Annotated in this window: 110 protein-coding genes, 1 tRNA gene and 3 pseudogenes (1 of these 114 running past the window's edge); 44 read left to right on the top strand and 70 right to left on the bottom strand. The window is 73.6% G+C overall.

The window, feature by feature from the left end; translation table 11 throughout:
• Positions 1-837: the 5' portion of a cytochrome P450 gene (locus RM555_RS04280; protein WP_311410541.1), read on the bottom strand. It extends 369 nt beyond the left edge of the window; the window shows 837 of its 1,206 coding nt (coding positions 1-837); the start codon lies at positions 835-837; the stop codon falls past the left edge of the window.
• Between the two features lie 197 nt (positions 838-1,034).
• Positions 1,035-1,217 carry an antitoxin gene (locus tag RM555_RS04275; RefSeq protein ID WP_132231882.1) on the bottom strand — a complete coding sequence of 61 codons (183 nt, stop codon included), beginning with the start codon at positions 1,215-1,217 and terminating at the stop codon, positions 1,035-1,037.
• Between the two features lie 203 nt (positions 1,218-1,420).
• Here RM555_RS04275 and RM555_RS04270 point away from each other — a divergent pair, with 203 nt between their 5' ends.
• The gene (locus RM555_RS04270; RefSeq protein ID WP_311410540.1) at positions 1,421-2,545 is read left to right on the top strand and encodes an AI-2E family transporter; all 1,125 of its coding nucleotides are present in this window, start codon (positions 1,421-1,423) and stop codon (positions 2,543-2,545) included.
• Between the two features lie 19 nt (positions 2,546-2,564).
• Here the strand turns inward: RM555_RS04270 and RM555_RS04265 are convergent, their stop codons facing one another.
• Positions 2,565-3,224, bottom strand: a complete 660-nt coding sequence (locus RM555_RS04265; protein ID WP_311410539.1) for a dienelactone hydrolase family protein — start codon at positions 3,222-3,224, stop codon at positions 2,565-2,567.
• 169 nt (positions 3,225-3,393) lie between these two features.
• Here RM555_RS04265 and RM555_RS04260 point away from each other — a divergent pair, with 169 nt between their 5' ends.
• The gene (locus RM555_RS04260) at positions 3,394-3,573 is read left to right on the top strand and encodes a hypothetical protein (RefSeq protein ID WP_132231888.1); all 180 of its coding nucleotides are present in this window, start codon (positions 3,394-3,396) and stop codon (positions 3,571-3,573) included.
• Positions 3,574-3,647: 74 nt separating this feature from the next.
• Here RM555_RS04260 and RM555_RS04255 read toward each other — a convergent pair whose 3' ends face one another.
• The 9 genes from RM555_RS04255 to RM555_RS04215 all read right to left on the bottom strand — a co-directional run bounded on the left by RM555_RS04255 (position 3,648) and on the right by RM555_RS04215 (position 16,128).
• On the bottom strand, positions 3,648-6,020 hold the full coding sequence (locus tag RM555_RS04255; RefSeq protein WP_311410538.1) for a glycoside hydrolase family 65 protein: 2,373 nt from the start codon (positions 6,018-6,020) through the stop codon (positions 3,648-3,650).
• On the bottom strand, positions 6,017-6,769 hold the full coding sequence (locus tag RM555_RS04250; RefSeq protein WP_311410537.1) for an HAD-IA family hydrolase: 753 nt from the start codon (positions 6,767-6,769) through the stop codon (positions 6,017-6,019). Before RM555_RS04250 ends, RM555_RS04255 begins: the two co-directional genes overlap by 4 nt.
• A gap of 61 nt (positions 6,770-6,830) precedes the next feature.
• Positions 6,831-7,295 carry a DUF4442 domain-containing protein gene (locus RM555_RS04245; protein WP_311410536.1) on the bottom strand — a complete coding sequence of 155 codons (465 nt, stop codon included), beginning with the start codon at positions 7,293-7,295 and terminating at the stop codon, positions 6,831-6,833.
• A 109-nt stretch (positions 7,296-7,404) separates the two neighbouring features.
• On the bottom strand, positions 7,405-8,706 hold the full coding sequence (locus RM555_RS04240) for an ABC transporter ATP-binding protein (protein WP_311410535.1): 1,302 nt from the start codon (positions 8,704-8,706) through the stop codon (positions 7,405-7,407).
• Between the two features lie 134 nt (positions 8,707-8,840).
• Positions 8,841-11,102: a bifunctional glycosyltransferase/CDP-glycerol:glycerophosphate glycerophosphotransferase gene (locus RM555_RS04235; protein WP_311410534.1), complete on the bottom strand. Its 2,262-nt coding sequence runs from the start codon at positions 11,100-11,102 to the stop codon at positions 8,841-8,843.
• Positions 11,103-11,118: 16 nt separating this feature from the next.
• Positions 11,119-13,125: a DUF5941 domain-containing protein gene (locus RM555_RS04230; RefSeq protein WP_396888672.1), complete on the bottom strand. Its 2,007-nt coding sequence runs from the start codon at positions 13,123-13,125 to the stop codon at positions 11,119-11,121.
• Entirely contained in the window at positions 13,122-13,868 is a 747-nt protein-coding gene (locus tag RM555_RS04225; protein WP_311410533.1) for an ABC transporter ATP-binding protein, read from the bottom strand. The genes RM555_RS04230 and RM555_RS04225 overlap by 4 nt, the downstream gene beginning before the upstream one ends.
• A 2-nt stretch (positions 13,869-13,870) precedes the next feature.
• A complete protein-coding gene (locus tag RM555_RS04220; RefSeq protein ID WP_311410532.1) occupies positions 13,871-14,698 on the bottom strand; it encodes an ABC transporter permease in 828 nt (275 codons plus the stop codon).
• Between the two features lie 59 nt (positions 14,699-14,757).
• Positions 14,758-16,128: an L-serine ammonia-lyase gene (locus tag RM555_RS04215; protein WP_311410531.1), complete on the bottom strand. Its 1,371-nt coding sequence runs from the start codon at positions 16,126-16,128 to the stop codon at positions 14,758-14,760.
• Positions 16,129-16,440: 312 nt separating this feature from the next.
• On the opposite strand from RM555_RS04215, the gene RM555_RS04210 reads away from it, so the two are divergent.
• Positions 16,441-16,647 (top strand): PspC domain-containing protein, encoded by a 207-nt coding sequence (locus RM555_RS04210; RefSeq protein WP_121396981.1) that lies wholly within the window; start codon positions 16,441-16,443, stop codon positions 16,645-16,647.
• A gap of 88 nt (positions 16,648-16,735) precedes the next feature.
• Here the strand turns inward: RM555_RS04210 and RM555_RS04205 are convergent, their stop codons facing one another.
• The 6 genes from RM555_RS04205 to pdxH form a co-directional block, all read right to left on the bottom strand.
• The gene (locus tag RM555_RS04205) at positions 16,736-17,503 is read right to left on the bottom strand and encodes a DUF4230 domain-containing protein (RefSeq protein WP_151454138.1); all 768 of its coding nucleotides are present in this window, start codon (positions 17,501-17,503) and stop codon (positions 16,736-16,738) included.
• A 141-nt stretch (positions 17,504-17,644) separates the two neighbouring features.
• Entirely contained in the window at positions 17,645-17,950 is a 306-nt protein-coding gene (locus RM555_RS04200; protein WP_089002310.1) for a type II toxin-antitoxin system VapB family antitoxin, read from the bottom strand.
• A gap of 200 nt (positions 17,951-18,150) precedes the next feature.
• Entirely contained in the window at positions 18,151-18,753 is a 603-nt protein-coding gene (locus RM555_RS04195) for a nitroreductase family protein (RefSeq protein ID WP_311410530.1), read from the bottom strand.
• Between the two features lie 12 nt (positions 18,754-18,765).
• A complete protein-coding gene (locus RM555_RS04190; protein ID WP_311410529.1) occupies positions 18,766-19,695 on the bottom strand; it encodes an aldose 1-epimerase family protein in 930 nt (309 codons plus the stop codon).
• Positions 19,696-19,748: 53 nt separating this feature from the next.
• On the bottom strand, positions 19,749-21,050 hold the full coding sequence (locus tag RM555_RS04185; protein ID WP_311410528.1) for an MFS transporter: 1,302 nt from the start codon (positions 21,048-21,050) through the stop codon (positions 19,749-19,751).
• Positions 21,047-21,676, bottom strand: a complete 630-nt coding sequence (gene pdxH / locus RM555_RS04180; protein ID WP_311410695.1) for a pyridoxamine 5'-phosphate oxidase — start codon at positions 21,674-21,676, stop codon at positions 21,047-21,049. Before pdxH ends, RM555_RS04185 begins: the two co-directional genes overlap by 4 nt.
• A gap of 285 nt (positions 21,677-21,961) precedes the next feature.
• Between pdxH and RM555_RS04175 the strand changes: the two genes are divergently transcribed.
• From RM555_RS04175 to RM555_RS04160, 4 genes are all read left to right on the top strand, one after another.
• Positions 21,962-23,068 (top strand): citrate synthase 2, encoded by a 1,107-nt coding sequence (locus tag RM555_RS04175; RefSeq protein ID WP_132231920.1) that lies wholly within the window; start codon positions 21,962-21,964, stop codon positions 23,066-23,068.
• A gap of 292 nt (positions 23,069-23,360) precedes the next feature.
• Positions 23,361-24,488 (top strand): phosphoserine transaminase, encoded by a 1,128-nt coding sequence (serC, locus tag RM555_RS04170; RefSeq protein ID WP_311410527.1) that lies wholly within the window; start codon positions 23,361-23,363, stop codon positions 24,486-24,488.
• 187 nt (positions 24,489-24,675) lie between these two features.
• Positions 24,676-25,758, top strand: a complete 1,083-nt coding sequence (sepH, locus tag RM555_RS04165; protein WP_311410526.1) for a septation protein SepH — start codon at positions 24,676-24,678, stop codon at positions 25,756-25,758.
• A gap of 77 nt (positions 25,759-25,835) precedes the next feature.
• Positions 25,836-26,822 (top strand): aldo/keto reductase, encoded by a 987-nt coding sequence (locus RM555_RS04160; RefSeq protein WP_311410525.1) that lies wholly within the window; start codon positions 25,836-25,838, stop codon positions 26,820-26,822.
• Positions 26,823-26,832: 10 nt separating this feature from the next.
• On the opposite strand, the gene thpR is transcribed toward RM555_RS04160, so the two are convergent.
• The 5 genes from thpR to RM555_RS04135 all read right to left on the bottom strand — a co-directional run bounded on the left by thpR (position 26,833) and on the right by RM555_RS04135 (position 31,430).
• Positions 26,833-27,411 (bottom strand): RNA 2',3'-cyclic phosphodiesterase, encoded by a 579-nt coding sequence (gene thpR, locus RM555_RS04155; protein WP_311410524.1) that lies wholly within the window; start codon positions 27,409-27,411, stop codon positions 26,833-26,835.
• A gap of 13 nt (positions 27,412-27,424) precedes the next feature.
• On the bottom strand, positions 27,425-27,934 hold the full coding sequence (locus RM555_RS04150; protein ID WP_311410523.1) for a hypothetical protein: 510 nt from the start codon (positions 27,932-27,934) through the stop codon (positions 27,425-27,427).
• Between the two features lie 96 nt (positions 27,935-28,030).
• Positions 28,031-29,314, bottom strand: a complete 1,284-nt coding sequence (locus RM555_RS04145) for an MFS transporter (RefSeq protein WP_311410522.1) — start codon at positions 29,312-29,314, stop codon at positions 28,031-28,033.
• A gap of 68 nt (positions 29,315-29,382) precedes the next feature.
• On the bottom strand, positions 29,383-29,832 hold the full coding sequence (locus RM555_RS04140; RefSeq protein WP_192581363.1) for a MarR family winged helix-turn-helix transcriptional regulator: 450 nt from the start codon (positions 29,830-29,832) through the stop codon (positions 29,383-29,385).
• Between the two features lie 119 nt (positions 29,833-29,951).
• Positions 29,952-31,430, bottom strand: coding sequence for an NCS2 family permease (locus tag RM555_RS04135; RefSeq protein ID WP_311410521.1), 1,479 nt, complete (start codon positions 31,428-31,430; stop codon positions 29,952-29,954).
• Positions 31,431-31,518: 88 nt separating this feature from the next.
• On the opposite strand from RM555_RS04135, the gene RM555_RS04130 reads away from it, so the two are divergent.
• Entirely contained in the window at positions 31,519-31,767 is a 249-nt protein-coding gene (locus RM555_RS04130; protein ID WP_311410520.1) for a DUF2530 domain-containing protein, read from the top strand.
• Positions 31,768-31,822: 55 nt separating this feature from the next.
• Here the strand turns inward: RM555_RS04130 and RM555_RS04125 are convergent, their stop codons facing one another.
• Positions 31,823-32,662, bottom strand: coding sequence for a DUF3027 domain-containing protein (locus tag RM555_RS04125; protein ID WP_311410519.1), 840 nt, complete (start codon positions 32,660-32,662; stop codon positions 31,823-31,825).
• Between the two features lie 87 nt (positions 32,663-32,749).
• Here RM555_RS04125 and RM555_RS04120 point away from each other — a divergent pair.
• Together RM555_RS04120 and RM555_RS04115 are read left to right on the top strand one after the other, a co-directional pair.
• A pseudogene (locus RM555_RS04120) lies at positions 32,750-34,159 on the top strand (MFS transporter); the annotation flags it as partial.
• 266 nt (positions 34,160-34,425) lie between these two features.
• Positions 34,426-35,076 carry a futalosine hydrolase gene (locus RM555_RS04115; protein WP_311410517.1) on the top strand — a complete coding sequence of 217 codons (651 nt, stop codon included), beginning with the start codon at positions 34,426-34,428 and terminating at the stop codon, positions 35,074-35,076.
• A 54-nt stretch (positions 35,077-35,130) separates the two neighbouring features.
• On the opposite strand, the gene RM555_RS04110 is transcribed toward RM555_RS04115, so the two are convergent.
• Positions 35,131-36,000, bottom strand: coding sequence for a helix-turn-helix domain-containing protein (locus RM555_RS04110; protein WP_311410516.1), 870 nt, complete (start codon positions 35,998-36,000; stop codon positions 35,131-35,133).
• 642 nt (positions 36,001-36,642) lie between these two features.
• Here RM555_RS04110 and RM555_RS04105 point away from each other — a divergent pair.
• A complete protein-coding gene (locus RM555_RS04105) occupies positions 36,643-37,590 on the top strand; it encodes a 1,4-dihydroxy-6-naphthoate synthase (RefSeq protein WP_311410515.1) in 948 nt (315 codons plus the stop codon).
• Here RM555_RS04105 and RM555_RS04100 read toward each other — a convergent pair.
• Both RM555_RS04100 and RM555_RS04095 read right to left on the bottom strand, forming a co-directional pair.
• A complete protein-coding gene (locus tag RM555_RS04100) occupies positions 37,551-37,937 on the bottom strand; it encodes a cold-shock protein (protein ID WP_132231948.1) in 387 nt (128 codons plus the stop codon). The two genes, RM555_RS04105 and RM555_RS04100, sit on opposite strands and share 40 nt — an antisense overlap.
• Positions 37,938-37,971: 34 nt before the next feature.
• Positions 37,972-38,595 (bottom strand): HAD family hydrolase, encoded by a 624-nt coding sequence (locus RM555_RS04095; protein WP_311410514.1) that lies wholly within the window; start codon positions 38,593-38,595, stop codon positions 37,972-37,974.
• An 85-nt stretch (positions 38,596-38,680) separates the two neighbouring features.
• Here RM555_RS04095 and RM555_RS04090 point away from each other — a divergent pair, with 85 nt between their 5' ends.
• Positions 38,681-41,161 (top strand): helicase-associated domain-containing protein, encoded by a 2,481-nt coding sequence (locus RM555_RS04090; RefSeq protein ID WP_311410513.1) that lies wholly within the window; start codon positions 38,681-38,683, stop codon positions 41,159-41,161.
• 10 nt (positions 41,162-41,171) lie between these two features.
• On the opposite strand, the gene RM555_RS04085 is transcribed toward RM555_RS04090, so the two are convergent.
• Both RM555_RS04085 and RM555_RS04080 read right to left on the bottom strand, forming a co-directional pair.
• Positions 41,172-41,420, bottom strand: coding sequence for a hypothetical protein (locus tag RM555_RS04085; protein ID WP_311410512.1), 249 nt, complete (start codon positions 41,418-41,420; stop codon positions 41,172-41,174).
• Between the two features lie 127 nt (positions 41,421-41,547).
• A complete protein-coding gene (locus RM555_RS04080; protein WP_311410511.1) occupies positions 41,548-42,441 on the bottom strand; it encodes a L,D-transpeptidase family protein in 894 nt (297 codons plus the stop codon).
• A gap of 175 nt (positions 42,442-42,616) precedes the next feature.
• Between RM555_RS04080 and RM555_RS04075 the strand changes: the two genes are divergently transcribed.
• Positions 42,617-44,296 (top strand): DNA repair helicase XPB, encoded by a 1,680-nt coding sequence (locus RM555_RS04075; protein WP_311410510.1) that lies wholly within the window; start codon positions 42,617-42,619, stop codon positions 44,294-44,296.
• A gap of 178 nt (positions 44,297-44,474) precedes the next feature.
• On the top strand, positions 44,475-44,687 hold the full coding sequence (locus RM555_RS04070; protein ID WP_311410509.1) for a hypothetical protein: 213 nt from the start codon (positions 44,475-44,477) through the stop codon (positions 44,685-44,687).
• A 14-nt stretch (positions 44,688-44,701) separates the two neighbouring features.
• Here RM555_RS04070 and RM555_RS04065 read toward each other — a convergent pair whose 3' ends face one another.
• The 3 genes from RM555_RS04065 to RM555_RS04055 all read right to left on the bottom strand — a co-directional run bounded on the left by RM555_RS04065 (position 44,702) and on the right by RM555_RS04055 (position 45,551).
• Positions 44,702-45,043: a hypothetical protein gene (locus RM555_RS04065; RefSeq protein WP_311410508.1), complete on the bottom strand. Its 342-nt coding sequence runs from the start codon at positions 45,041-45,043 to the stop codon at positions 44,702-44,704.
• Positions 45,031-45,165, bottom strand: a complete 135-nt coding sequence (locus tag RM555_RS04060; RefSeq protein WP_311410507.1) for a hypothetical protein — start codon at positions 45,163-45,165, stop codon at positions 45,031-45,033. The genes RM555_RS04065 and RM555_RS04060 overlap by 13 nt, the downstream gene beginning before the upstream one ends.
• A gap of 158 nt (positions 45,166-45,323) precedes the next feature.
• Positions 45,324-45,551: a winged helix-turn-helix domain-containing protein gene (locus RM555_RS04055; protein WP_311410506.1), complete on the bottom strand. Its 228-nt coding sequence runs from the start codon at positions 45,549-45,551 to the stop codon at positions 45,324-45,326.
• Positions 45,552-45,927: 376 nt separating this feature from the next.
• Here RM555_RS04055 and RM555_RS04050 point away from each other — a divergent pair, with 376 nt between their 5' ends.
• Positions 45,928-46,203: a DivIVA domain-containing protein gene (locus RM555_RS04050; protein WP_396888690.1), complete on the top strand. Its 276-nt coding sequence runs from the start codon at positions 45,928-45,930 to the stop codon at positions 46,201-46,203.
• A complete protein-coding gene (locus RM555_RS04045) occupies positions 46,200-46,460 on the top strand; it encodes a hypothetical protein (RefSeq protein ID WP_311410505.1) in 261 nt (86 codons plus the stop codon). Before RM555_RS04050 ends, RM555_RS04045 begins: the two co-directional genes overlap by 4 nt.
• 146 nt (positions 46,461-46,606) lie before the next feature.
• On the opposite strand, the gene RM555_RS04040 is transcribed toward RM555_RS04045, so the two are convergent.
• A complete protein-coding gene (locus RM555_RS04040) occupies positions 46,607-47,089 on the bottom strand; it encodes a hypothetical protein (protein ID WP_311410504.1) in 483 nt (160 codons plus the stop codon).
• A gap of 62 nt (positions 47,090-47,151) precedes the next feature.
• A complete protein-coding gene (locus RM555_RS04035; RefSeq protein ID WP_311410503.1) occupies positions 47,152-48,063 on the bottom strand; it encodes an RNA polymerase sigma-70 factor in 912 nt (303 codons plus the stop codon).
• A gap of 167 nt (positions 48,064-48,230) precedes the next feature.
• Between RM555_RS04035 and RM555_RS04030 the strand changes: the two genes are divergently transcribed.
• Positions 48,231-48,716: a carboxymuconolactone decarboxylase family protein gene (locus RM555_RS04030; RefSeq protein ID WP_089002336.1), complete on the top strand. Its 486-nt coding sequence runs from the start codon at positions 48,231-48,233 to the stop codon at positions 48,714-48,716.
• An 86-nt stretch (positions 48,717-48,802) separates the two neighbouring features.
• On the opposite strand, the gene RM555_RS04025 is transcribed toward RM555_RS04030, so the two are convergent.
• The 3 genes from RM555_RS04025 to RM555_RS04015 all read right to left on the bottom strand — a co-directional run bounded on the left by RM555_RS04025 (position 48,803) and on the right by RM555_RS04015 (position 51,362).
• On the bottom strand, positions 48,803-49,762 hold the full coding sequence (locus RM555_RS04025) for a zinc metalloprotease (protein WP_311410502.1): 960 nt from the start codon (positions 49,760-49,762) through the stop codon (positions 48,803-48,805).
• 238 nt (positions 49,763-50,000) lie between these two features.
• On the bottom strand, positions 50,001-50,597 hold the full coding sequence (locus RM555_RS04020; RefSeq protein WP_311410501.1) for a dihydrofolate reductase family protein: 597 nt from the start codon (positions 50,595-50,597) through the stop codon (positions 50,001-50,003).
• Complete coding sequence (locus RM555_RS04015; protein ID WP_311410500.1) at positions 50,598-51,362, bottom strand: TIGR03089 family protein; 765 nt, start codon at positions 51,360-51,362, stop codon at positions 50,598-50,600.
• 248 nt (positions 51,363-51,610) lie between these two features.
• Here RM555_RS04015 and RM555_RS04010 point away from each other — a divergent pair, with 248 nt between their 5' ends.
• Positions 51,611-52,771: a hypothetical protein gene (locus RM555_RS04010; protein WP_311410499.1), complete on the top strand. Its 1,161-nt coding sequence runs from the start codon at positions 51,611-51,613 to the stop codon at positions 52,769-52,771.
• Between the two features lie 40 nt (positions 52,772-52,811).
• Here RM555_RS04010 and ligD (RM555_RS04005) read toward each other — a convergent pair whose 3' ends face one another.
• Together ligD (RM555_RS04005) and ligD (RM555_RS04000) are read right to left on the bottom strand one after the other, a co-directional pair.
• On the bottom strand, positions 52,812-53,726 hold the full coding sequence (gene ligD / locus RM555_RS04005; RefSeq protein WP_311410498.1) for a non-homologous end-joining DNA ligase: 915 nt from the start codon (positions 53,724-53,726) through the stop codon (positions 52,812-52,814).
• Positions 53,716-54,657 (bottom strand): non-homologous end-joining DNA ligase, encoded by a 942-nt coding sequence (gene ligD, locus RM555_RS04000; protein ID WP_311410693.1) that lies wholly within the window; start codon positions 54,655-54,657, stop codon positions 53,716-53,718. The genes ligD (RM555_RS04005) and ligD (RM555_RS04000) overlap by 11 nt, the downstream gene beginning before the upstream one ends.
• 86 nt (positions 54,658-54,743) lie before the next feature.
• Between ligD (RM555_RS04000) and ku the strand changes: the two genes are divergently transcribed.
• The 8 genes and pseudogenes from ku (at position 54,744) to RM555_RS03960 (ending at position 61,084) form a co-directional block, all read left to right on the top strand.
• Positions 54,744-55,760 (top strand): non-homologous end joining protein Ku, encoded by a 1,017-nt coding sequence (gene ku / locus RM555_RS03995; protein WP_311410497.1) that lies wholly within the window; start codon positions 54,744-54,746, stop codon positions 55,758-55,760.
• A gap of 183 nt (positions 55,761-55,943) precedes the next feature.
• Positions 55,944-56,336, top strand: coding sequence for a MerR family transcriptional regulator (locus RM555_RS03990; RefSeq protein WP_311410496.1), 393 nt, complete (start codon positions 55,944-55,946; stop codon positions 56,334-56,336).
• Positions 56,306-56,653, top strand: a complete 348-nt coding sequence (trxA, locus tag RM555_RS03985; protein WP_311410495.1) for a thioredoxin — start codon at positions 56,306-56,308, stop codon at positions 56,651-56,653. The genes RM555_RS03990 and trxA overlap by 31 nt, the downstream gene beginning before the upstream one ends.
• An 82-nt stretch (positions 56,654-56,735) precedes the next feature.
• Positions 56,736-57,380 (top strand): DUF4241 domain-containing protein, encoded by a 645-nt coding sequence (locus RM555_RS03980; RefSeq protein WP_311410494.1) that lies wholly within the window; start codon positions 56,736-56,738, stop codon positions 57,378-57,380.
• Positions 57,381-57,468: 88 nt separating this feature from the next.
• A pseudogene (locus tag RM555_RS03975) lies at positions 57,469-58,156 on the top strand (FKBP-type peptidyl-prolyl cis-trans isomerase).
• Positions 58,157-58,317: 161 nt separating this feature from the next.
• Positions 58,318-59,208 carry an SCO6745 family protein gene (locus RM555_RS03970; protein WP_311410492.1) on the top strand — a complete coding sequence of 297 codons (891 nt, stop codon included), beginning with the start codon at positions 58,318-58,320 and terminating at the stop codon, positions 59,206-59,208.
• 46 nt (positions 59,209-59,254) lie between these two features.
• Positions 59,255-59,908, top strand: a complete 654-nt coding sequence (locus tag RM555_RS03965; RefSeq protein ID WP_311410491.1) for an HAD family hydrolase — start codon at positions 59,255-59,257, stop codon at positions 59,906-59,908.
• Between the two features lie 159 nt (positions 59,909-60,067).
• Positions 60,068-61,084, top strand: a complete 1,017-nt coding sequence (locus tag RM555_RS03960; protein WP_311410490.1) for an NADPH:quinone reductase — start codon at positions 60,068-60,070, stop codon at positions 61,082-61,084.
• A 200-nt stretch (positions 61,085-61,284) separates the two neighbouring features.
• On the opposite strand, the gene RM555_RS03955 is transcribed toward RM555_RS03960, so the two are convergent.
• On the bottom strand, positions 61,285-62,934 hold the full coding sequence (locus RM555_RS03955) for a fatty acid--CoA ligase (protein WP_311410489.1): 1,650 nt from the start codon (positions 62,932-62,934) through the stop codon (positions 61,285-61,287).
• 83 nt (positions 62,935-63,017) lie between these two features.
• Between RM555_RS03955 and RM555_RS03950 the strand changes: the two genes are divergently transcribed.
• On the top strand, positions 63,018-63,509 hold the full coding sequence (locus tag RM555_RS03950; RefSeq protein ID WP_311410488.1) for an NUDIX domain-containing protein: 492 nt from the start codon (positions 63,018-63,020) through the stop codon (positions 63,507-63,509).
• A gap of 54 nt (positions 63,510-63,563) precedes the next feature.
• On the opposite strand, the gene RM555_RS03945 is transcribed toward RM555_RS03950, so the two are convergent.
• Both RM555_RS03945 and RM555_RS03940 read right to left on the bottom strand, forming a co-directional pair.
• A complete protein-coding gene (locus RM555_RS03945) occupies positions 63,564-65,231 on the bottom strand; it encodes an MDR family MFS transporter (protein ID WP_311410487.1) in 1,668 nt (555 codons plus the stop codon).
• A 108-nt stretch (positions 65,232-65,339) separates the two neighbouring features.
• Complete coding sequence (locus RM555_RS03940) at positions 65,340-65,900, bottom strand: type 1 glutamine amidotransferase domain-containing protein (protein ID WP_311410486.1); 561 nt, start codon at positions 65,898-65,900, stop codon at positions 65,340-65,342.
• A gap of 115 nt (positions 65,901-66,015) precedes the next feature.
• On the opposite strand from RM555_RS03940, the gene rfaE2 reads away from it, so the two are divergent.
• Both rfaE2 and RM555_RS03930 read left to right on the top strand, forming a co-directional pair.
• A complete protein-coding gene (gene rfaE2 / locus RM555_RS03935) occupies positions 66,016-67,809 on the top strand; it encodes a D-glycero-beta-D-manno-heptose 1-phosphate adenylyltransferase (protein ID WP_311410692.1) in 1,794 nt (597 codons plus the stop codon).
• The gene (locus RM555_RS03930) at positions 67,806-68,684 is read left to right on the top strand and encodes a glycosyltransferase family 2 protein (RefSeq protein ID WP_311410485.1); all 879 of its coding nucleotides are present in this window, start codon (positions 67,806-67,808) and stop codon (positions 68,682-68,684) included. The genes rfaE2 and RM555_RS03930 overlap by 4 nt, the downstream gene beginning before the upstream one ends.
• A 28-nt stretch (positions 68,685-68,712) precedes the next feature.
• On the opposite strand, the gene RM555_RS03925 is transcribed toward RM555_RS03930, so the two are convergent.
• Genes RM555_RS03925 through RM555_RS03915 form a run of 3 tightly spaced genes read right to left on the bottom strand, consistent with a single transcriptional unit; the run spans position 68,713 to position 70,935 of the window.
• Positions 68,713-69,834, bottom strand: coding sequence for a glycosyltransferase family 9 protein (locus RM555_RS03925; RefSeq protein WP_311410484.1), 1,122 nt, complete (start codon positions 69,832-69,834; stop codon positions 68,713-68,715).
• Between the two features lie 8 nt (positions 69,835-69,842).
• Positions 69,843-70,391 (bottom strand): Hsp20/alpha crystallin family protein, encoded by a 549-nt coding sequence (locus tag RM555_RS03920; RefSeq protein ID WP_311410483.1) that lies wholly within the window; start codon positions 70,389-70,391, stop codon positions 69,843-69,845.
• Positions 70,392-70,428: 37 nt separating this feature from the next.
• The gene (locus RM555_RS03915; protein ID WP_311410482.1) at positions 70,429-70,935 is read right to left on the bottom strand and encodes a DUF2231 domain-containing protein; all 507 of its coding nucleotides are present in this window, start codon (positions 70,933-70,935) and stop codon (positions 70,429-70,431) included.
• A 191-nt stretch (positions 70,936-71,126) separates the two neighbouring features.
• On the opposite strand from RM555_RS03915, the gene RM555_RS03910 reads away from it, so the two are divergent.
• From RM555_RS03910 to RM555_RS03895, 4 genes and pseudogenes are all read left to right on the top strand, one after another.
• On the top strand, positions 71,127-71,744 hold the full coding sequence (locus tag RM555_RS03910; RefSeq protein ID WP_311410481.1) for a pyridoxamine 5'-phosphate oxidase family protein: 618 nt from the start codon (positions 71,127-71,129) through the stop codon (positions 71,742-71,744).
• A 272-nt stretch (positions 71,745-72,016) separates the two neighbouring features.
• Positions 72,017-72,718, top strand: a complete 702-nt coding sequence (locus RM555_RS03905) for a helix-turn-helix domain-containing protein (protein WP_311410480.1) — start codon at positions 72,017-72,019, stop codon at positions 72,716-72,718.
• Positions 72,715-74,007, top strand: coding sequence for an MFS transporter (locus tag RM555_RS03900; RefSeq protein ID WP_396888669.1), 1,293 nt, complete (start codon positions 72,715-72,717; stop codon positions 74,005-74,007). The genes RM555_RS03905 and RM555_RS03900 overlap by 4 nt, the downstream gene beginning before the upstream one ends.
• A gap of 185 nt (positions 74,008-74,192) precedes the next feature.
• Positions 74,193-74,642 (top strand): annotated as a pseudogene (locus tag RM555_RS03895) (SRPBCC family protein); the annotation flags it as partial.
• A 390-nt stretch (positions 74,643-75,032) separates the two neighbouring features.
• Here RM555_RS03895 and RM555_RS03890 read toward each other — a convergent pair.
• From RM555_RS03890 to RM555_RS03880, 3 genes are all read right to left on the bottom strand, one after another.
• Positions 75,033-75,437 carry a VOC family protein gene (locus RM555_RS03890; RefSeq protein ID WP_311410479.1) on the bottom strand — a complete coding sequence of 135 codons (405 nt, stop codon included), beginning with the start codon at positions 75,435-75,437 and terminating at the stop codon, positions 75,033-75,035.
• Positions 75,438-75,530: 93 nt separating this feature from the next.
• Entirely contained in the window at positions 75,531-76,067 is a 537-nt protein-coding gene (locus RM555_RS03885) for a DUF4240 domain-containing protein (RefSeq protein WP_311410478.1), read from the bottom strand.
• A 106-nt stretch (positions 76,068-76,173) separates the two neighbouring features.
• Entirely contained in the window at positions 76,174-76,551 is a 378-nt protein-coding gene (locus RM555_RS03880) for a hypothetical protein (protein ID WP_311410477.1), read from the bottom strand.
• A gap of 399 nt (positions 76,552-76,950) precedes the next feature.
• Here RM555_RS03880 and RM555_RS03875 point away from each other — a divergent pair, with 399 nt between their 5' ends.
• Positions 76,951-78,276 (top strand): multicopper oxidase family protein, encoded by a 1,326-nt coding sequence (locus RM555_RS03875; protein ID WP_225852467.1) that lies wholly within the window; start codon positions 76,951-76,953, stop codon positions 78,274-78,276.
• Between the two features lie 154 nt (positions 78,277-78,430).
• On the opposite strand, the gene RM555_RS03870 is transcribed toward RM555_RS03875, so the two are convergent.
• Positions 78,431-78,504, bottom strand: a tRNA-Thr gene (locus RM555_RS03870).
• Positions 78,505-78,652: 148 nt separating this feature from the next.
• On the opposite strand from RM555_RS03870, the gene RM555_RS03865 reads away from it, so the two are divergent.
• On the top strand, positions 78,653-80,386 hold the full coding sequence (locus tag RM555_RS03865; RefSeq protein ID WP_311410690.1) for a metallophosphoesterase family protein: 1,734 nt from the start codon (positions 78,653-78,655) through the stop codon (positions 80,384-80,386).
• Between the two features lie 113 nt (positions 80,387-80,499).
• Here RM555_RS03865 and RM555_RS03860 read toward each other — a convergent pair whose 3' ends face one another.
• The 6 genes from RM555_RS03860 to tmk form a co-directional block, all read right to left on the bottom strand.
• Positions 80,500-81,339, bottom strand: coding sequence for a PSP1 domain-containing protein (locus RM555_RS03860; protein WP_311410476.1), 840 nt, complete (start codon positions 81,337-81,339; stop codon positions 80,500-80,502).
• Between the two features lie 81 nt (positions 81,340-81,420).
• Positions 81,421-82,107, bottom strand: coding sequence for a hypothetical protein (locus RM555_RS03855; protein WP_311410475.1), 687 nt, complete (start codon positions 82,105-82,107; stop codon positions 81,421-81,423).
• Positions 82,107-82,412 carry a hypothetical protein gene (locus RM555_RS03850; protein ID WP_311410474.1) on the bottom strand — a complete coding sequence of 102 codons (306 nt, stop codon included), beginning with the start codon at positions 82,410-82,412 and terminating at the stop codon, positions 82,107-82,109. The genes RM555_RS03855 and RM555_RS03850 overlap by 1 nt, the downstream gene beginning before the upstream one ends.
• A 1-nt stretch (position 82,413) precedes the next feature.
• Positions 82,414-82,743, bottom strand: a complete 330-nt coding sequence (locus tag RM555_RS03845) for a YbaB/EbfC family nucleoid-associated protein (protein WP_121397041.1) — start codon at positions 82,741-82,743, stop codon at positions 82,414-82,416.
• Between the two features lie 179 nt (positions 82,744-82,922).
• Positions 82,923-84,191: a DNA polymerase III subunit delta' gene (locus RM555_RS03840; RefSeq protein WP_311410473.1), complete on the bottom strand. Its 1,269-nt coding sequence runs from the start codon at positions 84,189-84,191 to the stop codon at positions 82,923-82,925.
• Positions 84,191-86,254, bottom strand: coding sequence for a dTMP kinase (tmk, locus tag RM555_RS03835; protein WP_396888688.1), 2,064 nt, complete (start codon positions 86,252-86,254; stop codon positions 84,191-84,193). The genes RM555_RS03840 and tmk overlap by 1 nt, the downstream gene beginning before the upstream one ends.
• Before the next feature lie 331 nt (positions 86,255-86,585).
• Here tmk and RM555_RS03830 point away from each other — a divergent pair, with 331 nt between their 5' ends.
• Positions 86,586-87,794, top strand: coding sequence for an amino acid deaminase/aldolase (locus RM555_RS03830; RefSeq protein ID WP_311410472.1), 1,209 nt, complete (start codon positions 86,586-86,588; stop codon positions 87,792-87,794).
• 61 nt (positions 87,795-87,855) lie between these two features.
• On the opposite strand, the gene RM555_RS03825 is transcribed toward RM555_RS03830, so the two are convergent.
• Positions 87,856-88,428, bottom strand: coding sequence for a TetR/AcrR family transcriptional regulator (locus RM555_RS03825; protein WP_311410471.1), 573 nt, complete (start codon positions 88,426-88,428; stop codon positions 87,856-87,858).
• A gap of 222 nt (positions 88,429-88,650) precedes the next feature.
• Between RM555_RS03825 and RM555_RS03820 the strand changes: the two genes are divergently transcribed.
• Positions 88,651-89,967: a D-arabinono-1,4-lactone oxidase gene (locus RM555_RS03820; protein WP_311410470.1), complete on the top strand. Its 1,317-nt coding sequence runs from the start codon at positions 88,651-88,653 to the stop codon at positions 89,965-89,967.
• Positions 89,968-90,112: 145 nt separating this feature from the next.
• A complete protein-coding gene (locus tag RM555_RS03815) occupies positions 90,113-91,081 on the top strand; it encodes a DUF559 domain-containing protein (protein ID WP_311410469.1) in 969 nt (322 codons plus the stop codon).
• Between the two features lie 94 nt (positions 91,082-91,175).
• Here the strand turns inward: RM555_RS03815 and topA are convergent, their stop codons facing one another.
• The 6 genes from topA to RM555_RS03785 all read right to left on the bottom strand — a co-directional run bounded on the left by topA (position 91,176) and on the right by RM555_RS03785 (position 99,207).
• Entirely contained in the window at positions 91,176-94,016 is a 2,841-nt protein-coding gene (gene topA, locus RM555_RS03810; RefSeq protein ID WP_311410468.1) for a type I DNA topoisomerase, read from the bottom strand.
• A 343-nt stretch (positions 94,017-94,359) separates the two neighbouring features.
• Entirely contained in the window at positions 94,360-95,070 is a 711-nt protein-coding gene (locus RM555_RS03805; RefSeq protein ID WP_396888668.1) for a hypothetical protein, read from the bottom strand.
• Complete coding sequence (locus RM555_RS03800) at positions 95,061-95,603, bottom strand: hypothetical protein (protein WP_311410467.1); 543 nt, start codon at positions 95,601-95,603, stop codon at positions 95,061-95,063. Before RM555_RS03800 ends, RM555_RS03805 begins: the two co-directional genes overlap by 10 nt.
• Positions 95,604-95,716: 113 nt before the next feature.
• Positions 95,717-98,071: a sodium-translocating pyrophosphatase gene (locus RM555_RS03795; RefSeq protein WP_311410466.1), complete on the bottom strand. Its 2,355-nt coding sequence runs from the start codon at positions 98,069-98,071 to the stop codon at positions 95,717-95,719.
• A 345-nt stretch (positions 98,072-98,416) separates the two neighbouring features.
• Positions 98,417-98,851, bottom strand: coding sequence for an ATP-binding protein (locus tag RM555_RS03790; RefSeq protein WP_151453427.1), 435 nt, complete (start codon positions 98,849-98,851; stop codon positions 98,417-98,419).
• Positions 98,851-99,207, bottom strand: coding sequence for an STAS domain-containing protein (locus tag RM555_RS03785; RefSeq protein ID WP_151453426.1), 357 nt, complete (start codon positions 99,205-99,207; stop codon positions 98,851-98,853). Before RM555_RS03785 ends, RM555_RS03790 begins: the two co-directional genes overlap by 1 nt.
• Positions 99,208-99,339: 132 nt before the next feature.
• Between RM555_RS03785 and RM555_RS03780 the strand changes: the two genes are divergently transcribed.
• The 3 genes from RM555_RS03780 to RM555_RS03770 all read left to right on the top strand — a co-directional run bounded on the left by RM555_RS03780 (position 99,340) and on the right by RM555_RS03770 (position 103,290).
• Positions 99,340-101,835: a DEAD/DEAH box helicase gene (locus tag RM555_RS03780; RefSeq protein WP_396888666.1), complete on the top strand. Its 2,496-nt coding sequence runs from the start codon at positions 99,340-99,342 to the stop codon at positions 101,833-101,835.
• Between the two features lie 397 nt (positions 101,836-102,232).
• Positions 102,233-102,439 (top strand): hypothetical protein, encoded by a 207-nt coding sequence (locus tag RM555_RS03775; RefSeq protein WP_121397051.1) that lies wholly within the window; start codon positions 102,233-102,235, stop codon positions 102,437-102,439.
• 272 nt (positions 102,440-102,711) lie between these two features.
• Positions 102,712-103,290, top strand: coding sequence for an LURP-one-related/scramblase family protein (locus RM555_RS03770; protein WP_311410464.1), 579 nt, complete (start codon positions 102,712-102,714; stop codon positions 103,288-103,290).
• 109 nt (positions 103,291-103,399) lie between these two features.
• Here the strand turns inward: RM555_RS03770 and RM555_RS03765 are convergent, their stop codons facing one another.
• The 7 genes from RM555_RS03765 to ssd all read right to left on the bottom strand — a co-directional run bounded on the left by RM555_RS03765 (position 103,400) and on the right by ssd (position 109,072).
• The gene (locus tag RM555_RS03765) at positions 103,400-103,753 is read right to left on the bottom strand and encodes an Rv3654c family TadE-like protein (RefSeq protein ID WP_311410463.1); all 354 of its coding nucleotides are present in this window, start codon (positions 103,751-103,753) and stop codon (positions 103,400-103,402) included.
• 206 nt (positions 103,754-103,959) lie between these two features.
• Positions 103,960-104,388 (bottom strand): TadE family type IV pilus minor pilin, encoded by a 429-nt coding sequence (locus RM555_RS03760; RefSeq protein ID WP_311410462.1) that lies wholly within the window; start codon positions 104,386-104,388, stop codon positions 103,960-103,962.
• A complete protein-coding gene (locus tag RM555_RS03755) occupies positions 104,385-104,573 on the bottom strand; it encodes a DUF4244 domain-containing protein (RefSeq protein ID WP_311410461.1) in 189 nt (62 codons plus the stop codon). The genes RM555_RS03760 and RM555_RS03755 overlap by 4 nt, the downstream gene beginning before the upstream one ends.
• A 2-nt stretch (positions 104,574-104,575) precedes the next feature.
• Positions 104,576-105,307: a type II secretion system F family protein gene (locus RM555_RS03750; RefSeq protein WP_311410687.1), complete on the bottom strand. Its 732-nt coding sequence runs from the start codon at positions 105,305-105,307 to the stop codon at positions 104,576-104,578.
• Positions 105,308-105,363: 56 nt separating this feature from the next.
• Positions 105,364-106,329: a hypothetical protein gene (locus RM555_RS03745; protein WP_396888687.1), complete on the bottom strand. Its 966-nt coding sequence runs from the start codon at positions 106,327-106,329 to the stop codon at positions 105,364-105,366.
• 431 nt (positions 106,330-106,760) lie between these two features.
• Entirely contained in the window at positions 106,761-107,972 is a 1,212-nt protein-coding gene (locus RM555_RS03740) for a TadA family conjugal transfer-associated ATPase (RefSeq protein WP_311410460.1), read from the bottom strand.
• Positions 107,969-109,072 carry a septum site-determining protein Ssd gene (ssd, locus tag RM555_RS03735; protein ID WP_311410459.1) on the bottom strand — a complete coding sequence of 368 codons (1,104 nt, stop codon included), beginning with the start codon at positions 109,070-109,072 and terminating at the stop codon, positions 107,969-107,971. The genes RM555_RS03740 and ssd overlap by 4 nt, the downstream gene beginning before the upstream one ends.
• A 245-nt stretch (positions 109,073-109,317) precedes the next feature.
• Between ssd and RM555_RS03730 the strand changes: the two genes are divergently transcribed.
• On the top strand, positions 109,318-109,698 hold the full coding sequence (locus RM555_RS03730; protein WP_311410458.1) for a VOC family protein: 381 nt from the start codon (positions 109,318-109,320) through the stop codon (positions 109,696-109,698).
• A 139-nt stretch (positions 109,699-109,837) separates the two neighbouring features.
• Here RM555_RS03730 and RM555_RS03725 read toward each other — a convergent pair whose 3' ends face one another.
• A complete protein-coding gene (locus RM555_RS03725) occupies positions 109,838-110,455 on the bottom strand; it encodes a hypothetical protein (RefSeq protein WP_311410457.1) in 618 nt (205 codons plus the stop codon).
• Positions 110,456-110,701: 246 nt separating this feature from the next.
• Here RM555_RS03725 and RM555_RS03720 point away from each other — a divergent pair, with 246 nt between their 5' ends.
• Both RM555_RS03720 and RM555_RS03715 read left to right on the top strand, forming a co-directional pair.
• The gene (locus tag RM555_RS03720; RefSeq protein WP_311410456.1) at positions 110,702-111,232 is read left to right on the top strand and encodes a hypothetical protein; all 531 of its coding nucleotides are present in this window, start codon (positions 110,702-110,704) and stop codon (positions 111,230-111,232) included.
• 903 nt (positions 111,233-112,135) lie between these two features.
• Positions 112,136-112,349, top strand: a 214-nt coding sequence (locus tag RM555_RS03715; RefSeq protein ID WP_311410455.1) for a hypothetical protein, incomplete at its 3' end; no start/stop codon positions are given.

The raw sequence follows: 112,349 nt of genomic DNA, 5'->3' as shown, positions 1-112,349 counted from the left end.
CATCAGCTCCTCGACGGCAGCCGGCACCAGGTCCGGCCGCGACCGTAGCCGGGCCCACTCGTCCGGGTGGGTGAGCAGGGCGTACACGAAGTTGGGGATCTGGGTCACCGTCGTCTCGTGCCCTGCCGCGAGCAGCCCGGCGGCCAGGCGCACGACCTCGTCCTCCGCGAGCCGGTCGTCGGCGTCCCGGGCCCGGACCATCGCGCCGAGCAGGTCGTCGGTGGGTTGCTCGCGCCGCCGCGCGATCAGCTCGCCCATGTACGCGAGGAGACTGTCGATGTACTCCTGGGCCTGCTCCGGGCTGAGGGAGGTGGTCGACACGATCGCCTCGGACCAGGTGTGGAAGCGGTCCTGGTCGGCCACGGGGACGCCGAGCAGGTCGCAGATGACCCGGATCGGCAGCGGGGTGGCCAGGTGCTCCACCAGGTCGGCCGGCGGACCGGCCGCGAGCATGCCGTCCACCAGCTCGTGGGCCACCTCCCTGGTCCGGGGTCGCAGCTCCTCCACCCGGCGGGCGGTGAACGCCTTCGCCACCAGCCGACGCAGCCGGGTGTGCTCCGGCGGGTCCATCGACAGGATCCCGCCCTCCTGCTGTCGCGGCGAGTTGCGGGGCTCGTCCCGGCCCACCGAGGCGGCCCGGCTGAACCGTGGGTCGCCGAGCACGGTCCGGACGTCCGCGTGCCGGGTGGCGAGCCAGGCCGGCTCGCCGAACGGCATCCGGATCCGGGTGAGCGGTTCGTCCCGGCGCAGCCGGGCGTAGCGCGGGTCGAGGTTGAGCCGGTCGGGGTCGCTGAACGGATAGCGGTGGGGGACGGTCGTCTCGGGGGCCTCGGTCACCGGATGACTTCCTCTCGTCACGGCGCCCCAAGGGGAGGGCGCCGGTCCGGTCGGGGATGACTCCACTTTGAGTCATGTTCCGACTGCGGATAGTAGCGAGAGTGGTCGATCCTTGGCTAGCGGTACGCGTCGATCCGTCAGGAAGCAGTCGTCCCGGGTCACCTGCTTGCGCGGCGTCCCGGGTCGCTACGAGACGTTCAGCGGACCTGGTCGCCTTCGCCGGTGCGCGCCTGGGCCTGGTCGACGCCCTTGTCGATCTGCTCGTCGTACTTGCCGCCCGTGCGCTTGTCGGCCATGTCGCCGCCCTTCTCCAGGCCCTTGTCGACCTGCTCGTCGTGCTTGTCGGCGAAATCCTTGGCCTTGTCCATGAAGTCGCTCATCGGGGTCCTCCTCGAAGCCGGTTCCGAATCTCCGCCTTCCCTGGGCTCGGGGGCTCAAACGCGACGGCGAAGCAGCCCCGGAGCGATCGGGAAACGGGCGGTCGGCCCCGACGCCCCGGCCGCCCATCTAGCGTGAAAGGGGACGCGGGTGTCGGAAGGACGCCGGCCGGGTACCGACTCGCCGGAGATCGAGGAGGGCCGACGTGGTCGCAGACGATGCCGGGCGTACGCCCGAGGGAACGCCCGGCCGGGTCGCCGGCTCCCGACAGACCTGGGCCGCGCTCCCCTGGCTGGTCCGCTCGGCCGTGGTGTGGAGCGCCTGCCTGGTGGTGATCGTCGCCGGGCTGTACCTCCTGGGGAAGATCGCGGTGCTGCTCGCGCCGCTGGCCATCGCGCTGGCCGTCACCATCTTCCTCGCCGCGCTGCTCGACCCGGTGCAGCTCGCGCTGCGCCGGCTCCATCTGCCCGCCGCGCTGGCCGCCCTGCTCACCGTACTGCTGCTGCTCGGCCTGCTGTTCGGCGTCGGCGCGCTGGTGTGGAGCCTCACCGCCAACCAGTTCAGCGAGTTGAGCGAGGAGCTGGTGCAGGGCCTGCAACGGACCCGGGACTTCGTGACCTCGACGCTGCCGGTCAGCGACCGACAGCTCGACCAGCTGCTCGACCAGGCCCGCCAAGGGCTCGGGCAGGGCACGGTCGACCCGGTCTCCGGCGCCAGGACGGCCGCGGAGGTGCTCGGCTCGGCGCTGCTCGCGCTCGTCCTGCTGTTCTTCCTGCTCAAGGACGGCAGGTCCATGTGGCGCTGGACGCTGTCCCGCGCGACCGGGCCGAACCGGGAGGTGACCGCCGAGGCCGGCCGGACGGGTTGGCGGACGCTCGGCGCGTACAGCCGGGGCACGATGCTGATCGCCGCGATCGACGCGATCGGCATCGGTCTGGCGCTGGTCGTGCTCCGGGTGCCGCTGGCCTTCCCGCTCGCGCTCATCACCTTCTTCGGCGGCTTCATCCCGATCATCGGGGCGACCGTGGCCGGCGCCGTGGCGGTGCTGGTCGCGCTCGCGGCGAAGGGGCCGGTGACCGCACTGCTCGTCCTCGCCGCCGTGATCACCGTCCAGCAGGTCGAGGGCAACCTGCTGGAGCCGCTGGTCATGAAGCGTCAGGTGCGCCTGCACCCGGCGGTGATCCTGGTGGCGGTGACCGCCGGCACCCTGATCGCCGGCATCGCCGGGGCCTTCGTCTCGGTGCCGATCACCGCCGTCGTCTGGCGCGTGATCGACACCATCCAGCAACACCGCCAGCGCCCGACGCCCGCGCCCCCGACCCCCGCCTGACCACCTACCGGGCGGGTCCTCAGCGGGGGGTGGGGAGGTGGGTGGTGAACCAGTCGGCGGCGCTGTGCGCCACCTGCTCCAGGGTGCCGGGTTCCTCGAAGAGGTGGGTCGCCCCCGGGATCACCGTCAGCTCGGCCGTGTCCGGCAGCGCCTCCTGGGCCTGCTCGTTGAGCGTGATCACCTGCTCGTCCAGGCCGCCGACCAGCAGCAGCGTGGGCGCGCGCACCTGGTCGAGCGCGGCGCCGGCCAGGTCGGGACGGCCGCCCCGGGAGACCACCGCGCCGACGAGGTCCGGTCGGGCCTCCGCCGCCACCAGGGCGGCGGCGGCCCCGGTGCTGGCCCCGAACAGCCCGATCGGCACGGCGCCGAGGGGTCGCTCCGCCGCCAGCCAGTCCACGATCGCGGCGAGCCGACGGGCGAGCAGGGGGATGTCGAAGCGCAGCTCGGCGGTCCGGGCGTCCACCTGGTCCTCGGCCGGCGTCAGCAGGTCGACTAGCACGGTGCCGAGGGCGCTGCGGTTGAGCACGTGCGCCACAGCCGTGTTGCGCGGGCTGTGCCGGGAGCTGCCGCTGCCGTGTGCGAAGAGCACCACGCCGGCCGGCTCCGCCGGGACCAGCAGGTCGGCCGGAAGTTCGGCGTCCCCCGCCGGGATCGCCACCGCGCTGCTGCGCACGTCCATCTCGCCTCCGTACGTCCTCGGTCGTCCCCGTTCCGGCCGCATACCCGTCCCCGGCGCCGGCAAGCGGCCCCGGCGCCCCCGGCGTTTGTCGCCGAGGGGCCCGGGTAGGCGTCGGGTGACCGCAGACCGTACCGGCGCAACCGCGCCCCGACGGATCGCGAGGATCGCCATGGCTCAGCAGCAGCGGGAGACCCGGCAGCAGACCACCGACCGGGACCGGCGGGAACAGGACACCGAACGCGGCCGGGACTGGGCGGACGACGCCGCCCAGGCGCGCACGGCCGACGACCCGCGGGCGATGGCGCCCCGCGACGCGGCGGACCGCCCGTCACAGGGCAGGCCGCTCTGACCGACGCCGCCGGGTGACCGGCACAGGGTCCTACGCCGCCGGCCCGCCGTCGCCGACGGCGGGCCGGCGGTCGGTCACGGCTCGTTCTCGGGCAGGCGGAGCAGGGGAGCCCGACCGGGGGCCTGCTCCGGGGCGGGGCCCGACACCTCCGCGGCGGGGATCGGCATCGTCACCGGCTCCCCGCAGGTGACCCGGACCTGCTCACCGTGGTGCCGCAACTCCAGCATGTCTCCCGGGTCGCCGTAGCGCAGCGCGTACGTGGTCTGGTGCGGCCGGACGTCGACCCGCAGCCGCATCCCGCGCCACTGGAGGGAGAACTCCAGCCGCTCGAGCCGGCTCGACAGCCGCGGCGCGAAGGAGAGGTTGCCGTCGTGGTCGCGCAGCCCGCCGAACCCGCCCACCAGGGCGATCCACGCGCCGGCGAGCGAGGCCATGTGCACCCCGTCGCGGGTGTTCTCGTTGAGGTCGTGCAGGTCCATCAGCGCGGCCTCGCGCAGGTAGACGTGCGCCAGTTCGGGATGGCCCACCTCGGCCGCCAGCACCGCCTGGGTGCACGCCGACAGCGACGAGTCCCGCACCGTACGCCGCTCGTAGTAGAGGAAGTTGCGCAGCTTCTGCTCCGGCGTGAACGCGTCGCCCCGCCAGTGCATGGCCAGGACCAGGTCCGCCTGCTTGACGACCTGCTTGCGGTAGAGGTCGAAGTACGGGTAGTGCAGCAGCAGCGGGTACTTCTCCGGCGGCGTGTGCGCGAAGTCCCACTCCTGGAGCCGGGTGAAGCCCTCCACCTGTTCGTGGACGTCGATCTCCTCGTCGTACGGGATGTGCATGGACGCCGCCGCGTCCCGCCAGGCTGCCGCCTCCTCGTCGGTCACGCCGAGGTGGAACGCCTCGTCCCGGTAGCGCATCACCGCGTCGGCCGCGCTGATCAGGTTCCGCTGCGCCATCAGGTTGGTGTAGATGTTGTCGTTCTTCACCGCCGTGTACTCGTCGGGGCCGGTGACCCCGTCGATGTGGAACTGGCCGTGCCGGTCGTGGTGACCCAGCGACCGCCACAGCCGGGCGGTCTCCACCAGCAACTCCAGCCCGATCTCGCGTTCCAGCTCGGTGTCCTGGGTGACCTGGACGTAGCGTCGCAGCGCGTCGGCGACACCGGCCGCGATGTGGAAGGCGGCGGTGCCGGCCGGCCAGTACCCCGACGACTCCGGCCCCTCGATGGTGCGCCAGGGGAACGCCGCGCCCTCCAGGTTGAGCGTCCGGGCCCGCTCGCGTGCGGCGGCCAGGGTGCCGTGCCGCCAGTGCAGCGCGTCCCGCACGGCGGCCGGTTGGGTGTAGGTGAGCACCGGCAGGACGAACATCTCCGTGTCCCAGAACGCGTGCCCGTCGTACCCCGGACCGGTCAGGCCCTTCGCGGCGATGGGCCGTCGCTCCGCCCGGGAGCCGGCCTGGAGGACGTGGAACATGCCGAACCGGACGGCCTGCTGGATCTCCGGGTCGCCCTCCACCACCACGTCGGCGGCGTCCCAGAACTCGTCGAGGTATTCGCGCTGCTCGCGGAGGAGCCCGTCCCAGCCGTCGATCCGGGCCCCCGTCAGGGCGGCCTCGACCTGGTCGCGCATCGCCGGCAGCGACCGGCGGCTCGACCAGCCGTACGCGAGGTACTTGACCACGCGCAGCGTCTCGCCGGGCTGGAGCACGCACCCGATCGTGGTACGCACCCAGTCCTCGTACCCCTCGGACTGGCTGGTCGTGCGCCCCGGGGCGTACACCTCGTGTTCCATGGCGGCGGCCACCCGCAGCCCGGAGACCTTGGTCCGGTGGATCAGCAGCCCGCCGTCGGCGGTGGTGAGTTCCTCCTCGGCCTGCAACGGCGACTCCAGCACGGCCGCGACCCGCGGGTCCCCGCTCTGCGCGGGCAGCGCCTCGTTCGCCACGAGTTCCGACTGGAGGATCAGCCGCAGCGGGCCGTCCACCGCCTCGACCTCGTAGCTGATCGCGGCGACGGCGCGCTGGGTGAACGAGACGAGCCGGGTGCTGCGGACCTTGATCTCGCGGCCGGCCGGGGAGCGCCAGTGCAGCTCCCGGTGCAGGGTGCCGGCGCGCAGGTCGAGGACCCGTTCGTGGGCGAGGAGTTCGCCGTAGCGGACGTCGAGCGGCTCGTCGTCGACCAGCAGCCGGATCAGCTTGCCGTTGGTCACGTTGACGACCGTCTGGCCGGACTCGGGGAACCCGAAGCCGGCCTCGGCGTACGGCAGCGGGCGCAGCTCGTAGAAGGAGTTGAGGTACGTGCCGGGCAGGCCGTGGGGTTCCCCCTCGTCGAGGTTGCCGCGCAGCCCGACGTGCCCGTTGGAGAGGGCGAAGACCGACTCGGACTGGGCCAGGACGTCCATGTCCAGCCGTATCTCCCGGACGTGCCACGGCTCGACCGGATAGGCCCGTTCCCGGATCACGCGGTCTGCCCGGGGTCGAGCAGGTCGGCGAGGTCGGTGACCACGACGTCGGCCCCGTGGGCCAGCAGCTCGGCGGCCTGGCCGACCCGGTCCACCCCGATCACGTACCCGAACCCGCCGGCGCGGCCGGCGGCGACCCCGGCGAGGGCGTCCTCGAAGACGGCGGCGTCGCGCGGGTCGACCCCGAGCAGTCTCGCGCCGGCCAGGAACGTGTCCGGCTCGGGCTTGCCGCGCAGCCCCTCGGCGCGGGCGACGAGCCCGTCCACCCGCGCCTCCAGCAGCGGTTCCAGCCCGGCGGCGGCGACCACCTCCCGGCCGTTCGCGCTGGCCGTGACGACCGCCCGGCGCAGTCCGGCGGCGCTCGCCGCCTCCAGGTACGCGACGGAGCCGGGGTAGACGTCCACGCCGTGGGTGCGCAGCCGCTCCAGCAGCAGCACGTTCTTGCTGTTGCCGACCCCGTTGACGGTGTCGGCGTCCGGCGGGTCGTCGGGCGACCCCTCGGGCAGCACGATGCCCCGGGAGGAGAGGAAGGTGCGCACCCCGTCGGCGCGCGGCCGGCCGTCGACGTAGCGGTTGTAGTCCGGCCCGGGGTCGAAGGGACGGAACTCCTCACCGGTGGCGGCGGCGTGGCGGCGCAGGAAGCCGTCGAACGTCTCCGTCCACGCGGCGTTGTGCACCCGGGCGGTCTGCGTCAGCACACCGTCCAGATCGAAGAGACAGGCGGTCACGTGAGCAGGCAGGCCCAACACGGTACGAATCTATCCAGACCTCCGCGCCCGTAAACCGCTTTCGGTGCGCTTGCCGCGCGGCTCAGTTCGGGCGCAGCGTCCAGACCACGGTCATCCCGCCGGTCGGCTTGCCCTCCTCGGTGGCGATCTCCACCTGGACCGGGAACTCCGGCCGGCGGCCGGACTCCAGTTCCGCGACCACCTCGGCGACCGGCCGGTCGAGGCGCGCGGTGGCCAGGACGGGGCCCATGGCCAGCTTCCGGTACGCGATCTCGGCCCGTACCGCCAGCGGCGTGGCCCGGTCGAGCAGCTGCCCGAACGCGGCCAGCACGACCGCGCCGCTGGCGGTCTCGCCGAGGGTGAACATGGCCCCGGCGTGCGGGCCGCCGACGTGGTTGTGGGTGGCCGGCGAGTCGGGCAGCCGGACGGTCACCCGTACCCCACCCTCGGCCTCGGGGGCCACTTCGACGAATTCGATGCCGAGCGTACGGGCGAACGGGACAGCCTCCAGCATGCCGGCCGCCACCTGGCGCGAGTCGATGGTCATGGCCCGACGTTACTAGCCGGTAACTTTCCCGACAAGCCCGCCCCTGGGTGTAAGGAAGGGCACCTTCCTAACGCATAGCGTTAGGAAGGTGCCCTTCCTTACACCCTCCTCAGCGCCAGCCCACGTCGATCCGGTCGCCGCGCTCGTCGAAGAAGTGCAGCGCGTCCATGCGTACGGAGACGGCCAGGGGGTGCCCGGCGGCGATCCCCGGGTACGGCGCGAGCCGGACCGCGAGCTCGGCGGGGCGCCGGTGGTGCCGGCCCGGGTCGTTGAGCACGCTGGTGCGGGTGGCGGCGACCGGGGCGGCGGCCTCCTCCTCGGCGGCGCGCCCGGTCAGCCGCTGCAACACCTGCCCGAAGCGGCGCAGGCCGCGCTGGCCGGTGGGTGCCTCCTCGGTCCGGGTACCCATCTCGTCCACCACGATCGCGGTGGCCCCGATGTCGAGGAAGGCGAGCGACTCGTGCCCGTGGTGCTCCAGGTAGCGGATGCGGCCGTGCAGCACGGCGCCCTGGGTGTCCGGCGCGACCGGGGTGAGCGCCTCGGCCCGCATCCCGACCACGATCCGCTCACCGTGGTAGTGCGCGACCGCCCGGCTGCGGATGTCGTCCCACGGCAGGTGGAGCGCCTGGTCACCGAGGGTGAGGGTGACGTAGCGGTCGAGGTGGACGTAGACCGAGGCCTCCAGCAGGTTCATCCGCGGGCTGCCGAGGAACGCGGCCACGTAGAGGGTGGCCGGGCGGCCGTAGACCTGGGTGGGGGTGCCGACGTCCTGGAGGACGCCCTTGCGCATGATGGCGACCCGGTCGGCCATGGTCAGCGCCTCGGCCTGGTCGTGCGTGACGTAGATGGTGGTGACGCCCAGCTCCCGGGTCAGGCCGGAGATCTCGGCGCGCAGTTCGGCCCGGAGCCCGCTGTCGAGGTTCGACAGCGGCTCGTCCATCAGGAACAGGCCCGGACGGCGCACGATCGCCCGGCCCATCGCGACCCGCTGGCGTTGCCCGCCGGAGAGCTGGCTGGGCTTGCGGCCGAGCACGTCGCCGATGCCGAGCGCGCTGGCCACGTCGGTGACCCGCTCGCCACGCGGCTCGGGCTCCAACCCGGCCAGCTTGAGCGGGAAGGCGATGTTGTCGCCGACGGTCATGTGCGGGTAGAGCGCGAAGTCCTGGAAGACCATGGCGATCTTCCGGTCGCGCGGCGGCAGGTCGTTGGCCAGCTCGCCGTCGAGCATCACCGCGCCCGACGTCGGTTCCTCAAGCCCGGCCACCATCCGCAGCACCGTGGACTTCCCACAGCCCGACGGGCCGAGCAGCACCATGAACTCGCCGTCGTTGACGTCGAGATTGACGCTGTCGACGGCGAGGGTGCCGTCCCGGAACACCTTCGTGACATCCTTGAGTGCGACGGTTGTCACCGTGCCCTCCCCCCACCTCGTCGACCGAATCCCGAATGACTGTGACGAGGATCATGCGGTTCGCACATCGGGTAAACGTGCCATGTTCGGCTTGTGACGGCCCTGTGACGCCCACCCGGCGGGACGAGCCAGCGTCAGCGGGGTCCGCCTCCCGCCTGCGACGCCGGAGCCAGCGAGCCGACTCCGCGCGCCGGCCGGCCGGCGGTGGCCGGTTCGCCGAGGAAGACCCGGCGGACCACCCGCTCGGCGGCGTGGCCGTCGTCGAGCGCGCAGAACCGGGCCCGGAACCGCTGCCGGGCCGTGCGCGCCGCCGCCGAGTCGACCCCGCCGGCGCGGAACAGGTCGAGCAGGTCGGCGAAGCTCGTGGCCACCGCGCCCGGCGGCTCCGCCGTCACGTCGAAGTAGACGCCCCGGGCCAGCCGGTACGCCTCCCAGTCGGGGGCGTAGACGACGATCGGCCGGTCGAGCACGGCGTAGTCGAACATCGCCGAGGAGTAGTCCGTGACCAGCACGTCCGCGACGAGGTAGAGGTCCTCCACGCGCGGATGGCCGCTGACGTCGCGTACCCGGTCCCGATCGGCGGGGCGGCGGGCGCGTTGGTCCCGGTCGTGGAAGTAGTGGCTGCGGATCAGCAGCCGGCCGGCCGGGCCGAGCACGTCGAGCAGCCGCTCCGGGTCGAACGGCGGCCGGTAGCCGGGCAGGTGCTCCCGGTGCGTCGGGGCGTACAGGACGACCCGTTCGCCGGGCCCGAGGCCGAGGTCGGCACGCAGCCGGCGCACCTCCCCGGCGGTCGCGGTGACCAGCCGGTCGTTGCGCGGGTAGCCGACCTCCAACGTGGTGTACGCGGCCGGGTACGCACGTTCCCACATCTGGCTGGAGAAGCTGTTCGCGCTGACGCTGTAGTCCCACCGGTCCACCCGGCGCAGCAGCCCGGCGAAGTCCATCCCGACCGCGCCGACCGGGTACCGCTGCTGGTCCAGGCCCATCACCTTCACCGGAGTGCCGTGGTGGGTCTGCACGTGCACGGTGCCCGGCCGCTTGCGGACGAAGTCCGGGAAGTTCACGTTGTTGACCAGCCACCGCGCCCGGGCCAGCGCCCGGTAGTACGCGGGCGTCCCGGCGACCACGTACGCGACGCCCTCGGGCACGGTGTGCACGCGGTCCCGCCGGACGATCCACACCCCGCGCACCTGCGGCGCCAGCCGCCGGGCAGCCTCGAAGATCGCGGCCGGGTTGTCCGAGTAGCCCCGGTACCAGTAGGCCGCGTAGACGGCCAGCGTCTCATCGACCGGCCGGCGCAGCTCGGCCCGGTAGTACTCCCGCAGCAGGGCGTCCCGGGCAAGCCGGGCCGCGCGCCGGGCCGGGGGCGCGACCCGCCGCTTCGCGCTCCGCGCGGTACACCGGGCGACGTCCCGTGCCCGGTAGGCGGTGCGCAGCGCGCTGAAGGTACGCCAGCGCCCGGCGGCCACCAGCCGGTGCTTGAGCCCCTCCGCGCCCGCCGGGGCCGGATAGCCGCCGGGCGGCAGCCAGCGCGCGTGGTCGGCGGTGATCCGGGCGAAGAAGGACGGCCGCAGCTCGGGGTCGATCCGCTCCCCGTTGCCGAGCACGCTCAGGTAGTGCCAGATCATCCGCTCGAACAGCGCGGGACGCAGGTCGTCGACCGCGGGCCCCCAGGCGTCCATCAGCCGGAACACCCGGTGCCACTGGTCGAAGACCTCGAAGTGCCGCTCGCCCCTGGTCCTGGTGATCGCCCCGGTGCGGCGCTGCCGGTAGTTGACGCAGACCCGGTCGAGCACGCCGATCCGCTCGGCGGCCATCAGCACGGGATAGCTGAAGGAGACGTCCTCGTACCAGCCGGGGGCGAAGCGCAGCCCCTCCTCGATCAGGAACTGCCGGCGGACCAGCCGGTTCCAGGCGGTGTGCAGCAGCCGCAGCGTCTCGGGCCGGTCCCGCAGCCGGAAGGTCTCCTCGCCGGGCGGCTCCGGGAAGACCTCCACCATCGCGCTGCGGCTGGTGGCGTCGTTCCAGTGCGTCCGGACGTGGTCGACCAGGAGCACGTCGGGGCGGGTGGCGCGGAGGCGGCCGACCACCTCGGTGAGGCACCCGGGGGCGAGCCAGTCGTCGCCGTCGACGAACCAGACGTACTCGCCGGCGGCCCGGTCCAGCCCGATGTTGCGGGCCGGACCGAGCCCCACGTTCTCCGTCAGCCGGACGGCGCGCATCCGCGGGTCGCGGGCCGCGTACTCGGTGAGGATCTCGCCGCTGTCGTCCGGCGAGCAGTCGTCGACGCCGATCACCTCGATGTCGGCGACGGGCTGCCCGAGGATGGAGTCGAGGCATTCGCGCAGGTAGCCCTGCACCCGGTAGGCCGGCACGACGAAGCTGATCAGTGTCATCGGCCGGCCCCTGTCGTCAGCCCGGCGAGCGACCTCCCGCGCCGACCAGGCCCACCGACGCCCGCGCGGCGCGGGCGGGCAGGACGACCCAGGCGAGGGCGACACTCCCCACGAAAACCACGAGAAGGTACGTACCGAGTGTAGCCATACCGATACCCGCAAAACCGACGATCGCCGCCAGGGCCAGCAGCACCGAGCGCCCGTCCCAGCCCAGCGTGCCGCCGTGCAGCGGCGGGGCGGACTGCCGCTTCTCCAGCCGCGCGGTCAGGTCGTAGTGGTGCAGGGTCAGCACGAAGACGTACCCGAAGATCAGCCACGCCGGCACGTCGCCGACCACCCCGACCGCGATGGCGAACAGGAACTCGCCCGCCCGCAGCGCGGCCGGCACCAGCCAGTCCAGCGGCCCGGCGTGCGTCGCGCCCGCGCCGAGGCCGGCGACCAGCAGCACCAGCAGCGCGACCGGCACCGCCCACCGCGGGACCTCCGCCCCGTCGCGGGTCAGCAGCGCCGCCACCAGCAGCGCCGCCGGGCCCAGCGCCGCGACGACCGCCAGCGCCAGCGGGCCCACCGGCCGGAGCGCCGGCAGGAGCCGGGCCAGCGGCCCGTCGTCGCGGTGCAGGGTGGCGTCGACCGTGTCCAGCACCGGCACCCGCATCCAGCGGGCCCGCAGCGTACGCAGCGCCCCGGTGTACGCGAAGGCCAGCACCCCCCAGGCCAGCACCGCGTACAGGCTGACCAGCGGGCCGAACAGCGCCACGGTGATCGCGATCAACGCCCACCGCTCCCCGATCGGGAAGACCACCGTGCGCTTCAGCCAGTACGACACCGAACCCGTGTCGGCCTGCACCCGGTTGGAGGCGGCGTTCAACTTGTCGCCGATGCCGCCGCCGGCGGTGCCGACCGCCTTCGGCCGGCGCGCCGCCTCGTCGTGCAGCACGCCGTACCAGGTGTCCGTCATGTGCCGGACGGTCTGGAGGGTGATCGCGGCGATCGCCAGCGCCCAGCCGTACCGGAAACCGGCCTGGGTGGCCCCGTAGCCGAGGCCGGCGTAGACCACGTACTCCTTCGCCCGGTCGGCCATCGTGTCCAGCCAGCCGCCCCAGGCGCTGAAGTGCCGGGTGTAGCGGGCGAGCTGGCCGTCCACGCAGTCCAGCACGAAGCCGAGGTAGAGCAGCACCGCCCCGGCGACCAGCGCCAGCCGGCCGCCCGTACCGAAGAGCACGGCGGCGGCCACCGCGAAGGCCACCGAGATCATCGTGACGGCGGTCGGGCCGAGCCCGAGCTTCGCCGACGCCTTCGTCACGTACGGCGACCAGGTGCTGACGAAGAAGGTGGTGAAGAAGTCGTCCCGCTCCTTCACCGAGAGCTTCAGCTCGGCCCGGTCCTCGTCGACGGCGGCCACGGCCGCCTCCGCGGCGGCCAGCCCCGCCGGGTCGCCCACCCGGTGCGCCACGAGCAGGCGTACCCGCTGGGCGAAGGTCAGCACACCGAGCCCGGCGAGGCCGGCGAAGAGCCGGTCCACGGCGGGCCCGGCCGGCGGCGGCGCGGCGGCCGACGGCGCGCCGACGGGCACCACCCCGGCGGCGGCCGCGCGGGCGGCGGCAGCCAGCGACGGCAGGTCGCCGACGCCGACCCGCAGCGCGCCACCGAACACGCCGGTGGCCCCGCCGTCCAGCGCCTGCGCCGGTCCGGCCCCGACCACCTGGCCGCGCTCCTCGCGCACGGCCGTGTGGCCGTCGCCGGGCGGGTCGGTGAGCACCAGCGCGACCGTCGGCCCGACGGGGCTGGTGGCCAGGTGCCGCAGTACGGCGGTGTGTGCGACCAGGTCGGCGCCGGTCACGAGCACCGGGCGCGTGGCCGCGTCGACGAGGTCGGCCAGCTCGTCCAGGCCGGCGGCGTGGCGCACCTCGTGCGCCCCGGCGCGCCGGAGCTGGTCGGCCAGCCGGTCGGCGAGGTGTTCGCCCGAGCGGGTCGGCAGGCTCGCGGCCGGTGCGTCGGCGGCGAGCACGATCGCGAGCGTCACCGCGGAACCGCGGCGTGGTACGCGGCGAGCGCCTCGGCGATCGTCCCGTCGACGGTCAGCCGGCCCCCGTCGAGGTACAACCCCCGACGGCAGAACCGGGTCAGGTCCTTTTCGTTGTGTGACACCAGCACCAGAGTGCGCCCCTCCCCGAGCAGACGGTCGATCGTCGCATAACACTTCTTGCGGAACTCCGCGTCCCCGACCGCGGTCACCTCGTCCATGAGCAGGATCGGGTGCGGCAGGTGCGAGATGATGGCGAAGCCGAGCCGGACCTTCATGCCCGACGAGTAGTGCCGCACCGACGTGTCGACGGCCCGCTCCACCTGCTCGCCGGCGAACGAGACGATCTCGTCGAAGTGCCGCCGCAGGTAGCCCGACGGGAGCCCGTGCAGGCCGCCGACCAGGTAGAGGTTCTCCCGCCCGGTCAGGTCGTTGGAGAACCCGGCGGAGAGCTCCAGCAGCGGCGCGACGTCCCCGCGCACCCGGATCCGGCCCTCGTCGGGGATGAGCACGCCGGCGATCAGCCGCAGCAGCGTGCTCTTGCCGGTGCCGTTGCGCCCGACCACGCCCACGGTCTCCCCGGCCCGCACCGAGAACGACACGTCCCGCAGCGGCCAGAACCGGCCGTCGTCGGCGCCGCGCCGCCCCCGGTGGATGAACAGCTCCCGCAGCCGCAACTGCCGCCGCCGGTTGCGGACGAACCGGATGCCGAGCCCCTCCGCCTCGATGATCGGATCGGCCATCCCTACAGTTCCTTGAGCACGGCGGGTTCGAGCCGGCGGAACGACCACCAGCCGGCGACCAGCACCAGCAGGCTCACGCCGACGGAGGTGGCGAGCAGCCGGGCGTCCGGGAACTCGTCCGGGTACCAGACCGCGTGGTGCAGCTGGAAGATGCCGACCAGCGGGTTCAGCTCGTAGGCGGCCTTCAGCCAGCCCGGCAGGCCGGCGTCGCGCACGAGGCTCAGCGGGTAGATGATCGGGGTGGCGTAGAAGAGCACCCGGACGACCAGCCGCATGAAGCGCTCGACGTCGCGCATCAGCACGTTGACCGCCGAGAGCAGCAGCGCCAGCCCGACCAGCAGGACGGCCTGCACCGCCACCGCGAGCGGCAGCGCCAGCAGCGACCAGCCCGGCTCGACCCGGCCGGAGGCGGCGTACCCGACGGCGACGGCGAGCAGGATCGGCAGGCCGGCGGCGTACTCGGCGAAGCGGCCGGTGACCCGGCCGATCGGGAAGACCTGCCGCGGCACGTTCATCGTCGTGATCAGCCGGGCCTGGCTGGTCAGCGCGTTGGTCGCCTCGCTCAGCGCCGAACTGGTCCACATCCAGGCGAAGATCCCCGTGAGCAGGAACAGCGGGTACGAGTCGGCTGCGTCGCCGAGGTGGCGGCTGGTGTCCCGGGAGTAGAGGACCCCGAAGACGAACCAGTAGATCGCCCCCAGGCCGAGGGGCTCGATCAGCGACCAGAGGTACCCGAGCACGGACTGCTGGTACTTCACGGCGAGGTCGCGCCGGACGAGGATGCGCAGCGAGGTGCGGTGCGACCACAACGCCGCGACGCCAGAGGTCACCGCCGCCTCCCGCCTCACCGGACGGACGACAGGCTAGCAGTCGATGAACGAACGCCCCCTCAGCACTCGATCACGTTGACGGCCAGTCCGCCGCGCGCCGTCTCCTTGTACTTCACCTTCATGTCCGCGCCGGTCTCGCGCATGGTCTTGATGACCTTGTCCAGCGAGACGTGGTGCACCCCGTCGCCGCGCAGCGCCAGCCGGGCGGCCGTGATCGCCTTGATGCTAGCCACCGCGTTCCGCTCGATGCAGGGGATCTGCACCAGACCACCGACCGGGTCGCAGGTCAGGCCCAGGTTGTGCTCCATGCCGATCTCGGCGGCGTTCTCCACCTGCGCGGGGGTGCCGCCCAGCGCCTCGGCCAGCCCGGCGGCGGCCATCGAGCAGGCCGAGCCCACCTCGCCCTGGCAGCCCACCTCGGCGCCGGAGATCGAGGCGTTCTCCTTGAACAGCACGCCGATCGCGCCCGCCGCCAGCAGGAACCGCACCACCCCCTCCTCGGAGGCGCCCGGGGAGAACCGGGTGTAGTAGTGCAGGACCGCCGGGATGATGCCGGCCGCCCCGTTGGTGGGCGCGGTGACGACCCGGCCGCCGGCCGCGTTCTCCTCGTTGACGGCGAGGGCGAAGAGGGTCACCCAGTCCATCGCCCGCAGCGGGTCGGCGGGGTCGGACTCCGTCTCCAGGCTGCGGCGCAGCTCGGCCGCGCGGCGGCGGACCTTCAGCCCGCCGGGCAGCACCCCGTCGCGCGAGCAGCCCCGCTCGACGCACTCCCGCATCACCCGCCAGATCTCCAGCAGGCCGGCGCGCACCTCGCCCTCGCCGCGCCAGGAGAGCTCGTTGGCGAGCATCACCTCGCTGATCGACAGCCCCGTCGACGCGGTCACGCCGAGCAGCTGCGCGCCGGTGAGGAACGGGTGCCGTACCCGGGTGGCGTCGGGCTTGATCCGGTCCGCCCCGGCCGCCGCCTCGTCCACCACGAAACCGCCGCCGACCGAGTAGTACGTCCGTGCCCGCAGCTCCGCGCCCCGGTCGTCGTACGCGACGAAGGTCATCCCGTTGGGGTGGTACGGCAGCGACCGGCGCCGGTGCAGCACCAGGTCGCGGTCCGGGTCGAAGTCGATCTCGTGCGCGTCGAGCAGGCTCAGCCGGCGCTCGGCACGGATCCGGGTGATCCGCGCGTCGACGGTGTCGGTGTCGACCGTCTCGGGGGCCTCGCCGGCCAGCCCGAGCAGCACCGCCCGGTCGCTGCCGTGGCCGTGCCCGGTCGCGCCCAGCGAGCCGAAGAGTTCCGCCTGCACCCGTGCCGTGCCGGTGAGCAATCCGTCGGCCTTCAGGCCCGCGACGAAGGTACGGGCGGCCCGCATCGGCCCCACCGTGTGGGAGCTGGACGGCCCGATGCCGACACTGAAGAGGTCGAAAACGCTGATCATGGCTGCACTTCCTCGCCGTCGTACCTCGTGGGTCTCCGGCACGGTCGTGGCCGGCCCGGTCGGGGCGGCCGTCCGGCACCCGGGGGTGTGGGTGCCCGACCGGCGAGCCTACCCGCCCAGCTCAGCCCCTGCCGCCAGCCGCGACCGGTCGGCACGTCCCGACGGGTCCCGGGGGCGTCGCGGGGCCGGTTCCCGGGTAACCACCTACGGGTACGGGCACCGCCGATCCTCCTCCGGACCGAGGGCGCGGTGGCCACCCCTTCCTACCGTTGAGGGCAGAGGCGGCGAACGCCGCAGAGTGGGAGTACGACGATGAGTCGCAAACTGGTCCGCCCCCGTCAGGGGCGCATGATCGCCGGCGTCTGCGCCGGCCTGGCCCAGCGTTTCGGCAGGTCGGCCGGCTTCATCCGGCTGCTGTTCCTGCTGTCGCTGCTGCTGCCGGGCACCCAGGTGGTCGTCTACCTGGTGCTCTGGGTCCTGATGCCGAACGAGGACCGCTACGCCGCCGCCCGCTACTGAGCCACCCCGCCCCCGCCCGAGGCGGGGGTGGGCACGAGGCGCCCGTCCCGTCGACCGGGGCGGGCGCCGTCGTGTCGTGGGTCCGCCGTCACGGGGCGGTGTAGGTGACCGTCACCTTCTCGTAGCCGAGGGAGCGGAGCAGCCCCTCCAGCATCTTGCGGGTGTTCTCCTCGGCCCGCTGGGTCAGGCCGCTGTCGCGGGCGGCGGTGGTGATCCGCTCCTCGGCGAGCTGGTAGACCTGCTGCTGGCGGTTGGGGTCGCCCTTCACCAGCTCGCCGACCCGGTTGAGCAGCCCGCGCTCCTCGGCGAAGACGTAGCTCTTCTCCAGGTCGAGGTTGGTCTTGCCGAGCTGCGGCGCCGGCAGCCTGATCTCCACCGACTTGCCGTCGGCCGACTCGACCACCGCGCCCTCGGAGATCTTGGCGAAGTCGACGTACGCCTCCACGCTGCCCGCCCCGACGAAGAGGGTGCGCTGGCTGAGCAGCCAGTCGGGCACGTTGCGCCGGTCGTTCTGGAGATCGACGACCACCTGGAAGTTGCCCTCGGCCGCGACGTAGCGGCTGAGATCCTGGATCGACTTGAGCAGCGGCGGCTGGCTGCGGTCGGTCTGTTCCTTGGCGAACGGGTTGCGGAAGTCCGGCAGCAGGCCGGTGGCCTGCACACCGAGCAGCACCACCACCGCCAGCGCCGCCGCGCCGAGCACCCAGAGCAGGCCGCGCGCGGGCCCGCCCGCCGGTGGTGGTGGCGCACCCGGATCCGGCTCGGTTGTGACAGCCGACCGCTCCTTGAGCGCCTCGCCGGTCGGATAACCGGGGAACTCCCTCGTGGGCTCGTTGATGTCACCGTCGCGGGCCATGGCCCTCACCGTCCTCGTCAGACACGTCGTCTGAGATGACGGTACGGCTCCGGTGCGACAGCCGCTCGTCGAAGGGCGCCTCGTCGCGTCGATCCGACAGAACCGCAGGTCAGTACGCTTCGGACGACCGGTGGGTCGGGCTCACTCGATCGGGCCGGAGAGGACGAGCACCCGGGCGTGGATCTGGTTGCGCTGCTGGAGCGCCGCCCGCAGGGCGCGGTGCAGCCCGTCCTCCAGGTAGAGCCCGCCGTTCCACTGCACGACGTGCGGGAAGAGGTCGCCGTAGAAGGTGGAGTCCTCGGCGAGGAGCTTGTCCAGCGCCAGCTCACGCTTGGTGGTGATCAACTGGTCCAGGCGCAGCGGCCTCGGCGGGATCTCCGCCCACTGCTTGAGCGTCAGGTTGTGCTCCGGGTAGGGACGCCCGTCCCGGACCGCTCTGAAGATCACGACGGCACGCTCCCCTCCCCCTGGCCGGGCCGACCCACGACACCGGTCGGGTCGCGGCGCGGCACCGCGACCCGCGGCACCGATGACCGTGCCAGCGTAGCGGGCTGCACCACACCGCGTTCTGCTCCCCGATGTCAGTTTCGCCACCCGCCGCCCGGTTCGCCACCGGACGAAACACCTGACGGCACATCCGGCACCGGTCAGCTCCAGCGCCCCCGCCGCACCACCTCGCCCACCGGGCGACGCCCCCGGCGCAGCGACGGTGACCGGTGGTCCGGCGCGCGATAACCCACCGTGACGGCACCGACGGGCTCGTACTCCCCCGGCACCCCGAACGCCTCCCGGTAGGCGTCGAGGCGCTGCGCGGGGATGCCGAAGAAGCACGCCCCCAGCCCCTCGTCCACGGCGGTCAGCAGCATCAGCAGGGCGGCGAAGCCGGTGTCCACGTACCAGTAGGGCACCGGCCAGCGCTCGGCCGAGCGGTCCGCCCAGCCCTTGTCCGGTTCCGCGTAGCGCTCCAGGTAGGCCGACCGGTTCGCGTGCGGGACGACGATCAGCGGGGCCCGGCGCATCCCCGCCAGCCACCGCTCCCGGCCGCCGCCGCCCGGGGTGGTCGCCGCCCAGAACCGCTCCCGGTCCTCCGGCGTCTCCAGCACCAGGAAGCCCCAGCCCTGGGCGAAGCCGGCCGACGGCGCGCGGACCGCGTGGTCGAGCAGCCGCTCCACCACGTCGGGCGGGACGGGACGGTCCGGGTCGTAGTTGCGCACCATCCGGCGTCGCCGGACCACCTCGCCGAACTCCATGCGCTCCCCCGCTCAGGCCCCGGGCCGGACGCCCCAGGCACCCCGCCAGGTCGCGCCCGGCTTCAGGGTGATCACGTCCCGGCCAGAACGGAACGCGTCCGGCGGGCAGGTCATCGGCTCCACCGCCACGGAACGGCGCCGCCGCTCGCCGGGCAGGGCGTCGCCGGTGAACACCTGCCACCAGCCGAACTCCCGGTCCGCCCAGATCCGTACGCCCGCCGTGCCGTCCGGGGCCGCCAGGCTGACCACCGAACCGCCGTCGTCGTCGTGGATCACGTCGCCGAAGCAGAGGTCGAGCCGGGCGCCGCCGATCCGGCGGGGGCTGGTCCAGTCGTACTCGGTGCCGGCGACCGGGGTGCCCCCGATCGGCAGCAGCCGCCCGTCCACCTGCAACCGTGTCCGGGCCGGCAGCCGCATCGACAGGTCGTCCACCGCCACCCCGGGCACCCGCAGGTACGGGTGCACCGCGAAGCCGAACGGCGCGGGCTCGGCGCCGAGGTTCGTCGCCTCGTGCTCCGCGCGCAACCCGTCCGGGCCGACGCTCCACCGGGTACGCAGCCGCAGCGGCCACGGGTAGCCCGGCTGCGGCGGCAGGTCGTAGCCGACGGTCACCGCGTCGGACGACTGCTCCACCAGCCGCCAGGGCACCCAGTTGACCAGCCCGTGGATGGCCACGCCCCGGTCCGGCTCACTGAGGGTGAGCTGCAACGACCGCTCGCCGAAGGTGTAGCGCCCGTCGCGGATCCGGTTCGGCCAGGGGGCCAGCACCTGCCCCGCGCAGCCGGGACAGATCTCGTCAGCGGCGTACCCGTCGAGGTGGTCGGTCCCGTCGTGCCGGTATGTCCGGACCCCACCGCCCACCTCCACGATGACGGCCTCGTGGCCGGCGGCGGAAATGGTCCACTGCGCGCCCGAGGGCGGACGCTGGTCGGGGGTGTCCATGCGGGCGACCCTAACGGTTCCCGCCCCGCCGTCGCTCGCCCCGACCCGCCCCGTCACGCCTTGTCACCGCCGGCGGGGGCCGCCGCCCGGTAGCGCAACAGCACCGGGAAGGCCACCGCGAGCAGCACCGCAAGCGCCGCCGAGAGCAGCCCGCCGCCGACCCAGGCGACGCCGCCGCCGAAACCGGCCGCCACCGCACCGGCCCGCAGGTCGCCCAGGCGCGGGCCGCCGGCGATGACCACCGTGTTGACGCCCATCAGCCGCCCGCGCATCCGGTCCGGCGCGTAGACCAGCAGCATCGACTGCCGCAGCACCGCGCTGACCAGGTCGGCCGCCCCGGCCACCGCGAGCAGCAGCACCATCAGCCAGAGCTGGCCGGCGAGGCCGGCCGTCGCGATCGCCAGCCCCCAGCCGACCACCGCCAGCACCAGCACCAGCCCCTGCCGGCGCAGCCGCCCGATCCACCCGGAGGTCAGCCCGCCGAGCATCGCGCCCGCCGCGATCGCGCTGTAGAGCCAGCCGACGGCCGCACCGCCGCCGAAGCGGGACTCGGCGATCTCGGGGAAGAGCGCCCGGGGCATGGCCAGCACCATGGCGATCAGGTCGATGACGAAGGAGAGCATCAGCACCGGGGTGGTGGCCAGGTAGCGCAGGCCGTCGACGATGCTGGCCAGCCCGGCCCGCCGGGGGGCCGCGGACGCGTCCGGGTCCGGCTCCGGCGGCATGGCCGGCAGCTTCACCGTCGCCCAGACGGCGACCGCGTAGAGCACCGCGTCGGCCGCGTACGCGATCGGCAGGCCGAGGTCGGTGCCCCACCAGGCGAAGATCAGGCCGGCGGCCAGCGGACCGAACACCGAGGCGGCCGTGTAGGTGGTGAAGTTCAGCGTGGTCGCCGCCGGCACCAGCTCCGCCGGCACCAGCCGGGGCAGGATCGCGTTGCGGGTGGGCGAGCTGATCGCGAAGGCGATCGACTGCACCGCCACCAGGGTGAGCAGCAGCAGCGGGCTGCCGATCCCGAGCACCGCCTGCACCGCCAGGCCGAACGTGGCGACCCAGAGCACCGCCGCCGTCGCCAGCAGCACCTTGCGCCGGTCGTGCGCGTCGGCCACCGCGCCGCCCCAGAGCCCGAAGACCAGCAGCGGTACGAACGCCGCGATCCCGATCAGGCCGACCCAGAGCGAGCTACCGGTCAGCGCGTACATCTCCACCGGCACGGCGACCGCGGTGAGCTGGATGCCGAACATCGCGATGCCGTTGCCGAGCCACATCCGCCGGTACGCCGGCACGGCCAGCGGGCGCACGTCGATCGCGAACCGGCGCAGCCCGGACGGCCGCGCGTCCTTGAGCTGGGTCACGGCGCCAGCCGCTCGACGGTCCACTCCCCGGGCCCGGTGAGCCGGAACCGCAGCCGGTCGTGCAGCCGGCTGACCCGGCCCTGCCAGAACTCCACCGATTCCGGCCGCACCCGCAGGCCGCCCCAGTACGGCGGGGCGGGGATCGGCTCGACCTCGGCGAACCGCTCCGCCGCCGCCCGGTACGCCTCGTCCAGCACGGCCCGCCCGGGGATCACCCGGGACTGGGTGCTGGCCCAGGCGCCGAGCTGGGAGCCGCGCGGCCGGCTGGCGAAGTACGCCTCCGTCTCCGCCCGGTCGACCCGCTCGACCCGGCCGGCCACCACCACCTGCCGGTGCAGCGGGAACCAGGGGAAGACGAGGCTCACGTGCGGGTTGACGGCCGCCTCGGCGCCCTTGCGGGACCCGTAGTTGGTGAAGAAGACGAAGCCCTCCGGGTCGTACCCCTTCAGCAGCACGGTGCGCGCGCTCGGGCGGCCCGCGGCGTCGGCGGTGCCGACCACCATCGCGTTCGGTTCGGGCAGTCCGGCGGCGACCGCGTCGGCGAACCAGCGGGCGAACTGGCCGTGCCAGTCGGCGGCCAGGTCCGCCTCGGAAAGGCCCAGCTCCGGGGCGTACTCGTTACGCATACCCGCCGGCCGGACTGTGTCCCCCGTCACGTTCCCCCTCCTCCTCGTCGGGCCGGCCCGCTGCCTGCGGCGCTGGCCAGCCCGCACCGCACAGTGTCGCCGACGCGGTCCGGGCCGCCCGGACCGGGGATGTCGTGTGCGGCACAGTCGCAGTGGGTCGCGAATCCGGTTACCCAGCAGGCAAGATGTCACGAACACATCCCTGAGGGTCGCCTAAGGCGCTCGCCCGGCTGGGCCGGGACCGGAGCCCCGGGCGGGCGCACCGAGCAGATCCAGGAGAGCGACATGGCCGATTTCAAACCCGGACTGGAGGGCGTCGTAGCCTTCGAGACCGAGATCGCCGAACCCGACCGCGAGGGCGGCGCGCTGCGCTATCGCGGCGTCGACATCGAGGATCTGATCGGCCAGGTCTCCTTCGGCAACGTGTGGGCGCTGCTGGTCGACGGGCGGTTCGGCCCGGGTCTGCCGCCGGCGGAGCCGTTCCCGGTGCCGGTGCACTCCGGTGACATCCGGGTGGACGTGCAGTCCGCGGTCGCGATGCTGGCCCCGTACTGGGGTCTCAACCAGCTGCTCGACATCTCCGACGAGCAGGCCCGCGAGGACCTCGCCCGGGTGTCGGTCACCGCGCTCTCCTTCGTCGCCCAGTCGGCGCGCGGCCTGGGCCTGCCGGCCGTGCCGCAGAAGGAGATCGACAAGGCGTCCACCATCGTCGAGCGCTTCATGAAGCGCTGGCGGGGCGAGCCGGACCCGCGGCACGTCAAGGCGGTCGACGCCTACTTCATCTCGGCCGCCGAGCACGGCCTGAACGCCTCCACCTTCACCGCCCGGATCGTCGCCTCCACCGGCGCGGACGCCGCGGCCTGCATCTCCTCCGGCATCGGCGCCCTCTCCGGCCCGCTGCACGGCGGCGCCCCGTCCCGCGTGCTCAGCATGCTGGAGGCGGTCGAGCGCAGCGGCGACGCCGAGGGCTACGTCAAGGGCGTCCTCGACCGGGGCGAGCGGCTGATGGGCTTCGGCCACCGCGTCTACCGGGCCGAGGACCCGCGCGCCCGAGTGCTCCGCCGCACCGCCAAGGAGCTGGGCGCACCGCGCTTCGAGATCGCCGAGGCGCTGGAGAAGGCCGCCCTGGCCGAGCTCCAGGCCCGCCGGCCGGACCGGGTGCTCGCCACCAACGTCGAGTTCTGGTCGGCCGTGGTGCTGGACTTCGCCGAGGTGCCGGCGCACATGTTCACCTCCATGTTCACCTGCGCCCGGATGGGCGGCTGGAGCGCGCACATCCTGGAGCAGAAGAAGCTCCAGCGGCTGGTCCGCCCGTCGGCCCGCTACGTCGGCCCGGGCAGCCGCAAGCCCAGCGACGTCGAGGGCTGGGACGCCATCCCGCACGGCGTCTGAGATGTAAGGAAGGGCCCCCTCCTAACGCCTGGCGTATAGGAAGGGGCCCTTCCTTGCATCCGGGGGCGACCGGGGGCGGCGCAACGGCACGGATTGTGGTGGACGCCTCAACGTCGCTGGTGGGATCAGCGGTCGGCGCGGCCGGCGCGGGTGGGAGGATGAGGGCCGGCAGTGTCGCCGGACCGGGCCCGGGTCCCGGCCACGTCGTGCGCCTGAGCGCGCGTCCGCCGTCGATCCGCGCCCGCCTGAACACCGGGCCCGCCCTCGCCCATGCGGAAGGATCTCGACAACCGTGGCTGACGCACCGACCATCCGGATTCCCGACGACCTCAAGCCCGCCGACGGGAGGTTCGGCTGCGGGCCGTCCAAGGTCCGGCCGGCGGCGGTCTCCGCCCTCGCCGAGGTGGCGACGAGCTACCTGGGCACCTCGCACCGGCAGAAGACCGTCCGCGACGAGGTGGCCCGGCTGCGCCGCGGCATCGCCGACTTCTTCTCCCTCCCGGAGGGCTACGAGGTGGTGCTGGGCAACGGCGGCACCACGGCCTTCTGGGAGGTCGCGACGTTCGGCCTGGTCCGCGACCGGGCGCAGTTCGCCAGCTTCGGCGAGTTCGGCGCCAAGTTCGCCAAGTCCGTCAAGGACGCCCCGTTCCTCGGCGAGCCCACCGTCCGCAAGTCGGAGGCCGGCACCGCGCCCACCCTGACCGCCGAGGCCGGGGTGGACGTCTACGCCACCCCGCACAACGAGACCTCGACGGGTGTCGCGGTGCCGATCAGCCGGGTCGCCGGCGCCGACCCCGGCTCGCTGCTGCTGGTCGACGCCACCTCGGGCGCCGGCGGCCTGGACGTCAACGTCGGCGAGACCGACGTCTACTACTTCGCCCCGCAGAAGTGCTTCGGCTCCGACGGCGGCCTGTGGCTGGCCCTGATGTCGCCGGCCGCGCTGGAGCGGGCCGGCGAGATCAAGGCGTCCGGCCGCTACATCCCGGCCTTCCTCGACCTGGTCACCGCGATCGACAACTCGCGGCTGGAGCAGACCTACAACACCCCGGCGCTGGCCACCATCTTCCTGGCCGCCGAGCAGACCGACTGGATGAATTCCCAGGGCGGGCTGGCCTGGGCGGCCAAGCGCACGGCCGAGAGCGCCGCGATCGTGTACGGCTGGGCGGAGCGCTCCGAGGTGGCGACGCCGTTCGTCACCGACCCGGCGCTGCGCTCCAACGTGGTCGCCACCATCGACTTCGCCGACTCCGTCGACGCGACCGCGATCGCCAAGGCGCTGCGCGCCAACGGCATCGTGGACACCGAGCCCTACCGGAAGCTGGGCCGCAACCAGCTCCGCGTCGCGCTCTTCCCGGCCGTCGAGCCGGCCGACGTCGAGGCGCTGACCGCGTCGATCGACTACGTGGTCGAGCGACTCTGACCGCCGTCACGGTCGGTGGCCACCGGACGCGTCGGCGGCCACCGACCGTGATCATCGTCGCAGCTCAGTCGCGACATGCGGGTGTCGCATCCCCCACCTGCGGACAGATGCGCGTACGGTGGTGCGAGGACGCCCGGGTGGCCGGCTCGTGGCGTGACGGCCAGCGAAGCGGGACGGAGGCTACGCCATGCGCCCAGTACGCTTCGTCGCCCTCTCCGAGGACGGCCAGGCCCTGGTGCTCGCCGACGAGGTCGGGCGACTGCTCGCCCTGCCCATCGACGAGCGGATCGCCGGCGCGTTGCACGCCGAGCCCGGCGCCCCGCCGCTCGCGGTGGCCCCGACGGCGGGCGCCGACCCGGTGCCCTCACTCTCCCCACGGGACATCCAGGCCAAGATCCGCTCCGGCGAGTCCGCCGAGGACGTCGCCCGGATCGCCGGCGTGCCGGTCGACCGCGTGCTGCGCTATGCCGGCCCGGTGCTCCAGGAGCGGGCCATGCTCGCCCAGCACGCCCGCCGCACCCGGCTGAAGGGCGCGGAGAAGCCCACCCCGCTCGCCGAGGTGGTCAACGGCCGGCTGGCCCAGCACGGGATCGACACCGAGAAGATCTCCTGGGACGCGTGGCGCCGCGACGACGGCACCTGGCGGATCGTGGCGACCTGGCCCTCGGGCAAGGCGACCGCGCAGGCGATCTGGGATCTCGACAAGACCCGGCAGTCGGTCACCCCGCACGACGACATGGCGCAATACCTCTGCGCCGAGCGGCCCACCCCGATCCTCGGTCAGGAGCCGGCACCGGAGCGGGGCGGCCACGCGCTGCCCGGCCCGTCGCGCGGCGAGCCGAGCCGGGGCGGGCACGGCCTGCCGGCGGCGGCGGAGCACAGCCGTCCCGGCCGCGACCCGATCCGGGCCGGGCGGGACGCCCTGCTCGCCTCGCTCGACCGTCCGCTCGGCTCGACCTCGGGTCGCGGGCTCGAACCCCGCACCCCGGCCGCCATGGCCGGGCAGGACGCGCCACGCCAGCGGCCGGTCGGCGGCGGGGCGGCGGCGCTGCTCGGCGGCGGGCAGGGTTCCGCCTTCGACGACGACTCGGACGCGCCCAAGGAGGTGCCGGCCGTGCCGTCGCTGGCGGTGCTCCGGCCCCGTCGCACGGGCGCGTCGGCGGCAGCGGCGGGCGAGTCGACCGACGCCGGCGGCAAGCCGCGCAAGCGCCTGCCGAGCTGGGACGACGTGCTCTTCGGCAGCGGCCCGGCGGCCCGCGAGTCCTCGTGACCGCCTGACTCCGGCGACCACCCGGTCGCCGGAGTCAACGCGAGGCGCTCCAACTGCCGCCGTGGCAGGGTGGCCACATGGAGTACACGAACCTCGGCCGTACGGGCCTGTCGGTCAGCCGCCTCTGCCTCGGCACGATGAACTTCGGGCCGCAGACCACCGAGCCGGACAGCTTCGCGATCATGGACCGGGCCCTCGACCACGGCATCAACTTCTTCGACACCGCCGACGTCTACGGCTGGCAGACCGGCGAGGGGATCACCGAGCAGATCATCGGACGCTGGTTCGCCCAGGGCGGTGGCCGGCGGGAGAAGGTCGTGCTGGCCACCAAGGTCTACGGAAAGATGGGCGAGTGGCCCAACCAGCAGGGCCTCTCCGCCCGGCACATCGTCCGGGCCTGCGAGGACTCGCTGCGCCGCCTCCAGACCGACACCATCGACCTCTACCAGATGCACCACGTCTCGCGGAGCACGCCGTGGGAGGAGATCTGGCAGGCCATGGAGACCCTGGTCGCCCAGGGCAAGGTCCTCTACGTCGGATCGTCCAACTTCGCCGGCTGGCACATCTCCGTGGCGCAGGAGGCGGCGGGCAAGCGCCACTTCCTCGGCCTGGTCTCGGAGCAGTGCATCTACAACCTCATGACCCGGTACGTCGAGCTGGAGGTGGTGCCCGCCGCGCAGCACCACGGGCTGGGCATCATCCCGTGGTCGCCGCTGCACGGCGGGCTGCTCGCCGGAGTGCTGCGGAAGATGGCCGAGGGCGGGGCCGCGCGGGGCGCCAGCGGCCGCTCCGCCGACGCGCTCGCCGAGCACCGGCCGACCATCGAGGCGTACGAGAAACTCTGCGGCGACCTCGGTCACGACCCGGCGGACGTGGCCCTCGGCTGGCTGCTGTCCCGGCCCGGGGTGACCGCCCCGATCATCGGACCGCGCACCGCCGACCAGCTCGACCGTTCCCTGGGTGCCCTGACCGTCGACCTCGACGAGGACACCCTCACCCGCCTGGACGAGCTCTTCCCGCCCGTCGGCAACGGCGGCCCCGGCCCCGAGGCCTGGGCCTGGTGACCGGGGATCGTCAGAGGGGCCAGGCGGCCAGGCGGTCGTAGGTGGGGCGGGGGCCGGGGTGGCTGCGCACGAGGACCATCTCGCCGGCCGGCCACTCCGGGCCCTCGTAGTCGTCGAGGGTGGCCACGTCGGCGGCCACGTCGGCCGGGGGCACCCGGTCGCCGGGGCGCGCGACGGTCAGGTGGGGGCGGAACGGCTTCTCGTCGTGCGGCAGGCGGGCGTGCCGCAGCCGGGAGCGGATCAGCCGGGCCAGCACCAGCACCGGCTCCACCTCGCCGCGCAGGTCGACCCAGAGCACGGTGAACCGGCCCCGCCCGAACCGCCCGCCGCCGGCCAGCCGCAGCCGGGGCGCGGCCTGGCGGCCGTCGCGGGACCACTCGGCGGCGAGCCCGAGCGCGCTCTCCACGGCGACCAGCCGGTCCGCCTCGACGTCGCCGAGGAAGGCGAGGGTGACGTGCGCGTTGGCCGGGTCGGCGAGCCGGACGTTGGTCCCGGCGGCGGCCGCCGCGCCGATCCGCAGGCGGGCGGCCTGCGCGCCGAGGTGCGCGACCGCCTCGGGCGGCGGGTAGAGCGCGACGAAGAGCCTCACGCGGGCCCCGCCCTCAGCGGTGACGCTGCCAGTGACCGGCCCGGGCGGCGGGCAGGGTCAGCCCGGCGGCGTGCAGCAGGCCCTCCACCCGGACGCGTTCCAGCTCCAGGTCGACGCCCTCCAGCTCGGTCAGGTGCTCGGCCAGCCCGAGGGCCCGGCAGGCCAGCCGGAGCCGGTCGTCGTACGCCTGGAGGACCATGCCGTGCCAGACGGGCTGGCGGCCGTCGAACCCCACCCCCTGGCTGCGCAGGCGGCGCAGGTCGGCGGCGAGTTCCTCCAGCGGGCGCCGGTCGGGCCGGTCGAAGGCGGTGAGGTCGATGTCGCGGGTCAGCGCGTCGGCCTCGACGGCCCGGTCCAGCCGGGCGATGGTGCGCCGCTCCCGCCGGCGCTCACGCCACTCGGCGTACCCGCAGGCGACCCGGTCGATGATCTCGTCCGCGCAGAAGACCAGGGCGATCAGCGCCGGCAGGCTGGCCATGGCGACGATGGCCAGGATCAGCAGCAGCGCGCGTCCGAGCTCCACGTATCGACGCTAAGCCGCTTTCCCCCTTACCGCCACCGCTTTCGTGTCATCCGCGTCCTCGGCCAGAGAAGCGGTCGGGCCGCCCGGGCGACGGGCTCAGCAGTCGGCGGAGGTGACGTAGAAGCGCGGCATCGGCAGGATGCGGAAGCGCAGCCGGGCGCCGGAGCGGCGCAGCTGCCAGGTGAGCGCGATCAGGATGGTGGCCAGCGAGATCAGCCCACCGCTCCAGATGCTGGCGCCCGCGCCGTAGGTCTCGGCGACCCAGCCGATGAGCGGCGCCCCGACCGGGTTGGTGCCGAGGAAGACCAGCACCCAGAGGGCCATCACCCGGCCGCGGAAGGCGGCGTCCGTGCCGAGCTGGACCCGCTGGTTGGCCGCCTGGGCGAAGTACACCATGAAGAACCCGGTCGGCAGCAGCAGCGTCACCACCATCCAGTACGCCGGGGCGAGCCCCACCAGCGTGCCGAAGCTGGCGCAGCCGACCCCCGCGCCGAGCACCAGCCAGACCGACGGGCGGCTGCGCCGCCCGGTGCCGGCGAGCGCCCCGACCAGCGCGCCGACCGCCAGCGCGGTGCTGAACAGCCCGAACGAGGCGGCACCGGTCTGGAACACGGTCTTGGCCAGCGCGGCGAGGGTCAGTTGGAAGTTGAACAGCGACATGCCGATCACCGACATCACCGCCATGGGCAGCAGCAGGTCGGGCCGGCGCCAGACGTAGCGCAGGCCGTCGACGACCTTGGCCGACGCCCGCTCGTCGCGCGGCGGCAGCGCCTCCCGGTGCAGCTCGGCGGGGCGCATCCGGATCACGGTGACCAGCGGGGCGATCGAGCTGAGCGCGGTGAACAGGAAGACCGGCCCGACGTCGAAGGCGGCGATGGCCAGGCCGGCGACAGCCGGCCCGACGATCCGGGCGGAGTTGAACACGGCCGCGTTGAGCGAGAGCGCGTTCGGCAGCAGCGACGTACCGACCAACTCGGAGACGAACGCCTGCCGGACGGGGGTCTCCACGGCGTTGGCGACACCGAGCAGGGCCGCGAACGCGAAGACGTGCCAGAGCTGCACGAGGCCGGTGATCACCAGCAGGGCCATGGCGAGGGCCAGGACGGTCCAGAACGCGTTCGCGACGAAGAGCAGCATCCGCTTGTCGTAGCGGTCGGCGAGCCGCCCGGAGAGCAGGGTGAGCAGCAGCACCGGGGTGAACTGGAGCGCGGTCACCACGCCGAGCGCGGTGGCGGAGTTGTCGGAGAGCTCGAGGACCAGCCAGTCCTGGGCGATGAACATCATCCAGACGCCGATCAGCTTGATCAGCTGCCCGGATGCGAAGAGCCGGTAGTTGCGGACCTGTAGGGACTGGAACATCGTGCTCAGCTTCGCCTGCACTCTTGGTGCGCCTCCTCGCGGTCGTACGCGTCATCGACGGCGGACGGCGCGGTGGCACGACGCGCGGGTCAGGCGCGGGCGAGCTGCTGAAGGATCTCGGCGGCCTGCCGCAGGGTTTCCCGCTCGGCTTCGGTCAGGTCGGCCAGCCGGCGGGCCAGCCACTCGTCGCGGACCCGCTCGAACTGGTCGAGCACGGCCCGTCCCCCCTCGGTCGCCGCCAGGATGACCTGCCGGCCGTCGGTCGGATGGGGGGTGCGCTGCACGAGGCCGCGCTCCTCCAACTTCGCGACGATCCTGGTCATCGTGGGCGGCTGCACCCGTTCCACGTCGGCCAGTTCCCGAGGCGTCAGCGCACCCGCCAGCCGGAGGCTGGTGAGCGCGGAGAGCTGGGTGACCGTGAGGTCGCCGACCGGCCGGGCCTGGCGGACCCGTCGGTTCAGCCGGGTGATCGCATCACGCAGCTGCGGTGCCAGCTGCGCCGGTGGCACGCGTTTCGCCGTCACCGTCCGCTCCGTCACGATAGTTAGCCTAACTAATTAGCTTGGCGAATGACCACTGATATGACCACGCTCACGAGAAGTTTGTCCTGCTCCGGGCTGGGTACCCCGTTCGGTCACCGGCCCGGAGCAGGCCGTGTTCAGAGCACCACGGACTCGATCGGTCCACGCAGGAAGTAGAGCACGAAGAGGGCGGCCACCCCGTACAGCAGCGGGTGGATCTCCCGGGCCTTGCCCTTGACGAGCTTCACCACCACGTACGTGATCAGGCCGGCGCCGATGCCGTTGGAGATCGAGTACGTGAAGGGCATCAGCACGATCGTCAGGAACGCCGGGATCGCGATCTCGTAGTCGGACCAGTCGATCGTCCGCACCGCGGTCATCATCAGGAAGCCGACCACCACCAGCGCCGTCGACGCCGCCTCGAACGGCACCACCACGACCAGCGGCGCCAGGAACATCGCCAGCAGGAACAACCCGCCGGTGACCAGGTTGGCCACGCCCGTACGGGCGCCCTCCGCCACACCGGCGGCACTCTCGATGTACGACGTGTTGCTGGACGTGCTCGCCGCACCGCCGGCAGCCGCCGCGATCGAGTCGACCAGCAGGATCTCCTTGGCCCGCGGCGGGGTGCCCCGCTCGTCGAGCATGCTCCCCTCCTGGCCGACCGCCACCATCGTGCCCATGGTGTCGAAGAAGTCCGTGATCAGCAGGGTGAACACGAACATCAGGACGACGACCCAGCCGGCCCGGCCCCACGAGTCGAACAGGTTGAAGTTGCCGAGCAGCGACAGGTCCGGCACGTCCACCCAGGTCTTCGGCAGCTCGGGGACGTTCAGCGCCCAGCCCTTCGGGTTGGGCTTGCCGTCGACGAAGGACGGCCCGATGTTCGCCACCGCCTCGACGATGATCGCCACCACGGTGGAGCCGAGGATGCCGATGAGGATCGCGCCCTTGACCCGCCGCACCATCAGCACGATGGTCAGCAGCAGACCCACCACGAAGACCAGCAGCGGCCAACTGGCCAGGCTGCCGCCGATGCCCAGGCTGACCGGGACGGTGGTGTTCTGCACGTCCGGCACCCGGCGCACGAAGCCGGCGTCGACCAGGCCGATGATGGTCAGGAAGAGGCCGATGCCGACGCCGATCGCCGTCTTCATCTGCGTCGGCACCGAGCGGAACACCGCCGTACGCAGGCCGGTCAGCACCAGCACCGCGATGATCAGACCCTCGATCACCACGAGGCCCATCGCGTCCGCCCAGGTCATCTCCGGGGCGATCTCGTACGCGACCAGCGCGTTGACGCCGAGGCCGGCGGCGAGCGCCAGCGGGAACCGACCGACCACGCCCATCAGGATGGTCATCAGGCCAGCGACCAGGGCGGTTGCCGCAGCGAGGGCGGCGATGGAGAGCTTCTTGCCGTCGCCGTCGACGGCACCACCGATGATGAGCGGGTTGAGCACCACGATGTACGCCATCGTGAAGAAGGTCGCCAGGCCACCGCGTACCTCGCGGCTCATCGTCGAGCCACGGGCGGAGATCTCGAAGTACCGGTCGAAACCGTTCCGGGGGTGCGCTGGGTCGGGTGGTGTGCCGTTCTCGGGCGGCGCTACTGCCATCAGGTCCTCGCAGGTGGATCTTCCGTTGTCGCGCGCATCGTCGCAGATCACCGGCCAGCAGGAAAAGTTGATCGCGTACGCTTGCCGCGTGCCGAAGGAGCAGCCCCCGCGGCCCGAGCCGCTCGACCCGCCGATGGTGCCGTTCGCCCTCGCCGGGATGGCGGCCTGGGCGCTCGCCGGGCTGGTGCTGCTGATCTTCTTCCGCGACTGGTTGACCGCGCACGATCACCAGGACTGGCTGTGGACCTGCCTGGCCGGTTTCCTGTGGGGCTTCCCCGGTCTCGCCGTGATGATGCGGCACGACGCCAACCGACGTCGCCGCCGCGCCCGCATGTAAGGAAGGGCACCTTCCTATCGCCTAGGCGATAGGAAGGTGCCCTTCCTTACATCTCTCAGGGGTGGCCGTACGGCTCCGCCGGCTCCGCGGCCTCGACGGAGCCCGGCGCCCGGCTGACCGCCACGGGCTCGACCGCGCTGTCGTCGTAGACCGTCGGCATCTCCTCGACCGGGGTCTCGGCGGCCTCGATCAGGGTCTCCGAGTGCGCCCCGCAGCCGTGGTCGGCGCTGACCACCCGACCGTCGTCGGGGGCGTAGAAGTTGCCGCAGGCCCCGAAGGACTGCCGCAGGGCGCCGGCGAGCGGCAGGTAGAAGCCGCACGTGCCGCAGCGGGCCGCGGCGGGGGCGGCGGCCGAGATCGCGGCGGACGGGCCGTGGTCGCCGTCGTACCAGCGCTGGGCGGCCTCGCTGCGCCCCTCCCGGGAGAGCACCCGGGCCCGGCCGAGACCCAGCTCCCACGCGGTCTCCTCGACCGCCGGGTCGTCGGAGAGCAGGTAGCCGGGCTGGAGCCGGTCGTCGTCCGCCGGGGTGGGCAGCAGGTCGCCGGGGCCGAGGTCGCCCGGCTTGAGCCGCTCCTGCCACGGCAGCCAGCCGGGCGCGAGCATCGCGTCCGTGCCGGGGATCAGCACCGTCTCGCAGACGGTGACGTGCCGGCTGCGCGGCACGCGGGTGACGGTGACCGCCCACCGCCAGCCCCGGTAGCCGGCGAGCCGGCACTCGAAGTAGTGGGTGACGAGTCGGTCGCCCTCCGCGACGGCCTGCAGGTGGTCGCCGATGTCCGAGGGGTCGACCTCGGTGATGGCGTCACGTGCCACCTCGACGGCGGCGGCGCAGACCTGGTCGAGACGAGCGGCACGGGCGGAGGCAGGCCTGGTCACCCAACCATTGTTCCCCATGCGTACGGCCGACCGACAGGCACCCGCCGACGACGTTCTGGGACAGTGGTGCGGCACGGACGGACCGGATGGGTGAGGATGGTGGACATGCCGCTGTTCTCCCGCTCCGGGCGGTCCGTACTCGGGCGGACCGTCGGCACCGGCATCAAGGCCGTCCGCCTGCTGTTCCGTGGCTCGGTCAGCAGTGGCCGCTGGATGACCCGGCGGGCGGGCCGGGCCCGCACCCGGGGCGCCGGGGGCGAGGTAGGCATGGTCCGCCTCTTCGACCTGCACGCGGTCTCCTGCGCCGGGGACACGCTGATCGCCATCGGCCTCGCCGGGACGATCTTCTTCAACGTCCCGCTCGGCGAGGCACGCAGCAAGGTCGCCCTCTACCTGCTGGTGACCATGGTGCCGTTCGCCATGCTCGCCCCGGTGGTGGGCCCGCTGCTCGACCACTTCCGCCACGGCCGCCGGTACGCGCTGGCCGCCACCATGCTCGGCCGCGCCTTCCTGGCCTGGCTGATCTCCGACTACATCCACGGCTTCGGCCTCTACCCGGCGGCGTTCGGCGTGCTGGCGCTCTCCCGCGCGTACGGGGTGGCCCGCTCGGCGGCCGTCCCACGGCTGCTGCCGGAGGGGCTGGGGCTCTCCCAGGTGGGCGCCCGGGCCAGCGTCTACGGCACGGTGGCCGGCGCCCTGGTCGCTCCGATCGGGCTGGCCGCCTTCTGGTTCGGGCCGCAGTGGCCGCTCCGCGTTGCCTCGATCATCTTCCTGGTCGGCATGGTGATCTCCCTGCGCCTGCCGCCGAAGGCCGACTCCGAGCCACCGGAGCGGGTGCCCCGGCCGCTGCGTGCGCTCTGGCGGCGCACCGGCGACCGCCCGCTGGGCCGGGGGCGACCGGCCGGCCGGCTCGTGATCGCCACCCTGATCGGTGCCGCGACGCTGCGCGGGCTGTACGGGTTCCTGCTGCTCTTCCTGGCCTTCGCGATCAAGGCCGGCGACCTGACCACCGTCGTCTTCGGCCGGGACCTGGGCGACGAGGGGGCACTGGGCCTCGTCGGCGCCGCGCTGGCCGTGGGCACCTTCCTCGCCACCGCGATCGGCACCCGCCTGCGCATCCACCGACCCGTCGCGATCCAGTCCAGCGGGATGATCATCGCGGGTGGGGTGGCGATCCTCGCCGCGTTGAGGTTCTCGCTGCCGATGGTCGCCCTGCTCTGCCTGGTGGCCGCGCTGATGAGCGGCATCGCCAAGCTCACCGTGGACGCCTCGATCCAGGAACGCATCCCGGAGCGGCTGCGGGCCAGCTCGTTCGCCCACTCCGAGACCGTGCTGATGCTCGCGTTCGTCGCCGGGGGCGGGCTGGGGCTCGTACCCTTCGACGGCCGGATCGGCATCGCGGTCGCGGCCGGGGCCGGCACGCTGGCCGCCGTCCGAGGCATGGTGGTGGCGAGCCGCCTGCGCGCCGAGCGGCTGGCCGGTCGCCCGCTCGCCGACGACGAACTGGCCGACGAAACCGGCGGGGACGACGACCGCACGGGCGGAAAGGACGACACGGGCGGGCAGGACGACACGGGCGGCGGCGCCGGCGCACGCACCGAGGCGGAGGTCACGGCCGAAACCGGGGTGGCACCGGTCTCGCCCGCCCCGGCGCTGGGCTCGCCGCTGGACGACCCGGCACTGGCCCCGCCCGGGTACCACATCTACCGACCGTCGTCGGCCGTAGGCGGGCCGGGCGGGGCGGACGACGAGACCCGGCGGGAGCCGCAGGGGCCCCTGCCGTGACGGGCCTGCTGGTGGTCACGGCGGTGCCCGCCGAGGCCGAGGCGGTCCGCGCGGGCCTGACGGATGCGTCGACGACGGTGCTGCCGGTGGGGGTCGGCCCCGCCGTGGCCGCCGCCACCACCGCCCGGCTGCTGGTGCTCGCCGAGGCGGCCGGGCGCCCGTACCGCGGCGTGGTCAGCGCGGGTGTGGCGGGCGGCTTCGCCGGCCGGGCGGACGTCGGCGCGACGGTGCTGGGCGCCGTGTCCGTCGCCGCCGACCTGGGCGCCGAGTCGCCGGCGGGTTTCCTCCCGGTGGACGAGCTGGGCATGCCCCCGGAATGGCTCGGTGGCGGCATCGCGCTCGCCGCCGACCCCGGCCTGCTGGCCGCCCTGCGGGCCGCGCTACCGACGGCGACGGTGGGCGCGGTGCTGACCGTCAGCACGGTGACCGGCAGCGCCGCCAGCACCGACGCCCTGCGCCGGCGTCACCCCGACGCGGTCGCCGAGGCCATGGAGGGGTACGGCGTGGCCGTCGCCGCCGCGCAGGCCGGCGTCCCCTTCGTCGAGCTGCGTACCGTCTCCAACCCGATCGGCCCCCGCGACCGCGACGCCTGGCGCATGGGAGAGGCGCTCGCCGCTCTCACCACCGCCGCCGCGGCCCTGACCTGAACCCGCCCGCCTGCCACTGCCGCCCGTCCCTGCTCCCGAACTCCGGCCCGGCGATCATCTTCCGTGGGTCGGTCGCCGGTCGAACCGCAGAGCCGTCGGCCGGCTCGCCTCCACCTGGTATCCACAGGCCACCAGGAAGTCGGCGCCGCCGACGCCAGCGATTTCGGCGATGGCGCGCACGGTGGCGATGCCGGCCCGGTCCAGTTCATCGCCGAGGAGCCCGAGCAATCGGCGGCCGATACCCAGGAAGCGCAGCTGGGGGGCTACGAGGACACCGTCCAGCACCAACTCCCGCTGGTCGCCCAGGTCCTCACCGAGCAACAGATCCTCGCTGCGTTCGTGCGCCCGGAGTTCGCCGACCAGCTCACCGCCCGGCAGTTCGGCCACAAGCCGCCAGCACCCGCCCGGCACCCCCTCCGTCACCCGACGAAAACTCACGGCGGCGCGGGCCCGCTCCCGCACCCGCCGCTCGTCGCGCCGCCCGCGATGGAGGTCGTACGTCCTCTCCGGCACCCGCACCGGCCACTGCGCCGGCGAGACGTACCAGTGCCCCCACCACGCGGCCGGCCAGTCCTTCAACGTCCGGACCTCCCGGATGTCCAGGTGCGCGGGATAGCGGCGGCCTCCCTCGTCGCGTCGTTCCTCGTGCGGTACGGGCGGCAGCGCAACGCCGGCCCCCGGGCCGCCATCGGTGGTGCCCTGGTCAGCGGCCGGGACGCGGACCGCCAGCTCTCCGCCAGCGGCCCGGACCAGTCGCTCCACCGTCCGCAACTTCGGGTCGGCTCCCGGGTCGGCCTCGATCCGCGCCACCGTGCTCTTGGGTACGCCCGACCGGCGCGCCAACTCCCGCTGGCTCAGGTCTGCCCCGCGTCGGACAGCGCGCAGCGCGCTCCCCACGTCGATCGATCCGTCCCGCTGCGTCATGTGTCGATCGTGGCGACGGCACGAATGCGGTTCAACACGTGCGGCCTTCCTGTGGATAAACCTGTGGACAACTGGTGCGGGCCAGGGACAACTGGTGCGGGCCAGGTGGCGGCGCCGCCGTCCCCGACACCCCACACGGACGGCTCCCGTCGCCGTGCTTCGGCACGCTGTCGAGCTGCCCCGTCTGTGAGACCAGGCTGGGGCAGACCGGCGAGACCCGCGTGACGTCGGTCCACCTGAGACCGGAGCCGGAAAAGCGGGGTCAGCGCAGAAGAAGCGGGGTCGAAGCCGGAGAAGCGGGTTCGGAGCAGAAGAAGCGGGGTCGGGCCGGAGCAGGAGACGCCGGCGACGGGGAACAACTCCGCAAACCCCCGGGGGGCCGAACAGGCCGCAGTGTCCCTCGACGGCTCGCCCCGTCTGTGAGGGCAGCTCGACAGCGCCGAACAGAGCTAGCCGCCGGTCCTCGGCAAGCTGCCGAGGGCATCCAGGTGGAGGGGATGAGTCGATGACCGTCACGTCGCACGGGCCGACCGCGTCGTACCAGGTGGCGGGTGTGGCGGCGTGGACAGGGCCCGTCCCCCAGGCCGGCAGGATGGCGGCCCGGCGGGGCCGGGCCCACGACGACGGGGATACGGTGAGGGTGTGGCGCTCTCGCTGGCTGTCTCGCCCTGCCCCAACGACACGTTCGTCTTTCACGCCCTGGTGCACGGTCTCGTGCCCGGCGCACCGCCGGTCGACGTCACGTACGCCGACGTGGACGTCACCAACACGGCCGCCGAGCGGGGTGCGTTCGACCTGGTCAAGGTGAGCTACGCGGCGCTGCCGTGGCTGCTGGACGACTACCACCTGCTGCCCTGCGGGGGCGCACTGGGCCGCGGCTGCGGCCCGCTGGTGCTGACCCGCGGCGACCGCCCCGACCGGCCCGACGGCCTCGGCCAGCCCGACCAGCTCGGCCAGCCCGACGGCCTCGGCCGGGCCGACCGGCCCGACCCGCTTGGCCAGCCCGGGCGGCCCGGTGGCCCCGGACACGCCGACCTGAGCGGCGCCACGGTGGCGGTGCCGGGCGACCGGACGACGGCGTACCTGCTCTTCCGGCTCTGGGCGGCCGACCGGCCCCCGGCGCGGATCGAGGTCGTGCCGTTCCACGAGATCATGCCGGGCGTCGCGGCCGGCCGGTACGACGCCGGTCTGGTGATCCACGAGGCCCGGTTCACCTATCCACGGCACGGCCTGACCGCCCTGGTCGACCTCGGCGAGTGGTGGGAGGCCGACACCGGCCTGCCCATCCCCCTCGGGGCCATCCTGGCCCGGCGCGGCGCGGTCGACCCGCAGGCCGCAGCCGGGTGGGTCCGCGAGTCGGTACGCCAGGCCTGGGCCGATCCGGCCGCCAGCCGGGAGTACGTGCTGGCACATGCCCAGGAGATGGAGCCCGACGTGGTGGACCGGCACATCGGGCTCTACGTCAACGAGTTCACCGCCGACCTGGGGGACGCGGGGTTCGCCGCTGTCGAGGCGTTGCTCGGCCGGGCCGCGGACGCCGGGCTGGTGCCTCAGACCTCCAGCTCGTTGGCGACCGCGTGGACCAGCTGAGCGATCTTCTGCGCCGTCTTGCGGTCCGGGAAGCGCCCCCGGCGCAGGTCCGGCTGGACCTTCGCCTCCAGCACCTTGATCATGTCCTCGACGAGGCCGTGCAGCTCCTCCGCCGGCCGGCGACGCAGCTCCGCCATCGACGGCGGGGCGTCGAGCAGCTTGACCCCCATCGCCTGCGCACCCCGGCGGCTGTCCACCACGCTGAAGTCGATCCGCTGACCGCCCTTGAGGTCGGTGACACCCGTCGGTAGCGCGCCCTTGGGAAGGAACACGTCGCCACCCTCGTCACTGGTGACAAACCCGTATCCCTTGGCCGCGTCAAACCACTTCACTCGACCCGTCGGCACCTGAGAACCCCTGCTTCGCTTGAGCTTGAGACGTCTACCGCTCCAAGGCTAGCCGGATCATGCCGTCCAGCGCCGCCGGGAATCCGGTGAGATCATCCAGCACCACCTCCGCCCCGGCCGCGCGCAGCTCGTCGGCGGTGCACGGGCCCGTGGCGACCCCGATGCCGGGTACGCCCGCCGCCGCCGCGGCCACCATGTCGGCCACGTGGTCGCCGACGTAGTGGGTCGCGCCGTGCTGCCGCAGGGCGGTCGCCTTCCCCTCCGCGAACAGGTCGCCGGCCACCTCGTCGACCACCAGCCCGAGGTGGTCGAGGTGCAGCCGGGCCAGGCGGCCCTGCTTGGCGGTGACCACCAGCACCCGCCCGCCGCGTTCGCGTACCGCCTCGATCGCGGCGACCGCCCCGGGCAGCGGGACGGTGGGTGTGATCGCGTACGCCGGGTACAGCTCGCGGTACGTGCGGACGGCCTCGTCGACCTGCTCCGGCGGGAACCAGCGGGCGATCTCCGTACGCAGCGGCGGGCCGAGCCGCGCCACGGCGGCCGCCGCGTCCACGTGCACCCCCGTGCGGGCCGTCAACGCCCGGAACGTGTCGGCGATGCCGGGACGCGAGTCGACCAGGGTCATGTCGAGGTCGAAGCCGACCGTCAGCGCTGCCATGCGGGAGAACGTACCCGCACAACCCCGGGTCAGCCGGACGTCCGAGGGGCGGGAGGACCCTCTGCCGGGCTAGCGTGGAACGACGATGACCACCTCACTCGCCGACCACCTGCGGTCACTTCCCGACGAGTCGCTCGCCGCCCTCCTCCAGTTGCGGCCGGACCTCGTCGTACCCGTGCCGGCCGATGTCTCCGCACTCGCCACCCGGGCCCAGTCGCGGGTCTCGGTGGCCCGCGCCCTCGACGCGCTGGACCAGTTCACCCTGCTGATGCTCGACGCCGCCCGGCTGACCCGGGACGCGTCCGAGCAGACCACCTCCACCGACGCGGTGCTCGCCATGGCGACCGCCGGGCCGCAGCCGCCCGCCCCCACCACCGTCCGCGCCGCCGTGAACCGGCTGCGCGCGCTCTTCGTGCTGTACGGCCCCGAGAGCGCCCTGCGCGTGGTGGCGAGCGTCGACGAGGTCTCCCCGTACCCGGCGGGCCTGGGTCGACCGGCGGCGGAGCTCGGCCCGCGGGCGGCGGCGCTCTGCGCGGACCCGGCGAAGCTGCGGCGGACGCTGCTGGCCGCGCCGCCCTCGGCCCGGGCGATCCTGGACCGGCTGGCCGCCGGGCCGCCCGTCGGCAGCGTGCCGGCGGGCGCGTTGCAGGCGCCCGCGCTCGGCGCGGAGGCCGACCTGCCCCCGGACCCGACCAACGGCGGCGTGCCGACCGGCTCGCCGGTGCGCTGGCTAGTCGACCACCACCTGCTGGTGCCGGTGTCCGGCGGCCGGGCCGGCGCCACGGGCGCCGTCGAACTTCCCCGCGAGGTGGGCCTGCTGCTACGCCGCGACAGCGGCCCGCTCGGCCCGCTGCGCAGCAGCCCGCCGCCGGTGGCCACCGCGCCGCGCGAGCCGAAGGCCGCCGACTCCGCCGGGGCCGGGCAGACCATGGAGGTGGTACGCCACACCGAGGCGCTGCTGGAGCAGCTCGCCGCCGAACCGGCGCCGGTGCTGCGCTCGGGCGGCCTGGGCGTCCGTGACCTGCGCCGGCTCGCCAAGGCCGTCGGGGTGGACGAGTCGACGGCGGCCCTGCTGCTGGAGGCGGCGTACGCGGGCGGGCTGGTCGGCGAGGTCGACCTGCCCGGGGCCACCACCACCCGGCACGGCGCAGACCAGCAGGTCCTGCCCACCGCCGGGTACGAGGTGTGGCGGGCGGGGACGCTCGCGCAGCGCTGGGAGCAGCTCGCCCGGGCCTGGCTGACCATGACGCGGCAGGCCGGGCTGGTCGGGCAGCGCGACGACCGGGACCGGCCGATCACGGTGCTCTCCGCCGAGGCGGAACGGGCCGGCGCGCCGGCCGCCCGACGGGCCGTGCTGGAGGTCCTCGCCGACCTGGAGCCGGCCACCGGGCCCACCCCCGAGGAGGTGCTGGCCCTGCTCGACTGGCGGGCGCCGCGGCGCAGCCGGGGGCGGGAGGCCGCGCACCGGGAGGTGCTGGTGGAGGCGGCCACGCTGGGCGTGACGGGACTGGGGGCGCTCACCTCGTACGGGCGGCTGCTGCTCGCCGACGTGACCGCCGCCGACGAGCGGGGCGGCGACGACCCGCTCGGGCTGCGGGCGGACACCGAGAGCGGCGACCCGACCAGCACCGTACGCGCGCTGGACGCGCTGCTGCCCGCCCCGGTGGACCACTTCCTCGTGCAGGCGGACCTGACCGTCGTGGTGCCCGGGCCGCCCGACCCGGCGCTGGCTGCCGAGTTGGAGGTGGTGGCGGAGCACGAGTCGGCCGGCGGGGCCAGCGTGCACCGGGTCACCCCGGCCAGCGTGCGCCGGGCCCTGGACGCCGGCTACTCGGCCGACGACCTGCACGCCCTGTTCCGCCGGCGGTCCCGCACCCCCGTCCCGCAGGGGCTGACCTACCTGGTGGACGACGTGGCCCGCAAGCACGGCGGGCTGCGGGTCGGCTCCGCCGGGGCGTACGTGCGCAGCGACGACGAGGCGCTGCTGACCGAGGTGCTCGCCGACCGGCGGCTGGAGCCCCTGGCGTTGCGCCGGCTGGCGCCGACGGTGCTGTCGACGCCGTACCAGGTGGGTCGGATGCTGATGGTGCTGCGCGACGCCGGGTACGCCCCGGTGCCGGAGGACGCGAGCGGGTCGGCGGTGCTCGCCCGCCCGAAGACCCGGCGGGCGCCGGCCCGGGTGCCGGTGACGACCCGGACGCTCGACCCGCTGACCACACCGAAGCTGGCCATGCCCCGCCTGCTCGGCGTGGTGGAGCAGATCCGGCGGGGCGACGCGGCGGCCCGGGCCGCGCGACGGGCGCCGGCCGTGGTCCGGGGCGGGGTCGGGCGCACCGGTCCGGCGCCGGTGCCCTCCCACAGCGACGCCCTCGCGGTGCTCCAGCAGGCGATCCGGGACCGGGCGCGGGTCTGGGTCGGGTACGTCGACGCGCACGGGGCGACGGCCTCCCGGCTCGTCCGGCCGGTCTCGATGGGCGCGGGCTACCTGCGCGCCGAGGACGACCGGACGGAGATGCTGCACACGTTCGCCCTGCACCGGATCACGGCGGCGGTGCTGGAGGACTGAGCGGGTCGGGTCAGCGCCGGCTGCGGCGTACGGTCCCGACGACGGAGACGATCAGCAGCAACGTGAAGCCGGCGCCGGCCGACTCGCCGACCGAGTCGATGAAGCCCTGTTCGAGCACCAGCCAGCCGAAGAGGAACCAGCCGACGAGCACCACCGCCGCGACCCCGTACGCGACGACGGTGGCGGTGGAGACCTCCTCGACGGGCGACCGGTCGGGCGCGGGACTGTGCTCCGGTACCACTTCACGGTCGACCGTCATCTCCAGCCTCCCCGTCCGGTTCGACGCCTGGCATCCAGCGTGACACCGCCGTGGCGGGAGTGACAGGGGATAAAACCCCGATCGGACGAGTTGTGCGACCTCGGGGTGGCGTGGGCGGCCGGGCGGCTCAGGTGCCGGGGCGCCGCCCCACCAGCACCACCTTGCTGCCGACCTTGCCCAGCTCCCAGTAGCGGACGGCGTCGCCGGGCAGCAGGTTGACGCAGCCGTGCGAGCCGATCGACTTCTCGTGCAGGTAGGTCGTGGTCTGGTGGAAGCCCATGCCCTGGGTGAAGTGCTGCCAGTACGGCAGCCACACCTCGTACGGGTCGGACCACTCCTTGACGTTGCGGTAGTTGATGGTGAACGTGCCGGCGGGGGTGCGGTAGCCGGGCATGCCCGTGCGGGTGACGGTCGGCTTCACGAGCACCTTGCCGTTGCGCATGACCCAGGTGGTCTGCCGGGTCAGGTCGATGCAGAAGGTGGTGCCCGAGCCGGCCCGGCAGCGCGCCGTGTCGGTGGTGGCGAGCCGCTTCGCCACGTCGTACGTCGTGGGCCCGGCGCGGCCGTGTGCGGGGCGGATGTCGTACCGCTTCTGGAACTTCTTGATGGCGGCGCAGTCGGCGGCGGACTGCCGGCCGTCGACGGTCACGCGCCCGAACCCGCCCAGCCGGGCGAGGTGCGCCTCCACCTCGCGCTGGTGCTCGCCCTGCGGGCACCCGGCGACGGACGGCGACGCGGTGGGCTTCGTCGCGGGGCGCGTCGGCCTCACCGTGGGGCGCGTCGGTTGCGGTGTGCTCCGCGTCGGCTTGACCTTGGGCTTCGGCGGCGCCGTGGTCGGCTGCGCCCGCTGGTCCGGCCCGGGCGCGCCGCTCGCCCCCGTTACCCGCTCCGCAGCCCCGGCCGCGACGGGTCCCCCGCCCCCGCCCCCGTCGGCCTGCGGATCGAACGTGCACGCACCGGCACCGACCAGCGTGACCACTGCCAGGGCGAGCAGCCGGCTGCTGATCCGGACGTGTTTCATGCTGCCTCCCTGACAGGTGTTCCCTTTGCTAGACGTTGCGAGTACCGCTCCGGTTGCTCCAGGTGAGCAGATTTTTCTGCGGTCACCCGGCTGCGTGCAACACTGGTGGGTCGGCCTGGGCGGGTCAGTCGCCTCCCGGACAGCCGGCGACCCGAGGTGGAGGAGAGGCACTGGCGTGAGCGGTGGACCCCTGATCGTGCAGTCGGACAAGACCCTGCTGCTGGAGATCGACCACCCGGATGCGCAGGCGTGCCGGATGGCCATCGCGCCCTTCGCCGAGCTGGAGCGCTCCCCGGAGCACGTGCACACCTACCGGCTGACCCCGCTCGGGCTGTGGAACGCGCGCGCCGCCGGCCACGACGCCGAGGGCGTGGTGGACTCCCTGATCAAGTACTCCCGCTATCCGGTGCCGCACGGGCTGCTGGTCGACGTGGCCGAGACGATGGACCGGTACGGCCGCCTCCAGCTCGCCAACGACCCGGCGCACGGCCTCGTCCTGCGGGCGCTGGACCGGCTGGTGCTGATCGAGGTCGCCAAGAGCAAGAAGCTCGCCGGGATGCTCGGCGCGAAGCTCGACGACGACACGATCGCGGTGCACCCGTCGGAGCGGGGCCGGCTCAAGCAGGCGCTGCTCAAGCTCGGCTGGCCGGCCGAGGACCTGGCCGGCTACGTCGACGGCGAGGCGCACCCGATCGAGCTGGCCGAGGCCGGCAAGGACGGCCGCAAGCCGTGGACGCTGCGGTCGTACCAGCGGGAGGCCGTGGAGGCGTTCTGGGCCGGCGGGTCGGGCGTCGTGGTGCTGCCCTGCGGCGCCGGCAAGACGCTGGTCGGGGCGGCGGCGATGGCCGAGGCGAAGGCGACCACCCTGATCCTCGTCACGAACACGGTGGCGGGCCGGCAGTGGAAGCGCGAGCTGATCGCGCGCACGTCGCTGACCGAGGAGGAGATCGGCGAGTACTCGGGCGAGCGCAAGGAGATCCGCCCGGTCACCATCGCCACGTACCAGGTGCTCACCTCGCGCAAGAAGGGCACGTTCACCCACCTGGACCTGTTCGGGGCCCGCGACTGGGGCCTGGTCGTCTACGACGAGGTGCACCTGCTGCCCGCGCCGATCTTCCGCTTCACCGCGGACCTCCAGGCCCGCCGCCGGCTGGGCCTCACGGCGACTCTGGTACGCGAGGACGGCCGGGAGGGCGACGTGTTCAGCCTGATCGGCCCGAAGCGGTACGACGCGCCGTGGAAGGACATCGAACAGCAGGGCTGGATCGCCCCGGCCGAGTGCACCGAGGTACGCGTGACGCTCACCGACGCGGAACGCATGTCGTACGCGACGGCGGAGGCCGAGGAGCGCTACCGGATGGCGGCCACCGTCCGCACGAAGCTGCCCGTGGTGAAGGCGCTGGTCGACCGGCACCCGGACGACCAGGTGCTGGTGATCGGCGGCTACATCGACCAGCTGCATCAGCTCGGGGAGTACCTCGACGCCCCGATCGTGCAGGGCTCGACCACCAACAAGGAACGGGAGCGGCTCTTCGACGCGTTCCGCTCCGGCGAGGTGCGCACCCTGGTCATCTCGAAGGTCGGCAACTTCTCCATCGACCTGCCCGAGGCGGCCGTGGCGATCCAGGTGTCGGGCACGTTCGGCTCCCGGCAGGAGGAGGCGCAGCGGCTCGGCCGGGTCCTGCGGCCCAAGGCCGACGGCCGCCAGGCGCACTTCTACACGGTTGTCTCCCGCGACACGATCGACACGGAGTACGCGGCCCACCGGCAGCGCTTCCTCGCCGAGCAGGGATACGCGTACACGATCGTCGACGCCGACGACGTCCTCGGCCCGAAGCTCCCCACCGTCGACTGACCTCGCGTTGATCGGCCCCCGTCGTGCGGATGGCGCGGCCCGCTTACCTCGACGCCCTGTTCTGCGGAGTCCCCTGTGCGCGCCTCGGGAAGCTCCTGATGTCCCTCGGTCCGCAGCGCAGCACCAGCACGAACGCTGGCGGCTCGGATCCTGGTGGACATGCCGTAGCGTCGATGGCATGACAGCTGTAGCGGTGTCCCTTGCAGTGTTCGTGGTGGTGCTGATCGCGGCGTTCGTCTTTGTTGGCTGGCGAGACCGGAACCGGCTTTCCTCACCTGAGGATTCGGCTGCGATGCGCGATGCAGCGTCCACCCAGGCGCGATATGCGGCCGAGCGTCATGGTGCGCAGGGTGAGGTATGGCGGAGCGGCCAAACCTCTAACAGCACCTGAGTACGCCTTCGGCTCTAGGCAACCATCCGCACCGGCAGGAGCACCAACACAACCGTGGCGATGACGGCGAGCGCGACACGCAGCGTGCGCAGGCCGCGCCACCACGGGATCGCCCAGAGCAGCAGCCACATCGCGCCGGAGATCGCCACGTGCAGGCCGATCACGCCGAGAGTGGTCTCCTCGCACATGTTCTCAGCCACGGCCTTCTCGCACAGCGCCGGGGTTCGATTGGCACCACCCTCGGGGCTCGCCACCATTCCGGCGATACAGGCCAACACCGGAGCCGCCACCAGGGTGAAGAGCGGCGTCACCAGCCAACCGGCGACATCCCGGCGGCGGTCCATCAACCGCCCCACCGGCGGGAGGCGACAAGCACGGGTCCGGACCGGTCGAGGGCCCGGCTGTCGATGACGATCGCGCGCGAGGCGGCGGTCACCTGCGACGGCAGGTCGGCGTGCGGCGGGGAGACGGCGGCCACGGCCGGGTGCCATCGCCTGGGGAACCTTTGGTCGCGGTTTCCGGAATCAATGGTTGCCACAGGGCGAGTATGTCGCGTTGATCGCAACGTCGGCGTCTGGTCAGGACACAAGGGATGCAAGGGGTGGCTACGCCCAGGGCGTCGCCTGCCGGGCTCGGTCAGCGCCGGGTGGACTCCGCGACGAAGACGCCGCGACCCGGGCGGCCGACCAGCACACCATGCTCCCGCAGCGTTGCCACTGCCCGGTGGATCGTTGAGACCGACACGTCGTAGTGGTCAGCCAGCTGTTGGGTGGACGGGATTTTTGTCCCGGGCTGGAACTCGCCCACCTCGATCCGCCTCAGCAGATCCTTGATCAGCTCGCCCATAGTCGGAGGAATCGGCACGTAAAGGCCCCTTGCAGTCGGTTGGCCCTTCCAGTATCGAGCAATAGGTGAAAGAGCAGCAATAGCTGACGCAGGAGCCGCAAGTAGGTGCGCTAGCCAGATTCGACAGGTAAGAGAGCGTTGACAGAGGTGAGAGGTGTCGGTAGCGTCGCTCTCGGTGATGCGGTGCTGCTGCGGTCGGTTGGCGCCTCTCGTACCGGTCTCGCATCGCCGCCGAGACCCCACTCCCCCGCGCTCCCCCGGCGCGGCCCTGTCGCCGTACCGCCGATCGAGGCTGCGGTGGCAGGGCGGGGCGGTCTCCGTCGCCCGCAACCGGCGGAGACCGCCCCTCCACAACCGCGACCCCGACGAAGGGCAGTCACCCGTGCGCAACCTGATCCGTCGACTGACGGGCCGACGCGAGCGACGACGTCCGGCGGACGTGGTCCGCCCGCCACGGGGGCTACGGCCGTGGCAGATCCGCGACCGGTGCTTCAACGTCCGCCGGCGCGGCCTCGACCCCGCCGAGATCCGCGCCTTCCTGCACCAGGTGGCCGACGAACTCGCCGTCGCGCAGACCGCCCTGGTCGCGGTGCAGGAGGAGAACGTACGGATCAAGAACGTGCTGCGCGCCTGGCAGAGCGCCCAGTCGACGAACCATCTCTACCGATGACCGACCACTGGGTAATCCACCTGCCGGTCACCGCGCCCGACCTGCTCCAGGCCCGGATCCTCGCCCGGACCGCCGCCCGCGTGCTGGCCCGGCTCAGCGCCCGCGTCGAGCCCGGCGGGGTCACCGTCTCGGTCGAGGACCAGCAGGGCGTACGACACTGGGTCTTCTGTGACCGGCCACTGCCCGGCGGCGCGCGGTGTGCGCTGCCCACCGACCACCTCCCGCCCTGCACGAGGCGGGTCCGGCCGGGCATCTGATCCGTAGTTGGTGAACCAGATCGGGAGCTTTCGCCCCAGATCCACGCGTGAGAACCGCCGTGCTCACCGTGGCCCGGATGCCGACTTCTCGATGTGCGGGCGGTTGCGGGGCGCACTGGTACGGACGTGCGTCACGTACTCGCCGATCAGGCCTTCCACGTGCCTGCGCAACTCGGCCCGGGGCCGAGGCCAGGCCGACAGGCCGTGGAGTCGCCGCGTGCGGCTGGACCGCAAGACAGCAACCACGTTGCTGCGATCACCGTCAGAACCAGAGCTGGACCGGCGACGACCTCCGTGACGACAGCCCAGGCCGGGAACGGGCCACCGTCGTTCGGGACGCTCACGAGAAAGCCGCCATATGCCGACCGGACGAGGATCGGACCGGTCCACAGATGAAGCAGGGCGCGGCCGGGCCTGACCCGATCACGAACCAGCAGCCCACCGGCGGCGAACAAAACGGCCGCGCCGGTCACCGAGGTGACCACCAGCATCAGCAGCAGGGCGACGTCCATTCCGCCGCCGTACATCGCCTCCGCGTCAAGCGCGTCACGAAGGACGATGCGGGCTCCGCTCGCTGATTGCGCGAGAGCCAGCGCACCACCGGCGAACAGCAGGAGGGAAGGACGCACGGGGCACGCTACCAAGCTGGACCGGGATCGAATCGCGTCCATGGTGGACGGGGAATTCCGGCTCACCGGCTCAGGACGGTCTCCCGTTCCATGTGGGACAGCTTTTCGGGATTGCGTACGGCATAGATTCCGGTGATGAGGCCGCCGTCGAGGCGCACGGCCAGGACCGTGTCCATCTCGCCCTTGAGTTGGACGATCAGCGCCGGGTGGCCGTTGACCTGTGCCGGCCGCCACGACGTGCTGCCCGCGACCTTGCCCCACCCGCCGGCCAGCAGGCGGGCCACCTTGTCGGCTCCGAGGATGGGCCGCGGGACTGCCTGCTTGATGCCGCCACCGTCGCCGAGCAGGACCACGTCCGGCGCGAGGATGTCGAGCAGGCCCTGCAGGTCGCCGGTCTCGACCGCCCGCTGGAACGCGTCGAGCGCGTACCGGGTCTCGGCCGCGGAGACGACGCGGCGGGGCCGGCGCGCCGCGACGTGTGCCCGTGCCCGGTGGGCGATCTGACGGACAGCGGCGGGGTTCTTGTCGACGGCTTCGGCGATCTCCTCGTAACCGAGGTCGAACACCTCGCGCAGCACGAACACCGCCCGTTCGGTCGGTGCCAGCGTCTCCAGCACCAGCAGCATCGCCATCGAGACGCTGTCGGCCAACGCGACGTCCTCGGCGACGTCCGGAGCGGTGAGCAGCGGCTCGGGCAGCCAGGGGCCGACGTAGGACTCCCTGCGGCGGCTGAGCGTACGCAGTCGGACGAGTGCCTGACGGGTGGTGACGCGGACCAGGTAGGCGCGCCGGTCCCGGACCGTGCCCAGGTCGACGCCCGCCCACCGCAGCCAGGTCTCCTGGAGGACATCCTCCGCGTCAGCGGCCGAGCCGAGCATCTCGTACGCGACGGTGAAGAGCAGGTTGCGGTGGGCGAGGAACGCCTCGGTGGCCGGGTCCGGGCGATCGTCGGCGGTCTGCGGCGTACCCACCATGGGTGCCTCCTGTTCCTCGCGACTGCGTCACCCATCAGATGCCGGACCGGGCCGTTCTGTGACACCTCCGGCTGTGGCAGTCGTCACCCCGGCCGCGCCGTCACACGGCGCTGCACGCCGGCATCTCGTGTTCGTCCAACCGAACCCCAGGAGCGAAGGACGGAAGCATGGACGCCCGATTCAACTTGTTCGACAACGAGGTCGCCGGGAAGTTCGCCAAGCGGTTCGCGAACGCCGGCCTGGTGATCCAGCAGTCGCCGCTGCCCAAGGCCACGCAGGAGTTGGTGTCGCTGCGGGCCAGCCAGATCAACGGCTGCGGCTGGTGCATCGACATGCACACCAAGGAGGCCGCAGCGGCCGGCGAGAGCGCGGTCCGGCTCAACCTGGTCGCCGCCTGGCGCGAGTCCACCGTCTTCACCGAGGCCGAGCAGGCCGCGCTGGCGCTCGCCGAGGAGGGCACCCGGCTCGCCGACGCCTACCAGGGCGTGTCCGACGAGACCTGGGCCGAGGTGCGCAAGCACTACGACGACGATCAGGTCGCCGCGCTGGTCGCGCTGGTCGCCCTGATCAACGCGGCCAATCGCCTCGCCGTGATCGTGCATCAGCGGGGCGGCTCCTACCAGCCGGGCATGTTCGCCGCCGCGTTCGACTGAATCGAGATCCGCCCGGGCCCGGGATCAGCCGGTCCGGGGCCGACGGTGGCGGCCGGTCGACGACCGGCCGCCACCCGCGCCCTGCGTCAGCCGGCGCCGCCGGCCCGGAACGCGACCCAGGCGTCGCTCATCCGGTCCGCCTGACCCGGCGTGAACATGTTCATGCAGGAGTCCTGCGTGTAGTCCATGAAGTTGTGGATCGGGTCCAGCCCGGGTGCGGTGCAGGTGTCCGCGCCCACCGGGCAGTTGAACTGCGGCGTCGCCTCGCGCGGGGTGTCCGCGACGAAGTCGCCGGAGGCGGAGCAGCCGTGCGCGAAGGTGTGCTCCAGCATCAGCCAGTGCCCGACCTCGTGCGTGAGCGTGTCGCCGAGGGCGTACTTGCCGGCCGTGCCGCCCGGCATCGACTCGTCGAGCATGACCACGCCGTCGATGTAGTCGCGGCCGTTGTTGTAGCCCTTCGGGAAGTACGCCCAGCCGAGCAGGCCGCCGCCGATGTTGGCCGCGTACACGTTGAGGGTCTCGGAGTCGCCGGTGTACAGCGCCTTCTTCATGTCGCGCTCGTTCTTGCCCGGCACGACGGTGTACCAGTTGCTGTTCACCGTCCACGTCGTGTCGACGAGGTCGAACCGGAACGGCGTGTCGGAGGCGTTGGCGGCGGTACGGCCCGCGAACGAGTCGTTGAGCACCTTCATCTGCGCCGCGATCAGGGTGTTCCACCTGGTCGTCTCGGCCGCGGTGAGCGGGTGGTCGGAGATCATGTGGAAGACCGTCGGCACGGTGACGCTGCCGTTGGCCAGGCGCGGGGCGTCCTTGATGACGCCGTAGGCGTTCGCCTCGTTCTTGGCGTAGAGCTCCGGCTCCTTGGCCGTGGCGCCCTCGGCGAGCCGGGCCGCGCCGTGCCCGTGGGCGTCCGGCTCGCACTCGGCCGCGCCCGGGGAGACGGGCACGGGCGCCGCCGACACCGCGCCGTAGGCGCCGCCGGACGCCAGGAGCGTCGCGGCGGTGGCGGTGAGGACCGCGAGTCGGAAGATGGGTCTCCTGTGCATCGGTGCACCTTTCAGGAGGATGGAGGCGGTGCGAAGTCGACGCGGGGTTGTCATGACCAGGTCGATGACGTCGTCTTCCGGTATGAGACCACGTCGATCGCCTATGCAACAGACCTGCGGAAAGAGCCTGTTTTCCCTGTAACGCCAGGGGGCCGGGGAGCGCTGATCGAAGGCGCGCGGGCCGCGCCGCGCCTGTTCGGGGCGTACCGGAAGAGGCTCGTTTCGTCCTTTCGGACGGCTACTGTCGGCGGACCCGGTAGTAGAGGTGGGTGACCCGGTCGCCCTCGACGACCGTCGGGTCGGACAGCTCGACGGGGGCGTCGCGGACGTGGTCGAAGAACGGCACGCCGTCGCCGAGCAGCACCGGCACCAGGTTGACCCGGATCTCGTCGAGCAGTCCGGCCGCCAGACACTGGCGGGCGATGCTGCCGCCGTTGACCGCGACCCAGCGGTCGCCGGCCAGCTCGCGGGCCCGCGCGACGGCGGCCTCCACGCCCTCGGTGACGAAGGTGAACGGCGCGCCCGGCCGGGGCCAGCCGTCCGGCACGCGGTGGGTGACGACCACGACGGGCTTGTCCATGGGGTGCCGGCCGTCCCAGGCGTCCACGAGGTCGAACAGCCGCCGGCCGACGACCAGGGCACCGGTGTCGTCCAGGGTGTGCCGCAGGTGCCCGGCGCTCGCCTGCGAGGTGCGGAACGTCATCTCCGGCTTGGCGGTTGCGGTGGCGACGTCGCCGTTGCCGTACCACTGGAAGAGCTGGTCGAAGCCGCTCTCGCCCGGGCCGGCGATGTAGCCGTCCAGCGACATGCTCGCCTCGGTGTAGACCCCGGCCATCTACAGCACCCGGGTGATCTGCTCGGCGGCGATCCGGGCGTCCGTCCGGGCCGGATCCAGGTTGGCGCAGAGCACCACCGACGCGCCGACGGCCAGCGGCGCCAGCAACCAGTACACGGGCTGCTCGTGCTCGGCGACGTCGACCAGCAGCCGGTCGCCCGCCCGCAGGTCGAGCCGCTCCGCGACGGCCAGCGCGACGCTGCCCCACTCGCGGTAGCTCGTGCCGTCAGGGCTGGCCGCGTCGGTGCTGGTCAGCGGGGCGGACGCGGGCAGCGCGTCGGTGTGCCGGCCGACCTCGGTGAGCCAGTCCAGGTAGCCCAGGGGCCGCTCCCCGCGCGGCGCGGCGCCGAGGGAGAGCACATAGCGGTGCCGCGCCTCGGGCACGTCCTCCAGCCAGTCGTCCAGCCGCTGCGCGCTGACGAAGAGCGCGTCGTACGGTCGGTCGGCGCCCGGTTCGAGCGACGGCAGGCCGGCGGTCGCCCGGGGGCGGAACGACACCGCCACCCCGGCCGACCAGGCGCCCAGCAGCACGGCGGCGGTCTGCCAGTGCGCCGGGAGCAGCACCGCCGCCCGGTCGCCGACACCGAGCCCGCAGCCGTCGCGCAGCAACCCGGCGGCCCGCGCCGCCCAGCCGCCCAGCTCCGTCGCGGTCAGGTCGACCCGCTCGCCGGTCGCGTCGTCGAGGTAGGTCAGCAGGGGCCGGTCCACCTCCGCCGTCCGGCCACCGGCCAGCGGCTCCCGGACGAGGGCATCGGTAATGTTCATCTCGCACTCCTCGGCAGGCTGCGGCCACCCTACTCAACGGGCGACGGGCCGATGGGGCACCGACGCGCCGGCCCCGGGCACCCGCGCCGGCACCGCGGGGGCACCGCACAGGCACTGGCACCGCACCGTGCGTGACACTCCCGGGTGCGGTGGGTCGGGCAGGCAGCGCCGCCGCACCGGTACGGGCATTGACCGGCGTTGCCACACTCGTGGCGCGGACGGTCCGCCGAGGCCCAGGGAGGCTGCGCATGCAGACGGACGAACGAGTGCCCGAGGCCCGTCGAGGCAGGACGCTGCGGGGCGCGGTGGCGCTGGCCGTACTGCTCGCCGGGGCGGCCCTGGCCCGGCCAACGCCCGCCGCGGCGGACCCGCTGCCGGACCCCAACCCCACGGTGACGGCCACGGTGTGGGCGCACTCCCCCACCGCTGCCGAGTACCGCATCATCGGGGGCTACAGCGCCCACACCGGCGACGGCGACGTCGTCGTGCGGCGCACCGGCACGGGGGCGTACACGGTGGCGCTGGAGGGGGCGGCCACCAGCGGCGGGGTGGCGCACGCGGTGGCGTACGGCGGCGGGCCGGTGTTCTGCACGGTGGCCAGCTGGTATCGCGCCCTGCTCGGCCCACCCGACATGCTGATCCAGGTGCGCTGCTTCGCCGCGACCGGCAGCCCGGCGGACAGCCGCTTCGTGGCCACCTTCACCAACGTCCGGCAGGTCGGCCAGGGTCGGCTGGCATGGTTCGTCACCGACCAGGCGCAGCCGACCGGCGTACGCACGCTGCCCGCCGCGTACCGGTACGACTCGACCGGCGGCACGATCTCCTACGAGCGCCTCGACAAGGGCCGGTACCGCTTCCTGATGAACCCGAACCCGCCCAGCGAGGGCGGGGCGACCTTCCCGATGGCGCACGTGACCGCGCTGGGCGGCACCGCCGTGCACTGCCAGCTCGATCCGCCGGACGGGTGGGTGGTGCACTGCGCGAACGCCGCCGGCAACCCCGTGGACGCCCGCTTCGTGGTCACCTACGGCTCCCGGGTGGACCTGCTGGGCCGCGCGTTCGGGCCACGCTTCGCCAGCGGCGTGTTCTACGGCGAGAACGCCAGCGGCAGCTGGATCGGCGGCGAGAGCTACAACTCGACGATCCCCGGCTTCGGCGGCGCGACGGGCACGGTGCTCGGCACCGGCCGCTACCAGGCGCGCTTCGCCGGCACGGGCACCGGTTACGGCACCGCCTTCGTGAACTCGTTCGTGACCAGTCTCCAGCGTCCGCCGCGCGGCTACTGCGTACTGGCCGGTTGGTCCCCGTCCGGGGCCGACACCGTCGTCTCGGTCAACTGCTACACCTGGCTGGGCGTGCCGGCCAACCTGAACGCGCGGATCTCGTACACCACCTGGCCGGCCGCCTGACGCCACTGCCCGGCCGGCCTTTCCCTGCCGGCCGGGCCGTTCACGCGGCCGGCAGTTCGGGGCCGCCGTCGAGTAGCGGGGCCAGCAGGTCGCCCTGCTTCTCGACCCGCTTGAGCACCTCCCCCGCCGTGTAGGGCTTCGTCGCCGGCCGCTTCCCTGCCGCGCCCGCCTCGACCTCGTCCCAGGTCAGCGGGGTGGAGACGGACGGCACGGACTGCGCCCGCAGCGAGTACGGCGACACGGTCGTCTTGGCGGCGTTGTTCTGGCTCCAGTCGATGAAGACCTTGCCCGGCCGCAGGTTCTTCGCCATCTTCGACACGACCAGCTTCGGGTGCGCCCGCTCCAGCTCCTGCGCGATCCGCTTGGCGTAGTCGGACACGAGCTCGGAGGACTGGCTGCCGGCGATCGGGCAGCAGAGCTGCATGCCCTTCTTGCCCGAGGTCTTCGGATAGCTGTCGATGCCGTCGTCGGCGAGCCGGTCGCGCATCAGCAGCGCCACCTGGCAGCACTGGCGCAGCGCCGCCGGCGGCCCGGGATCGAGGTCGACGACCATCATGTCGGGGTGCTCGCCGACCTTCCACTGCGGCGTGTGCAGCTCCAGGGCGGCGAGGTTGGCCAGCCAGACGAGGGTGGGCAGGTCGTCGGCGACCACGTAGTCGATGGTGTCCCGGCCCTTGCTGGACCCGGGCGCGGGCAGCGTCTCGGTGCGTACCCAGCCAGGGGTGGCGGCCGGGGCGTTCTTCTCGAAGAAGGAGCCGCCGGTGACCCCGTTGGGGAAGCGGATCCGGGTGAGCGCCCGGTCGGCCAGGTGCGGCAGGAGCACCGGGGCGATCCGGGTGTAGTAGTCGATCACCTCGCCCTTGGTGAACCCGGCCTCGGGATAGAGCACCTTGTCCAGGTTGGACAACTCCAGCGCGCGCCCCTCCACGTCCACCTTGAACCGTTCAGCCGGCATCGTCGACCTCCTCGGCGGGTTTGTCCGGCCGTAGCCGGAGCACCCGGGGGAACCGCAGTCGCCCGTCCGGGGTGCGCTGGCCGTACTTCACCTCCACCACGACCAGGGGTGTTACCCAGATCGCGCCCCGGGCATCCTCGCGCGGCACGTCCCCGGCGAACGGCGACGCGCCGGCGCGCAGCGGCTCCAGCTCGCGGAGCAGCTCCCGCTCGATGGCCGCGCCGATGCCGCCGCCGACGCGCCCCCGGTAGGTGAGCCGCCCGTCCGGGCGCGGCACCCCGACCAGCAGGCCGCCGATCCGGCGCGCCCCGGGCCGCCAGCCGCCGACCACGAAGTCGCCGGTGACCTCCAGCTTGACCTTCACCCAGTCCGGCGAGCGCACGCCCGGCCGGTAGACCGAGTCGACCCGCTTGGCCATCACCCCCTCCAGGCCGTGCTCGCCGGCCGCCTCGTAGGTGGCCGGACCGTCGCCGAAGAGCGGCGACACCGCCCACCGGGCGCCGCCGAGCGCCAGGCCGTCCAGGGCCTCCCGCCGGCGGGCGTACGACCGGCCGGTCAGGTCCTCGCCGTCGAGCCGGAGCAGGTCGAAGATCATGTACGTCACCGGGGCGACCGCCGCCAGCCGGGCGGCCTTGTTCCGGTCGCGCACGTGCATCCGCTCCGCCAGGGCCGTGAACGAGGGCTGGCCGGTCTCGCCGAGCAGCACCACCTCGCCGTCGAGCAGCGCGTCGCCCGCCTGCTCGTGCAGGGTGGCCAGCTCGGGGTACGCGGCGGTGATCTCCACGCCGCTGCGGGCGTACAGGTGCTGCCGGCCGCCGGAGATGTCGGCGAGCGCGCGGACGCCGTCCCACTTGAACTCGTACGCCCAGCCGGCACCCGCCGGGAGCTGCCCGGTCATCGCGAGCATCGGCTTGAGCGGCGCGCCGGGCACGTCCCGACTGTACTTGCGCACCGAAGCGCTCGCGTGGCCTTCGATCATTTGCGATCCTGGGCTGTACCGGCGAGAGGAGCACGGGGATGCGGGCCATCTGGAAGGGAGCCGTCTCGTTCGGGCTCGTCTCCATCGGGGTCAAGCTCTACTCGGCCACCGAGGAGAAGGACATCCGCTTCCACCAGGTGCACCGGGAGGACGGCGGGCGCATCCGCTACAAGCGCACCTGCCAGGTCTGCGGCGAGGAGGTCACCTACGACGACATCGCCAAGGGCTACGACATCGGCGGCGGCGAGATGGTGATCCTCACCGACGAGGACTTCGCCGAGCTGCCACTGTCCAGCTCGCGCGCGATCGACGTGCTGGAGTTCGTCCCCGCCGAGCAGGTCGACCCGATCCTCTACAACAAGGCGTACTTCCTGGAGCCGGAGGGCACCGCCACCAAGCCGTACGTGCTGCTGCGCGACGCGCTCGCCGACTCGGAGCGGGTGGCGATCGTCAAGGTGGCGCTGCGCCAGCGGGAGCAGCTCGCCACGCTGCGGGTCCGCGAGGGCGTGCTGCTGCTCAACACCATGCTCTGGCCGGACGAGATCCGGAAGCCCGACTTCGGCTTCCTCGACGAGGACCTGAAGGTCCGCCCGCCGGAGCTGGCGATGGCCAGCTCGCTGATCGACTCGATGGCCGGCGAGTTCGAGCCGGACGCCTTCACCGACGACTACCGGGCGGCCCTGCAGGAGGTCATCGACGCCAAGGTGGAGGGTCGCGAGGTGGTCCAGCCGGAGGAGGCCGAGGAGGCCCCGGCCGCGGCGGTGGACCTGATGGCGGCGCTGAAGGCGTCCGTCGAGCGCGCCCGGTCCGCCCGGGGCGAGGCGCCGGCCGGTGGCGGCGGGGAGCCGACCCCGATCTCGGCCGCCCGCTCGGCGCAGAAGAAGGCCGCCGAGAAGAAGGCGGCGAAGGCGCCGGCCAAGAAGACCGCCGAGAAGAAGGCCGCGCCGAAGAAGGCCGCCGCCAAGAAGGCCGCTCCGAAGAAGGCGGCCGAGGGCGAGAAGAAGCCCGCCGCCAAGAAGGCCGCCGCGAAGAAGACGGCCCGCAAGACGGCCTGACCCCCGGTCGTACGCGGCCATCCCGCCGTACGTGCACCCGCCTGTCGCGCGGGCTGACCTCGTTGTTGGCAGGGGTCCCTTCCTCTACCGCAAACGTTAAGAAGGTGCCCTTCCTTACATCTGAGGTTGCCTTGACGCCGACGGCAAGGTCTAGCGTCGATCGGGTCGGACGAGGGAGGTCGGATGCTGATCGGTGAGCTGGCGGAGCGCGCCGGCACGAGCACCCGGGCCCTGCGTTACTACGAGACGCACGGCCTGGTCCGGGCGGCCCGCTCGGCCAACGGATACCGGGTCTACGACGAGGCGGAGCTGCACGTCGTACGCGAGATCCGGGCGCTGCTGGCGGTGGGCTTCGGCCTGGACGACATCCGCCCGTTCGTCGCCTGCCTGCGGGCCGGCAACGCCTCCGGTCACGTCTGCCCCGACTCGGTGGCCGTGCTGCGGCGCAAGCTGGCCGAGGTCGACGCCGGCATCGACCGGCTGCACGCGGTCCGCCAGGAGTTGCGCGACCAACTCACCCACGCCATCACCCAACGGGAGGAAACATGCTCGAGACTGCGCCGGACGGCTCGCTGACCGCCGTCACCGACGACACCTTCGCCACCGTGGTGCTCGCCGCCGACCGGCCGGTGGTGGTCGACTTCTGGGCGGACTGGTGCCCGCCGTGCCGGGCCATCTCCCGCAGCCTCGCCGAGCTCGCCGAGGAGTTCGCGGGGCGGATGGTCGTGGCCACGATCGACACCGACGCCAACCCGAGGGCCACCCGCACCTACGGCGTGATGTCCCTGCCCACCCTCCTGGTCTTCCGCCACGGGCAGGTGGTCGGCTCGATCGTCGGCTCCCGCCCGAAGCACCATCTGCGCCAGGGGTTGGCACGGCATCTCGAGGGCTGAACGGCCGGCCGGCGCGGTGCGGTCTCGCAGGTGCGGATCGCCGCGGGTACGCTCCGCCGGCCCCCGCCGCGAGAGGAACCCCATGCCCTACACCCCCGACCTGGACCGGCTGCTGACACCCGGCGCCCGCTTCGCCGACGAGCACGCCACGTACGTCATGGAGGTGCACCCGCTGGGCGACGTCGTGCTGCCGACGGGGCGGGTGGTCGGCTGCGACCCGGTGGCCTGCCCCGAGGACGAACCGTTCACGGTCGGGGTGGCACCCGGCCGCTACCCGGCGCGGGCCTGGGTCGCGGTGGTGCGGGGCGAGGACACCGAGGCGGACCGGCGGGTGGCCGCCCTCGAACTGGTGGTCCACGACGAGCCGGCGGTCCGCTGGGAGATGGCGTTGGTCGGCGACCAGGACGTCTCGGCCCTCAAGTCCGACGGTTGGTTCGGCTACGGGGTGGACACCGGCATCGGCACCCTGGCCGATCCCACCGCGCTGGCCGCCCTGGAAACGTGGGACGAGGGCGCGGTGACGGACGTCTTCGTCGCGGACGAGCCCGCGGGCGGGCCGGTGCCGGGGCACGTCTCCGCGGTGCTCGACGAGGCGACCGGGGCCAACGTGGTGACGGTCTGGTCCGGCTGGGGCGACGGCTGCTACGGCACCTGGATCGGGCGGGCCGCCGACGGCCGGGTCACCTCGTTCGTGACCGACTTCATGGTGGTGCCGGGGCCTGCGTGACCCGTGCGGCGGGAGCGGCCACGGTCGAGGCGGCGCGGTGGGCGGCCGGGCGGGTACCGTGTGCGTCGGCTTTCCCCCCGGCACTCCGATGCCGGCCACCACCTTCGCAGCAGGGAGTCGACGCCGTGAGCGAGCGTACGCAGAACCGGTCCCAGAAGTCGGAGCGGCGGCTGGCCGCCCAGTTGGCCGCCCAGAAGGCGGCCGAGGCGAAGCGCCGCCGGCAGGCCTGGGCCGGCGGGCTCGCCGGGGTCGCCGTCGTCGCGGTGCTGATCACCGTCTTCGTGACGATCGGGCGCAACAGCGACGACGACAAGGACCAGACGGCCAGCGCCCCCTCGGCCGGCCCGTCCGCCAGCGCCCCCGCCGCCGACACGCCCCCCGCCCCGCAGCTCCCGCAGGGGGCCGACCCGGCCCTGGGCACCAAGCCGAAGGTCACCGCCGGCGAGGGCGAGCTGAAGAAGCTCGTCGTGACCCCGCTGATCAAGGGCACCGGCCCGGCGGTGAAGAAGGGTCAGACGATCACCACGAACTACGTCGGCGTCTTCTACAAGGACGGCAAGGAGTTCGACTCGTCGTGGAACGCCGGACAGCCGGCCTCCTTCGCCATCGGCGTCGGCCAGGTCATCCCGGGCTGGGACCAGGGCCTGGTCGGGGTGACCGTCGGCAGCCGCGTGCAGCTCGACCTTCCGGCCGAGCTGGCGTACGGCACGAACCCTCCCGGCGGCCGTCCCGCCGGCCCGCTGCGCTTCGTCGTGGACGTGCTCGCGGCCCAGTGACCCGTCGGTCGGCCCGTGACCGGGCCGTTGCCCCGCGATAGCGGCCCGGTTCGCCCGGGATGTCGCCCGTCGTTGATGCAGTAGCCCACAGAGGGCTTCCGGCCCCTCCGCCACCAGCAGTAGGTTCATCGTCACCCCGGGCGGTCCGACCGTCCGGGGTGATGACCGGACCGGACGCGGAGGTGCACGTGACGGCGCTGGACGACGCGGGGCGGACCGCCCGGGTGTTGTGGACCCACTACGAGCCGGTCCACGCGATCACCTACTTCCACCCCCGCGCTCGGGCCGCCTTCGAGGCGGTCGGGCTGCGGGGCTTCTGGCGCGGCTACTTCGCCGGCCGGGCCGCGCCGCTGGGGGCCGCCGAGCCCGCCCCGGTGACGGCGGCGTTCTTCAACTTCGCCCCGCACACGGTGGCGCGGGCGCTGCCGGCCGTCTGGCGGCTGGCCACCCCGGAGGAGGCGCTGCGGGCGCGGCTCACGGGCGCGGTGCAGGCGCTGGCCGAGCTGACCTACGAGCTGCCGGAGTCGCACCTCGTCGAGGCGGCCGAGCTGCTGGAGGCCGCCGCCGCCGAGGCGGAGCCCGCCGGCCGGGTGCTGGGCGCCGCCAACGCCGCCCTGCCGCGCGGCGAGTACCCGCTGGCCCGGCTATGGCAGGCCGCCACCACCCTGCGCGAGCAGCGCGGCGACGGGCACATCGCCGCGCTGGTCGCGGCCGACCTCGACCCGGTGGAGACGCTGGCCTGGCGGGTCGCGGTCGACATCTCGCCGCTGAACCTGCTCGGGCGCGGCTGGTCGGAGGAGCAGTGGGCCGCCGCCCGCGCCCGGCTGGCCGAGCGGGGCTGGCTCACCCCGGACGGGGAGCCGACCGAGGAGGGTCTCGCCCGGTTCCAGGCGATCGAGGACGCCACCGACGCCGCCGCCGCCCGCCCGTGGCGGACGCTGGGCCCGGAGCGCACCGAGCGGCTGCGGGAGCTGCTCGAACCGATCGCCCGCGCCGCCCACACCGTCATCCCGGAGGGCAACCCGATCGGCCTGCCCGCGCTGCGGAGCTGACCCCCGCCCGCCGGCCCGGGCGCCGCCGATGGGGCAGGATGGGTTCGTGGCGGATGCGGTGGTCTTCGACCTGGACGGCGTGATCGTGGACTCCGAGCCGGTGTGGGAGGAGGTCCGGCGGGCGTACGTCGCGGCGCACGGCGGCACCTGGCAGCCCGACACGCAGCGCCGGCTGATGGGCATGAGCACCGGCGAGTGGGCCCGCTACCTGAGCGGTGAGCTGGGCGTCGACCGCAGCCCCGAGCAGGTCGCCGCCGAGGTGATCGAGGAGATGACCCGGCGGTACGCGCAGCGCGTACCGCTGATCGACGGGGCCGACCAGGTCGTGCGCCGGCTGGCCGAACGCTGGCCGCTGGGGCTGGCCAGCTCGTCGCCGACCCGGCTGATCGCGGCGGCGCTGGCCGCGACGGACCTGACCGGGGCGTTCGGCGCCACGCTGTCGACCGAGGAGACCGAGCGGGGCAAGCCGGCGCCCGACGTCTACCTGGCGGTCGCCGAGCGGCTGGGCGTCGACCCGGCCCGCTGCGTGGCCGTGGAGGACTCGTCCAACGGCGTCCGCTCGGCCGCCGCCGCCCGGATGACGGTGGTGGCGGTGCCGCACGGGGCGTACCCGCTGGACCCGGACGCCGAGCGCCTCGCGACGCTGCTCCTGGGCACGGTCGGGGAGCTGACCCCGCAGACCGTCGACCGCCTCGGGTAGGCAGCCCACCAGGCCGCCGCGCCACGCCTGACGCGGCGATCCCTGAAGCCAACGCCAGCCCAACCCCAGGCCCGCCCACCGGGCGCGGGCATGAGCGCGGATCCGCCGGGTACGGCAGCCACGGCGCCCCGGCCGGGGCCGCCGGGTGAGGAGACGGGGATGAAGGCGATCGTGTACGAGCGCACCGGCGACGCCTCGGTGCTGCAACTGGTCGACCGGCCGGTGCCGGAGCCCGGCCCCGGCGAGGTCCTGGTGCGGGTGGCGTTCTCCGGGGTGAACCCGACGGACTGGAAGACCCGCTCACAGGGGCCGATGCCGGGCGACTGGCAGACCCCCGGGCAGGACGGCGCGGGGGTGATCGAGGCGGTGGGCGAGGGCGTCGACCGGGACCTGATCGGCGAGCGGGTCTGGCTGTGGGAGGCCGCGTGGCAGCGGCCCTGGGGCACCGCCGCCGAGTACACGGTGGTGCCGGCCCGACAGGCGGTGCCCCTCGGCGACGCCTCCTTCGAGCTGGGGGCCAGCCTGGGCATCCCCTTCCTCACCGCGCACCGCTGCCTGACGGCCGGCGAGTACACGCCGGACCGGCTGCACGCGGGCGCGCTCAGCGACCACACGGTGCTCGTGCAGGGCGGGGCGGGCGCGGTGGGCAACGCGGCCATCCAGCTCGCCCGCTGGGCGGACGCCTGCGTGGTCGCGACCGTCAGCAGCCCGGAGAAGGGGCAGCTGGCGGCGGCGGCCGGCGCGTCCTTCGTGGTCGACTACCGGACGCAGGACGTGGTCGAGGAGGTCCGCAAGATCGCGCCCGACGGGGTGCACACGATCGTCGAGGTCTCCGCGGCGCGCAACGCCGCCGCCGACGTCCAACTGCTCCGGCGCGGCGGGGCGGTCTGCGTCTACGCCGACGACGGTGGGGACGAGGTGACCCTGCCGATCCGGCCGTTGCTGGCGCCGAACGCGCGGTTCCAGTTCGTCCTCGTCTACACCGAGCCGAAGGCGGCCAAGGCCCAGGCGGTGGTGGACGTGGCCGCCGCGGCGGCGCAGGGCGGGATCCGGGTGGGCGAGGACGCGGGCCTGCCGCTGCACCGTCACCCGCTCTCGGCGGCCGTCGCGGCCCATGAGGCGGTGGAGAACTCGGTGGTCGGGAAGGTGCTGATCACCACCAGTGGGGACGAATGACGGCCGGAGCCGAAAGGCCTTCTGAGCTGGGCAGATTTCCCCGTAGTGGGCACGGAGGCGAACAAGTTTCGCAACAATGACGGTGCGGGTACCCCGCATGGAGCGGGCGGCCCCGGCGCGGTGCGAACGCCGGGGCCGCCCCTGGGGAGGGAGTTCAGGAGTGTTCCCTACCCCAACAGGCGACAATGCGCCTGAGAACGTTACGGGGCGGTCAGCTCCCGGACACTCAGTTCGCCCCCGGCGTACCGGGAACGGACGACCTTCTTGTCGAACTTACCGACGCTGGTCTTCGGCACCGCGTCGATGACGGCCCAGCGTTCCGGCAACTGCCAGCGGGCCACCGACCCGGCCAGGAACTCCCGCAGCTCCTCGACCGTCGCCGACGCACCGTCGCGGAGCACGACGGTGGCGAGCGGCCGCTCACCCCAGCGCTCGTCGGGCACCCCCACCACGCAGGCCTCCAGCACGGCCGGGTGGGCCATCAGGGCGTTCTCCAGCTCGACCGAGGAGATCCACTCGCCGCCGGACTTGATGACGTCCTTGGCCCGGTCCGTGAGCGTGATGTAGCCGTCCGGCGAGAGGGTGCCGACGTCGCCGGTACGCAGCCAGCCGTCGCGGAACTTCTCCTCGTCGGGCACGTCGTCGCCGACGTACCGCGCGGTCACCCACGGCCCGCGGACCTCCAGCTCGCCGACCGACGCCCCGTCGGCGGGCAGCGGCTCGCCCAGCGGGCCGACGATGCGGGCCTCGACCCCGGCCGGCACCCGGCCCTGCGTGTAGCGGTAGCGCCAGGCCTCCTCGCCGGTCGCGCCGGCCGGCGGCCGGGAGACCGAGCCCAGCGGGGACATCTCCGTCATCCCCCAGGCGTGGATGACGTCGATGCCGTGCCGCTCGGCGAACGCGTGCATCAGCGCCGGCGGGCAGGCCGAGCCGCCGACGATCACCTCTCGCAGCGAGGAACTGTCCACGTCGTGGGCGTCCAGGTGGGCCAGCAGGTCGGTCCAGATGGTCGGCACCGCGCCGGCCAGGGTGGGCCGCTCGGCGGCGATCATGTCGGCGATCGGCGCGGCCTGGAGGAACCGGTCCGGCATGATCAGCGACGCCCCCGAGAGGAAGGCCGCGTACGGCAGGCCCCAGGACATCGCGTGGAACATCGGCACGATGGCCAGCTCGCGGTCGGTCGGGCCGAGGCCGAAGCCCTCCGGCATGCAGACCTGGAGGGAGTGCAGGTAGATCGAGCGGTGCGAGTAGGCCACGCCCTTCGGGTTGCCGGTGGTCCCCGAGGTGTAGCAGAGGGCGGCGGCGTCGCGCTCGTCCACCTCGGGCCAGTCGAAGACCTCCGGGCGGTCGGCCAGCAGCGCGTCCCAGTGGTGCACGGCGATCCGGTCGCCGGCCGCCGCCGTGAGCGGGGCCGGATCGCCGCCGCCCACGACCACCACGTGCCGCACGGTGCCCATCTCGCCGATCACCCGGGCCAGCAGCGGGATGAGCGTCGAGTCGACCAGCACCACCCGGTCCTCGGCGTGGTTGGCGATGTAGGCGACCTGGTCGGGGAAGAGCCGGAGGTTGAGGGTGTGCAGCACCGCGCCCATGCTGGGCACCGCGAAGTACGCCACCAGGTGCTCGGCGTTGTTCCACATGAAGGTGGCGACCCGCTCGTCGCCGGTGACACCGCACTCGTCGCGCAGCGCGTGGGCCAGCCGGGCCGCCGTGCGCCCGACCTCGGCGTACGTCATCCGGCGCGGCTCGCCGCCCGTCCAGGTGACCACCTCCGCCGTGCCGTGCACGGTGGCGCCGTGGCCGAGGATCCGGGAGACCTGGAGGGGGGCGTCCATCATCGTGCTACGCATGGGTAACAAAGTAGTGTCGGCGGTCACAGGTTGGGAACCCTGGAACGCCGGTCGAGACCGTAACGGCACCGTAAATTGTCCGGGTGAGCATCTCCTGGGCCGATTCGTACGTGGGACAGCTACGCGCGCTCGCCGGTGACCGGACGCTGATGTTCGTCGGCGCCCGCGCCGTGGTCCGCGACAGGGCGGGGCGCCTCCTGCTGATCCAGCGCTCCGACAACGGGCAGTGGGCCCTGCCAGCCGGGGCGATGGAGCTGGGCGAGTCGATCGCCGACTGCGCCGTCCGGGAGGTACGCGAGGAGACCGGGCTGCGCGCGCTGCGGGTCAGCGCCTTCGCCCTCTACACGGGCCCGGACCGCACCCACACCAACATGTACGGCCACACGTACCAGATCTTCACGACCGCGTTCCGCGTCGACGAGTGGGACGGCGCGCTGGCCCGGGTCACCGACGAGACGACCGACGCGGGCTTCTTCCACCGGGCGCAACTGCCGGCCCCGCTCTCCGCGAGCGTCGCCGAGACCGTCGCCGACCTGGACGTCTTCGAGCAGACCAACCGGCTGATCCTCAAGTAGGCCGGCCGACCCGGCCCCGGCCGGTCCCGACTCGCGGGGCCGGGGCCGGGGCGGTCAGAGCATCGTCTGGCTCTTCGCCTCCATCTCGGCGGCGGCCTCCTGCTTCGACTCCCTGTCCAGCGGCTTGCCGCCGGGCGCCGGGCCCTCGCCGCCGAGGCCGTCCGTGCCGCCCGTGGCGCCGCCCGGCCCCGCACCGCGCAGCTTCTCGTTCGGCAGCGCCAGCGTGACCAGCACCGCCACGATCGCGATCAGGCCGGTGGTCAGGAAGACCAGGTGCAGCGACTCGACGAATGCCGCCTGGACGGCCGCGCGCACCGGGGCGGGGAGCGCCAGGATGGTCGCCGGATCGTTGACCGAGACGTCCGCCCCGCCGCTCGCCGCGACGGCGGCCTGCTGCTCCGGCGGCAGTACGGCGATCGCGCCCGGCAGCCGGTCCGCGAGTTCCGAGGTGAGCCGCGACGACAGCACCGCGCCGAGGATGGCGACGCCGAACGAGCCGCCCAGCGACCGGAAGAACGTCGCCGACGAGGTGCCGGCGCCCAGGTCGCGCATCGACACGGAGTTCTGCACGGCCAGGATCAGCGACTGCATGCAGAGCCCCAGCCCGACCCCGATCACGACCATGAAGCCGAAGGCCACCCAGAGCGAGGTGTCCACCTCCAGCCGGGTGAACAGCAGCATGCCGACCAGCAGCACCGCCGCGCCGGACACCGGGAACCACTTGTACCGCCCGATCCGGCTCATCGCCCGGCCGGTCAGCACCGAGGTGACGATGATGCCGGCCATCATCGGCAGCATCAGCAGGCCGCTGCGGGTGGGCGAGGCGCCCCGGACGATCTGGAGGTAGAGCGGGATGAAGATGATCGAGCCGAACATCACCAGGCCGAGCACGAAGCCGGCCGAGTTGGCCAGCGCGAACGTGGCGCTGCGGAACAGCCGCAGCGGCAGGATCGGCTCGGCCACCCGGGCCTCCTGGAGCACGAAGAGCACGCCGAGCACCGCGCCCGCGACGAAGAGGCCGATGATCACCCCGGAGCCCCAGGCGTACTCGTTGCCGCCCCAGCTCAGCGCGAGCAGCAGGCAGCTCACCCCGGCGACCAGCAGCGCCGCGCCGAGCCAGTCGATCGAGTGGTCGCGCCTGGTGAACGGGATCAGCCGCAGCACCCGGGAGCACACGATGATCGCCAGGATCCCCAGCGGCACGTTGATGTAGAAGATCCACCGCCAGTCGGTCTCGGCGAAGTAGCCGCCGACCAGCGGTCCGGCGACCGACGAGAGGCCGAAGACCGCCCCGAACAGGCCCTGGTAGCGACCGCGGTCCCGGGGCGACACCACGTCCGAGATGATGGTGAACGCGAGCGTCATCAGGCCGCCGGCGCCGAGGCCCTGGATCCCCCGGGTGACGATGAGCTGCGTCATGTCCTGCGACAGGCCGGCCAGCAGCGAGCCGAGCAGGAACGTGCCGATGGAGAAGAGGAAGACGGGGCGTCGCCCGTACAGGTCGGCCATCTTGCCGTAGAGCGGCGTCGAGGCCGTGGAGGCCAGCAGGTACGCGGTCACCACCCACGAGTAGTGGTTGATCCCGCCCAGCTCGCCGACGATGGTCGGCAGCGCGGTGCCGACGATGGTCTGGTCGAGCGCGGCCAACAACATGCCGGTCATCAGGCCGAACATCAGCAGCCGGATCTGTCGCCCGCCGAGCGCCGGGGCTTCCGTGGTCATCCCGCCTCCTTTCCCCGCTCACCCGAAACATGCGTGCGGAGCGTAGGGCACGTCGTCGATCGTGGGGCCGGTGGCGCTGCGGCCACCGACCTCACGACCAACGATCGGTCAACGGGACGAGTGCGGGCCCTCGGCGAACTCTTCGACGATCTTGGCGCAGAAGGCCGGCAGATCGTCCGGCTTGCGGCTGCTGACCAGGCCGCCGTCCGTGACGACCTGCTCGTCGACCCACTCCGCGCCGGCGTTGACCAGGTCGGTGCGCAGGCTGGGCCAGGAGGTGAGCCGGCGGCCCCGCACCACGTCCGCCTCGATGAGCGTCCACGGCCCGTGGCAGATCACCCCGACCGGCTTGCCGGCGTCGAAGAACGCCCTGACGAAGCGCACCGCGTCCGCGTCGGCCCGCAGGAAGTCCGGGTTCGCCACCCCGCCCGGCAGCACCAGCGCGTCGTAGCCGGCCGCGTCCGCGTCGGCCGCGGTCACGTCCACGTCGTACGTCTTCGACTGGTCCAGGTGGTTGAAGGCCTGGATGGTGCCGGGCTTGAGCGAGACCAGCTCCACCGTGGCGCCGGCCTGCTCCACCGCCTCGCGGGGCTGGACGTACTCGACCTCCTCGACGCCGTCGGCGGCCAGGAACGCGATCCGCCTGCCCTGAAGTGTCGTCGCTGCCATCTCGGTCTCTCTCCTCTCCGGGGGTACCGTCCGTCCCTTCCCTGGGCCCGGTGCCCGAAACCCCTCCCCGGCGGCGGCAGGTTTGGCCCGGATGCCCCGGGGGACCCGGGACGGCATGGCAGGAGGAGCAGCGGAACAGCGCCGGCTCGCCGCGGTGGTGGAGGGCTGGCTGGGTCGTCCCGTCCTGGTCGTCGGGGACGCCATGCTCGACGAGTGGCGCTTCGCCGAGTCCGACCGGCTGTGCCGGGAGGCGCCAGCCCCGGTCCTCACCCTGCGCCGGCGGATCTCCGCGGCCGGCGGTGCGGCGAACACCGCCGTCAACGTCGCCGCGCTCGGGGGTCGGGCGGTGCTGGTGGCGCCGGTCGGCGCGGACGTCGCCGGCGACGAACTGCACGACTGTCTGGACCGGGCCGGCGTCTGGGACCGTACGGTCAACCAGCCCGCACGCCCGACGCCGGTGAAGCGGCGCATGCTGGCGGGCAACCAGATCCTGCTCCGGGAGGACTCCGGCGACGCCGACGACGTGCTCGACGGCGACGGGGTGGCCCGGCTGCTCACCGCGCTGGACTGCGCCACCGAGGAGCTGCGCGCCGCCGGTGGCGAGGCGCCCACCCTGGTGGTCTGCGACTACGGCCTGGGCGCGCTGCCCGCGCCCGTGCGCGCCTGGCTGGTGACCCACCGGGAGCGGTACGCGACGGTCGCGCTGGACGCCCACGACCTGGCCGACTGGCGCGGCCTGGCCCCGACGGTGGTGACCCCCAGCTTCGCCGAGGCGACCCGGCTACTCGCCCGGGCCGCCGGTGCCCGTCCGGCGCCCGGTGCCGGGCTGCACCTGGACCACCCGGACGGCGACCCGGCCGACGGCCCCTCCGAACTCACGGTGGGCGTCTCCCCCGGCGGTGTCGCGCCGCACCACGCCGGCCACCGCCCCGGCCCGACGAATCCGACCGGCGAGCCGACTGCCGGCGAGGGTCGGGTGGCGATGACCGGGAACGGGCTCACCGTGACCGGCACCGGCGTCACCGTCAACGCCACGGCCGGCGAGGGCGTCGACCGGGCCGTGCTGGCCGAGTCCCGCCTCGCCGAGCTGCGTGCGCACACCGGCGCGGACGTGGTGGCGGTGACCCTGGACACCGACGGCGCGGTGGTCGGCGGGGCGGACGGCGAGCCCCGGCGCAGCCACAGCACTCCCGTGCCGGCCAGCCACGCGGTGGGGGCGGGCGACGCGTACCTGGCGGCGATGACGCTGGCGCTGGCCGCCGACGCGCCGCTGCCCACCGCCGCCCAGCTGGCCCAGCTGGCCGCGACCATCACCGTCTCCGACACCGGCACCTGCGTGTGCCGCCGGGAGGACCTGCTCGTCGCGCTGGACGCACCGGTCGACGGGGCGGGCCACCGGGCGCTCGTCGGCACCGACGAGCTGGCCGCGATCGTCGAGGAACACCGCCGGGCGGGCCGCGCGATCGTCTTCACCAACGGCTGCTTCGACGTGCTGCACCGGGGCCACGTGCGCTACCTGGAGCAGGCCCGCGCGCTCGGCGACCTGCTGGTGGTGGCGGTCAACTCCGACGGCAGCGTACGCCGGCTGAAGGGCCCGGACCGGCCGGTGAACCCGGTCGAGGACCGCATCGCCCTGCTCTCCGCGCTGGCCTGCGTCGACCACGTGGTGGTCTTCGAGGAGGACTCCCCGGCGGAGCTGATCGAGACGGTCCGCCCCGACGTGTACGTCAAGGGCGGCGACTACCCGCCGGAGATGGTGCCCGAGGCGCCGCTGGTACGCAGCCTCGGCGGGCAGGTCCGCACCCTCGGGTACGTCCCCGACCGGTCCACCTCGGCGATCATCGACCGGATCCGGGCGCACGGCCAGGAGCCGCAGGAGGACACCTCCCTGACGCCCGAGCCGTCGTGAACCGCCCGCTCGACCTCGGCACGGCCGGCGGTTTCCGCGCGGACCGGCTGCTCGACGTGCTGATCCCGACCCGCAACCGCCCCGCCGAACTGGCGGTCACCCTCTCCGGGCTGGCCGCCCAGGAGGGCGTACCCGGCTTCGGCGTGGTGGTCAGCGACCAGTCCGACGGCGACGCCGCGTACCGGCACCCGGCGGCGGCCACCATGGTCCGGGCGCTGCGCCACCGGGGGCACCCCGTGCTGCTGACCCGCCGGCTGCCCCGGCGCGGGCTGGCCGAGCACCGGGCGTACCTGCTGGCCGCGTCCGCCGCCCGGTACGTGCTCTGCCTCGACGACGACGTCTGGCTGGAGCCGGGCACGCTGCGCCGGCTGGTCACCGCCATCGAGGAACTGGGCTGCGGCTTCGTCGGCAACGCGGTGCACGGGCTGTCGTACGCCGACGACGTCCGGCCGGAGACGCACCGGCACTACGAGGAGTGGACCGGACGGCCCGCCCCGGAACGGATCCGACCGGGCACGCCGCAGTGGGAGCGGGCGTCGATCCATTCGGCGGCGAACCTGCTGCACGTCACGCGCCGGCTGAACCTGCCGACGGGGGCCTGGCGGGCGTACCGGGTGTCCTGGATCGGCGGCTGTGTGCTCTACGACCGGGCGAAGCTGGTCGACTCCGGCGGGTTCGACTTCTGGCGGCGGGTGCACGAGAAGCACCAGGGCGAGGACGTCGCCGCCCAGCTCGCCGTGCTGGCGCGCTTCGGCGGCGCCGGCGTCCTGCCCAGCGGCGCATACCACCTGGAGTCGCCCACCACGGTCACCGACCGGGAGGTGGAGGCGTGGGAGGTCGTGCTCGCCGAGGAGGAGTCGGCCCAGCCGGCCTGAGCCGGCGCGCACCCGCCCCGGGGGCTGCTCAGGGGGCGCCGGGCTCGGGGCGGAGCAGCTCGCGGGCCGCCTCCAGAGCCTCGACCACCGGCACGTCGGTGACGAAGGAGTCCCGGTGCGGGCACTCGCCGTCGCCGGGGCGGTGCGGGTAGATGCCCGGGGTGCAGTCCACCCCGCAGACCGGGCAGAGCACCGTCCACGAGCTGATCGGCCGGTGCCGGCCGCGCAGCAGGTTCGCGACCGTGATCAGGTTGCCGACCCAGTAGATGCCGACGGTCGCGGTGCCCACGGCGGCGGCCAGGTGCAGTGGCCCGGTGTCGTTGGAGACCACCAGCTCGCAGCCGGCGTAGCAGCCGGCCAGCCCGCCGAGGCTGAGCGTGCCCACCTGCGGCCGGACCGGCACCCCGGCCGCCGCGACCACCCGGTCCACCACGTCCTGCTCGGCGGGCGTGCCCGTGACCAGCACCTCGTACCCGTCGCCGACCAGCTCGCGGGCCACCTCGGCGAAGCGTTCGGCGGGCCACCGGCGGCGGGTGTCCGTGGCGCCGGGGTGCAGCGCCACTCTCGGCCGCTCCGCCGGGCCGAGCACCTCGGCCGCCTCGGCCCGGTCGGCGTCGGTCACGGCCAGCGCCGGGACGATCGTGGTGGCGCCCGCGCCGACCAGGCCGGCCACCTCCAGGTAGCGGATCACCTCCTGCTGGTAGTAGACGTACCGGATCCAGCGGTCCAGCGGCGGCGCGTCCTCGGCGCGCAGCCCGGCGGTGACCCGCGCGCCGAGCGCACCGACGAACGGGTTGGAGTTGCCCCCGCCGCCGTGCAGCTGCAACGCCAGGTCGAAGCGTTCCTCGCGGGCCGCGGCCAGGAAGTCGTCCAGCGTCGACTCCGCCTCGCCCGGATCGGGACCCCGGATCCCCGGCGCGGGCGGCACCACCAGCACGCGGTCCACCGGCCCGGGCCGGTCGCGCCAGAACTTCGCGTGCCAGGGCGCGCCGAGCAGCACGATCTCCGCTTCCGGGTACGCGGCCCGCAGCGCGTCCAGCGCCGGCAGGACGAAGATGAAGTCCCCGAGCGCGTTGGCGCGCAGCACGGCGATCCGCTCGACGTCAGGCACGCGGCCGGTGGCCGGGCCGAGCAGGTTCGGGGTACCCACGCGGCTCGTTACGGCCGGTCGGTCTCGCCGACGGCGATGTCCGGGTGGTGCATCTCCCGGTCCGCGGCCGGGTCGAGGACGCTCGGCGTACCCCCGTCGGAGTCGGCGGGTCGGGGGCCGGTGCGGCCGACGGTGATGGTGCGCGGCGCGGGCCGGGCGGCCCGGGGCAGCCGCACCCGGAGCAGGCCGTGGTCCATGACCGCGTCGATGCTGTCGGGGTCCACCCGGGACGGCAGGTCGACCCGGTACTCGAAGCCCCGGGTCTCGAAGCCGCCGGGGATGCCGTGGTCGGCGTTGACCTCGGCCTCGGAGCGGGCCCGGACGCAGAGCTCGCGGTCGTCCAGTTCGACGGCGACCTCCTCCGGCGCCACCCCGGGCAGCCGCACCACGACCTCCCAGCCGTCGGCGGTCTCGGCCATCTCGACGTCCGGCGGCCCGGTCCGGCCGCCGACCAGCCGGCGCAGCTCCGAACGCAGGGACTGGAGTTCGCCCATCGGATCCCAGCCCTGCTGCCGGCCGCGCCAACCCCGGCCGGTCCCGCCGCTCTGCTCGCTCATGCCGGCCCTCCGCTGACGACCCGCTCGCTGCGCTCGCTCATTGCACCTCTCCGATCCGGTGGGTGGCCGCCGGGGATCGCAGTGAGCTGGGCGCGTCCAGCCCGGCCTCCCGGTCCACGCCGACGCCGAGCCGGTCGACCAGTTCCCCGCCCAGCCAGGCGCTCAGGCCGAGGATGGCAAGCGCGACCACCTCGATGGCGATCAGCGCGCCCCCGGCAGCCCGGGATTCGGCGTTGAGCCGGACCACCCAGATCGCGGCGAAGAGCAGGATCACCGCCACGTTGGCGGCGGCGTGGGTCAGTGCCACCCGCTTCGCGCGGGTGGCCGACGGGATGGCCAGCAGGTCGAACGTCCCGGCCGCCGCGGCCAGCAGGCCGCCGATCAGGCCGACGGTGATGTTCCAGTACGCGACCTCGCCGAGGAAGTCCGGCCCGCCGACGGTGTCCACCAGGTCGAACAGGACCGCGGTGACCAGTAGGCCGACCGGGAACATGACCAGCATCGGGTGGACGGGATGACCCAGCACCTTGAGCCGGCTCTCCATCGGGCCTCCACTGCTCGGTCTCTCCGGGCGGGTCGAGTCGGTCTTTCCGGCCGGGTCGGGTCGGGCTCTCCGGGCGGGTCGGGTGAGGCGGTACCCCCGCCCTGGGAGGGACAAACCTCGCGCTGGTCGCGCTCTAGGCTGACTCGTGGCGGACACCCCGCCACCGGAGTCAACGCACGGGGGAGGATCACGTGACGGTGGACATCACCTCGCACGAGGAACTGCGCGAGCTGCTGGGGGCGCCGATGCCGCGCGCGGTGACCAAGGAGCGGCCCGTCCTGCACGCCCGGGACCGGGACTGGCTGGCCGCGTCGCCGTTCTGCCTGGTGGCGACGGCCGGCGCGGACGGCAGCTGCGACGTCTCGCCGAAGGGCGACCCGCCCGGCTTCGCACTGGTGCTGGACGAGCGGACCATCGCCATCCCGGAGCGGCCGGGCAACCGGCGCGCCGACGGCTACCGCAACATCCTGGACAACCCGCACGTCGGATTGATCTTCATGATCCCCGGCCGTACGGACACGCTGCGGATCAACGGCCGGGCCCGACTGGTCCGCGACGCGCCGTGGTTCGACGACATGGTGGTCAAGGGGCACCGCCCGATCCTCGCCGTGATGGTGGAGATCGAGCAGATCTTCTACCACTGCGCCAAGGCGTTCCTGCGCTCCGAGCTGTGGCAGCCGGAGAGCTGGCAGCCGGACGCCCTGCCGTCCCGGGCCCGGCTGATCAAGGAGGTCGAGAACCCGGCCGAGACCCTGGCCGACCTGGAACGCCACTACGGCCCGAACTACGCCACCACCATCTACACCTGACCCCTCGCCGCCAGCCCCTGAGCCCTCCCCTGTCCGCACCTGCCGCCTCGCCGTCACCTCCTGAGCCCTCCCGGCGCTGGACCATGTCTCCCGGGCCGCGTCCCCTGGCCGCCCGCGCGGGTGACACACCGCGCGCCACCCGCCAGGGCACCCTCCCCAGTGAGCCCTTGGTGATGCGGTGTTGGGCTGCCATCGGCGGGGTGGGTGTCGGGTCAGGTGTGGTGGCGGCCGGGGCGTTGCTAAAGGGTTCTTTATAAAGATAGCTTTAGGGTGTGTCGTTACCCGAGGTGAAACTCTCCGACCCCAAGGCCCTGCGCGGGTACGCGCACCCGCTGCGGATGGCGCTGATCGGTCTGCTGCGCCAGCAGGGCCCGATGACCGCGACCCAGGCTGCCGAGCGGCTCGGCGAGAGCGTGCCGAACTGCTCGTTCCACCTCCGGCAGCTCGCCAAGTACGGGCTCGCCGAGCGGGCACCCGGCGCCGACGCCCGCGAGCGGCCCTGGCGGGCCACCGCCCTCAACACCTCCTGGGACGACGTCTCGGACGACCCGCAGACCCGCGCGGCCGTCGACGAACTGAGCGCCGTCCAGCTCGCCCTCTACGTCCGCAAGGCCGAGGAGTTCCTGGCCCGACGCGCCGAGGAGTCGACGGCCTGGCGGGCGGTCACCGGGTTCAGCGACCGGCCGGTGCACGTCACCGCCGACGAGATGGCCGAGCTGGCCACCCGGATCGACGCCCTGCTCGCCGAGTACGACGACCGGATCACCGATCCGACGCGGCGGCCGGCCGGCAGCCGGAAGGTCAGCATCATGCACCTGGCCGTCCTCGCCGACCCGCCACCCACCGATGCCACCGACCCGCCCACCACCACCGCCAACGCGGCCGCCACCGGTGCCGGCAGCGGCGGGGACGGGGAGCTTCCGGTCAGCGGACCGGTTGCCCGCGACCTCGGTGAGCAGGAGGGCGACCGGTGAGCGGTCAGGCGACCGGCGTCCCGGTTGCCGCCCCGCCCGGCGGTCCCGCCGGGCGCGGCCCGCTGCCCCGGCTGCTGCGCGAGCGCGTGTTCCGTCGGTACTGGTCGGCGCAGACCGTCTCGTACTTCGGCGACGAGATCTCCACGCTGGCCCTGCCGCTGCTGGCCGTGCTGGTCTTCGAGGCGACCCCCGCCGAGATGGGCTACCTGACCGCCGCCGCGCTCGCCCCGAACCTGCTCTTCTCGCTGCTCGCCGGCGCCTGGGTCGACCGGTACCCGCACAAGCGCCGGCTCATGATCCTGACGGACCTCGGGCGGGCGCTGCTGCTCACCGCCGTGCCGGTGGCGTACGTGCTGGACCTGCTGACGATGCCGCAGCTCTACCTGGCGGCCTTCGCGGTCGGCACGCTCGCCGTGATCTTCGAGGTCGCCCGGGGGCCGCTCTTCGTCTCCGTCGTCGGGCGCGCCGACTACGTCGAGGCGAACACCCTCATCAACGGCAGCCGGGCGATGTCACTGGTGGCCGGGCCGAGCGTCGGCGGCGTCCTCGTGCAGGTGCTCACCGCGCCGATCGCCCTGGTCGCCGACGCGCTGTCGTACGTCGTGTCCGCGTACTTCCTGGTGCGGATCCGGCCGACGGAGCCGGCGCCCGCGCGCGGCGGCGGACTGGCCCTCGGCGCCGGGCTGGGCTTCATCGCGCGGACGCCGATGATGCGCGCGCTCCTGCTCGGCACCACCACCGTCAACCTGTTCAACTTCATGTTCATCGCGCTCTTCGTGCTCTACGCGACGCAGGAACTCGGTCTCACGCCCGGCCTGCTGGGCGCGGTGCTGGGCGCGGGCGCGGTGGGCGGCCTGATCGGGGCGGCGCTCACCGGCCGGCTGGTGCGCCGCTTCGGCGTCGGACCGACGCTGCTGGCCGGGTTCGTCCTCTTCCCCGCCCCCACGCTGCTCGTCCCCCTCGCTGGCGGGCCGACACCACTGGTGGTCGGGATGCTCTTCGCCGCCGAGTTCCTCTCCGCCCTCGGGGTGATGCTGCTCGACATCACGGTCGGCTCGGTGCAGACCGCGCTGACCCCGGAGGCGCTGCTGGCCCGCGTGGCGGGGGCGCGGCGCACCGTCAACTACGGCATCCGGCCGATCGGCGCGTTGATCGGCGGCGCGCTCGGCAGCACCCTCGGCGTACGGCCGGCGTTGTGGATCGCGACGGCGGGCGCGCTCGCCGGGGTGCTGTGGGTCGCCTTCTCCCCGGTACGCCGCCTACGCGGGCTCCCCGACCAGGCCGACTGACCGGCCCGCGCCGCGGTGCACCACGACCGTCCGATGTGGCAGGTGGGCCGGTCCGGCGATGGAGCGTCGCGGCAATGTCGGCAGGTCCGGCGGTTGAGTGCCCCCGGTCGGGGTAGGAGTTTCGTCGACGATGACGGCTCTGTCTGCCGAACGACAACGGTTCGACCTGACGAGGAGGATTGCCCATGACCACGAAGGTCGAGAAGTCCATCGAAGTACAGGTTCCGGTCAGCACCGCGTACAACCAGTGGACGCAGTTCGAGGAGTTCCCCCGCTTCATGGGGGGCGTCCGTGAGGTGCGCCAGCTCGACGACAGGCGGATGCACTGGGTCGCCGAGATCGGTGGCGTCCAGCGCGAGTGGGACGCCAGGGTGCTGGAGCAGGTGCCCGACCGGAAGGTGGCCTGGGCGGCCACCGAGGGTGTGACCAACGCCGGCGCGGTCTACTTCCAGCCCGTCGACGCCGGCCGCACCATGGTCAGCCTGCACCTCGAGTACGAGCCCGAGGGCCTGCTCGAGAAGGCCGGCGACAAGCTCAACATCATCGAGCGGCAGGCGGAATCCGACCTGCGGAAGTTCAAGACGTACATCGAGGAGCGCGGCGTCGAGACCGGCGCCTGGCGCGGCACCGTCGACAGCGGCCTCGGTGTCGGCACTCCGGGCGTCGAGCACGCCGCCGCCACCCGCGGCGACAGCGGCAGCGCCGGTGTGTCCGGCAAGGCCGTGGCGGCGGGCGCCGCCGTGGCCGGGGCCGCCGCTGCCGGAGCCGCCGCGGCCGCGAAGCGCCGCTCCGACGCCGACGACCGGCCGGCCACCACGACGACCGACACGGAGTACGTGGTGACCGAGGTCGAGGTCGTTCCGGAGCCCGGCACCGCCGGCTACCCGCACCGCACCCTCTGATCTCCCCGCACACCTGCCCCTGTCGGTGGACGGCCCGGTTCCCCGCGAACCGGGCCGTCCGCTCGTGCGCGGCCTGGGCACGCTCGGCCGCCCGTGCCCGGCGTCAGCTCGGGCCGGGTGGCGTCAGTGCGCCTCCGCGGACGCCGTCCACAGGTGACCGTCCGGGTCGGCGAAGGTGCCCGTGTAGGCCCACGGCTGCTGACCTGGCTCGACGACGACCTGCGCGCCTGCGGCCCGGGCCCGCCCGACGAGTTCGTCGACCTCGGCCGGTGTCGCGGCCGGGAGGCTGACGAGGCACTCGCTCTGCCCGCGCGGGGCCACCTCGTGGTCGCCGATGACCCAGCCGAAGCCGCCGGTGGGCACCAGCATGACGCGGAGGCCGTCGTTGACGGCGTACTGCAGGGGCTCGGGGATGCCGTCCTCGGCCAACTCGCCGACGGCCTCCAGGCCGAGCCCCTCCGAGTAGAAGCGGTACGAGGTGGGGCGGTCGGCGATCGGCAGGGCGACGACGACGGGTGCGTACTGCATGAGGCTGCCTCCGGAGGGTTGACGACTGCGTACGGTCAGTGTGCGGGCCGTCGCGCGGAACTCCTGGTTGCCCCCGCCCTGGCGGGCGTGGTGTCAGGCGCTCCAGCCGGCCGGGTTGGTGCAGGACTCGCGGGAGATGCCCGAGCCCGTCTCCGGCCAGGCGCCGAAGCGCTCCCTGTGCAGCCTGGCGAAGAAGTAGCACATGGCCTCGCACGCGGTGTCGGGCAGAGCGACGGTCGGATCGGCGTGCACCGCCTCGTAGAAATCCCGCCCGAGCGCGACGATGTGGCCCCGGGAGTAGAGGAAACCGTCGTCGGAGCCGTCGGTCACCTCGTGCACGTCGGCCCGGTCGATGTCGTGCAGTTTGCGCTCGAGCACCCGATCCAGGTCGGTCAACTCCCGGCTGGACAGTCCCTCGGCGAGCTGGCGCAGGTTGTCGAGGAACCGGTCGAGCCACGCGTCGATGGCGTACAGGCCCTCGTCGCCGGCTGCCGGGTCCCGCGTCGGCAGCGCCCGCCGGAGCGCGGCGGGCTCGTCGCCGAGCCGTTCCCAGGCCTCCTCGACGAGGGCCCAGAACCGGGCCTCCTCCTCGACGCTCGGCACCCGCACGCCATCCACCAGATCAGTCACGTCGGGAGGGTAGCGACGAGGACCGACAAAAGTCGTGGGTCGCCGGCGTACGCCATGCCTCCCGGCAGGGTCGCGGCACCGCGCGGTCGGGTCGGGCCCGCCGGGGTCAGCGACCGTCGGCGCGGGCGTGCCGGCGGCCCGCGGCGGGCGCGGCCGGGACCGCGCCCTGCTCCGTGTGCCGGGCGGCCCGCTCGGAGACCAACTGGCCGAACAGCCCGCTGGGTCGGCCGCAGTCTCCGCACAGGAAGTTGTCGTCGAGTCGCCCGCCGCCGCAGTGGTCGCAGCGACCCCGGTCGCGCGGGTCGTGGTACGCCCGCAACGCCTCCACCAGGGCGCGGGCGACCGGGGCGCTCAGCGCCAGCCGCGACTGCACGCCCCGCAGGCCGACGACCAGCTCGCCGTGCGGCGCGGCGGCCGGATCGAGCGCGTCGACGCGGGCCACGAAGTCGCGGAGGGTGGCCAGGACGTCATCGGGTGCGGGCATGCGTCGACCGTACGACACGCCTCGCCACCTCGGCGGCCCGTCGTCGCCCGCGAGATCCACCGGCATCTCCCCGCACCCGTCACGCCCACCCGCCCTGCCATCCATAGGGGCATTCGACCCGCAGAGCGTCTCCAGGTGCGCGGCCGATAGGGGTCACCTCTCTGTGTGATTGCCGGCATCATCGTGCCTGCGACGACCGTCCGGCCCGCCAGCCGCCGGCGCCTGCGGGAACTCTCGCGAACATCCTGGGAAGGGACCAACTTGTCCACTCGTCGTCAACTGCTGCGCCTCGGTGCGGCGTCGGGCATCATCGGGGCTACCAGCGGCCTGGTCAGCCTCGCCGGACGGTTGGGCGCAGCCCCCGCAGCGGCAGGGGTAGCTTCCCCGACGCCCCCGCCCGTGACCCCGTTCACCGTCCCGTTGACCGTGCCGCAGACCCTGCGCCCGGTGCTGCGGACCGCCACCACCGACTACTACTCGGTCACGATGCACCGCAGGCGCCTGGAGATCGTGCCGGGCACCCGCACCGAGGTGTACACCTACAACGGCGACCTGCCCGGCCCGACGATCCGCGCTACGTCGGGTCGGCGGGTGGTGGTACGCCAGCGCAACCGGCTGGACATGCCCACGGCGGTGCACCTGCACGGCGGCGCCACCGCCCCCGGCGACGACGGCTCGGGCGACGCCACGATTCCGCCCGGCGGCGAGCGGGTCTACAACTATCCGAACCGGCAGCCGCACGCCACGCTCTGGATGCACGACCACACCCACCACATGGAGGCCGAGCACCTCTACCGGGGCCTGTCCAGCCTCTACCTGCTCACCGACCGCACCGAGGCGGCGCTCCCGTTGCCCCGCGGCCGGTTCGACGTCCCGCTGGTGCTACGCGACGCGCACCTGGACGCCAACGCTCAGCTGGTCTGGACCATGGACGACGCCGACAACCGGACCACCCTGCTGGTCAACGGGCGGCCGTGGCCGCGCTTTGAGGTACAGGCCCGCCGCTACCGTTTCCGTTTGGTCAACTCAAGCAATCTGCGGTTCTTCCTGCTGCGGCTCGCCGACGGCGGGGACATCACGGTGATCGGTTCCGACGGAGGCCTGCTGGAGGCGCCGGTCACCATGCAGCACCTGCTGTTCTCGCCCGGCGAACGGCTCGACGTGGTGATCGACTTCGCCCGCTACCAGCCTGGCACCTCGGTGGTGCTGCAGAACCTGATGGGGCCGGGCCCGGCCGAGCAGGTAGGCCAGGTGATGCGCTTCGACGTCGTACGGGCGAAGGGGCGGGACCGCACCTCGGTACCGCAGCGGCTGCGCACCCTGCCTCCACTGCCCACGCCGACCGTGCGCCGCAACATCGAGCTGCGGATGGACGAGCCGGGCTCCGGTGGGCACCAGGCGTACATCGACGGCAAGGTCTTCGATCCGGCGCGGATCGACACCACCATCGCCTGGGGCAGCACCGAGGAGTGGACGGTTACCAACGCCAACGCCTTCATGCCGCACAACTTCCACATGCACCTGGTGCAGTTCCGGGTGCTCGGCCGCAACGGCGCACCGGCCGATCCCACCGAGTCCGGCCTGAAGGACACTGTGATCGTCTGGCCCGGGCAGAGCGTACGGCTCCAGGCCACCTTCGACACCTGGCGCGGGGTCTACCCGTACCACTGCCACATGGTCGACCACAGCGCGATGGGCATGATGGCCAATCTCAAGATCGTCTGATCCGACCCGCTGGGAGAGTCACACGGGCCGGGTCGTTGCGCGGGCAGCTTGGCGTGGCACGGGGGTGCGGGCCATGCGCGGACGGGATCTCGACGGGCGTGACCGACCTGGAGAAACGAAGAAGCCCAGGTCGTTGACCTGGGCTTCTTCACCGAGCCGCCTGACGGAATCGAACCGTCGACCTACGCATTACGAGTGCGTCGCTCTAGCCGACTGAGCTAAGGCGGCAACGATCAGCAAGTGTACGGCACGACCCGCCGACGGGCCGAGCGGGTTCCCCATCCGGACATCCGACCCCGAACCGTCGTCCGCCGGACAGCGACCGCCGCCGGCCGGGACTACGCTGCGGCGGGTGAACGACGATCGCGCCCCCGACGTGGATCCGCAGGACGGCGCGGCGGAGAGTGCCCACACGAGCGAGTCGGCCGGCGGGCGGGCGGCGCGCCGGCCACGCGGCACCGATCCCCGGGAGCTGGGCTTCACCCCGCGCAAGCCGGTGCCGTGGCTCGCGCCGTTCCTGCTGATCAGCACCGGCATCCGTACGCTGCTGGCGATGCTCTTCGGGGCGTACCTGGACAAGCGCGAGTTGCAGAACTCCCTCGACGCGGGCATCGCGCGGCAGGTCGGGCCGGACGGCGGGCTCTGGCTGGACTACGTGGCCGACCTGGGCGACGGCTTCAACGCCACCTACTCGGTGGCGTACCTGATCGCCCAGCCCGAGCTGGAGGTGGACGGGCACCGGCTGCCCCGCGCGCAGACCCTGGTGATGGGCGGCGACCAGGTCTACCCGTCGGCGGCCTTCGAGGCGTACGAGGACCGGTGCAAGGGGCCCTACCAGGCCGCGCTGCCGGTCACCCCGCCCGAGCGGCCCACGCTCTTCGCGGTGCCCGGCAACCACGACTGGTATGACGGCCTGACCGCCTTCCTGCGGCTCTTCGTCCGGTCCCGGGACCGGCACTTCGGCGGCTGGGAGACCGGCCAGTCCCGCTCGTACTTCGCCGTGGAGCTGCCCGCCGACTGGTGGCTGCTCGGCCTCGACGACCAGTCCGGCTCGTATCTCGACGACCCGCAGCTCACCTACTTCGACCGGGTCGCCGAGCGGCTGGGCCCGCAGAGCCGGGTGATCGTGGCCGTGCCGGCGCCGACGTGGGTCAAGGCCGTCGACCATCCCACGGCGTACGACTCGATCGACTACTTCATTCGCACCATCGTCGCGCCCACCGGGGCCCAGGTGCGGCTGCTGATCTCCGGCGACCTGCACCACTACGCCCGCTACGCCGGCCCGGACCGGCAGCTGATCACCTGCGGGGGCGGCGGCGCGTACCTCTACCCGACGCACCAGCTCCCGGAGCGCATCGAGGTGCCGCCGCGCGACACCCTCGCCCGGCGGGCCAGCGCCTCCCACCCGTACGAGCTGGCCGGCCGCTACCCGGAGCGGGCCCGCTCCCGGCGGTACGCGTGGGGGATCTTCCCCCGCCTGCCGCTGCGCAACCCGGGCTTCACCACCCTGCTGGGCACCCTGCAGACGCTGCTGATGCTGGCGATGGCCGGCGTCGCGACAAACCCGAGCGGGACGGACCAGCGGCTGTTCAGCGTGCCGCTGATGGCGATGCTGATCGTCACGATGCTCGCGGCGGCGTTCTTCGCGAAGCCGCCCAGCTCCGGCGGCAAGCGGCACGCCCGGCACTGGATCCTCGGCGTGGGCCACGGCCTGGCCCAGATCGGGCTGGCCGCCGCCGGCACCTGGGCCTGGCTGGCCCTGCCCTTCTACGACTGGCCGTGGCCGCTGCCGGCCGTCGCCGCGGCGGTGCTCTACGGCCCGGTGAGCGGGCTGGTGGCGAGCCAGTTGGTGGCCGCGTACCTGCTGGTGGCGGGCGCGTTCGGGGTGAACATCAACGAGCTCTTCGCCGGGCAGGGCATCGAGGACGCCAAGGCGTTCCTGCGGCTGCGCATCGATCCCGACGGGACGCTGACGATCTACCCGATCGCCGTCGACCGGGTGTCCCGCGACTGGCAGCTCAACCCCGACCAGTCCCCGGAGTCCTCCTGGCTGGTTCCGAAGCGGCCGCTGCGCCCCCGCCTGGCCGAACCCCCCACCACCCTCACCTGACACCTGCCCTTAAGGCAGGGCAGGCGGCGATCATGAGGTTGCCGGCAGTGTTCGCGATCGACTTCGCCGCCAACCTCATGATCGACGAGCGTGGGGTGTGGAGGGAGAGTCGGCTAGGGGGTGTAGTGCTGGTCGTGGGCCTGGCGGGGGCCGCAGACCGAGGCGCGGGAGCAGGAGCAGCGGGAGCCGTCGGCGTCGAGACGTACCGTGACGGAGTCCCGGGGGACGCTGTGGCCGACCACCCGGCCGTCGCCCTCCGGCGTCGACACCCGCGTGCCGATCGCCGGCGCTGACTCCTGGAACCGCTGGTAGAGCGGGTGCTCGTACTTCAGGCAGCACATCAGCCGGCCACACGCTCCCGAGATGCGCAGCGGGTTGAGCGGCAGGTCCTGGTCCTTCGCCATCCGGATGGTGACCGGCTCGAAGTCGGTGAGGAAGGTGGCACAGCAGAGGTCCCGGCCGCAGGAGCCGATGCCGCCCTGCACCCGCGCCGAATCCCGGGCGGAGAGCTGCCGCAGCTCGACCCGGCAGTGCAGGGTGGCGCCGAGGTCCCGGACCAGCGCGCGGAAGTCCACCCGGTGCGGGGCCGTGAAGTAGATGGTGCTCCGCTCGCCACCACCCTCGGCGGCGCCCAGCACGTGGTCGATCGCCACCACCTTCATCGGCAGGGCGTGCTCCCGGATCAGCCGCTTCGCCGCGACCTTGGCCTCGGCCTTGCGGCGGCGTACCGTCTCGTCGCGACGCAGGTCGTCCTCGCCCGCCAGGCCGGCCAGCCGCGGGAAGCCCTCGGTCTCCTCGGTGACCCACTGCGCCGCCCAGACGCACTCGGCCACCTCGGGCCCGTCGTCGGTCGGCACCAGCACCTTGTCGCCGACCTGGGGACGCAGTTCGCCCGGGTCCAGGTAGTAGAGGCGCCCGTACCGCTGAAAGCTGACCGCGCAGAGCATGCCCATGCCTCACACCCTACGACGCGCGGGCCGGGGCGGCCGGGCCGGCAGTCGACACCCGGCTACCGAGCGTGCACCCGGAGTGCGTCACCAGCCGACGCGGGTGGGGGTGTCGTAGCGGGGGCGGTCGACCGCCGGCGCCCGCCAGCGGGACTCGGCGAGGCTCGGCGCCCACTGGCGCAGCAGGGTCTCGGCCCCGTCGTACGCGACGCAGAGCACCGCCAGCACCCGCGCGGCGATTTCGGCGGCCTCGTTCCCGCCCGGACCCGCAGTTGTCCGGTGCCCCGGTGCGCCGCCCGGCGTCGACGTCGCGGCGACCACGGTCACCGCCTCGGCACACCGGAGGACGTCGGCGAGCGCCCGGGCCAGTGCGAGCCGGCTGCCTTCCACCCAGTCGGCGAGCGCGTCGGCGTAGCCGGCCGTCGACTCCAGCCGGCCGACCAGGCTCTCCGGCCCCTCGTCGAGGTGGCGCAGCAGGGCCGTCCGGGCCTGCCCGTAGGACGACGCGGCCGGGCCGGACCAGAGCACCGGGTCGGTCAGCGCGGCGCAGGCGTCGTCGTAGCCCCGCATCAGGCGGCGCGCGGTGTGGCCGGCGGCGGCCAGCGGTGCCGGATGCAGGTCGAGGAAGTTGCGGACGGCCTCGCCGGGGAGCACCTGCATCCGGCGCAGCAGCGGCCACACGCGGTGCCCCTCGGGGGCCCCCGCGGCGAGCAGCGTGTCGACCCGGCGGAGCAGGTCGAGGCCGGGTTCGGCGAGCCGGTCCAGCGCGTCCATCACGCCTCCCCGGTCAGCCGGTGGCGCGCGGCGCGGTCGACGTCCGCGTAGTGGTCGGCGGTGGCCCGCACCGCCGCCGCGGCGGCGGCCAGCCGCTGGGCGGCGACGTGCGCCTCCCGGGCCCGGTCGCCGGTGGCGGCGGTCCACTGCCGGTGCAGGGCCCGCCCGATCTCCCCGGGCCGGCCGGGGGCGTCGACGCCGAACGCGGCCTGCGCCGGGTCGCCGGCGGTGACCGTGCGGGACACGGCGGTCATGGTCTCGCTCGCCTCGTCGAGCCGGGCGGCGAGGGCGCGCAGGCTCTCCATCTCAGGCTCCCGCCAGCGGCCGGTAGGCGGCGAAGGTCTCGTTGTGCAGCTTCTCCCGGGCCCACTGGGCGGCGTCGGCCGCCGCGGTGACCGCCGCCTGCACCGAGCCGGCGACGTCGCGGGGGTTGCGGGTGTGCAGCGGGCCCAGGAAGCGCACGTCGGTGATCCGCCCGCCGGCGGTGACCACCACCTCGACCAGCCCGTCGGGCGATCGCACGGTGACCTCGACGGTCGACACCGCCTGGTCGAACTCGGTCTGGAGGGACTCGATCCGGCGGTAGCGCCGTACCGCCTCCTCGATCCAGGCCTCGTCGATCTCCCCCCGCGGCATCGGCGGACCCCTCCCGGAACAGGAAAATCACTGTGCGTGCCGCCGCCGTCACGGCGGCACACCGGACCGTACCGCACAGCAATTGCGCCTGTCGATGCCTGTGGACAACCGGTCCGGCCGCCGGGACTCCGGGGGCGGGGTCGGCCCTCGATGCCCGGCTCGCGGACCGGTCGGCGGGCTCAGCCCTTCCAGAGCGAGAGCATCATCGCCTCGACGGCGATCCGGGGCTTGACGTTCGCCTCGATCGCCGCCCGGCACTCCAGCACCGCCTCCAGGCGGCGCAGCGCCCCCTCGGCGTCCCACTTCTGCGCGCCCGCCCCGGCCAGCGCGGCGGTGTCGGTGTGCACCGGCGCGACGGGGGCGCGCAGCGCCATGGTGAGCGCGTCGCGGTAGAAGCCGGCCAGGTCGACCAGCGCCCGGTCCAGCGCGTCCCGCTGCGCCCGGGTGGCCCGGGACTTCTGCCGCTTCTCCAGGTCCTTCAGCTGCCCGGCGGCGCCCCGGATGGCGCCGGCCGCGCCCCGCCCGGTGCCCCCCGCCCCGAGCGCGGTCTCCAGCGCCGCCCGCTCGGCCGCGGCGGTCTCCGCCACCGACGCCTCGGCCTCCGCCTCGGCCGCCTCGATCAACGCCGACGCCGCGTCGAAGGCGGCACCCACGCCGGTCAGCCGGCGCGGCACCGCGAGCACCGCCTCCCGGCGCGTGCGCGCCTCCGGATCGCGGGCCAGCCGGCGGGCCCGTCCCACGTGCCCCTGCGCCGCCGCCGCGGCCCAGCGCGCCACGTCGGGCGCGACACCGTCGCGGCGGGCCAGCACCTCGGCCACCGCCTCCGGCGCGGGCTGCACCAGCGGTACGACCCGGCAGCGCGACCGGATGGTCACCGAGATGTCGTCCGGGTGGGTCGACGGGGCGCAGAGCAGGAAGACCGTCCGCGGGGGCGGCTCCTCGATGGCCTTGAGCAGCGCGTTGCCGGCCGCCTCGGTGAGCCGGTCGGCGTCCTCGATGACCACCACCTGCCAGCGCCCGCCCGACGGGGTGCTGGCGGCGCGCAGCACCAGCGCCCGCATCTCGTTGACGCCGATGGAGAGCCCGTCCGGCACCACCAGCCGGACGTCGGCGTGGGTGCCGGTCATCGTGGTGTGGCAGCCGGGGCACCCGCCGCAGCCGGTGCCGTACGCGCACTGGAGGGCGGCGGCGAAGGCCCGCGCCGCCACCGACCGGCCCGACCCGGGCGGCCCGGTGAAGATCCAGGCGTGCGTCATCCCCGCCCCCGCGTCGACGGCGGCCGGCTGACCGCCGTCGGACTCGTCGGCGAGCGCGTCGAACCCGTCCCCGGCGGCGTCGGTCGTGGGCGGGGCGGCGGCGCGCAGCACGGCGGACGCCGCGGCGGCGGCCCGGCGCAGCGTGTCGACCGCCTCGTCCTGCCCGACCAGGTCGGCGAAGACGTCGGGCATCAGGTCCGGCGCTCCATCGGTACCAGCTCCGATTCGGATAACTCCGGCTGCACCGAGGTGTCCGGCCCGTGCGCGGGACGCGGGTGCACGATGCCGCCGGGGGTGCCGAACATCTCCTCGACCCGCCGGGCCACCTGCCCGGTGATCTCCTCGACCGGGCGGGACGCGTCGAGCACCAGGTAGCGCTTCGGGTCGGCGGCGGCGAGGTCGAGGAAGGCGTAGCGGACCCGCTCGTGGAAGGCGACGGACTCGGCCTCCAGGTGGTCGGCCGCCTCGGCGCGCGCCGCCACCCGGGCCAGGCCGGTGTGCGGTTCGACGTCGAGCAGCACCACCAGGTCGGGCTTGAGCCCGCCGGTGGCCCACGACGAGAGCCAGGAGACCTCGTCGACGGGGAGGGTCCGCCCCGCCCCCTGGTACGCCAGGGACGAGTCGACGTACCGGTCGCTGATCACGACCGCGCCCCGGATGAGCGCCGGCCGGACGACGGTGGCCACGTGGTGCGCCCGGTCGGCGGCGTAGAGCAGCGCCTCGGCGCGTGGCGACGGCACGTCGGAGCCGGGGGCGCCGAGCAGCAGCGACCGGATCCGCTCGCCGACGGCGGTGGCCCCCGGCTCGCGGGTCACCACCACGTCGCGCCCCTGCCCGCGCAGCCGCTCGGCGAGCGCGGCGAGCTGGGTGGACTTGCCGGCGCCCTCGCCGCCCTCGAAGACCACGAAGAGGCCGGCGGAGACGAACGGCTCGGCTGGCATCAGCGGGCGGCCCCGGATCGAACCCCAGAGGTCGGCCAGGACGGGAACGCCCTTCTTGTCGTCCATCTGCCCGAACGCGCTGATCCCGGCGAAGATGCCGGCGGCGCCGGCGGCGAGCAGCAGCAGTCGGGTGGACGAGATCGACACGCCCAGGTCGGCCAACTCCAGCCGGCGCGAGCCGCCGACGCCGGCGAGCAGGCTGCTGAGGCCGATCGCGAGGATCAGCACCAGCCGGGTGCCGATCTGCACCACCGCGAAGACCCGACCGCGCACCTCGTCGGCGATCTCCCCGCCGAGCAGGGTGGTGCCGGAGAGGAACGCCATTCCGGCGCCCGCGCCGACCAGGACCGCGCCGACCATCGCCATGGAGAGGTGGATGGCGAAGGCCAGGGCCATCACCGACGCGCTGGCCAGCACGATGCTCATGCCGAACCAGCGCCGCCGGGACATCTCCTTGACGATCATCGGGCCGAGCCCGATGCCGAGCGCGAGGCCGACGAAGATGGCGCCGAAGAGCAGGTAGAAGGCGGCGTCACCGGCGCCGAGCGAGGTGGCGAAGAACTTGGCGGTGCCGATCACGATGCCGCCGCCGGCGAACGCGCCGAAGATGCCGAGCACCAGGCCGCGGACCAGCGGGGTCTGCCCGATGTAGCGCCAGCCCTCCTTGAACTGGCGCATCATGCTCTGCTCGGTGCGGTCCGTCTCGGCGGACTGCCCCTGGCTGATCTCCTTGATGCCGTACGCCACCACCAGCGCGGTGGCCAGCCGGGAGAACGCGTTGAACCAGAGCGCCAGGTCGGCCGGCGCGGCCCAGTCCGGCGTCGAGCCCCCGGTGGCCCCCCGCACGATGCCGTCGAGCGCGGCGAGGATCAGCGCGGCGAGGATGGGGGTGAGGCCGTACGTGGTGATCAGCGTGAGCTGGTTGGCGGCCTCCAGCCGGGCGCGCGGGATCAGGTTGGGGACCGCGGCCTCCTTGGCCGGGATCCACAGCAGCGTGATCGACTCGATCAGGAAGGTGGCGATCGCCGCCCAGCCGACCACGACCGGCCCGCTCGCCCCGAGCAGCGCGACCAGCGGGATCGAGGCGAAGAGCAGGAAGCGCAGCACGTCGCAGATGACCATGGTCCAGCGCCGGTCGAACCGGTCGGCGAACACGCCGGCGACCGGGCCGAGCACCAGCGCCGGCAGCAGCCGGATGGCGATCACGCCACCGAACGCGGCGCCCTGGGCGGTGCTGCCCTCGACCTGGGAGGCGGCGAAGACGCTGGTGGCGAGCAGGCCGAACCAGTCGCCGAAGGAGGCCGCGCCGAGCACGATCCAGAGCCGGCGGAACGGGGTGATCCGCAGCACCGAGCGGATGGCGGCGTAGCCGGAGTGGTCCGGGCCGGGCTTCTCGGCGCCGCCGGGCTTGGTCGAGGACGACGACACGCCGGGCGACTCGCCGTTGAACTGGCTTTCGATGGCCGTACCTCCACGTGCCGGCCCATCGCTGGGCAGTCCCGGTGGAACACTCTAGACCCGGCGGGGACCCACCCCGCCGCGACATTCTCCTGTTCGCCGAGCCTAGGCCGCCGCGACCACCGCCCGCAGCCCGGACAGACGCGAGGGTATTTCGCATTGCCTCCCAGACAGTTAGCGTGCACACGTGGCCATCGAAAGCGACAAACTTCGTGACCGCCTTGACCGGGCGACCGCGCACCTCGACCCGCCGTACGCCGTCGTGGACCTCGCGGCCTTCGACGGCAACGCCGCCGCGCTGGCAGAACGGGCCGCCGGCAAGCCGGTCCGGATCGCCAGCAAGTCGGTCCGCGCCCGGGACCTGATCGGCCGGGCGCTGGGGCGTCCCGGCTGGCGGGGCGTGATGGCCTTCACCCTGCCCGAGGCGCTCTGGCTGGTCCGCGCCGGCGTGACCGACGACGCGCTGGTGGCGTACCCCACGGCCGACCGGGGGGCGCTCGCCGCGCTCGCCGCCGACCCGGTGCTCGCCACGGCCGTCACGCTGATGATCGACGGCACCGACCAGCTCGACCTCGTCGACGCCGTGTGCCCGCCCGGGCGCCGCCCCGAGCTGCGGGTCTGCCTCGACCTGGACGCCTCCTGGCGACCGCTGGGCGGGCGGGTGCACGTCGGGGTGCGCCGCTCGCCGGTGCACAGTGCCCAGGCCGCCGGCGCGCTCGCCGCCACCGTCGCGGGCCGGGCCGGCTTCCGGCTGGTCGGGCTGATGGCGTACGAGGCACAGATCGCCGGCCTCGGCGACGCGCCGCCCGGGCGGGCGCTGCTCGGCTCCGCGATCCGGCTGGCCCAGCGCCGGTCGTACCGCGAACTGCTGGCCCGCCGGGGCGCGGCGGTGGCCGCCGTACGCGAACACGCCGACCTGGAGTTCGTCAACGGCGGCGGCACCGGCAGCGTGGCCGCGACCAGCGCCGACCCCGCGGTCACCGAGGTCACCGCGGGATCGGGCCTGTACGGGCCGACGCTGTTCGACGCGTACCGCGCCTGGCGCCCCACCCCGGCGGCGGCCTTCGCCTGCGCGGTGGTCCGCCGCCCGGGGCCCGGCCTGGCCACCGTGCTCGGCGGCGGCTGGATCGCCTCCGGCCCGGCCGAGGACAGCCGGCTGCCCCGGCCGTGGCTGCCGGCGGGCCTCAAGCTGATCGGCACCGAGGGGGCCGGGGAGGTGCAGACCCCGCTGGCCGGCGCGGCGGCCGGCGCGCTGCGGGTCGGCGACCGGGTCTGGTTCCGGCACGCGAAGGCCGGCGAGCTGTGCGAGCACGTGAACGAGTTGCACCTGGTCGAGGGGGATGCGGTCGTGGCCACCGTGCCCACCTACCGGGGCGAGGGCCACGCCTTCCTCTGATCCACGCGCCCGGCGCACCCCGGGCCGGCCTCGCCCGGTCCGGGTGCCGGCGCGGCCCCGGTCAGCCGGACTGGTTGGCGTCGGCCGGGGCGTCGACCTGGCGGTGCAGGTACTCCCGGATCAGCGCCTTCGCCTCGACCAGGACGCGGTCGTCGCCCTCGGGCAGCCGGCGGAACGCCAACTTGATCAGCGCGTCGGCCGCCTCCACGGCGATCTCCAGGTGGAACCGGAGGTCGGGGACGTCGAGCCCGAAGCGCTCGGCGAGCACACGGGCCAACTGGTCCGCGATCACGCCGTTGTTGTCCCGCTGCTCGTCGAGCAGGTGCAGGTCGACCACGTCGCCGAAGTGCAGGGTACGGAAGCCCGGAACGGTGCGGTGCATCGTGATGTACTCGTCGATGCCCGCGTCGACCCCGTCCCACCAGTGGGTCAGGTCGTCGGAGGCGAACCGCTCGTCGAGCCGCTGGAGGTAGGACTCCATCGTGCGCAGGGTCAGCGCCTGCACGATCGCCCGCTTGTCCGGGAAGAACTGGTAGACCGACCCGATCGCCACCTCGGCACGCTCGGCGAGCAGGGTCGTGGTCAGACCCTCGTACCCCACCTCGTCGACGAGTTCGGCACAGGCGTCCAGCATCCGCTGGACCCGTGCGACACTTCGACCCTGCACCGGTACGCGGCGCAGCGGCCCGGCTGTGGCGGCTGGTGTGGACACTCGCCACCCCCCTTCGACGGATGAACATATCTGCACGTCACGGGTTCGTGACTACCGGTACAACGAGCAAACCTCGATTGCGGTATTTACCTGCGACAACGTTGCTGATATGAAGTCAGTTCACATTCATGTCAAGGAGTGCGCATGGCCGGTACCCCACCGCCCACCCTGGCAGGCTGGTCCAACTGGGCCGGCAACCAACGCGCCACCGCCACCACCATCCTGCGCCCCGCCTCCCTCGCCGACGTCACCGAGGCCGTCCGCGCCGCCGCGACCGCCGGGGACCGGATCCGGGCGGTGGGCAGCGGCCACTCCTTCACCGGCGTCGCCGTCACCGACGGACGACGCATGGAACTGACCGACCTGGACACCGGGGTACGCGTCGACACCGACCGCCGACTGGTCACCGTACCGGCCGGGATCACCCTGCGCGCACTCAACGAACTCCTCACCGCACACGGCCTCGCCCTACCCAACCTGGGCGACATCGACGCACAGACGATCGCCGGCGCGATCTCCACCGGCACCCACGGCACCGGCGCCGCGTACGGCTGCCTGTCGACGTTCGTCGAGGCGCTCACCCTCGTCACCGGCACCGGGGAGGTGCTGCGCTGCTCCGCCGACGAGCACCCCGACGTCTTCGCCGCCGCCCGGGTGTCGCTGGGCGCGCTCGGGGTGCTCGTCGAGGTGACCCTGCGCTGCGTGGACGCCTTCGTGCTGCACGCCCACGAGCGGCCGGCGCCGCTGGCAGCCGTGCTCGACGAGCTGCCCGCGCTGATCGACCGGCACGACCACGTCGAGTTCTACTGGTTCCCGTACACCACCCGCGTGCAGGTCAAGGCCAACGACCGGGTGGCCGACGACGACCGGCCACTGCCCCGGTGGCGCAACTGGCTGGACGACGAGTTCCTGTCCAACACCGTCTTCGCCGGGGCCTGCCGGCTCGGCCGCGCCGTGCCGGCGCTCGCCCCCGGCATCAGCGCCGTCTCCGCCCGCGCGCTCACCGAGCGCCGCTACACCGGCCGCTCCGACCAGGTCTTCTGCAGCCCGCGCCGGGTCCGCTTCGTGGAGATGGAGTACGCCCTGCCGCGCGACGCCCTGCCCGAGGCGCTCGACGCGCTGCGGCGGATCGTCGACGGGCTGCCGTTCAAGGTGCTCTTCCCGGTCGAGGTGCGCTTCACCGCCGCCGACGACATCTGGCTCTCCCACGGCTACGGGCGCGAGTCGGCGTACGTGGCCGTCCACCAGTACGTCGGCATGCCGTACGAGCCGTACTTCCGGGCCTTCGAGCAGGTCGCCGCGAGCCTCGGCGGCCGGCCCCACTGGGGCAAGCTGCACTGGCGCGACGCGGAGTCGCTCGCGACGGCCTACCCCCGCTGGGCGGACTTCCAGGCGCTCCGCGCCCGCCTGGACCCGCACCACCTCTTCACCAACCCCCACCTCACCCGAACCCTCGGCTGACCCTCACCCCGCTCGCTCGCCGCTCGCGAGAGCGAGCGGCGCGATCTTGGTACGGGCGCGCCCCTCGGAGGGCGCGTTCGTACCAAGATCTGTCCGCCGTCCACAGGGGCGGACACGAGCGACACCGGGTGGGCAGAGTGCGGGTGTGGCGAGGTCGTCGAGTTCACTGGCAGGGCTACGGCGGGCGTTGCCGGGTGACGACGCCGACGAGCTGACCTGGTTGCTGTTCCATCAGGAAGACGTGATCAGCCTCGACCAGGCCCGGCGCCATCTGTCGTCGAAGGCGATCCGGCACCGGGTCGCCACCCGTCGTTGGCGTCAGGTGCACCGCGCCGTCTTCGTCGCGCACAACGGTCCGGTCGGTCCCGCCCAGCATCGGTGGATCGCCGTGCTCGCCGCCGGGCCGGCCGCGATGCTCGGCGGACTCACGGCGGCCCAGGCCTGGGGTCTACGCGGTCACGACAGCCGGATCGTGGACGTGCTCCTGCCGGCCGCGCACCAGAGCCGCGCCCTGCCACCCGGCGTACGCCTGCACCGGACCACCCTGCTCGGCGAGGAGGACGTGCTGCGCGTCGGGCAGCCGCCCCGCACCATGCCTGCCCGGTCGCTGGTCGACGCGGCGCAGTGGGCGGCGACCGACGAGCAGGCCCGGGCGGTCATCGCCGCCGGTTTCCAGCAACGCCTCGTCGGCGGCGACGACCTGCACCTGATCCTGGACGCCATGCCCCGGATCCGGCGCCGAAACCTGATCCGACAGACCGCCGCGGACGCCGCCGGAGGCGCCCATTCCCTGGCCGAGCTGGACTTCCTCGACCTGGTCGGAGGAGCGGGGCTGCCCGAGCCCTCCCGGCAGGTCGTCCGACGCGATGCCAACGGGCGCCGCCGCTATCTCGACGTGTGGTTCGGACAGTGGCGGGTGCACGTGGAGATCGACGGCGGGCAGCACCTCGACCCCGCCACCGCCTGGACGGACATGCGCCGGCAGAACGACCTGTGGGTCGACGGCGACCGGGTGCTCCGCTTCCCCGCCTGGGCGGTACGCAACGACCCTCGGACGGTCCTCGCCCAGGTCCGAGCAGCTCTGCGCGCCGCCGGTTGGACGGGCTGGTCCTGACCATCTGCGCCGGATCTTGGTACGAACACGCCCTCCGAGGGGCGCGCCCGTACCAAGATCTCCTGCGAGGCCAGCCGGCGAGCGAGCCGGGTGGTCAGTCGGTGCTGGTGGTGGCCTTTCGGGGGGCCGCCTTCTTCGCCGGGGTCTTCCTGGCGGTGGTGGCCTTGGCCGTGGTGGTCTTCTTCGCCGCCGTCGACTTGGTCGCCGCAGCCGTCTTCTTCGCCGCCGTCGCCTTCTTGGCCGGCGCCTTCTTGGCGGCGGTCTTCTTCGCGGCGGCCTTCTTCGGCGCCGGCCCCTTCGCCCGCTTCTCGGCGAGCATCTCGGAGGCCTCCTCGATGCTCAGCGCCTCCGGCGTCTGGCCGCGCCGCAGCGACGCGTTCGTCTCGCCGTCGGTGACGTACGGGCCGAACCGGCCGTCCTTGATGACCAGCGGCTTCTCGGTCAGCGGGTCGACGCCCATCTCCCGCAGCGGCGGCGCGGCGGCCCGGCGCTGGCGGGCCTTCGGGGCGGCCAGCAGGGCCAGCGCCTCGTCCAGCGTGACGGTGAACATCTTCTCTTCGGAGTCCAGCGAACGGAACTCGTCACCCTGCTTGACGTACGGGCCGTAGCGGCCGTTGTTCGCCAGGACCTCGGCGCCGTCCGGGGCCACCCCGACCAGCCGGGGCAGGCTGAGCAGCTTCAGCGCCTCGTCGAAGGTCAGCGAGTCCGGCGACTGCGAGCGCAGCAGCGACGACTTGCGCTCGCCACTGGCCACGTACGGGCCGAAGCGGCCCGACTTGAGCAGGATCGGCTCGCCGGTGGCCGGGTCGTCGCCGAGCTTGCGCTCACCCCCGCCGCCGAGGAACAGCTCGTGCACCTTCTCCGGGGTCAGCTCGTCCGGCGCCAGCCCCTCCGGGATCGGGGCCCGGTCGCCCTGACCGCCGCCCTCCTCGCCCTCGGCGGCCGGCGCCTGCTGCTCGCCCGGCACCGCCCGCTGGAGGTACGGCCCGTAACGGCCGACCCGCACGACGACCTCGCGGCCCTCGTCGTCGGTGAACAGCGGGATGGAGTTGACGCTGCGCGCGTCGATCTCGTTGAGGTTCTCGGTGACCAGCTTCTTCAGCCCGCCCGAGCGGGCGATGTCCCGATCGCCGGCGCCGTTGGCACCGCCGAAGTAGAACGCCGTGAGGAAGTCGACGGCGGCGTGGTCACCGCCGGCGATCTCGTCCAGCTCGTTCTCCATGCTGGCGGTGAAGTCGTAGTCGATCAGGCGCGGGTAGTGCCGCTCCAGCAGGCCGATCACGGCGAAGGCCAGGAAGGTCGGGATCATCGCCTGGCCGCGCTTGGTCACGTAACCGCGGTCCTGGATCGTCTGCATGATCGACGCGTACGTCGACGGGCGGCCGATGCCCAGCTCCTCCAGGGCCTTCACCAGCGACGCCTCGGTGTAGCGCGACGGCGGCTGCGTGTGGTGGCCCTGCGCGGCCAGCTCGTCGGCGGTGAGCGGCTGGCCCTTGACGAGGTTGGGCAGGCGACGCTCGGCGTCCTCGGCCTCGGCGTTCTCGTCGTCGCTCGACTCGACGTACGCCCGCAGGAAGCCCGGGTCGGTGATGGTCTTGCCGGTGGCGCCGAAGTCGGCCTCCTCCTGGGCGGAGGAGACGGCGCGGATGCGCACCGAGACGCTGGAGCCGACGGCGTCGGTCATCTGCGAGGCGATGGTGCGCCGCCAGATCAGCTCGTAGAGCTTGAACTCCTCGGCGGAGAGCTCCTTGGCCACGTCGCCCGGGGTGCGGAAGTTGTCCCCCGCCGGGCGGATCGCCTCGTGCGCCTCCTGCGCGTTCTTCACCTTGCCGGTGTAGCGCCGCGGCTCCGGCGGCACGCTGCGCTCGCCGTACAGCTCGACGATCTGCCGGCGGGCTGCCGTGATGGCGGTCTCCGACAGGTTCACCGAGTCGGTACGCATGTAGGTGATGTAGCCGTTCTCGTAGAGCCGCTGCGCGGTGCGCATCGTCTGCTGCGACGAGAACCGCAGCTTGCGGGCCGCCTCCTGCTGGAGGGTGGAGGTGATGAACGGCGCGTACGGGCGGCGGCGGTAGGGCTTCTCCTCGACCCGGGTGACCGTGAACGGCCGGCCCTCCAGGCGGGCCGCGAGCCCCCGGGCGCCCCCGGAGTCGAGGTGGACCACGCCCGCGCCGGCCTTGACCCGACCGGTGGTCGGCTCGAAGTCCTTGCCGGTGGCGATCCGGTCGCCGTTCAGCGCGACCAGGGTGGCGTTGAAGTTGCGCGGGCCCTCGCCGGCGTCGGCCACGGCCAGGGTGGCCAGGATGTCCCAGTATTCCGCCGTGCGGAAGGCCATCCGCTGCCGCTCGCGCTCCACCACGATCCGCGTCGCCACGGACTGCACCCGGCCCGCCGAGAGCTTCGGCATGACCTTCTTCCACAGCACGGGCGAGACCTCGTAGCCGTAGAGGCGGTCGAGGATGCGCCGGGCCTCCTGGGCGTCGACCAGGTCCCGGTCGATCTCGCGGGGGTTGGCCACCGCGGCCTGGATGGCCGGCTTGGTGATCTCGTGGAAGACCATCCGCTTGACCGGCACCTTGGGCTTGAGCGTCTCCACCAGGTGCCAGGCGATCGCCTCGCCCTCGCGGTCCTCGTCCGTCGCCAGGAAGATCTCGTCGACCTCCTTGGCCAGCTTCATCAGCTTGCTGATCTGCTGCTTCCGGTCGGCGGAGACCACGTAGAGGGCGTGGAAGCCGTTGTCGACGTCCACCCCGAGCCGGGCCCACGGCTCGCCCTTGTACTTGGCCGGCACGTCGGCGGCGTTGCGCGGGAGGTCCCGGACGTGGCCGAAGCTGGCCTCCACGACGTACCCCGGGCCGAGATAGCCCGAGATCGTCTTGGCCTTCGCCGGTGACTCGACGATGACCAGACGGGTGGTTCCAGCGTTGCTCGGCACGTCTCTCCCCGACCTCACTCCTGCTCGCAGCCACCGGCGCCCGGTTCGGGCCACTTTCGGCCCGCCGACCCCCGGCGGCCCGGATGTCCAACGTAACGCGCCGTCCGCGTTTCGGGTTTCGCGGGCGGCAAACCGTCCCGGCGGGGCGGCCTCTTTCTCCGCCGGCGGCGGGGCGTGCCGGACGGCGCCACCGTACACCGTGCGTGTGCCGCCGGGCGGGACACTGTGACGATGGCGGACCCTCGGTCGAGGCGCTACCCGGCCGTTTTCCGCGAAATTGCGCACTTGTTGTCCCCCATCGGACAGGCCCGACCGGCGCGACGGGGCGGGCGCCGACGGGCGGTCAGGAGCGGGCCGGCCAGTCGGTCGCGGGGGCGGCGGGCGGCGGGTCGCCCACCAGCTCGGCCAGGCGGGCGAGCCGCCGCCGGCCGGTGATCCGGTACGCCGGCCCGCCCTCGCCGGGCCCGAGCAGCGCCCCGGACAGGCCGACCGCGTCGAGCGCCCCGCCGACCGGCACCCAGCACTCCTCGTCGGCGGCGCCGAGCCGGAGCAGGAAGCCGGACGGCTCGGCGGCCCCCGCCGCGGCGAGCCAGAGCCGCAGCCGCCGCCCGTTGAGGTGGAAGCCGGCGGGCGGTCGCTTGCCCGCACCGCGCAGCCAGGCCGCCGCGAGCGGCTTCAGCGTGCGGGCGTACGAGGTGCGCACCGCGTGCCGCCCGTCGGTGGTCGCCTCCCAGGTGGCCGCCACCCCGCGCAGCGCCAGCTCGGCGACGAGGACGTGCACCCGCCAGGCCGCGTCGACCACGATCGAGAGCCGGGCCGTGCCGCCCATCCGGACCGCCTCGCCCGGGCCGGCCAGCAGCCCGGCGAGATCGGCGATGGACGGGTCCGCCGCCTCCGCGCCGAAGAAGGTCAGCTGCCGGGCGGACTCGTCGGCGTCGGCCGGCGGGGACGGTACGGGTCGGCGGGCGACCGGCGCGACCCGGTCCGTGGGGGCCGGGAAGAGCACCGGCAGCGCTTCGCCGCCAGACGGGTCACCGGTCCCGCTCAGCGACACTCCGGCACCTCGTCGAAGGCGCGTTTCAACTCCTCGGAGTTGAGCTGGCTGGTGTCGAGCGCGCTGGCGTCGTACTCCTTGTTCAGGGTGTCCACGGCGGCCCGGACGCCGTCGTAGAAGACGGTGGGCTGGCCGGTGCCCAGCCCGTCGATGGTGTCGCGGGCCCTGCCGTACGCGTCGCGCACCTTCGCCAGCGAGGCCTGGAAGCCCGCCGAGACCTCCTCGCCGCGCTCGGCGTCCGGTACGCCGGCCTCCTCGACCTTGCGTCGGGCGGTCTCGCTGGCCTGCTCCGCGCCGCCGAAGAGCCGCACCAGGTTCTCCTTCGCCTGCGCCGGGGTGGTCTGGGCGGTCATCTGCTGGTCGGTGCTGCTGGTCAGCTTGCTGATCTCGGCCCGCCACGGGGTGAGCGCGGAGCAGACCGACGCCGCCCACGCCCGGGAGTTGGGACCGCCGCCGCATCCGGTCAGCACGAGAACGAGCGTGGCCAGGACCACCGTGAGCTTTCCGGCGGCTGCCGCCCGGCACGTGCGCATGCGTTGCAGCGTACGGCCTCTGTCGAGTCCGGGCACCGGACAGGTTTGCCGGTGGCACGGGCGGTCCCCGGCCGGCCGCGCGGGCCGACCGGGGACCTCCGATGCCGGACGGATCAGGCGTTGACCGTCTCCGGCCGCTGGTCCGGGCTGCCCGCGCCGCTGCCGGAGTCGGCGTCGGACATGGCCACGCCCTTGCGCTTGCTGAACACCACCGCCGCGGCGATGATCAGCGTCGCGGCCACGGCGATCCCCACCCGCAGGGCGGTGTTCCGCTCGTCGCCCACGCTCCAGGCCACCACGGCCGGCGCGATCAGCAGCGAGACCAGGTTCATCACCTTGATCAGCGGGTTGATCGCCGGGCCGGCGGTGTCCTTGAACGGGTCGCCGACGGTGTCGCCGATGACCGTGGCGGCGTGCGACTCGGAGCCCTTGCCGCCGTACGCGCCGTCCTCGACGAGCTTCTTGGCGTTGTCCCAGGCGCCGCCGGAGTTGGACAGGAAGACCGCCATCAGCGTGCCGGCGCCGATCGCACCGGCCAGGTACGCCGCCAGCGCGCCCGGCCCGAGGCCGAAGCCCACCGCGATCGGCGCGAGGATGGCGAGCAGACCGGGGGTCATCAGCTCGCGCTGCGCGTCCCGGGTGCAGATGTCGACGACCTTGCCGTACTCGGGGCGCTGGGTGCCGTCCATGATGCCGGGCAGCTCGCGGAACTGCCGGCGTACCTCCATCACGACCGCGCCCGCCGAGCGGGAGACCGCGTTGATGGCCAGGCCGGAGAAGAGGAACACCACCGCCGCGCCGATGATCAGGCCGACCAGGTTGCGCGGGTTCGCCACGTTCAGCGAGTTGAGGATCTCGGCACCGACGTCGCCCACCCCGGCGTCCGCGTACGCGGTGCGCAGCGTGTCGGTGTACGAGCCGAACAGCGCCGTCGCGGCGAGCACCGCCGTGGCGATCGCGATGCCCTTGGTGATCGCCTTGGTGGTGTTGCCGACCGCGTCCAGCTCGGTGAGCGTCCGGGCGCCGTGCTCGTCGATGTCACCGGACATCTCCGCCACGCCCTGGGCGTTGTCGGAGATCGGGCCGAAGGTGTCCATCGCGACGATCACGCCGACCGTGGTGAGCAGGCCGGTGCCGGCCATCGCCACGGCGAACAGCGAGAGCGTGATGGAGCTGCCGCCGAGCAGGAACGCGCCGAACACGCCGGCGCCGATCAGCAGCGCCGAGTAGACCGCCGACTCCAGGCCGACGCTGATGCCGGCGAGGATGACGGTGGCGGCGCCCGTCTGGGAGCTCTTGCCGATGTCCTGCACCGGGCGCCGGTTGGTCTCGGTGAAGTAGCCGGTCAGCGCCTGGATCGCCGCCGCCAGCACGATGCCGATGACGACCGCGCCGATGGCGACCGTCCGCGGGTTCTCGCTGACGTCGGTCAGCCCGCCCTCCAGCTCGGCGAAGGTGGCCGGCAGGTACGCGTACGTGGCGATCGCCACCAGCACCGCGGAGAGCACCGCGGAGATGTAGAAGGCCCGGTTGATCGCGGTCAGGCCGTTGCGGTCCGAGGCGCGCAGCCGGGTGATGAAGACGCCCACGATCGCGACGAGCACACCGATGGTGGAGACGATCAGCGGGAAGACCAGGCCCTGCTCGCCGAAGGCGGCGCGGCCGAGGATCAGCGCGGCGACCAGGGTGACCGCGTACGACTCGAAGAGGTCGGCGGCCATGCCGGCGCAGTCACCCACGTTGTCGCCCACGTTGTCGGCGATGGTGGCGGCGTTGCGCGGGTCGTCCTCGGGGATGCCCTGCTCGACCTTGCCGACCAGGTCGGCGCCGACGTCGGCGGCCTTGGTGAAGATGCCGCCGCCGACCCGCATGAACATGGCGAGCAGCGCGGCGCCGAAGCCGAAGCCCTCCAGCACGGTCGGCGCGTCGCTGCGGTAGAACAGCACGACCAGCGCGGCGCCGAAGAGGCCGAGGCCGACGGTGAGGAAGCCGACCACGCCACCGGTGCGGAAGGCGATCTTCATCGCGGCCTCCCGGCCGCCTTCGCGCTCCCGGGCGGCGGCGGCGACCCGCAGGTTGGCCCGGGTGGCCAGCCACATGCCCGCGCCGCCGATGAACGCGCTGAACAGTGCGCCCACGACGAAGAAGACGGACCGGCCGATCTTCACCGCCATTTCGCTGCCGTCGGTGCCGTGCACCGGCAGCAGGAAGAGCAGCACCACGGCGATGACCACGAAGATCGCCAGGGTCCGGAACTGCCGGAGCAGGTAGGCCGAGGCGCCCTCCTGGACCGCGCCGGAGATCTCCTGCATTTTGTTGGTGCCCTTGCCGGCGGCCAGCACGGCCTTCGTCAGCGCGCCGGCGAAGGCGAGCGCCACCAGCGCGATGACCGCGGCGATGACGACGTACGTGACGTTGTTTCCGGTGAGGGAGATCCCGCCGCCATCGGCGGCCAAGGTGTCGGACATCTGTGTCCTCCTGTACCGAACGCTCGCGCCGGCCGGTGGAGACGCACCGACCCGGCGCCTGGATGCGGAGTCGCAAGCGCGCGCCACTCCACCCCGGTCGGACCAGCGATGAACAACCGTTCCCGCTGGCCGCGGGATGGATCACTTGCTGACAACTCGCGTACTCTAGCCCTCCACAGTGTTGGAGGTCACACCGAGGGGGCACCGCGCCGTGATGATCTTCGTCGCTGTGTTATGAGGAAAAATCTGATATAGGAGCCCATCCATGCCAAGGAGGCCGCGCCCCGACGGGACACGGCCTCTCACGGCGTACGACGCCCTCGGCGAGGGCGGTGGAGGATCAGCTCACCTGCCGACGGGCCAGACCATCCGCACCTCGGTGCCGACGCCCTCGTCGACCGGGCGCACCTGGAGGTCCTCGACGAAACCGGCCAGCAGCGCGAAGCCCACGCCGGTGGTGAGGTCGTCCTCGTCGAGCGACTCGTTGGCGAGCTGGTCGGCGTTGAGCGCCGCCAGCCCGAGACCGGCCTCGATCGGCGCGCGGTCGACGACGCGCACCGCGTACGCGCCCGTGTCGGACATCTCCACGAGCACGGGCTCGGACACGCCGTACTGGCGGTGCAGGGCGACCGCGCGGGTGCACGCCTCGCCGATGGCCAGCCGTACCTCGTCCAGCAGCTCCTCGCGGACCCCGGCCCGCCGGGCGACCGCCACGCCGACCAGGCGCGCGGTGCGCACGTGCACCGGGGCCGGCGAGAAGGAGAGCTTGACCGTGGCCATCAGACGCCGGTGCCGGCCGGGTCGGTGCCGACCGCCGCGTCGACCGTCGGATGCAGCGGGAAGACCTGGTCGAGGGCGGTGATGCGGAAGATCTTGAGCAGCGGCTCCTTGTCGCAGACCAGGGCGAACGAGCCGCCGGCCGCGCGCAGCCGCTTGAGCGCGCCGACCAGCACGCCCAGCCCGGTGGAGTCGAGGAAGTCCACCCGACCCAGGTCGACCACCACGTGGCGGGCCCCACCGTCGATCAGCTCGAGGAGCCGCTCCCGTAGCCGGGGTGCGGTGTAGACGTCCACCTCACCGCCGACCTCGAGCACCGTGTGCTCGCCCACGGTGCGGGTCGCCAGCGACAGCTCCATCGGTCCTCCCTCGCAAGAGCCGTAAACTCTCCTGGGCATCTAACCATCCCCGCCGGAGACCGGCTCTGCTCACCGGCGGAGCCTCCCCTTACCCCGGCCCCCCGCTTTCCATCTCCGAACACCAGTGCGAGAGTGCAGGACGTGACCACCGACGGCTTCAGCTCGGCGCACCCGGCGCCGCGCCACGACCTGAAGCCGTCGTCCGACCACTCCGGCCCGGCGCCCGCCGACCTGCTGGGTCGGCTGCGTGCCCGCGCCGGCGCCGACCCGGTCACCCACGTCGAGCGGGTGCCGGCACGGGCCGGCGAGCCCGCCCCGTGGCCGGACTGGGCACCGGAGGAACTGCGCGCGGCGTTCGCCCGACGTGGCGTGGTCGCGCCCTGGCGGCACCAGGCGGAGGCGGCCACCCTGGCGTACGACGGCCGGCACGTCGTGGTGGCCACGGGCACCGCGTCCGGCAAGTCCCTGGCCTACCAGCTTCCCGCGCTGGCCACCCTGCTCGCCGACCCCCGGGCCACCGTGCTCTACCTGGCGCCGACGAAGGCGCTCGCCGCCGACCAGTTGCGCGCCGTCGCCGCGCTGGAGTTGGAGGGGGTACGCCCCGCCTGCTACGACGGGGACACGCCGCGCGCCGAACGGGAGTGGATCCGCAAGCACTCCCGGTTCGTGCTGACCAACCCCGACATGCTGCACCACGGCATCCTGCCCGGGCACGCCCAGTGGTCCGGTTTCCTGCGCCGGCTCACGTACGTGGTGATCGACGAGTGCCACACCTACCGGGGGGTCTTCGGCTCGCACGTCGCGCACGTGCTGCGCCGGCTGCGGCGGCAGTGCGCCCGGTTCCGGAGCACACCCGTCTTCGTACTGGCCTCGGCCACGTCCGGCGACCCGGCGACGGCGGCGGGCCGGCTCACCGGGGTGCCCGTGACCGCCGTCACCGAGGACACCTCGCCCCGCGGCGGGGTGACGTTCGCGCTCTGGGAGCCGCCGCTGCTGCCACGGGACTCCGCCGCCGACCAGCAGGCGGACCTCACCCAGGTTCGCCGGTCGGCGCTGCGGGAGACGGCCGACCTGCTCGCCGACACGGTCGCCGAGGGGGTACGCACGCTGGCCTTCGTACGCTCCCGGCGCGGCGCCGAGGTGGTCGCGGCGAACGCCCGCCGTTCCCTCGACGAGGCGGTGCCCGGGCTCGGCGACCGGGTGGCCGCCTACCGGGCCGGCTACCTGCGCGAGGAGCGACGCGAACTGGAGCGGGCGCTGCTGCACGGCGACCTGCTCGGACTGGCCTCGACCAACGCGCTCGAGTTGGGCGTCGACCTGGTCGGCCTCGACGCGGTGCTGATCTGCGGCTACCCGGGCACCCGCGCCTCCCTGTGGCAGCAGGCCGGCCGGGCGGGGCGCTCCGGGCAGGAGGCGCTCGCCGTGCTGGTCGCCCGGGACGACCCGCTCGACACCTACCTCGTGCACCATCCCGAGGCGGTCTTCGGGCGGCCGGTGGAGGCGACCGTGCTCGACCCGGCCAACCCGTACGTGCTGGCACCGCAGCTCGCCTGCGCCGCGGTCGAGGCGCCGCTGACCCCCGAAGACCTGGCACTCTTCGGCGACGGGGCGAAGGAGGCGGTGGACCAACTGGTGGCGGCGGGGGCGCTACGGCAGCGGCCGACCGGCTGGTACTGGCGGCACCGGGAGCGGCCGGAGGTGGACCTGCGCGGCGGGGGTGGCGTGCCGGTCTGCGTGGTGGAGGCGGCGACCGGTCGGCTGCTCGGCACCGTCGACGGCGGCTCGTCGCACTTCCTGCTCCACCCCGGCGCGGTCTACCTGCACCAGGGCGTCTCCTACGTGGTCGACTCGCTCGACCTGGCCGACGGGTGCGCGCTGGTGCACCCCGAGGAGCCGGACTGGTCCACCCACGCCCGCGACGTCACCTCGCTGTCGGTGGTGAGCGTGCGCTCGTACGTGGACGCCGGCCCCGTGGGGCTCTTCCTCGGCGAGGTCGACGTGACCAGCCAGGTGGTCTCGTACCAGCGGCGACGGATCGCCACCGGCGAGGTCATCGACACCCGCCCGCTGGACCTGCCGGCCCGGGAACTGCGTACCGTCGCGGTCTGGTTCACCCTGTCACCGCAGTCCCTGACGGCCGCCGGCGTGGAACCCGCCGACGTACCGGGCGCGCTGCACGCCGCCGAGCACGCCGCGATCGGTCTGCTGCCGCTCACCGCGACCTGCGACCGCTGGGACATCGGCGGACTGTCGACGGCGGCGCACCCGGACACCGAGGCCCCGACGGTCTTCGTCTACGACGGGCACCCGGGTGGGGCGGGCTTCGCCGAGCGCGCGTACGGGACGGCGGCAGCCTGGCTGCGGGCCACCCGCGACGCGATCGCGGAGTGCGGCTGCGAGGCGGGCTGCCCGTCCTGCGTGCAGTCCCCGAAGTGCGGCAACGGCAACAACCCGCTCTCCAAGCCGGACGCCGTCAAGGTGCTGGACGTGGTGCTCGCGAACCTGCCCGACGGCGTACCGGCACCCCGCCCGTCCGGCGACTCGCCCGTCAGCTCGTCCGGCGACTCGCCCGGGGTTCCGTCCCTCAGCTCGTCCGGCGGCCCTTCCGGGGTTCCGTCCGTCAGATAGCCCGGCGGCTCGTCCGGGGTTCCGTCCGTCAGTTCGTCCGGCATTTCGTCCGGCGGCTCGCCCGGCGTTCCGTCCGGCGGCTCGCCCGGCGGCTCTTCCGTCAGTTCGTCCGGCGGCGATGTCGCTGTTCCGGGAGGCCGTGCGGCTCGGGATGCCGTGCTTCCGGGCGGCCCTACGGTCCGGGGGAAACGCGTCGCTCCCGACGACGCCGCCCCGGGCGGCCCCGGAGTTCCGGGTGGCGCCCCGCCCCGGATGGTGGAGACCAGCTCGGAGGCCGCCCTGTCCCGGGTGGTGGAAGGCAGGCATAGAAACCCTTCGCTCGGGGCAAACGAATACGTGGGAGCGCTTCCATCGCTGCTCGCGGACCCTTGCCGTGCTTCCCGTCGAAGGAGGAGTCGTGGCCGACACCATCGCCGAGACCGTCGACCTGCTCTACACGATCGACCAGGAGAAACTCACTCCCGACCAGCAGATCGCCCTGGGCACCGCGCTCGCCAGCCTGGCGCAGGCCGAGCGCCTGGAGCAGATCAACGAGCGGCTGCGCAGCATCCACCAGGTCCTGAACGCGTGGGCGCTCAAGGCCACCGTCGACGGAGGCCGGTGAACCCGCTCCGCACCGCACAGCACGGCCGAAGCGATGTTCCGGCCGTGGCGGGGCTACGGCCATGGCGGGGCTACGGCCGGACGGCACCGCCACGGCCGGCACGGTACGGGTCGGGCAGCGCGGCAGGGTCCGGGCGGGGTGGCGGGGGCCGGCGGGAACCGCCGCGTGCTGGCAGGACGGGCCGCGTAGCCTGCGGGGAGGGACGCGTGACCTGTCGGCGGCGGCACGGGTGAAGCTGTGCGACACTCCGGCGACCCCTCGAAGGAGAACCCATGCAACTCGAGAACTTGCAGGCCCAGCAGCAGTTCCACATCCGGCAACGGCTCCGGATGATGGTGAACCAGTACGAGGTCCACGCCGTGGCACCGGACGGCTCCGAAGGTGGCCTGCTGGCGTTCGCCCAGCAGAAGCGGCTCGCCTTCAAGGAGCAGGTGACGATCTACACCGACGACTCGAAGCAGCAGCCCCTGCTCGGGTTCAAGGCCCGCCAGCGCCTCGACATCGGCGCCACGTACGACGTGACCGACCACGCCGGCAACCCGATCGGCCTGTTCCGCAAGGACTTCGCCCAGTCCCTGCTGCGGTCCACCTGGCACGTCGAGCAGGCCGGCCTGCCGCAGGTCACCGGCCAGGAGCGCAGCATGCCCGTGGCGCTGCTGCGCCGGTTCGTCGACTCGCTGTCCTGGCTGCCCTACCACTTCGACTTCGTCGCCGGCGGTCAGCCGGTCTTCTCCGTCATCAAGCAGTGGGGCCTGCGCGACCGGTACGTCGTCCAGATCCACAACCCGCAGGTCGACCGCCGCGTCGTGATCGCGATGGCCGTCGCCCTCGACGCCCTCCAGGGACGCTGACCCACCCGGGTCGGGGTGCCGACTTCCGTCGCCCCGGCCCGGTCGAGTGCGTCGTGGCGTCGAGTGCGTCACGTCTCCCGCGGTTCCTCCGGCACGTGCCGCCTGCCGCTCAGCCACGGACCGGGCCGGCGCGGGCGCTGGCCGCCGCGACCCGCGCCAGGCCGGGCAGCGGGGTGACGGCCACCTCTGCGGTCACCAGGACGTCGAGGCCGTCGAGTCGACAGGCGAGCAGCCGGCCACCGTTGGCGGCGGTGATCTCGGCAGCCCGGCCGCAGGCCGCCGGCTCGCCCAGGAGTGCCTCGCCGGCACCGGCCAGCGCGCCGAAGTCCGCCGCCACCCGGGCCTGCTGCCGGGCCGTTCGCGCCGCGCCGACGGCGGCACCGAACAACCCGACCATGACGAAAGCCAGCCCCACGGCGAGCAGGCAGACGGTCGCCCCACCACGCTCCCCCGTCCGCCCCACCGCACTTCCCGGCACTCCCGCCGCGCTCCCCCTGCGCTGCCACCGCACTGCCACCGCGCCCTCACGCACCACCGTCGTGCTTCCCCGCACTCCCGCCGCGCTCTCACGGACTTCCACCCCGGTGGGGGTCGCGGGCCAGCCGGGCCAGCCGGGCCCGTCGCCCTGCCGGTCAGGGTTCTGCCGGTCGCAGCGTGCGATCCGTCCCGTCACGGTCCGTCCTCCGCCGGTTCGACGCCCGGGGGCGCGGGCTCCGCGACACCGGGCCGCACAGCGTCCGTCTCCACGACACCGGGTTCCACCGCCGCGACCGCCGTCGCCGTCACGGAGATCCGGGGCAGCCGGGAGCCGAGCGCGCGTACGGGTGCCCGGACGCTGGCGACGACCCGCTGGCCGTCGACGGTGACGGTCACCTCCGCTCCCGGCGGCGCCGCCCGGCTGGCAGCGGCCGCCCCGTCGGCGCCCCGGGAGGCAGCCAGTGCCGCCTCCCGGGCCGCGTGCAGGCAACCCGCCCTCGTGCCGACGGCGTTGACCGCCGACAGCCCGGCGAGCAGGAGCAGCAGGAGCGCCGGCAGGCCGGCCGCCAGTTCGGCCGTGAAGGAACCCCGGTCACGGCCGGCCGGCCGGCGCCCGGTCACTTGAGCGCCCGGTCGATGACGGCGGTCAACGCGGACTGCACGTTGCCGGAGGTCAGCACCTTCAGCAGGATCCCGGCGAAGGCGACCGCGGCGAGGGTGCCGACGGCGTACTCGGCGGTGTTCATTCCGGCGTCCCCGCGCAGGCGGGAGAGCAGTTTGCGCACGTTCCTGTCCTTTCTCGACATGGTCAGAGCACGTCGCCGAGGACGGCGACGATCACCGGCACCAGGCCGGCGAGAATGAAGGCCGGCAGGAAGCAGAGCCCCAGCGGCAGGACGATGAGCACGCCGGCGCGGCGGGCGGCCGCCTCCGCGGCCGTGGAGCGGTCGGCGCGGAGGTCGTCGGCGAGTCGGGTCAGCGCGCCGGCCAGCGCGGCTCCGCTGTTCGCGCTGCGAAGCACGGCGGCGGTCAGCCGCTCGGCTCCCGGCACCGCCGCGAGCGGAGCCCACGCCTCCTCGGGGCCGCCGCCGAGCCGCAGCAGCCGACCGACCCGGGCGAGCCGGTCGGCGAGCGGACCGTCGAGCGCCCCGGCCACGGCCAGGATCGACCTGTCCACGGGCGCTCCCGCCCGCATGGCCGCCGCCAGCAGGTCGGCGGCGAGCGGAAGATCGGCCGCCTCGCGCAGCCGCCGGTTCCGTACGGCCGGCGGCTCGATCCGACGAAGCAGCCGGTCGAGCAGCAGCGTCGTCGGCAGGGCCGCCACCGTCCCGGGCCAGCCGCCGACGATGACGGCCACGGCCACGCCGGCCAGACCGGCGGCGACGCGGATGGCGTCCGGCCGACGCCGAGGCGGGACGTCATCGGTCGGGTCGTCGTCGGGACCGACCGGTCGGCGGAGCGAGGCGGCCGGGTGCACGCCGACCGGCGCCCGGCGCAGCGCGCGCAGCCGGCGCAGGGGCCGCCGCCCCGCCGCGAGCATCCCGGCGAGCAGGATCGCCGCCGCCACGAAGCCCGCTGCCAGCGCCATCCGGGGCATCAGCTCACCCGTCCCGGCGACGCGCCGAGCCGCTCGGCCCAGAACAGTCCCGCGACCTGGAGCGCGATGGCGACGACCGCGCACGCACCACCGACGGGGGTGTGCAGCAGTACCGCCACCGGATCGACGCCGATGCCGTAGCCGAGCCCGATGCCGCCGAGCGGCAGGGCGGCGAGCAGCAGAGCGGTGGCCCGTGCCCCGGCCGCCTGGGCCTCCGCCGCAGCCAGTCCACGGTCGGCCGAGCGGGCGTCCGCCTCGATCCGCTCCAGCAACTCCGCCAGCGGCGCGCCCGTCTGGTCGGCGAGGCGTACGGCTGCGCGGGCCAGTCGATCCAGGCGTCGTGCCCCGCCCCGCTCGTCGCGGGCCGCCGTGTCGCCGCCCGGGGATCCGCGATCGGTCCCTGCCGGGCCGGGGGTGAGCCGCTCGGCGGCGACCGGTACCGGCAGGCCGGCCCGGAGGTCCGCAGCCAGCCCGCAGAGCTGATCCAGCCGGTGCCGCCGGGCCCGGACGGCGTACCGGCCGTCCTTGCGTCGGAGCAGCGCGCGAGCGGCCAGCGTGCCGTAGGCGCCGACGGCCACCGCCGCGACCGGACCACCCAGCAGCAGCCCGGCTCCGGTGCCGGCCGACGCGGCGAGCAGCAGGGTGCGCCTGGGGGACGCCGCCAGCGCGTCCGGCCGGAGCCACCCCGGTCGCCGGCCCTCGCCGGGCGGATCGGTCACCGCGCCGGGCCGGCGCGGCGGGATAGCCGCCGGGGCGGGCGTGCCGCCGGGGCGTCGGGCGTCCCGCCGACCGGGTGGCCGGACCCGACCGGGGTCTCCGCCACCGCGTGGCGTGTCCCGGTAGGCGAGGTGGCGCACGGGTCGGCTCGGGCCCGCGGGTCGCGTCAGCCGAGGATCGCCATCCCCTCCTCGCTCAGCGCCACGGTCGTCCCCGGCCGGCCAGGGCCAGGGCGACCGGTCGACCACGTCCCGCGACGCCCACCGATCCCCACCGAACGCCTCGGCGCTCGGGTGGTCGTCAAGGCGCAGGTGAAGGTCGGTGGCCGAGGCCTCCGGCTCGCACCCACCTCCGGGAGTGCCGCTGGCCGGGACGTCCGGGCCTGCCGGCGACTGCCGGAGGCGAGCCCGGGACTCGTCGCGCGGGTCGCGGCGACCGACGGCCTGCGGGCGAGGAACGCCCTCGCCGGTGCGCGCCGCCGTGCCGTCCACGCCCCAACCGGGTGTCTGGCGCAACTCGGTGACCCAGGCGACGAGCGGGTCCTCCCGGCCGGCACGCGCGCTCCCGCCGACGCCGGCGGCCAGCACGCCCCGCCGCATCCGGCCACCACGCACCGCCCCAACCACCAGCACCGCCGTGACCAGGACCGAGAGCAGCGCCAGCAGCGCGTACGGGGCGGTCACCTCGGACCCGCCGATCCGGGCCACGGCTCGGTCAGGACCGGCGGAACCGGTACGGCCCGCTCCCGCAGCAGGTCGGCGAGCGCCCGGGCGGCGCGGTCCGGCCCTCGCCCGCGCACCCAGGCGGGAACTGCCGTGACCAGCCGGTCCGGGCCCTCCGGCAGGAGCAGGCAGACCGATTCCAGTACGCGCCCCTCGGTGTTCCGGCGCACCTGGAGCAGCACCTGGAGTGCGGCGGCCACCTGGGCGTGGAGCGCGGGACGGGGCAGTCCGCCGAGCATCCCGAGGGCCTCCAGCCGCGCCGGCACGTCCGACGGGGCGTTGGCATGCAGGGTGCCGGCTCCGCCGTCATGGCCGGTGTTCAGGGCGGCGAGCAGGTCGACCACCTCCCCGCCCCGGCACTCGCCGACCACCAGTCGGTCGGGCCGCATCCGCAGGGCCTGCCGCACGAGGTCGGTCAGACCGACCGCGCCGGAGCCCTCCACGTTGGCCGTCCTCGCCTGCAACCCGACGACGTGCGGGTGCCGGGGATGCAGCTCGGCCGCGTCCTCCACCAGCACGATCCGTTCGGTGGCGGGGACCAGTCCGAGCAGCGTGTTCAGCAAGGTCGTCTTGCCGGAGCCGGTGCCGCCGGTCACCAGGTACGCCAGCCGGGCCGCCACCACGGCGGAGAGCACCGGCGCCACCGGTCGGGGAACCGTCCCCCGGCTCACCAGCTCGTCGAGGGTGAAGGGCCGCTGCCGGAAGGTCCGCAGGGACAGGTAGGGCCCGTCGGTCGCCACCGGCGGCAGCACGGCGTGCAGCCGGGTGCCGTCGGGAAGCCGGGCGTCCGCGCACGGGGAACCGTCGTCGAGCCGCCGACCGGCGCTGGCGGCGAGCCGCTGCGCGAGTCGGCGTACGTCGTCCACCGTGCCGATCGGCACCGCGACCTGGTGCAGGCCCCGCCCCCGGTCGACCCAGACCCGGACGCCGTTGACGAGTACGTCGGTGACCTCCGGATCGGCCAGCAACGGGGCGAGCGGACCGGCTCCCACCAGATCGTCGTGCACCTGGTCGGCCATCCGCAGCACGGCGGTGTCGCCGAGGACGGCGGCGGTGGGCTCCGCCCGTACGGCGGAAACGATCGCGGCGGCCGTGACCGGCGTCGCCGCGGCGGCCATGCGCTGTCGCACCCGCGCGGCGAGGGTGTCGCCCTCGGACGGCCCGGTCATGCCGCACCCGCCGCCGGCGCGCCGGTCAGTTCGGCGACGATCCGCTGGCAGAGCGCCGCCAGCGGGCCTCGGCCGTGCGCGGCCGGCGCCTCACCCCGCTCCAACCCGCGTGCCAGCGCCGGTTCCGGGCGCAGCGTGCCGGCCAGCGGCAGCCCGAGCGCCCGGGCCACCTCCGCCGCTCCCAGGCGGCCCGGTGCCGGACCGCGCACGATCACCGACATCGCGGTGCAGTGCGGGGCGGCGGCGGCCACCACCCGGGCCGCCGCGGCGGTGGCCCGCAGCTCGGCCGGGACCACCACGTAGACCTGGTCCGCCGCCTGCAGCGCGGTCACGGCCGCGTCGTCCAGCTGCCGGGGCAGATCGACCACCACGAGGTCCCGACCCCGCCGGGCGGCGTCGACGGTCGCCGCCATCGCCTGGGCGGGAAGGGCGAGCAGGTCGCCCCGGTCCCAGGAGAGCACCACCAGGTCGCCCCGGCTCGGCAGGGCCCGTACCAGCGCCGGCGCGTCCACCCGGCCGTCGGCGCCGGTCAGCGCCGGCCAGCGCAGCCCTTCCAACTGCTCCCAGCCGAGCACCAGATCGAGCCCGCCGCCGAGCGGGTCGGCGTCGACGAGCAGGGTGCGCAGCCGGGCCCGGGCGCCGGTGACGGCGAGCCCGCCCGCCAGGATGCTCGCCCCGGCGCCGCCCCGCCCGCCCAGGACCGCGACGATCCGGGCGCCGCCCCGCTCGACGCCCTCCGGCCCGCACTCGGCGAACCGGTCGACCAGCCAGGGCTCGGCGGCGGGCAGCGTCGCCACGTGCTCCGCGCCGATCAGCTCGGCGACCTGCCAGCCGGGATCGAGCTCCCCGGACCGCCCGACCAGCACCATCCGGGGCCGCTGCGGCAGCCGCGCCCGCAGGCAGGGCTGGGCCTGGTCGGCGCCGACCAGCACGAGCGGGGCCGGCAGCCAGCGGGTGCGGGCCGCGGCGGGGTCGGCGGCGAGTTCCACCTCGACTCCGCCCGCCGCGGCGAGCCGGAGCAGGTCGTCGAGCAGGTCGCCGTCCGAGGTGACGAGCAGCGGCCGGGGCCGGTGCGGCGGGACGGAGGTACGGGGTGGCATCGCGGCCTCCAGCGGTCGGGCTCGGGGTTGCTGACCCGAGACCCTGCTCCGACGCCACCCCGAACGCCGCCCCGTGCCCCACAATCTGTGGACAACCGCGCGCCCTGTGGACAACGCCCGCCGGGCGAGTCGATCTGCTATGGACGCCGGCGGGCCGCAGCGCCTCCCAGCTCGCGAAACACCCCGCCTGCCGCCGGGGCGGCGCGGGTACCCGACGGGCCGTACGAATCGATAGCCTGCGCTGCATGCATCGCAGTCGTGTGTACGCCATCCTGATCGACACCCCTCGTGCGGAGGCGGCCCGGGCGGCGGCCTTCTGGTCGGGAGCCCTGGGCGTCCCAGCCGAGCCCGACCCGTCGTACCCGCAGTTCATCGGCCTGCACGACGCCCTGCCCGGGCTGGTCACCGCCGTGCAGGAGGTCGACGACGAGCCCCGATTCCACCTCGACTTCGAGACCGACGACGTCGAGGCCGAGACGGCTCGCCTCGTCGCCCTCGGCGCCACGCGGGTCGCGCAGTGGCAGGAGTGCCAGGTGCTGCGCGTACCCGGCGGGCATCTGGTCTGCGTCCTGCCGGTGGAAAGCCCACCGGAGGTCTTCGACGCCGGGGCCCAGACCTGGCCGTGACACCTGTGCCGGCACGCGGAGAGCCCCCGGCCCTTGCTGCCTCGCTGCCTGACCGCTCGCCTACAAGACGGTGTGCCCTGTCCTACCGTTCGCACGCGTTGCGACTCGAGATGGCGTCCGCGCTGTGCGACTGCCGCGGCTATAGACAGTTGCCGTTCGAAAGAAGGCCGACTGTCCGGTGGGCGCCGGCACCTCCAGGCACCGATTCCACGTAGCCGACCACGCACACCGCCCCGAACCGTGCCGCGTACAACAGAGAGCCGACCGGAACAGGATCACCTTCCCGGGCCAGTCGTGCGTCAACGGCTGACGCCCCGGTTCGCCCCAGCCAGAGCCGCGCCGCCTCGACGTCCTGTTCGGTTGGCGGATGGGACGGTGGTCGTCGCGCGCATGTGAGGTCGTTGGACGAGGTGCACCAGCCGGCATGAGAAGCGGCGGTACGCACGGATCTGGCCACGTCCTCGGTTTGCTGGCGTTGTTCGTCGGAGATGAGGGCTCGACGGCTTCCGTCTTGCGCGTGGTCGCCACAGAACGAGCCGCGGTCCGCGTCCGCCCCAAAGATCGGACATCCAATCTTGTCGGCCTGCTGAGCGTTCGCATCTATCGCGGCATCTCGGCGACTCCACCACAGGCCGCCAGCGGCAGCCGTCAGCAACATCATGACCACGGCGGATGCGAGGAACGCCAGACGAAGGCGCTCGACGAATCGCCGTTCACCCCGAGCCCCCGATGCGGGTAGGCCGATACGGTCATCCACGGTCTGGATGGTAGGTACGTACAGCTGCTCGGCGGCGGTTCGCGGCGGGCGACGGGGGTCCCGACAACCGCAAGGTCCTGATCCTCACCCTGAGGGTCGTAGATGACCAGGCCGTGCCGCTCCGCCAAACTCCCCCGTGATGGGGAGGACTCCGTTGCCGGATTTGCGTCTACTGGGGGCATGGACTCCACTGCGCTCCCGACCGATCGCCCCCAGCCCCCTGCGCGCCCCGGCGTCGCTGTAACCGTGACCGGTCAGCTGGTGGCCCTGTGCTGCATCGGGTTCGCGGCCGTCAACGTCTTCTTCGAGGTGACCGCCCATTTCGCCGACGGCCCCTATGCCGAGTACGCATCGGCGATCGCCGTGATGAACTGGCTCGTCACCGGGCTGAAGGTGATCGGCGTGGCGGTGGCACTGTTATCGGTCGCCAAACGCCCGAGGGTTCTTTCTCCGGCGCATCTGGGCGTGTTGCTGTGGGGAGCATTTGCGTTGCTCGGCGTGTACGCCCTCGGCAGCGTGGTGCAGGCGGTCGGCATGGCCTCGGGCCTGGCTGGCAGCGCCGACCAGATCGACCTGGCCGGAGTCGCTTACGTGCTGTTCTTCCTGTTGATCGCAGCTGGTTACGGTGTCCTGGCGATCTCCTACTCACGGCGCAACAGGCTTCGGAAAGGGGTCGCTATCCTCGGCGTCCTCGGCGCGCCGGTGATGCTGGGCGTGGTCCTGCTGGCCGTCCCGATGTTGCTGCTGGCTGCCCTCGGCCTCATGCCTGCGTCCTGACCGCGGGCTTGTGCGGCCCTGCTCGCTCGCGACCGGGTCGGGCGCGCCCACTGCGCCGGTCGAACTTCCGCCGCCGGGTCTGGTTGCCCTCGCTGGTGTGTGCCGGGCTGCTCGGCCAGCTCCTCAACACCGGTCCGCATCGGTACCGCGCCGCCTGGCCGGACCGGGAGGGTGTCGAGTGGTCCGCCGAGCTCACCACCGAGCGGGAAGCGGTCGCCTGCGTGGCAACGAAGGGCTTCCGGCGGGATGCGGTTCCACGACCTGCGGCACGCCTACGCCACTGGCTGGTCACCGACGGCGTCCCGCTCGACTTGGTGCAGCGGGTCATGGGCCACGAGCAGGCGTCGACGACGCTGAATCGTTATACGCACAGCCCCGGACGACTACGCCGCCCGGGTCCTGGCGGCCTTCGACAGCTCTGCTGCCTCCCTGCTGCCTCCGGCCGAGAATCCGCCTCCGGAGAGCGGCTTCCACGGGGATGGCGACGACCTGTGACCTGTGTCGGAGCGTTCCCGCCGGAAAGGGACGACCCCCGTCGGGGGGAAAGTGACCTGACGTAGCGGCGAGTGTGATCAAGTGCCGTACCGCGTGGTCAGACGCATCGGTCGTGCCGTCGAGCATGATCGAGTGTCGCCACGCGGTACGGCGTTCGCTGACGATCCGCTGACTTCCGGATGACGCGCTGCGGGCGCCCGAGGACGGCCGGAGGCCGCCCGCAGGGCAGTCCGCGAGCGCGTGGCTGACTACCGGCCCTTGCCCTGCAAAGATCAAGAATTATGGCCGCCATTGGTGGTGATCGCGCGCGACCGCGGGTTGCACGAGGAACGAGGGGAGCTTCCAGTAGGATTTCGCCTGGCGGCTCGCTGAGATCAGGCCGGTCGATCTAGGCAGGGAGACGATCGAGTGTCCGAGAGAGCCCTCGACGGCTTCCTCAAGTCCCAGTTCCGCCTCCCCACCTCGGCTGTCGACGGCTTCCTCAAGTCCCAGATGCGCCTCCCCACCTCGGCTGTCGACGGCTTCCTCAAGTCCCAGATGCGCCTCCCCACCTCGGCTGTCGACGGCTTCCTCAAGTCCCAGATGCGCCTCCCCACCTCGGCTGTCGACGGCTTCCTCAAGT

The organism is Micromonospora reichwaldensis (assembly GCF_031845925.1).
GTDB classification, from domain to species: domain Bacteria; phylum Actinomycetota; class Actinomycetes; order Mycobacteriales; family Micromonosporaceae; genus Micromonospora; species Micromonospora reichwaldensis.
The sequence above is the reverse complement of the archived record's forward strand: the minus strand, read 5'-3'. Positions and strand labels throughout refer to the sequence as shown.

What these genes read in the sequence shown, in the direction of transcription:
- RM555_RS04275 (WP_132231882.1), bottom strand. Translation starts at nt 1,217, where the DNA reads ATGAGCGACTTCATGGACAAGGCCAAGGATTTCGCCGACAAGCACGAC.
- RM555_RS04265 (WP_311410539.1), bottom strand. Translation starts at nt 3,224, where the DNA reads ATGGACGTGCGCAGCAGCGCGGTGGCGATCCCGGCGGGGGACGCCGAA.
- RM555_RS04260 (WP_132231888.1), top strand. Translation starts at nt 3,394, where the DNA reads ATGGCTCAGCAGCAGCGGGAGACCCGGCAGCAGACCACCGACCGGGAC.
- RM555_RS04245 (WP_311410536.1), bottom strand. Translation starts at nt 7,295, where the DNA reads ATGACCATCGACTCGCGCCAGGTGGCGGCCGGCATGCTGGAGGCTGTC.
- RM555_RS04235 (WP_311410534.1), bottom strand. Translation starts at nt 11,102, where the DNA reads ATGACACTGATCAGCTTCGTCGTGCCGGCCTACCGGGTGCAGGGCTAC.
- RM555_RS04225 (WP_311410533.1), bottom strand. Translation starts at nt 13,868, where the DNA reads ATGGCCGATCCGATCATCGAGGCGGAGGGGCTCGGCATCCGGTTCGTC.
- RM555_RS04215 (WP_311410531.1), bottom strand. Translation starts at nt 16,128, where the DNA reads ATGATCAGCGTTTTCGACCTCTTCAGTGTCGGCATCGGGCCGTCCAGC.
- RM555_RS04210 (WP_121396981.1), top strand. Translation starts at nt 16,441, where the DNA reads ATGAGTCGCAAACTGGTCCGCCCCCGTCAGGGGCGCATGATCGCCGGC.
- RM555_RS04205 (WP_151454138.1), bottom strand. Translation starts at nt 17,503, where the DNA reads ATGGCCCGCGACGGTGACATCAACGAGCCCACGAGGGAGTTCCCCGGT.
- RM555_RS04195 (WP_311410530.1), bottom strand. Translation starts at nt 18,753, where the DNA reads ATGGAGTTCGGCGAGGTGGTCCGGCGACGCCGGATGGTGCGCAACTAC.
- RM555_RS04190 (WP_311410529.1), bottom strand. Translation starts at nt 19,695, where the DNA reads ATGGACACCCCCGACCAGCGTCCGCCCTCGGGCGCGCAGTGGACCATT.
- pdxH (WP_311410695.1), bottom strand. Translation starts at nt 21,676, where the DNA reads ATGCGTAACGAGTACGCCCCGGAGCTGGGCCTTTCCGAGGCGGACCTG.
- RM555_RS04175 (WP_132231920.1), top strand. Translation starts at nt 21,962, where the DNA reads ATGGCCGATTTCAAACCCGGACTGGAGGGCGTCGTAGCCTTCGAGACC.
- sepH (WP_311410526.1), top strand. Translation starts at nt 24,676, where the DNA reads ATGCGCCCAGTACGCTTCGTCGCCCTCTCCGAGGACGGCCAGGCCCTG.
- RM555_RS04160 (WP_311410525.1), top strand. Translation starts at nt 25,836, where the DNA reads ATGGAGTACACGAACCTCGGCCGTACGGGCCTGTCGGTCAGCCGCCTC.
- RM555_RS04135 (WP_311410521.1), bottom strand. Translation starts at nt 31,430, where the DNA reads ATGGCAGTAGCGCCGCCCGAGAACGGCACACCACCCGACCCAGCGCAC.
- RM555_RS04125 (WP_311410519.1), bottom strand. Translation starts at nt 32,662, where the DNA reads ATGGGGAACAATGGTTGGGTGACCAGGCCTGCCTCCGCCCGTGCCGCT.
- RM555_RS04110 (WP_311410516.1), bottom strand. Translation starts at nt 36,000, where the DNA reads ATGACGCAGCGGGACGGATCGATCGACGTGGGGAGCGCGCTGCGCGCT.
- RM555_RS04095 (WP_311410514.1), bottom strand. Translation starts at nt 38,595, where the DNA reads ATGGCAGCGCTGACGGTCGGCTTCGACCTCGACATGACCCTGGTCGAC.
- RM555_RS04090 (WP_311410513.1), top strand. Translation starts at nt 38,681, where the DNA reads ATGACCACCTCACTCGCCGACCACCTGCGGTCACTTCCCGACGAGTCG.
- RM555_RS04085 (WP_311410512.1), bottom strand. Translation starts at nt 41,420, where the DNA reads ATGACGGTCGACCGTGAAGTGGTACCGGAGCACAGTCCCGCGCCCGAC.
- RM555_RS04080 (WP_311410511.1), bottom strand. Translation starts at nt 42,441, where the DNA reads ATGAAACACGTCCGGATCAGCAGCCGGCTGCTCGCCCTGGCAGTGGTC.
- RM555_RS04070 (WP_311410509.1), top strand. Translation starts at nt 44,475, where the DNA reads ATGACAGCTGTAGCGGTGTCCCTTGCAGTGTTCGTGGTGGTGCTGATC.
- RM555_RS04045 (WP_311410505.1), top strand. Translation starts at nt 46,200, where the DNA reads ATGACCGACCACTGGGTAATCCACCTGCCGGTCACCGCGCCCGACCTG.
- RM555_RS04035 (WP_311410503.1), bottom strand. Translation starts at nt 48,063, where the DNA reads ATGGTGGGTACGCCGCAGACCGCCGACGATCGCCCGGACCCGGCCACC.
- RM555_RS04030 (WP_089002336.1), top strand. Translation starts at nt 48,231, where the DNA reads ATGGACGCCCGATTCAACTTGTTCGACAACGAGGTCGCCGGGAAGTTC.
- RM555_RS04025 (WP_311410502.1), bottom strand. Translation starts at nt 49,762, where the DNA reads ATGCACAGGAGACCCATCTTCCGACTCGCGGTCCTCACCGCCACCGCC.
- RM555_RS04020 (WP_311410501.1), bottom strand. Translation starts at nt 50,597, where the DNA reads ATGGCCGGGGTCTACACCGAGGCGAGCATGTCGCTGGACGGCTACATC.
- RM555_RS04015 (WP_311410500.1), bottom strand. Translation starts at nt 51,362, where the DNA reads ATGAACATTACCGATGCCCTCGTCCGGGAGCCGCTGGCCGGTGGCCGG.
- RM555_RS04010 (WP_311410499.1), top strand. Translation starts at nt 51,611, where the DNA reads ATGCAGACGGACGAACGAGTGCCCGAGGCCCGTCGAGGCAGGACGCTG.
- ligD (WP_311410498.1), bottom strand. Translation starts at nt 53,726, where the DNA reads ATGCCGGCTGAACGGTTCAAGGTGGACGTGGAGGGGCGCGCGCTGGAG.
- ku (WP_311410497.1), top strand. Translation starts at nt 54,744, where the DNA reads ATGCGGGCCATCTGGAAGGGAGCCGTCTCGTTCGGGCTCGTCTCCATC.
- RM555_RS03990 (WP_311410496.1), top strand. Translation starts at nt 55,944, where the DNA reads ATGCTGATCGGTGAGCTGGCGGAGCGCGCCGGCACGAGCACCCGGGCC.
- trxA (WP_311410495.1), top strand. Translation starts at nt 56,306, where the DNA reads ATGCTCGAGACTGCGCCGGACGGCTCGCTGACCGCCGTCACCGACGAC.
- RM555_RS03980 (WP_311410494.1), top strand. Translation starts at nt 56,736, where the DNA reads ATGCCCTACACCCCCGACCTGGACCGGCTGCTGACACCCGGCGCCCGC.
- RM555_RS03970 (WP_311410492.1), top strand. Translation starts at nt 58,318, where the DNA reads ATGACCGGACCGGACGCGGAGGTGCACGTGACGGCGCTGGACGACGCG.
- RM555_RS03960 (WP_311410490.1), top strand. Translation starts at nt 60,068, where the DNA reads ATGAAGGCGATCGTGTACGAGCGCACCGGCGACGCCTCGGTGCTGCAA.
- RM555_RS03955 (WP_311410489.1), bottom strand. Translation starts at nt 62,934, where the DNA reads ATGCGTAGCACGATGATGGACGCCCCCCTCCAGGTCTCCCGGATCCTC.
- RM555_RS03945 (WP_311410487.1), bottom strand. Translation starts at nt 65,231, where the DNA reads ATGACCACGGAAGCCCCGGCGCTCGGCGGGCGACAGATCCGGCTGCTG.
- RM555_RS03940 (WP_311410486.1), bottom strand. Translation starts at nt 65,900, where the DNA reads ATGGCAGCGACGACACTTCAGGGCAGGCGGATCGCGTTCCTGGCCGCC.
- rfaE2 (WP_311410692.1), top strand. Translation starts at nt 66,016, where the DNA reads ATGGCAGGAGGAGCAGCGGAACAGCGCCGGCTCGCCGCGGTGGTGGAG.
- RM555_RS03920 (WP_311410483.1), bottom strand. Translation starts at nt 70,391, where the DNA reads ATGAGCGAGCAGAGCGGCGGGACCGGCCGGGGTTGGCGCGGCCGGCAG.
- RM555_RS03915 (WP_311410482.1), bottom strand. Translation starts at nt 70,935, where the DNA reads ATGGAGAGCCGGCTCAAGGTGCTGGGTCATCCCGTCCACCCGATGCTG.
- RM555_RS03890 (WP_311410479.1), bottom strand. Translation starts at nt 75,437, where the DNA reads ATGCAGTACGCACCCGTCGTCGTCGCCCTGCCGATCGCCGACCGCCCC.
- RM555_RS03880 (WP_311410477.1), bottom strand. Translation starts at nt 76,551, where the DNA reads ATGCCCGCACCCGATGACGTCCTGGCCACCCTCCGCGACTTCGTGGCC.
- RM555_RS03860 (WP_311410476.1), bottom strand. Translation starts at nt 81,339, where the DNA reads ATGGGCATGCTCTGCGCGGTCAGCTTTCAGCGGTACGGGCGCCTCTAC.
- RM555_RS03855 (WP_311410475.1), bottom strand. Translation starts at nt 82,107, where the DNA reads ATGGACGCGCTGGACCGGCTCGCCGAACCCGGCCTCGACCTGCTCCGC.
- RM555_RS03850 (WP_311410474.1), bottom strand. Translation starts at nt 82,412, where the DNA reads ATGGAGAGCCTGCGCGCCCTCGCCGCCCGGCTCGACGAGGCGAGCGAG.
- RM555_RS03845 (WP_121397041.1), bottom strand. Translation starts at nt 82,743, where the DNA reads ATGCCGCGGGGGGAGATCGACGAGGCCTGGATCGAGGAGGCGGTACGG.
- RM555_RS03840 (WP_311410473.1), bottom strand. Translation starts at nt 84,191, where the DNA reads ATGCCCGACGTCTTCGCCGACCTGGTCGGGCAGGACGAGGCGGTCGAC.
- RM555_RS03825 (WP_311410471.1), bottom strand. Translation starts at nt 88,428, where the DNA reads ATGCTGGACGCCTGTGCCGAACTCGTCGACGAGGTGGGGTACGAGGGT.
- RM555_RS03820 (WP_311410470.1), top strand. Translation starts at nt 88,651, where the DNA reads ATGGCCGGTACCCCACCGCCCACCCTGGCAGGCTGGTCCAACTGGGCC.
- RM555_RS03800 (WP_311410467.1), bottom strand. Translation starts at nt 95,603, where the DNA reads ATGCGCACGTGCCGGGCGGCAGCCGCCGGAAAGCTCACGGTGGTCCTG.
- RM555_RS03795 (WP_311410466.1), bottom strand. Translation starts at nt 98,071, where the DNA reads ATGTCCGACACCTTGGCCGCCGATGGCGGCGGGATCTCCCTCACCGGA.
- RM555_RS03790 (WP_151453427.1), bottom strand. Translation starts at nt 98,851, where the DNA reads ATGGCCACGGTCAAGCTCTCCTTCTCGCCGGCCCCGGTGCACGTGCGC.
- RM555_RS03785 (WP_151453426.1), bottom strand. Translation starts at nt 99,207, where the DNA reads ATGGAGCTGTCGCTGGCGACCCGCACCGTGGGCGAGCACACGGTGCTC.
- RM555_RS03770 (WP_311410464.1), top strand. Translation starts at nt 102,712, where the DNA reads ATGCAACTCGAGAACTTGCAGGCCCAGCAGCAGTTCCACATCCGGCAA.
- RM555_RS03755 (WP_311410461.1), bottom strand. Translation starts at nt 104,573, where the DNA reads ATGTCGAGAAAGGACAGGAACGTGCGCAAACTGCTCTCCCGCCTGCGC.
- RM555_RS03750 (WP_311410687.1), bottom strand. Translation starts at nt 105,307, where the DNA reads ATGCTCGCGGCGGGGCGGCGGCCCCTGCGCCGGCTGCGCGCGCTGCGC.
- RM555_RS03740 (WP_311410460.1), bottom strand. Translation starts at nt 107,972, where the DNA reads ATGACCGGGCCGTCCGAGGGCGACACCCTCGCCGCGCGGGTGCGACAG.
- ssd (WP_311410459.1), bottom strand. Translation starts at nt 109,072, where the DNA reads ATGCCACCCCGTACCTCCGTCCCGCCGCACCGGCCCCGGCCGCTGCTC.
- RM555_RS03730 (WP_311410458.1), top strand. Translation starts at nt 109,318, where the DNA reads ATGCATCGCAGTCGTGTGTACGCCATCCTGATCGACACCCCTCGTGCG.